Genomic DNA, 111218 nt, shown 5'->3' with positions numbered 1-111218 from the left:
GCCCTTGGACAGCGCCTCCAGCGGCCCGGCAAGAATATCATTATTGAACGGCTCGACTGCCCGTTCTGCAAGGTCGGAGAGGAAACGCTCGAACGCCGTGGCCGAAACCGACTGAGGGATCTCCGACAGGTCGATCTGCCCCTCGAAGCTGCCCACGGCCAGCGTATTGTCAAAACACTCGACAAAGCCGGTCAGCTCAAGACCGGCGATTGCCGCCTTCCATTCAGGCCCATCATATATTTCGGACAAGGCATGCTTCGCCTTATCGAAATAAGCAGACGACAAGGTCACCTTGGCCAGCGACCGGCAGAACCAGGGCACCGAATCGTCAGACAGGGTCTTCAAGCCCCGTTTCGTATCGTCCACCGAAGGCTCCAGAACCTCGACTTCGACAACATCGCTGCTTTCGGACACAGGCTGGAAGGCTTTCTCAAGCTGCCGCGCGGCCTCGACACGGTGGATGCTCAGCTGTTCCGATTCCGCATTCAGCAGCGTTCGAAATGGCACGGACAGGCCAAATTTCATGAAGATATCCCCTCGTCTGCTGTAATCTGTAGGGGACAGAAGCGCCGCAATCCAGAGCTGCAGCCGAAATGCCCGATCCCTGACTTGTCCGCCCCGGCCTACACCCCCGTCACCCGGATCAGTTCGGCAAAGGCCAGCACGACATGATAGCCGGTTGAGGCAGGCATCACTTCGGTGACGACCTGGCCCTCAGCGTCGAATTTGTCGATCCATCCGCCCTCGGGCGTGAGGTATTCGTCCATCAGGATGTCGAAACTCTTCACCGCTTGGGCGTCGCACGGATCCTCGGTGCCAAGCTCCAGCATGGCCAGATGCGCCTTCAGCGCCTCTGTCTGCATCCAGGTCCGGCGGGCGCCATCGACAATCGTCCCGTCGCGGCGGCACGTCGTGAAGGCCCGGCCGTCTTCATCCAGCGTTCCAAGCGCAAATGTGTAGAGCTTCAGGATCGCCGGGTGCAGCTCGTCCCCGGTCAGCGCGGCATGGCGTTGCAGCAGCCACACCCACTCGAACTGGTGGCCGGGCTCGATCTCCTCGAAATGCTTGCCGCTCACCGGCGACCAGTCCGGGGCAAAATATTCGCCAAGCGTGACGGTGTCGGCGTCCAGCATCCGCGTCGTGAACAGCTGAATAATCCCGTTCGCCCGCGCGAGGTGTCCGCCATGCGGGTCAGCCTTGTGCATGGCGTGACAGGCCTCCAGCAAATGCATATGCGGGTTCTGAAGCCTGTACTCGCCCTTCGGCAGAGTTTCGGCATAGCCGCCATATTCAGGATCAGCGAGACCGCGGTCCACCGCCGCCAGAACGTCTTTGGCAACACCCAGAGCATGGTCCTCGCCCACCTCGGCTGCGTTGGCGAGGGCATAGATCGCAAAGGCCGTGTCGTAGAGATCGGCGGTTGTATCCTTCAGCCCTGACCCGTCGCTCGCCAGCACCCGTCCGATCAGGCCGTCCTCCCGGCGAGCCGGCCCTTTCAGCGTATTGACGCCGAGCTTGATCAGCCTTTCAGCCCGCTCACGCTCCCAGCCGAGCCGAAGCGCCTCGCTGAAGACATAGGTCTGCCGCGCCTGCACGCGCACGCGGGCTTCATCAGCGTTCACCGGACGATGCGAAAGGTCCAGCGCTTCATGATAAAGCCCGTGTCCTGCCAGCCCGTGCTCGGCCCAGAGGGGGAAACACGCGTCCAGCATCCAGCTTCGTGCTTCGCGCGCACGCCGCTTAAGCGCAGAAGAAGTCATACCGTGCTGAATCTCCGATGGGTTTAAGGCTCGCCTCTTTGTGCAGGCATTGCTATCAAGCCGCCATAATGATTTCCACTACCGCGCCCGGGCATATTTTCACCAAAGGCCGACATGTCTGACAGGATTTTCTTTCTTGTCGCGATTCTGGTCGCGGCTGTGCTGGTGGGTCTTGCCCTCTTTCCGGGCATGAACCGCCTGCCATCTGGCCCTGTCAGCGGCGGCAACACTGACTACACCCGCATTGAAATCAGCGGCAAGCAGCTGAACCGAATGGTGGCTGGCGCCGAACATACGACCATCGAATTGCAGGAAGTTGACGGTCAGTCCGTCCTGTACATCGAGGCCGATAGCGAAGCCCTGAACGGCGATCCCCTGCGCAGCCCGCATTTCGTCCTGGCCACAGACCTTGAGACTGTTTTTGCCGGTCGCAAGCTGCGTGTCACCGTCTCGGCGCGCGCGGCAGACCGTTACGGCGCCGAGGGCATCCAGCTTGATTATGCGCTCGGTAATTCGCAGGCCTCCGGCTGGCAGGAATTCATCCTGACGCGGGAGTTCAGGGAAGTCAGCTTCGACTTCAACATCCCACCGCGCAATGCAGGCAGTGAGCCTGGCTATGACTATCTCGCCATCGCGCCTGTCGTACCTGAAAAACAACGTGCCATGCTGGTCCGCTGGGTGACATTGGAGCCCATCGGACCGCCAATCGCCGCAAAAGAGTAAAGCCATGAGTCACGAAACCATTCTCGCGTCGGGGCAGCGCGTCATCCGTACGGAAATAGACGCGCTGGAAATGCTTTTCGAAGCGCTGGACGAGACCTTTGTGAAGGCGGTCGAGACCATCGTCGCCTGTCAGGGCCGGGTTATCCTGGCGGGCGTCGGCAAGTCCGGCCATGTCGCCCGCAAGATTGCTGCGACACTGTCTTCCACGGGCACGCCATCCCTCTATGTGCACCCGACCGAAGCCAGCCATGGCGACCTCGGCATGATCGCCAAGGGCGATGTCGTCATCGCCCTGTCCCGGTCCGGCGAAACAAAAGAACTCGACGACCTGCTGACCTATACCCGCCGCTTTTCAATCTCGCTGATCGCGATGACAGCCGTCGCTGACAGCGCGCTCGGCAAGGCCTCTGACATCTGCCTCACCATTCCGGACGCGCCTGAGGCCTGCGACGAGACCCGCGCGCCAACCACGTCCACGACCCTGATGATGGCCCTCGGCGATGCGCTTGCCGTGGCCGTCCTTGAGCAACGCGGCTTCACCGGCAGCGACTTCAAGCTCTACCACCCCGGCGGCAAACTCGGCGCCATGTTGCGCACCGCCGGTGACCTGATGCATGTCGGCGATGAACTGCCAATCGTGCAGACCGGCACCATGATGTCCGAAGCGCTTGATGTCATGGCGCAGAAGGGTCTTGGCTGCCTCGCCATTGTCGAGCCAGGCGGTGACCTCATCGGCATGGTTACCGATGGCGATATCCGCCGCCTCGTCGCCAAGGGCCGCATGGCCATGGTCATCGACGAGGGCATGACCCGCAATCCAACGACAATTTCCGCGTCAATGCTGGCGTCTGCGGCGCTGGCCCTGATGAACGAAAAACGGATCACCCAGCTGATCATCACTGAAGAAACCACGCCCGTCGGCGTCGTTCACATGCATGATTTCCTGAAAGCTGGCGTCGCTTAGCCGCCGCCATCGGCGGCATAGGTTTTTGCCCGCTCGGCATTGATCCAGTTCCACAGCAAGTGCGCCGCGACGCCCCGATAGGGCCGCCATTCATTCGCCAGCGCGTCGAACGCCTTGCTCTCGTGGCGCGTATCGGCCTCGCTCAGCAATCGGTAGGATTCCATCAGCCCGACATCGCCGGACGGCCAGGCATCGAGGCGGCCGCAATAGAGCAGGAAAAGATCAGCGGTCCACGGCCCGATACCTTTGACGGCGATCAGCTCCTTGCGGGCGGCGTCCATCTCGGCGCTGTGCACGCGGTCCAGATCGAGCGCACCGCTCTCCACCGCCTCGGCAATTGAGCGCAAATGCCTGATCTTCGGCCGCGACAGGCCACAGCCGCGCAAAGTCTCCTCGCTCGCGCCCAGAATGCCCGCCGTGCACACCTCACCCAGCGCGGCTTCGACACGGCCCCAAATGGTCGCTGCGGCCTTTGTGGTGATCTGCTGGAAGGCGATCATTCGCGCGATGACCGCATAGTCCGGCGCGCCATAGCGCCAGTCCGGAACGCCGACGCTTTCATGGGCGCGCGCAAAAACCGGATCGCAGGTGGCGAGGTGCTCGCAGGCCTCTGTCAGTGCTTCGGTGGTCGGTCGGGTCACGGCAGGGTCCAGATCAGCTCAGTCCTTGATAGTCTGAGACCGCGGCTCGCTCCACCCGAATCTGGCGCCTAGGCGAGATCTTCGCGGGTCCGTCCTTGAACGGCGAGCCCTTCTTCCAGCAAGCGGTCCGACGCCGTCTCCAGCGCCTCCTGGAGCTGTGGCAGCATCTGTTTGCGGTTCATGCCGGCCGGCAGCGGCGGCAATGCCTCATAAACGACAAGGCCAGGCCGCCGTGTGATGCCACGCGGCTTCCAGCAGAGGCCCGAATTCGTCGCCAGCGGCAGCACCGGCAGGTTGAGCGCATTATAGAGCGCCGTCACGCCGGCAGCCTTGTAATCAGGCGCGGCCCCGGCCGGCTGGCGCGTGCCTTCCGGATAGATCAGGACCTGCCGTCCCTCGGCGGCCCGCGCCTTGGCATCCACCAGCATCTTCTTCAGCGTCTTGGTCGACCCGCTCCGGTCGATGGGGATCATTTTTGCCTTGAGCGCATACCAGCCAAGCGCGGGATACCACAGCAATTCACGCTTCATGATCAGGGACGGGTCACGAAACAGGATGAAAGGGATGAAGACATCCAGCATCGCCTGGTGCTTTCCGGCGATCAGCAGCGGCCCCTCAGGAATGTGTTCACGGCCGCGAAGCTCGACCCGCACACCGCAGATCAGGCGCAGGCCAACGCGCAGATAATGCGCGTAAAACTTGACCGCCCCGACGGCGAAGCGCCGCGGCAGGAGCAGTGTTGGCAGCGCCCCGATGCCAACCACGGCCATCCCGCCATACAGCCAGATCACGAAGATGATTGATCGCAACGTATTCACAGCGTCGCCTGTAGAGCGTGAGTGACCGTTCCGCGCGCCGCCCAGCGGGCCGCGAGACCTGCCGCGACCGGCGTGACGGCAAGGATAACAAGATCCCAGAAATCGAGAGAGAGCTGTGGCAGGAGCTGGCTTTGCGACCCGGCGCTGCGGGCCGAAAACACGATCATCGCCGTCACCGCGAGGGCCGCCACCGACCCTGCCGCGCCCGCTTTCAGCCCCAGCGTCCAGAAGCGGCGCGAGAAGAGCTGCGCGATAAAGCTGTCTTCAGCGCCCGCCAGATGCAGCACGTCGACAATATCCTTGCGCGCCAGCAATGCGGCGTGGGTCGCAAATGCAATCACGGCAATCGCCGTCGCCGCAAGCAGCACGACGACGCCAATCGCGGCAATCCTCAGCGTCCCAAGCGCCCGGCGCGCCTCCGCCGCATAGGTCGAATGGGCTTCGGCGACGGCGTTGAACCCGCCCGCCTTCAGCGCCGCATTGACCGCAGATGCTTCAGCTGGCGCGTCCGCAACCGTCTCCACCGCGATCAGCAGCGGCAGCGGCACACCCTCCGGAATGCCGCCCGGACCAAAGCTTGGCGCAAGCAGGTCTTCCAGCTCTTCCTGGCTCAGCACAGCAGCCGACCGCACGCCCGGAACGCCGCGCACGATCGCGGCGGCCTCTTCAGCGCCGCGCCGGTCAGTATCCATGAGTCGAACGGTCATCTGGCCTTCAACCTGCGCCGACCATGCCTTGGCGGCAGTATAGGTGCCGCGCGCCGTCAGCGCCGCCAGGACGGCCAGAAAGCAAAGCGCGGCGACCACAAAGAACAGGGCCGCTTCCCGGGCATCGCTTTCCGGCAGGAGGGGTGTCGCCTTGGTCATCAAGCCTGCTGAAATTCCACGTCTTCAACCAGAATGCCATGCTGAAGCCGCAGCACAGGTGATTCGAATTCACGAATGATATGCATATCGTGTGTCGCGATGATGATGGTCGTGTCGAGGCGTCGGTTGAGCTCTATGAAGAGACGGAAAATGCGCCGCGCCATGTCCGGATCGACATTCCCGGTTGGCTCGTCGGCGATCAGAATGTCCGGCTTGTTGATCAGGGCGCGGGCAATCGCCACGCGCTGCTGCTCACCGCCAGACAGCTGTGGCGGACGCGCATGCAGCCTTTCGCCAAGTCCAACCCAGCGCAGAAGGTCGACGACTTCCGTGCGATAGGCGGTGTCTTTTTGCCCGCTCACGCGAAGCGGCAAGGCAACATTCTCGAATGCGGTCAGATGCTCAAGCAGCCTGAAATCCTGGAACACTACGCCGATCCGGCGACGGATCGCCGACAGCTGCTTGCGCTTCAACGTCCCTGTGCGCTGGCCGAACAGGCGGACTTCGCCGGTGGTTGGCGCGAGCGCAAGGTAAAGCAATTTCAGCAAAGATGACTTGCCCGCCCCCGAAGCGCCCGTCAGAAAAGTGAAGCTTCCAGGCTTCAGCCTGATATTGATATCTGACAGGACATCGTCAGCTGTGTCATAACGCAGGCACACGCCATTCAGTTCGACGGCCGGTTCGTCGGAGAAGTCTGGCCTGAAACGGTTCATTAACGACCTTTCAATCCTGTAAGCATCTAATCGACTATTCCAGCGAATTGCCCGAATGTCCAAGCCATGATCCTCACCTGTCCCGAATGCGACACCCAGTATTTCGCCGACGACTCAACGATTGGTGAATCCGGCCGTACGGTAAAGTGCGCAGCCTGCGATCACTCATGGTTTGTCGGACCTGAAGGCGAGGTGAAGGGCGAGAAGGGCCCGATTGCCGGCGCACACGAGGCTTATCGCGAGAAAGTCCGCGCCCGCCGCCTCCGCCAGAGCCGGTCTGTCGCCCTGATGTCCTGGCTCATCGTCGGCTGTCTTTTCGGTGCCGCCATTGCAGGAAGCGTTATCTTCCGTGACCGCGTCGTCGACGCCTGGCCGCAATCAGCCTCCACCTTCAAGGCGATTGGGTTTGAAGTGAACCGGTTTGGCCTCGAATTCGAGGAAACGCAGGCTGAGCGCTATTTTGACGGCACAACGCCCATTCTCGAGATCACGGGAGACGTCAAGAACGCCTCCAAGCATGAGCGCGAGGCACCGAGTGTGCGCGTCATTCTGCTCGACGAATCAGGGGAGATGATCGGCGAATCCTTCGCCCCGGTCACCCCGTCCCGGATTCCCCCCGGCGCGCTTGGAAAATTTACGACCCGCGTGGAAAATCCGCCTTTCGAGGCGTTTGAGCTGGAACTGCAATTTGCATCCTCACCCCTGGCAGTGGCAGATACGGACACCGTCGCCGATGTGCGTCTGCCAGCTGGGGAAGAGAGTGAATGAGCAGCGATAATCCGAAGTTTGATGTGGTCCTTGATGAAAAGGACCTGATGGCCAGAATTGAAACGCTGGCTGACCGCCTCGCCCCCCGGCTCACCGGTGAATGGTCGGCCATCAATATTCTGGTCGGCGCGACGCCGTTCACCAGCGACCTGATGAAAGCCCTGGCCCGCCGGGGCATCCACCCTGTGCTCGACGCCCTGTGGCTGGAAAGCTACCGCGATCAGCGCGAAAGCTCAGGCCGGGTTCTGGTCCGCGCTGACATTGTCCGCCCGGTCAAGGATCGCGGCGTGCTGATCATAGACGATGTGTTCGATACCGGCCGCACGCTTGCTTTTGCCCGCTCGCACCTGATGACAAAGGGTGCCCGCGAAGTCATTACCGTCGCGCTGGCCCGCAAACCATCAGCCCCGTCCGGCGAGGAGGATGTCGATTTTCACGCCTTCGACGCCCCGGGGCGCTTTCTGGTCGGCTATGGCATGGATGATGCCGGCAAATATCGCGGCCTGCCCTATATCGGCGCGGTCGACTAGTCCTCAGCGCCCCATCGGGCAAAGCGGCGCGACACTTCGGTATAGACGGGCCGCTTGAAGGGCACGATCAGACCCGGCAGCTCTGACAGGCGCGCCCAGCGCCATGCATCGAATTCAGGCGTATGCTTGTCGAGGCGAATGTCGCTGTCAGATCCCTTGAAGCGCAGCGCAAACCATTTCTGGCGCTGGCCGATATACGGCCCCGGCAGACGCCGTTTGACCTCTGCGGGAAATTCATAGGTCAGCCAGTCGGTCGTCTCTTCAAGGACGTCGACAAGCTTTTCGGTGACGCCGATTTCCTCTTCGAGCTCGCGGAGCGCGGCATGGGTCGGGTCTTCATTCTCATCGATACCGCCCTGGGGCATCTGCCACTGAAAGGCGCCGCGGCCATTGATGCGACGGCCAACGAAGATGTGTCCCGCGTCTGAAAAGAGCGCGAGGCCGACATTGGGGCGGTAGAGTTTCGGGTCCAGTGTTTTGGTCTTCACCCAGCTGTACTTAAGGTGTCCTTGCCGTCTTGCCCAGCCTCAGCTGTATCGACTTTACCGGGTTCTTCCACAACCGTGGGTGGAACTGGTTTCGGACGGGCCCGTGTGACAGCCGATACGGGCGCCAGCGCGATCCCTTTTTCGTCCAGCTGCTCTGTCCAGGCTTTCAGAATATCGATCGTGATCGGATAGGCGAAGCCGGAGCCAAGCGATGAGCCGTTCTCGAGGGCGAGCACTTCCAGTTCCAACAGCTTGTTCTCGATTTCGCTGCCGTCCGGGCGCGCATCGATCGGCATATTGGCCTGGCGATAGCGAAGGCCGGAGGATTTGGCGGCATCGACAAAGGCCGAGCGGTTGAGGCTGCCATCTTCAACGAAGGCCACGCCGCGCTCGGCAAGCGCCGCTGCAATCTCGGCCGTCGCCGTCTCGTCGGTCGCAAACTTGCTGCCCTGATAATTTGTAATGCCGAAATATCCGGTCGCGCGCGACATCAGATAGTCGAGGCGGCCATTGAGTTCGTTTTCGGAAAGCCCAATAGCCAGCGCCTGCGGGTTCGGGCGTTCGCGGCCATATTCATACGGCTCCATCGGCACTTCGAGCAGCACTTCATGACCAGCCGCGCGGGCCTGGTGGATCCAGGTCTGCAGATTGCGGGCGGTCGGCGCGAAAGAGAGGGTTACTTCCGGCGGCAGCTCTTCAATGGCCGACTTGGTGTGGGTGTAATTGATGCCCAGACCGCCCAGCACGATCGAAACGGTTGGCCGGTTCTCAGGATTGGCGAATGGCCGCGCATAGGCCCCGGCGGGCGTGCGGCCATCTTCTGCGATTTTTGGCAGATAGCCGAGCGAGGTGCGTTCGCTGACATCGCTGATCGGCGCGCGCGGCAGGGCCGTGACTTCGCGGGTTTCCTGCCAGGACTGGCCGGACGCGACAGACACACCATTGATGCGCACCTTGTCGGAATCATCCATGGAAGCACGCACCAGACGAGCGCCATCATCATAATCGACGCCGAGGCTTGGCTCGTCATCGGCGCCTTCATAGACATTGGCCGCGGTGCCGTCAGCGCGCATGGCAGCGGCGGGGCTCGCGGCATCATTCGACGCAAAGCGGGTCTTCAGCTGCGGGCGCTCGATATCGGATGGCTCGAACAGCGCGATCTGCAGCGAAGGGCTGGCCGCGCTCGGTTCACCGGTGAAGTGGATGGCAGCTACGGCTATGGCCGCAACGCTGGAGTAAGCAGCGAAGCTGAGCGTCGTATGGACTATGCCGCTACGCAGGGGCGAAGGCTCCCTGACACTACGATCACTCATGTAAACGCCTCTCCATCAATCAACCAGCTCTAATCTCGAACGATCAGATTGCAGGTGATTGGTTAAGAAGTCGCAAACACCTGTTAACCCGCGTTAGAGTTTTGGGTGCTTGTCAGCAGTCCGCCGCGCAGTTTCTCGATCGCACGGTCGAGCTGATAATCCTCGCCCTCATAATCTTCCGGCGGCTGGTCGTCCGGCATGTGAGGAATGCGGCGCTCGACCCCGTCTTCATTGGTCAGCGCGTTTGGCAGGTCCGCTTCGGAATAACGCTTGATACGCGCCAGCTCTTCCTCGGTGATCCGGGACTGTGCGACCTCAAGATCCGGCTCAATGCCGGTCGCCTGGATGGAGCGGCCCGATGGTGTGTAATAGCGCGACGTGGTGAGGCGGATGGCCCCGCGGTCGGCGCCGAGCGGGATCACCGTCTGGACGGACCCCTTGCCGAAGCTGGTTGTCCCCAGAATGGTTGCACGACCGCGGTCCTGCAGCGCGCCGGCGACGATTTCAGAGGCCGATGCCGAGCCATTATTGATCAGCACAACGATCGGTACATTGCGATAAACCTCACCATTGCGCGCATTATAGCGGGCAATATCACCCGGGCGCCGGCCAATCGTGGAAACGACTTCGCCGCCCGACAGGAATTTGTCGCTGACGGAGATCGCCTGATCGAGCAGGCCGCCGCCATTATTGCGCAAATCGAGAATCAGACCGGCAGGACGCCCGCCAATCTCGCGGGATGCGCCAGAAATGGCCTCTTCAAGCAGTTCGGTGGTGCGTTCATTGAAGGTCGAGACGCGGAAATAGGCGATGTCGTCATCCTTGACCTCCCAGGTCACGGATTTCGGACGGATGACTTCGCGTTCCAGCGTGACATCGAAGGCTTCTTCGCCTTCGCGCAGCACGGTGACGATGATCTCGCTGCCCGGCGGGCCGCGCATGCCTTTGACGGCATCGTCAATGTTCAGGCCGACGATCGGCGCACCATTGATCGCGGTCAGGAGGTCACCGCTTTCCAGGCCAGCCCGGCTGGCCGGCGTATCATCCATCGGCGTGACGACTTTCACAAAGCCGTCTTCCATGGTCACCTCGATACCAAGGCCGCCATATTCGCCGGACGTCTGGACCTGCATGGCCTCGAAATCTTCGGCTGCCATGTAGGAGGAATGCGGGTCGAGCGAGCCGAGCATGCCATTGATGGCCGCTTCCATGGCTTCGGTTTCGTCAATCTCTGTCACATAGTCAGCGCGGGCGCGCGCCAGGACTTCAGCGAAAAGATCAAGCTGACGGTAAGTTTCGGCGCGGCTGTCGAGCGGCTTCGTTTCCGGCCAGGCAAAAGACGACAAACCAACAGCAAGACCCCCAAGAACCACTCCGATGGCTGCACCTGTGAGCATTGCACGCATAATCGTCTTCTCCCTATCGCGGCGGTTATCCGCCCTTCATCCAGCGCGCTGGATTCATTGGTGTACCGGACTTCCTTACCTCTAAATAGAGTTCCGGAGCCGGGATTTCACGGTCTGGCATGCGACCCACGGGTTCGCCTGTCTTCACCGTCTGGCCGGGAGCCGCATAAATACGGCCCATACCGCTCAGTAGAATATGGTAGCCATCACTTGTGGAAATGATCAAGAGCTGACCGTAGCTGCGGAACATGCCGGCATATTCAATCGTGCCATCTACAGGGGCAACCACGTCAGAATTACGGCGCGGCTGTATGTAGATCCCCTTGGAGGATTCCCCGCCCGGAAGGCTGTCCCCCCAGCTGCGCGACACAAGCCCATTCGTTGGCCGGAGCAATCCGCCCAGCGCCTCCGCGCCCAGCGGCTTGAGGTTGGCGTTCACGACAGCGGCCGGACGCGGCGTTGGAGCATCGGTGCGCACACCGCCGCTCGTATTGGCGGCCAGCTGGATACGCGCACCGGGTTTGATGCCGGGTGCATTCGGCGCTTCGGTTTCAAGCGCGGCCAGGAGCTGCTGCAGCGTTTTGGCTTCAGAGCCAATCTTTTCGACGCGCAAACGAAGTGCAGCCGCTTCCCCGCTGACGCTCTCATACTGGGCCCGCTTGGTCGCCACTAATTGCTCGATCTCGGCTTTCTTCACTGCCAGCCGGGCCTCGGTTGTCTCGAGCCGGGTATTCTCCCGATAGATCTGCGCTTCCAGCGTTTTCAGCTCGGTGATTTCACTGGCCAGGGCATCGGTGCGCGAATTCAGCGCCGGGGCTGCCGCACTCATCAGGATGGCGGCGCGGATCGCCTGGTTTGCCTCGCGCGGTGACGCGATCAGGGCGGGCGGCCGGTTGCGGCCCGACACAGCCAGGCTCGTCATCACATCTTCGAGGTTCTCATGGCTCTCGATCAGTTCGGCGCGCGCAGAGGTCAGCCGCGTCGACAGGTCGATAAGCTTCAGCTCTGAAGCGGCCGCCTGCTCTTCACGCCGGCGGCTCTCCATCGCCGCAGCGATCAGATTGGCTTCCAGATTGGTGACATCGCGCACAGCGCTGTTTTCGGCCTTCTCAAGCGCTTCGAGCTGGCGCAATGCCGCGTCGCGTTCAGCCTCCAGCGCTTTCAGCTCTTCTCGCGTGAACTCGCTCGGCGTTGCTGCGATCAGCAATCCGGCAAGCGCAATAAAAGCGAGACGCAGCTTTGGAAACATGCCCCCATCCCTGCCATACGGGTCATGACTACAGGATTAACCGAGGTGCACGATTTGCCGATTTGGCAGGAGAATCAATCGCCGAGACCGTCGAACAGGCGGTCGATCTCGTCCAGCCAGACCCTCAACTGCGGTGTCTGCACGTCGCAACGCTTGGGCAGGCGGCGCACAAGCGTCTGGTCGAGCCAGGTTTCGTAGGCGAATGCGTATTCCAGCTCGCGCGCAAAAACACCGCGCATCACGTCGCGGTCCTCCAGCCCCAGCACCTGAAGCGCATAGATCTCATCATCGTTGAGCTCGCAGCTTTCCGGCACATCGCCGCGCACATAAGGCGCGTCCCAGCCCATCAGGAACAATGTCACCGGCGAGAGCGCCCGTTTGCCGATTGAAATGAAATCTGCCGGGCCGTAAGCGCGCGCGCCGTCGGCCTGTGCTTCCAGGACGGCGGTATCGCGATAGACGCCCGATGCCGGTAGCGGGATGGACGTATCGGACGCCACCACAGCGCCCAGGCTGAAGCGTCCTTCCTCGTCCGTGACGTCCGTTTCGGCCCCGCGCCCGGCGCTGACGGTCACATCCTCGACAGGCGCGCCGGTGGACACATCAACGGCCACACCATCAACCGCCGGGGACAGTGTTTTTTCGCGTCCCTGACAAGCGACGGGCAGGATCAGCGCGAGAATGGCCAGGGCAGGCAGGAGCGGTCGGGTCATGGTGGTATCCATGCCACACACTCGACGTTTGGGGAAACCCGAAACCAGTAAAAAGACAAACGGAAACAAAGCAAAGACCCCTAAAGTGCGCTGGGGTCTAGCTAATCTTCGAAACTGTCATAAACTCGTGATGAGGAATCAGTAATGATGCCCAGGAAATCGATGGAGGTGCGTGTTCACTAACGAAGCGCTCAAAAGATTTAGCAGGATAATTGGAGGGCCCAGCTTATGCCCGAAGTCCTGACAAAGCCCCCGCAGGGTCGGCCAGCTCTCGTATTGAACGCGGATTACCGACCGCTTTCCTATTACCCGCTCTCGCTCTGGCCCTGGCAGGATGTCGTCAAAGCCGTCTTCCTCGACCGCGTCGATATCATTGCCGAATATGACCAGGTTGTTCGCTCTCCCAGCTTCGAAATGCGCCTGCCATCGGTCATCGCGCTGCGCGAGTTCGTTCGCCAGGATCGCTCACCGGCATTTACCCGCTTCAATGTCTTCCTGCGTGACGGCTTCCAGTGTGTCTATTGCGGCTCAGGCGAGGAGCTCACCTTCGACCATGTGATCCCGCGCTCGAAAGGCGGACGAACGAGCTGGACGAATATCGCCACAGCCTGCTCGCCCTGTAACCTCAAGAAAGGTGGGCGCATGCCGGTTGATGCCGGGATGATCCCGAACCGCAAGCCGTTGCAGCCTTCCAACTATCAGCTGCAGGAAATCGGGCGCCGCTTCCCACCCCACCATCTGCACGAGACCTGGATGGATTACCTATATTGGGACGTCGAGCTTGAGGCATAAGAAAACCCCGCCAGCCTGAGGCTCGCGGGGTGTTCGGATACTCTACTCTGTCGAGTGGGGGATGTTACCACTCGCCATTGGCATCAGCTTCAACGTCCGTTTCCGTTTCAACGGTCATTTCACCAGTCGAAATGGAATTGAGAACGTAGTCGTTCAGGCCATTCGTATCGAGCGCTTCGACATCCGAAGGAATGTCAGCGTCAGAAGCGGCATTCAGATTGGCGAGCTGTTCGATCGCATCATTGCGACTCTCGACATAAGGGCCACCCGTACCAGCTTCATCATCGGTTTCGACGTCTGTTTCGATTTCAGTCTCAACGTCGGTCTCGACATCGGCACCGGTGTTCAGGTCAGCATCGGCTGAAGCGTCTTCTTCGCTCTCATAATAGACACCGCCTTCACCGTCGGCGCCAAGATCAGTCTCAACGTCGACGTCAGCGCCTTCAGGCATTTCGTCATCGACATAGTCGCCATAGGTTTCGGAGCGTGTCTCGACTTCGATGTCAGCATCAAGATCAGCATCAGCTGCGGCATCGGCTTCGTCTTCATAATATTCGCCGCCAACACCGGTCTCAGCGTCGGTTTCGATTTCGACATCAGCCGTCTGGTCTTCTTTCCAGTCCTCGGCGTCTTTCTTCATCGTGTCGGCTTCAGTGCGAACCTGCGTCGTCACGTCAGAGCCGGTCTCAAGCGCGGTTTCAGGAACCGTAGTTGTCACTTCGGTGTCTGCGGTGACGCCGGTATCATTGTCAACGATCTGTGCGACGGCCGGTGTGGCCATCAGGGCGATCGCAGCTGTAGCGGTCATAAGTGTGCGTTTCATCTCTGGGTCTCCTTTGTAGCATTCTGCTATGCCCAACTAACGGGCAGCTCCCAGATGGCGTTCCGCAATTGAGGTTAATTCTCCTTAAGACGCGCGATCTATAGCTGTAACCTCTTGATTTCCCTCAATGTTTAAAGAGCCGGGTTCACCTCGCCTGCCACACGCCCAGCGATCCGGGCCCACAGGCAAGCCTGACAGGAAGACCGCCGGACCCAGCTCCGCAAAGACACATTGGAAATTTCGCGTCAGGCTCGCCAGCATTGCGCTGCCTCTTTATTCGAACGCAGAACCAAGGCACAACTGCACTTTACCCGACGAAAGCCCGGAGCGCCCTGCATGTCCCACCTGCCCCGCCTTCGTGGCCGCAATGCGAAGATCGTCGCCACGCTCGGCCCGACCAGCCGCTCGTCCAAGAACATCCGCCTGCTCGCCGAGGCCGGCGCCGACATCTTCCGCCTGAATTTCAGCCATGGCAGCCATGACGATCATCGCCAGACCTTCGAGAATATCCGCGCCGCTGAAGAGGTGATCGGCCGCCCCCTCGCCGTGCTGGCTGACTTGCAAGGCCCAAAGGTCCGCGTCGGCGCCTTTCCGGGCGGCAAACTCAAACTCGGCTTCAACAAAGAGTATGATCTCGTCGCCGCCGAAGAGACCGACAAGCCGGACACCATCCCCGTCCCGCACCCGGAAATCCTGGCCGCGCTCGAGGTCGGCGACAGCGTGCTCTGCAATGACGGCATGATTGCGCTCACCGTGACGGCCGCAGGCGAGACGCCGCGCGTGAAATCGGACTTTCCGGCTGAGTTGTCAGACCGCAAGGGCTTCACCGTCCGAGGCAAGGCGCTGCCGCTCAAGGCCCTCACAGAGAAAGACCGCGAAGACCTCGATTTCGTCCTCGAGCTTGGCGTGGACCTCATCGCCCTCAGCTTCGTCCAGTCCGTTGACGACATCGAAACCGTCAAGGCCATCATCAAGGACCGCGCCCCGCTCATCGCCAAGCTGGAAAAGCCAGCCGCCATCGACGACCTTGAGAACATCGTCGCCGCGGCAGACTGTGTCATGGTTGCCCGCGGCGATCTTGGCGTTGAGTATCCGGCAGAGCAGGTGCCGATCATCCAGCGCCGCATTGTTCGCGCCGCCCGCGCCATTGGCCGCCCCGTGATCGTTGCGACGCAGATGCTGGAATCCATGGTCGATAATGCCGCGCCAACGCGCGCAGAGACCGGCGATGTCGCCACCGCGATCTATCAGGGCGTCGATGCGGTCATGCTGTCAGCCGAGACCGCTGTTGGCCGCCACCCCGCCACGGCTGTTGCCATTATGGGCCGCATCATCCGCGCCACAGAGCATGCCGAGGATTATCGCGACTCCCTGAAACAGTTCATGGGCGACCGCAGCCAGGAGCTGACCGTGGACGTCATTGCCCGCTCGGCCCAGTCGCTCGCCTTTGCCGAAAAAGCGACGGCCCTGGCCCTGCGCACCGGCTCAGCACGGCGGCTCGCGCAATTCTCCAAGCATCGCGGCCGCTACATGATCCTTTACGGGTCGGAAGACACGTCGCGCCTGCGCAAGGCGCAACTTCTCTGGGGTGTTCACCCGATCCACGTGGCCGATATCGACACCGATGACTGGCCGGTTACCCTGCTCAAGACCGCCGAACTGGAAGGCTCCGTCGCCTACGCCGCCTGGAAAGGCGACGGCAATGACGACGCCGCCTGGGAGCTTGGGATCAGGCGAGGCTGAGCTCTATCCGCCCTCGCGATTCGGCGGCCTGATGACCCTCGTTCTGGGGCCGACGCTCGATGCAGCCTGCATGAAGTCGAGCGCAAAACTGAGAACCCTGTCCTCACCATCGTTCAGATCAGCGGCTGAGTTCCTGATCCAGTAGTCCGGCACGATTCCGATTCCCTCCCAGCTCACGCCGTGTATGTCCCGCATCACATTTACCGGCACACCGAAGCGCCACCCCTCGCCCGCAGGCATCCTGTGCGCATCCGCCATGACACCTGCTGTCGTGTCACCGATGATCGTCGCATGTGGCAATGTCTTCATCGCGATGACGAAGTTCTCCGCCGCGCTGATTGTGCGTGAGTCGGTAAGAACCGCGACCGGCCGGCCGGACCATGCGCTGCCCTTGGCTGGCACCGACCAGGTCACAGCAGCATTGAAGCCCTCGCCATCATCGGTATCCGGCACCCGCTCTGACACGCGCATATAGTCATGAGGATGAAGCGCAAACCGGCTCACAATGTCTTCAGAGATCCGGTCGCTCCCGCCGCCATTCTGCCGGACATCGATGATGATCCCACGGGCATCCACAAAGCGCTGCATCAGCTGGTCCATCGTGCCTGAACTCGTGTCCGGGTATTTAAAAGACGCGATGCGGAGATAACCGATCCCCTCTGGCAGCCAGCCAAAAGCCATCGCGCCGTTGGCCCGGCTTTCCAGCTCGCCCTCGATATAATCGGACTCGATCAGGCGGATCGAAAACTCGCCCGTTTCGAAGGGCCCAGTTCCAAGACTGCGCCCGCCTGAACGGCTGAAGCGGCCGGACGTCTGGTCTTCCACCGTTACATGCACATCATTGAGCAGCCGCGTCATCGCGGTGAAAATATTGAACAGCTCGTCGCGGCCCGTGTCCGCTGTCACCTGCGGACGATAGATGTGATAAAGCGCATCCCAGTCGATGTGCTTTATCTCGAACAGAGCATAATTCTGGTCATAGAGCGCCCAGAATGCCTCGAAATCTGATTCCGGCTGCGACAGGGCCGCCTCGTCAGCGAAGCCCGGCACGCTTGCGGCCAACGCCGCCGCCGCAAACGCCGCCTTCATAAACCGGCCGATCATTGCATCGCCTCGATCAGCGAAAGAATGAGATCGCCGCCATTCGTTCCGTTGGTCAGGAAAACATAGCCCTCGCCGGTCTCCGGCAGGAAGGCCGTCATTGTACGGTACTCACCATTGTTGCCGTCATGCATGACAAACTTTTCCGGTCCGAGCTGCATCGTGTTCCAGCCGAGCGCCCAGGATGCCGGGGCCGGGAAGTCGCCTGCCGGGACCGGGGACTGCGGCTCCAGCATCGCGGTCAGCGCTTCACTGGACAGGTCATTGCCCTTGCAGACGTGGCTGACAAAGGCCGCATAATCATCGATGGTCGTCACCAGCCCCCCGGCTGAGCCGCCCCCGCCAATATCGAGCGCGCGGCCGCTTTGCGGCTGGCTCATCGACCTGTATCCGAGAGACGGTTCGACCTTATCAGACAGAGGTCCCGAAAAGGTCGAATCCGGCATCACTTGGCCGAGGTAAGCCTGGAACAGTTGCTCGAGCGAGCGACCTGTCTGCGCCTCGACATAGGCGCGCAGCAATTCATACGCCTCACCGGAATAGCTATAAGTCGTGCCCGGATCACTTTCGAACGGCACAATGTCCCTGCGGTCCGGATCGTCAGTATCGCCAACCCAGTTCGGCAGACCCGTGCGATGAGAAAGGATCATCCGCGGCGTCAGCTGCTCATACTTGTCCGCATCTGAAATGCGCGAATAGGCAAAATCTTCAGCAAGGCGGCGGTCGAGATCGATCTTGCCCTCATCGGCAAGCTTCACGACCAGCCAGGCGAAGACCGGCTTGGACAGGGAAGCGGCCTCGAACGCGGTCCTGGACGAAACCGGAATGGCGCGCTCTATATTGGCCTCACCCGCCACACTGATCGCGGCAGGCTCGCAATCGGCCAGTGTCGCCATCGCAATCCCGGGGACATCGAAGGATGCAAGTGCACCCTCCAGCTGCGGATCGATCACAGCGCCTGGCGTCTGCGTCTCGGCGTTCGCAATACACCCCGCAAGCGCCACCGATGCGAGCAAGCTTGTGGACAGAAATCGTGTGAGGCTCATAGGTCATACTCCTTGATAGTGCCGAACAAGCTCGGCCTGGCCCTATCTCTGATGCATCCACCGTCATCCCTCTCCGCAATTTCCTATAAAAGCCGGGCAATTTCGAAATTGCTCGCATTCTTCGGAAATGCCCTTGTTGGCGGAAGAGACGAAATGGATACTGCCGCCGTCCGAATGCGGCCGGAAGGATTCTTATGCTGTGGCTACAGATCGCGCTCAGCTTTGCGGGCAACACGCTCACCCTTCTCGTGGTCGCTTTTCTCATACGCGATGCGTGGCACCATATGGCTGCGCGGATCGCCATTTTCCTCTTTATCGGCACAATCGGCTATTCGCTCAGCCTGTTGCCTGAACCTTTGGCACTTCAGGGCGGCGCCAAAAGCCTCGCTTATCTGCTCAATGTTCCGGTTCTCGGCCTCAACTGGCTACTCGGCCGCGCTTTGATGGAAGACGAATTTCGCATGGGCCCGCTGGAATGGGCCGTCCTCGTCTTCACCAGCCTTGTCATGTTCGCCGTTGCCGCCCCGGTGGTCGGGCTCGACCTTCCAGCCCGCGATGCCATAAACGCTGTCGCGCTGCTGACGGGACTCGTCATCATGGCCCACATTATCTGGGTCGCCGTCTCAGGGTTTCGCGATGACCTTGTCGATACGCGCCGCAAGGTCCGGGTCGGCTTCGTCCTCGTGGTTGTTACGAGCTATCTTGTCATCAGCGTGATCGAGATTTTCGGGCTAGGTCTTCGGGCTGAGGCCATCGCGTTCGACATGACAACGATTGCGATCAATCTTGCCATTCTGCTGTGGGCGGCGCGCCTTGACGCACAACGCCTCTTCACGCCTCCAAAGAAGGCGGAGACGATCAGCGAAAAGGCCCTCTCACCGGCATTTCAGGGCGCCTCGGCAAGGCTGCAGCACCTTATGGAGACCGAAAAGTCCTACCGCGAGCACGACATGTCCCTTGGACGCGTTGCAGACAGGCTCAACATGCCGGAACACCAGACCCGCAAGCTGATCAACAGCGCGCTCGGCTACCGGAACTTTTCAACCTATCTCAACAGCTACCGGATCGCGGAAGCCCGGGAAGCGCTGGCCGATCCTGAAAAAGCGTCGCTGCCAATCCTGACGATATCCATAGATTCCGGATACGCCACGCTGTCCACCTTCAACCGGGCATTCAAGACGATCACAGGCGAGACGCCAAGCGCCTATAGAACGAGAGCTCTGGGCCTGCCCAAATAGAAAACGCCCGGTAAAGTCTCACCGGGCGTCTCCAGATTTCATGTCCAGGTCGACTACACGTCCAGAAGCAAACGCTCCGGATCTTCCAGCGCTTCTTTCACGCGGACGAGGAAGGTCACAGCCTCCTTGCCGTCCACGATGCGGTGGTCATAGGAGAGCGCCAGATACATCATCGGGCGGATCTCGACCTTGCCATTGATCGCGACAGGGCGCTGCTCGATGCGGTGCATGCCGAGCACACCCGATTGCGGCGGGTTCAGGATCGGCGTCGACATCAGCGAGCCGTAGACGCCGCCATTGGTGACGGTGAACGTGCCGCCCTGCATGTCAGCAATGGAGAGATCGCCGTCGCGCGCCTTCTTGGCAAGATTGCCAAGCTCACGCTCGATACCGGCCAGCGACAGCTCGTCACAATCGCGGATCACCGGCACGACAAGGCCTTTTTCGGTGCCGACGGCCATGCCGATATCATAGTAGTTCTTGTAGATGATATCAGTGCCATCGATCTCAGCGTTCACCGCAGGGATTTCCTTCAGCGCCGAGACAATCGCCTTGGTAAAGAAGCCCATGAAGCCAAGCTTCACGCCATGCTTCTCGGCAAAGCCTTCCTTATACTTCGAGCGCAGCTCCATCACGGCCGACATGTCCACATCGTTGAATGTGGTCAGCATGGCGGCGGTGTCCTGCGCCTCTTTGAGGCGGCGGGCGATGGTCTGGCGCAGACGCGTCATCTTCACCCGCTCTTCGCGCGGACCGATCTCGCGTGGGGCGCGCGATTGCTGCGGCTGGCTGGAAGACGAGGCCGATTTGGCAGCATTATTTACGTAGTCGATCGCATCGGCCTTGGTGGCGCGGCCATCGCGGCCTGAGCCTGGAATATCAGCCGGGTTCACGCCGCCCTCGCTCGCCACGCGGCGAACCGAAGGAGAGACCGGGCGGTCTTCCTGGCCTGAGGCGGACTCGCCTGTTTCTGCCGGCGTCTGAGTTGTCGGGGCGCCTTCACTGACACGCGCTTCCTTGGCGACCGTACCGCCGCCGCCAGCGCCCGCGCTGATCCGCGCGATCACTGTGCCCGGATTGACCGTGTCGCCCGGCGACACCAGCAGCTCGGCAATCGTGCCATCTGCGGTTGCCGGCACTTCAAGCGCGACCTTGTCTGTCTCGATCTCTGCTATGGTCTCATCCTTGGAGACACTGTCGCCGACTTTCTTGGTGAATTCGGAGATCGTGCCTTCAGTGACGCTCTCGCCCATGGCCGGCACGGCCACATCGACGGTCTCGCCGCCACCAGAAGACTTCGCGGGCGCCGCTTTTGTCTCTGCGGGCGCGTCCTTCTTCTCGGCTGCAGCCGACTTGTCTTCCTTGGCAGGCGCAGACTTTTCCGCCGCGCCACTGCCGCTGCCGAGCCGTCCGAGGACCGAGCCGATCTCGACCGTATCGCCTTCATTAGCGACGATTTCAGACAGTGTGCCGTCTGCCGTCGCGGCAACTTCGACTGAAACCTTGTCGGTTTCGAGCTCGACGAGCACTTCATCCTTGGAGACCGAATCCCCGGCCTTTTTCAGCCACTGGCCGACCGTCGCCTCTGAGACGCTTTCGCCGAGCTGGGGGACTACAATATCAGTCATAACTTGTCCGTTTCGTATCTTGGTCGTGTCAGGGTCAGGCGGAGACAATGCTGTCTTCAACCGGCTGGTCACCCAGCGCAGCACCGATGAGAGCATTTTTTTCCTTATTATGTTGGGCCATCAGGCCGGTCGCCGTCGCGGCAGCGGGGGGGCGTCCGGCATATTTCGGACGCGGCGTCTTGCAGCCGACCTGGTTGGCCGCCCATTCGATTTCATCGCGCATGAAGGTCCAGCCGCCCATATTGCGCGGCTCTTCCTGGCACCAGACCATCTCGGCCTGCTTGAAGCGTTTCAGCTCCTGCATGAGCGACTTGCGCGGCACAGGGTAGAACTGCTCGACGCGCAGCAGATAGATATCGTCGACACCCTTTTCCTCACGCGCTTCGAACAGGTCGTAATAGACCTTGCCCGAGCACAGGACGACGCGGCGAATATCCTTGTCCTTGGCGAGCTTCACCTTGCCTTCGCGGCCGGGCGTCTCTGCATCGTCCCACAAGATGCGGTGGAAAGAGGATTTCGTGTTGAGATCGTCCAGCGCCGAGGTCGCCAGCTTGTGACGCAGAAGCGATTTCGGCGTCATGATGATCAGCGGCTTGCGGAAGTCGCGGTGGATCTGACGGCGCAGCGCATGGAAATAGTTGGCCGGCGTCGTGAGGTTACACACCTGCATATTGTCTTCAGCGCACATCTGCAGGAAGCGCTCGAGGCGGGCCGAGGAGTGCTCAGGCCCCTGGCCTTCATAGCCATGCGGCAGGAGGCAGACCAAGCCGCTCATCCGCAGCCATTTACGCTCTGCCGACGAGATGAACTGATCGAAGAAGACCTGCGCGCCGTTCGAGAAGTCGCCAAACTGCGCCTCCCATAGAACCAGACAGTTCGGGTCCGCCAGCGAGTAGCCATACTCATAGCCCAGCACCGCTTCTTCAGACAGCAGCGAGTCGATCACTTCATAATGCGCCTGGCCGTCGCCGAGATTGTTCAGCGGCGTGTAGCGCTCACCGGTGTTCTGGTCGACGAAGTGGCTGTGGCGCTGCGAGAACGTCCCGCGCCCTGAATCCTGGCCGGACAGGCGCACCGGAAACCCCTCATCGAGCAGCGTTGCATAGGCGAGGTGTTCCGCTGTGGCCCAATCGAGCCCCTTGCCGGAATTGATCGCCTCACGGCGCCCATCTATGACTCGGCGCAGCGTCTTGTGGATGTCCACACCATCGGGAACGGTGGTGATGATATCGCCCAGTTCCTGCAGCTTTTTCTTCGAAACACCCGTCTTGCCGCGGCGCTCATCGTCTTCAGGCAGGCCGAGGCCTTCCCATTCGCCGTCGAGCCAGTCGGCCTTGGTCGCCTCGAAATCCTTGCCTTCGTCGAAGGCCTTGTCGAGGAAATCCTCGAAATCCTTGACCTGCTGCTCAACCTCTTCAGCCGAGACCAGACCTTCTTCAACGAGACGGCGCGCATAGATCTCGCGGGTCGATTCATGACCCTTGATATTGGTGTACATGACCGGCTGGGTGAACATTGGCTCGTCACCCTCATTGTGGCCGAACCGGCGATAGCAGAACATGTCGATGACGACGTCCTTGCCGAATTTCTGGCGGTACTCCGTCGCGACTTTCGCCACATAGGTGACCGCTTCCGGGTCATCGCCATTCACGTGGAAAATCGGCGCCTGCACCATCAGGGCGACATCGGACGGGTAAGGCGAGGAGCGCGAATACATCGGGCTCGTCGTGAAACCGATCTGGTTGTTCACGATGAAGTGGATCGTCCCGCCCGTGCGATACCCCGCCAGGCCTGACAGCGCGAAACATTCAGCCACGACGCCCTGTCCGGCAAAGGCAGCATCACCGTGCAGCAGCAGCGGCAGTTTGTGCGAGCGGTCGAGAACGCCGGTCTCCTCGGCTTCCATCGCCTGCTTGGCCCGCGCGCGGCCCAGTACGACCGGGTCAACGGCTTCCAGGTGAGACGGGTTGGCGTTCATGGTGAGGTGGACTTCATTGCCATCAAAGGCGCGGTCAGAGGACGCGCCGAGGTGGTATTTTACATCGCCCGAGCCGAACCCTTCAGCGCCTTGCGTCGAGCCGCCCTGGAATTCGTGGAAAATCTTCTCATACGGCTTGCCCATCACGGCGGCCAGCATGTTGAGACGGCCACGGTGCGGCATGCCGACAATGATCTCGTTCACGCCGAGCGCACCGCCGCGCTTGATGATCTGCTCCAGCGCCGGCACAGCCGCTTCGCCGCCATCAAGGCCGAAGCGCTTGGTGCCGGGATAACGCCGGTGCAGGAAGCGCTCGAACGTCTCTGCCTCGATCAGCTTGGCGAGGATTGCCTTCTTGCCTTCAGGGGTAAACGCGACGCCCTTGTCCGGCCCTTCGATACGCTCCTGCAGCCAGGATTTTTCTTCCGGCGCGGAGATATGCTGGAATTCGACGCCAATCGTCGAACAATAGGTCCGCTGCAGGATTTCGAGAATCTGCGGCATGGTCGCATAGTCGAGGCCGAGATAGCCATCGATATAGATCTTGCGATCCATGTCCGCTTCCGTGAACCCGTAGCTTTTCGGATCGAGTTCCGGCTGGTCGGCATCATTGTTCATGGCCAGCGGGTCGAGCTGGGCCGCCAGATGCCCGCGAACCCGGTAGGCGCGGATCATCATGATGGCGCGGATGGAATCCTTGACGGCGCCGGCAACATCTTCAGCGCTAGCCGCCGGTTTGGACCCTTTGACCTTGTCGGCCAGCTTGGTTTCCAGTGCGGCCCAATTGCCATCAAAGGCAGCGACCTGGTCGGCATCGGCAGGCTTCGGCCAGCTCTCACGCTTCCAGCTTGCGCCATCGGCATTGCGGGCAGCATCCTCGCTGCCATCGCCAAGCTCGCGGAAGAAATCGCGCCAGCTTTCGGGCACCGAGTTCGGGTCACGCGCAAAGGCCGCCTGCATCTTCTCGATCCAGACGGCACTGCCGCCATAAAGGAATGCAGTGTCCAGCATCGCGCTGTTCTGCGCGCTGCGTTTGCCCGTCACTGCGGAACCGTCATCTGCCATCTTCTTACCGTCCTAAAACCTGTTGGACGGCCCGTCGGGGTCTTTTTAAGGGCCTCGTCTGGCCGCCATCCGAACCATATAGTCCGCGACTAACCTTTAAGAACCTCTACCATGGTATCGCCGAGTCGCGCAGGGCTCGGGCTCACACGAATGCCAGCTTCTTCCATTGCTGCGATCTTGGACTCAGCATCGCCCTTGCCGCCTGAAACAATGGCACCAGCATGGCCCATCGTCCGGCCCTTCGGCGCGGTGCGGCCAGCGATGAAACCGACCATTGGTTTCTTGCGGCCTTTTTTGGCTTCGTCGATCAGGAACTGGGCCGCTTCTTCTTCGGCAGAGCCGCCAATTTCACCGATCATGATGATCGATTTCGTGTCGTCATCGCCGAGGAATTTCTCAAGCACGTCGATAAAGTTGGTGCCGTTGACCGGGTCACCGCCAATGCCGACAGCTGTCGTCTGGCCAAGGCCAGCCTGCGAGGTCTGGAACACAGCCTCATAGGTCAGCGTGCCGGAGCGCGAGACCACGCCGACAGAGCCCTTCTGGAAGATCTTGCCCGGCATGATGCCGATCTTGCACTCTTCCGGGGTCAGGACGCCCGGGCAGTTCGGGCCGATCAGGCGGGAGCTCGATTTTTCAAGCTTGGCCTTCACGCGCACCATGTCGAGAACAGGAACGCCTTCAGTGATACAGGTGATCAGCTCGATGCCCGCATCGATGGCTTCCTCGATGGCAGCTGCTGCGCCGGCTGGCGGCACATAGATCACCGAGGCGTTGGCGCCGGTGGCTTCCTTCGCTTCGCCCGCATTGGCGTAGATCGGAAGCTCGGTGCCATTGTCGGCGGTCCACTTTTGACCGGCCTTCTTCGGGTGCGTCCCGGCGACCATCTTGGTGCCGTAATATTCCAGCGCCTGGTTGGTATGGAACGAACCGGTATTCCCGGTCAGGCCCTGGACGATAACTTTGGTGTTTTTGTCGATAAGGATGGACATTCACTATTCTCCGGTCTGCTCACCCTCAAGGCGAGCAATTCTTAAATTCAAAAGGATTTTGGCAGCATGCGCTCTCGCCTCAGTCGGTGCTGACAAGTAGCCAAAAGAGGCACTGATATCGAGAAAGCTGTCGGGATATTCGCCGAATTCTCCGCAAACATACTCATAGGTTTCCGATGTCGCGTCCATCGACCCGCAGCGCTGACGTTGCTGCTCCTGCATTTTCGCATATGCCAAGCGCTGCTGCTGAGTTTGATAAGCGGCCCCTTCAACCGAACAAACACTTCCTGCCAAGAAAATGGCTGCGTCCGAAAGGTCGGTGACTGACCGCTCAACGTCCGGCGCGTATTGCTCAATGCAACTGAACACTGGCGCCAATGCGTCATCGTCAGAGCTCTGCGCAAACCCGTTTGCGCAGATCCCGACACAGAAAATTGCGGACAGATAAGCTCGCATCTTGGCGTCTTAGCCCTTGACCGCTTCGGTAATCTTCTTCGCCGCATCGTCGAGATCGTCAGCCGGGATGACGTTGAGGCCGGAAGACTTGATGATCTCCTTGCCCTTCTCGACATTCGTGCCTTCGAGGCGAACGACCAGCGGGACAGAAAGATTGGTCTCTTTCACCGCCGCGATCACGCCCTCGGCGATGACGTCACACTTCATGATGCCGCCGAAGATGTTGACCAGGATGCCTTTGACGTTCGGATCCTTCATGATGATCTTGAAGGCCGCCGCCACTTTCTCGGCATTCGCGCCGCCGCCAACGTCACAGAAGTTCGCTGGCTCTTCGCCGTAGAGCTTGATGATGTCCATCGTCGCCATGGCGAGGCCTGCACCGTTGACCATGCAGCCAATCGTGCCGTCGAGGGCGATATAGGCGAGGTCCCATTCGGACGCCTCGATCTCTTTTTCGTCTTCCTCGGTCTTGTCGCGAAGCTCGACAATGTCGGGGTGGCGGAACAGGGCGTTGCCGTCAAAGCTGACCTTCGCATCAAGGACGCGCAGATGGCCGTCTTCCATGACGATCAGCGGGTTGATCTCGAGCATCGACATGTCCTTCTCGATGAAGGCCTTGTAGAGCGTCGGGAAGAGTTTCATGCCGTCTTCGCGCGCCGTGCCGTCGAGCTTCAGCGCATCGCACAGTTTCTCGCTGTCCTTGTCGGTCACGCCAGCCATCGGGTCGATTGGCAGGGTGAGGATCTTGTCCGGCGTCTCGTCAGCGACCGCCTCAATGTCCATGCCGCCTTCGGTGGACACAACGAAGGCTGGCTTGCCGGAGGCGCGGTCGACCAGGATGGAGAGGTAAAGCTCGCGGTCAATGTCAGCGCCGTCTTCGATGTAGAGGCGGTTGACCTGTTTGCCGTCCTTGCCGGTCTGCGCGGTGACGAGGTGATTGCCGAGCATCTGCTCTGCGAATTTGTGGACGTCTTCCTTGTTGAAGGCGAGGCGAACGCCGCCCTTTTCACCGGCTTCGGCTTCCACGAACTTGCCCTTGCCGCGACCCCCGGCATGGATCTGGCTTTTGACCACCCAGAGCGGCCCCGGCAGCGTATCGACGGCCTTCTGGACGTCATCGAGCGAGAGCACCGGCACACCTTCCGCAACGGGTGCACCATAGGATTTCAGGACGGCTTTGGCCTGATATTCGTGAATGTTCATGGAGATTTGGCCTCTTTGATATCGGCATGAGGCGGCGGACCCGCCCCATTGAAACTTGTGGCGCTTTATAACACTGCAATCTGTTGAAGCAACCGCGTGGGTCCGGAATGCGTACCTAGGTCGCCCTACTCCGCACGTGGGTCAATTTCACCGCTGGAACCCATGGTCGGCAGGGTAATATTCCACGGCTCATGGTCTTCCTTGGGCGGTTCTTTCCTTGCAGCCCGGCGCCACAGCATGGAAACGATCAGGACAGCGGACAGGGCCGCAGCCAGCAAAAACAGTCCGCCCTGCGTAAATGGCAGCCGGAACGCAAACCCCGACAGGGGCGGCCCGATCACAGACCCGGCGGCCCAGACAAAGAGCAGGCCGGACATGACGCGCGAAATCTGCGAATGATGGGCCCGGTCAATCGCATGCGCGACGCCGATCCCGTAAAAGGAGAGCGACCCGGCTCCCCACACGCCAAGCGCGATAATGATGTAAAGCTCCGGCAGCCCCGGAAACAGGCCGAGCACAAGCGCCGCAACGGTTGCCAATGCCGCCATGACCGCAATCACGATCCGCCGGTCGACAACGTCCGAGATGCGTCCGGCCGGCCATTGCGTGATCATTCCACCCGTCCAGGCTGCGGCCGCAGCCAGCGCCGCTGCGCCCGTTGCACCGCCGCCGACATTTGGCAGCGCGATCCCGGCATAGATCGGCAACAGCGCCATCGTCCCACTATTGATCACACCGGCCAGGAAAACCGAGATCACCGCCGCCGGCGCAAGCTGGAACAGCCTCGTCAGCGGCAGCGATTCAGAGCTTGGCGGGGCCGGCTCTCCGCGCCGCGTCAGGCAGATCGGCAGCAAGGACAGGGTGAGGAAGATCGCGCACCACAGATACGGCCTGAAATCAATCGGCGCGAGGCCTGTCACGAAGAACGGGCCAACCACGAGCGCGACTTTCGACATCAGGTGATAGAAACCGCTGACACTGCCCCGGCTCCTGGGCGAAACCGCTGAGCTCAGCCAGCTTTCAATGCTGGAGAACATCCAGGCGAACGCTGCGCCCTGCACCACGCGGATCACCGACCAGCCCCAGGGATCAAGCGCCAGCTGCATGGCAAGCACGCTGGACCCGCAAACGGCCGCGGCCGCTGAGAAGACGCGAATATTGCCGAAAGCGATGATGGCGTTTGAGGACGTCCATGCGCCGGCCATGAAGCCGACGGCATATCCTGCGGCGACGGCACCGATCAGGGCCGGCGAAGCGCCAAGTGTCTCGAGCCCCAGCGGGGTAACGACGCCAAGCACGCCGCCGCCCAGCTGCAGGAAAACCACAGCGGCAATCAGTACCCAGACATTGCGATAATCGGCCATAGCGTCCGGCGATCCCTCGTTTAAGAATCGCCCCTCGTTTCAGAGCCGCTTAATCGACTCCAATTTCCGAAAAGGCAATATCATTGCGCCGTGCGGTCTGGCCATTCGTGTCCTTCAGGACAAGTGAAATTTTCTTCGCATCCCAGTCGATTTCAACCGCGCCATAGTTCTCCGGCGGGAAGCCTGCGCCGATCTGGCGGGTATCGCGCTCTGAGGTCTCGGTCGCAAAGGACACATTGAGCGACGAGGCCGTCAGTTCATTGGCGGCATAAGGCAGGACGCCGCGCTCTTCATAGATAAAGCCGGTATGGCGGTCACCGGAGAGGAAAACCACGCCGTCTGCCCCGGTTTTCTTAATCATGTCGAAGAGGCGCTGGCGTTCTTCCGGCATGGTCGACCAGGCTTCCCAGCCATGCGTCGTCGGCATCACCTGGATCGAGGAAACGACGAGCCGGATGTCCGCTGGCGCCTGCAGCTGGTTCTGCAACCAGGTCCACTGCGCAGAGCCGAGCATGTCCTGATACGCGCCGGCGGGCGGCGGCATGTAACGTTCCTTGCCAACCGCGCCATACTCATCCGTCGGCGTCAGTTCCGAGCGGAAGAACCGCGTGTCGAGCACGATGACTTGAACGCGCTTGCCCTCAGGCCCGAAAGCGCGGGCATAATAGGTACCGGGCCACTGGCCGACATCTTCATCGGTCAGCCCCCAGAAGGTTTCGTGGACGCGCTCGGCCAGTGCCTTGAAGGGAAAATCCTTGCCGCCATCATTCTGGCCCATGTCATGATCGTCCCATGCGACCATCATCGGGAATTTGGCGCGCACCGCCTGAAATTCCGGACGGTCTTTGAGATCAGAGAAGCTCTCGCGCAGCTCGGTCAGCTCGACATCATTGATGGCATAGTTGCGCCCGTCGCGGTCGCCATAGACATTGTCGCCAATCATCAGGAAGAGGTCTGCGTCTTCCTCGGCGAGGCGCGCAAGGGTCGGGCTTTCCAGCTCTTCATCATTGCAGGAGGCGACGAGAACCCGGCTGATAACGGCGTCGGATGCCGGAAGCGGAAGGCCTTCCGGCGCTTTGGGAAGCTGGCTTTCAGGGAAATCCTCATAATACCGGTTCAGGGCTTCGACCGCTGAGGTCGGGGCGGGCTCGAAGAGGTTGGGGAAAACGGACCCGCCGTCCTGCGTTGCACAGGATGCGAGCGAAAGCGCCCCAACCGCCACCAATGCCTGAACCTTCATGAAATTCCTCCTGCCCTGATAAGAATACGCCCGACCTTTATGCCGGGCGTTTTGCAGGTCCGAAAGGTGTATTTGACTCACATCGCAAAGAAAACGTCCCAGAGCATCCGCCCGGGCAGCAGCGAGAACATTCCAGCCACCACCATCCCGCCTACGAACATGTCCGTCATGGTCTTACGATGCTTGGCGATCTCGCGGCGCTTCACCGCCGCGATCCCGAATGGCAAGCCGAGCAGTGTCCACGCCGACAGCGCATGGATCGGGCTCACAAAATTCTGGAAGATCGTCATGATGAAGAAGCTGGACGCAGCTGTGACGCCCATCGACATCACCCAGGCCCATCCGAATGTGCGATGCATCCGGAAGCCCTTCGGCGCCACCAAGAGGAAGACACCAATGGCGAGCGTTACCAGCGCAGCGGTCACATGAACCTGTATCGCGATGCCGGACTCTATGATGGGCGCCGGATCGAACCGGAAGCGCGGCATCGCGCCCGCCGATCTCAGGATCATCGCCGTCAGCACCGTATAGATCAGCAGCGACAGGCCCACCGTCCAGCCATATTTTGGCATTTTCCATAGGCGCGGACGACCGAGTTTCACGGGCGCCGGTGTGTAATCTGAAGAACTCATTGTCTTGCCCCCTCTCAAGCCCAGGTGCCGTGGAAACCGAGCGGCCAGGCCCGCTCGCCGCGCCAGATGCAGACCGGCCCGTCGGACAGGTGAGCCGCATCGAAAACGCAGATGTCGCTTGTGCCGGTCTTCAGGTTCAGAACCGGTCCCACCAGCCAGCTATCTGCCTCGGCCTGCGAGCCGGGTTTCGCCACGAACAGGAATTCCTCGACCATGCGTGACGGGCCGAAATCGAACGTGTCGGTGCGCCCGCTATCCCAGTCGTGAACCGAGAGGGCTGTCGCGCCCGGATGGGTCTCGGCCTGGCCCGCGACAAGCGCCGTCAGGCGCCGGGGCAGACCGTGGCGACGCGGATCGACTTGCGGGAACTCACCGTCGAGACCCGTTTCCATCAGCTTGGCGTCGCCGCTCACGGGCAGGACGATCTGGGTCAGGTCGCTGACAAAGCGGTCCTCGCGCGCCGGCATCTTGCCGCGGATTTCGTCCACGCCGCCGCCCGGCCCCAGAACAGGGTTACGATAAAGCGCCGCATCAAGACGGATCGTGCCGTCACTTTCCGCCCAGGCCGCGCCGGTATGATAGAAAGCGCGCGCAGGCCCCTGCACCCAGCGCCGGTTTGAAAAGTCATCCTTGTCGACGATGAGGAACTGGAAGCCCTCTTCGGGCCGCCACTCAAATCCCTCGACAACCGGCGGGCGCAGCGCCTCATTGATCCAGGGCTGGACCATGATGATGAGATGGCGCTCGGTCATCGCCCAGTCATGGATGTAGGCGGCCTTGCCGATATTGAGCACGCCGAAAGACGTCAGCGCGCCGCTGGCGGCGATCTGGTAAACCCCGACATTCGGCCCGTTCATGGCAAGATTCCACACCGTGCCATCAGGCTCGGTCTTCGGGTGAGCCAGGAACGGCATCCCGGCGAGGTCATCGCGCCATGTCTTCGGCCCTTTTGTTTCCAGCGTCTTCGCGTCCATCGCAATGGCCGACCCAGCCTCCCACAGGGCATGCAGCTCGCCATCGATCACGATCACAGACGTATTGGCGGCATTCACATCGTCGGGGCCCATCACGGGATAGTCCGGGTCCCCCATCGTGCCGAAACCGGGCGCCATGAAGCGGCCTTCGGCCTGCTCGATCCGTCGTTTCACCGTGTCGACAAAGCGTCCCGAATGAACCGCGCGGCCGTCGGAAATCTCGATGCGCTGGACCATGCCGTCCCCATCGAACCAGTGGCTGGCATAGTCGTCTTCGCCATAGAGAAACTGCGCCGGACCATTGCGATAAAGCGTGCCCTCAAGGCCGGCCGGTGCACGGCCATAGACCAGCCGCATCGGCGCCGGGTCAAACCCGCCTGCAGGCGCTGTGTGATAGCCGAGATGCCAGCCGGGCATATCCGGCATATCTGCAAAGGCTGGCGAGAGGCCCAGTCCGGCGAAAGCGGTACCAGCGGCCCCCACAGTCAGAAAATGGCGTCGGGAAAGTTGGGTCATGTTTGAAGCTCCTTTGACGGCGCGAATTGGCTCAGCGGCTAGTTGATGACGATGGTCTGTTCGGCGCCCTCTTCGGACACCTCGAAACGGGCCGCGTCCCATTTTGCCGGCCCGAACTGGCCCTTGGCATTGTTGGAGAAAGCGAATGGCTCGATCGGCATGCCGAACGGATTGGTGTTCATTTCGCCGTCATCATTCACATCATGGTAGAGCTTCAGGCCGTATTCCCCCGGCTCGAGCCCTTCGATCGTCACGCTGACCGACGCGCCATCAGCGGCGACGTTCGCGCCGGTCACGGCTTTGCCGCTCTTGTAGCCCTCTTCATCAAACACACCGATGCTGATCACCCCCGTCTGGGACTCGATATCGGTCAGCGTCACGGTCAGGGGTGCGGCAAGGGCAACCGGGCCGAGCGCTGCGGCGCAGATGGAAGCGGCGATCAGGATGGACGTCTTGGTCATGTGTATCTCCATGGTTTGTGGTCAGCGGGCTGTTCGGCCCGACCCCATGAAGATTGCAGCGACGCTGAGCCGCTTCGAGCCAGATTGCATGAACCGACTGGTATCCTTCGCGAAATGCAGCCAATGTCATTCGCGAAACGTGAATGACATGGGGCTTACAGCTTGCGTATCGCGATTGACTGGAAGAAACGGGGCCGGGAATTTCTCATCCTGACCGGCGTTGCGCTGTTTCTGGCTTTCCTGCGCCCCTATGGCGCCACGGATGACGCCCCTTTCCCGGTGGTTTTCGTATTCTGGTGGCTCCTGATCCTTGTTGGCAGCGTCATCGGCGAAACCACTGTCTGGGCGCTCTACAAGCTCCGCCCGGATAGCCCTGACTGGCTGATGATCATCATTGTTTCAGCCGTGACCGCCCTGGGCGTGACGATGTTCATGTTTCTGATGCAGGCCGTGTCGTTCGGCTATATCAGCGTCGGCCCACAACCGGTCTGGATTCTCTACTTCTACGTTCTCGTGATTTCGGTTGCGATGACGCTGCTCGGCTTTGTCCTGGGCAAGGCATTCAACATGGCGGGGCCGGATTTCGTCCATCAGGCCGATGACCGGGAGGCCATCGAGACCTTCCTTGAGCGCCTGCCCGTCAAATACCGCACCGCCGAGCTCTATGCGGTCTCATCCGAGGATCATTATTGCCGCGTCCATACCAGCCTTGGCAGCGAGCTGATCCTGATGCGGCTGGCCGATGCCGACCGGGAGCTTGCCAGCGTCGATGGCCTGCGGGTTCACCGCTCCTGGTGGGTGTCCCGGAAAGGGATTGCCGACAGTGCCCGCGAGAGCGGAAAAATCGTCCTGAAACTGAAGTCCGGCGACGAAGTTCCGGTCTCCCGCTCCTATCAGAGCGCCGTAAAAGACGCCGGTCTAATCCACTAAATCCTTCTAAAATTTAGACTTTGTTAACTGCCCGAAAACGGCCCCATTCCGGCCCCGCATGGAACCTATTCGGGGACCAGCATGTTATTTGCAGCAGATGATCCCCAGATGGCCCGCATACAGAAAGGGCCGCATAGGGGGGCCTGATGAAGAAGGATGAGACAAAGATGAATACCGGAAGCCTAATCGCCAAAAGCGCCAGCCTGGTCGTGCTCGGAGTCATCGCCGCCATCACCCTCATCATGGCCTTCGCCCCCGCCGGCTCGATCTATAACGGCTAGGGCGCTTCCTCAAAAACTTAGAACCGGTCACCCCGGCGAAGGCCGGGGTCTCGCGCAGCTGTGTCCGACTGCATTTGCCTGAGATCCCGGCATACGCCGGGATGATCGGGGTGGGGCTACACCAGCGGCACAGCAGAACACCGGTCATCATCCGAAAGCGCGCCAACATGCCCGGCCACCGACGTCCCGTCGATCACGAGATCCGGCGCAATCTCCCCCAGCGGCACCAGCACGAAGGCCCGCTCCGTCATCCTTGGATGCGGCAGGGTCAGCCCTTCGCTCGCCCGCGTTTCGCCTTCCATCCATAACAGATCGATATCCATCAGCCGCGGCCCCCAGCGCTCACCCGGCACACGGCCCATCTCCGTTTCCAGCCCCTTGCAGAGCGCCAGAAGCGCTTCCGGCGACAGTTGAGTTTCAAAAAGCGCACACGCATTGATGAAATCCGGCTGGTCCTCAACACCCCAGGGCGGTGTCCGATAAAGCCGCGAACTCTTGATCAGCGTCAGCCCATCGGCATCGTCCAGCTTCAGCAAAGCGAGCGAGACATTGCCCGCCGCATCGCCAAGATTGGCCCCGAGCGCCAGGGCGACCCTAGTCATTCCGGGCAAGCTCGATCTCGACCCCGACATGATCGATGAAATGGCGGATCGGCGCATTCGGCTTGCGGATCCGCACCCGCACGGACGCGACCAGCGGAAACGCGCTCATCACACCTTGCCCGATCCGCTCGGCCAGCGTCTCGATGAGATTGAACGGGCCGCTTGCTGAAATCTCATGCGCCAGATCACAGAGTTTCCCATAGTCGACCGCATCCGTCATCGTGTCGGAGGGTGCCTCCTTGCGCACGACCAGACACTCGATATCGGCAAAGAATTTCTGCCCGAGCGTCTTTTCCGCCGGGATCAGCCCATGAAAGCCGTGAATGGCGAGGTTTTCGACAAAGACGCGCTCAGTCCGCTGCATGCTCGATGGCCTCCCAGATGGATAATGCCTGCCGGTGCGCGGCGACATTGTGGACCCGCAGCATGTGCGCCCCGCGCCGCAAACTGTCCAGTCCGGCGGACACAGACCCGGCATCGCGGTCTGCCGCAACCTCGATCCCCGTCAGCCGGCCGATAAAGGATTTGCGCGACACGCCGATCAGCACTGGCTGGCCCATCGCAACCAGCGCATCCGTCGCCGCCAGGACCTGGAAGTTCTGCTCATAGGATTTTGCGAAGCCGACGCCCGGATCGAGAATGATATGCTCACGCGGCAGGCCATCAGCCTCGCATTGCGCGATCGCCGCCTCAAAAAATGCTATCATATCCTGCCCGGCATGCAGCTCCGGGTCGATGGCGCCGCGATTATAGGTCAGCACATAGGCTGCGCCTGCCTCCGCCGCCGCGGCCACTATGCCCGGATCGGACGCGCCCGTCACATCATTGACGATCACCGCCCCTGCCTCGCATGCCGCGCGCGCCACACCCGCCTTGTAGGTATCGATCGAAACAGGCGCCCTGCCTGGCCCCGAGATCGCCTGCACCACTGGAATGGTCCGCGCGAGCTCGTCTTCCTCGCTGACAGGATCAGCGCCGGGCCGCGTCGATTCCCCGCCCACATCAATGATATCCGCGCCTTCCGCCTGCATCTGTTCAGCATGCGCCATTGCGGCCTCAAGCCCCTGATGGGTGCCGCCATCGGAAAAACTGTCCGGTGTCACATTCAGGATGCCCATGATCAGCACCCGCTTGCGGGCCGCTTCGAGCAGCTGGTCTCGCTGCGTCTGCCTTTCATGCGGTGTCATCAAAACCGGACTCCTCTGGCTACCGCCCGGATAAACAGACAGACGCAAAAAAATCCAGTGCTGTTTGGTCTCAGCAGAGGCCGCCGGCGCGGCTGACAATCGCCTGGGCCAGAAGGTTGCGCCTGTGAAAACGCGAAAGCTGCTCCCAGGTGCCATCGGTCGGCAGGAACGCCACGTCCGCCGGGTCGAGTCTCTCTGGGTCGCCAGCCTCGGCAGCAAGCGCCTCGACTTTCGCCAGGAAGCAGGCGCGAGTCTTGTCTGTGTATATGGCATCAAGCTCTACCGGGATGTTGATCTGGAGCTCCTCCATGGTGAGGGGCCCGGTGCCATTCCTGTAGACCGTGTAGAAAGGCGGCTCATCAGACGCCTGCTGCCCCTGCGCCTTCGTTCCCGTCTCAGCAGAGCACGCCGCCAGCATCATGGCGCAAAGCACGGTCAAACAGATCTTCAACATCGCAAAGCCTCCGCACGGTGGCGCCCAGCCTAGCATCGCTTCCTTAGCCAGATCCTATTGCGATCACGACAATTCAATCAGGCGAGAGACACCCCGACAGCCTCAACCCTTCGGCCCACCCGGCATGACGGGCCGGTCCCGGAATGTCCCCATGGACAGCACCCGGTCATACATCACCAGCGCGCCGGCAAGGCTAACATTGATGCAGAACTTGGTCGGGATCTTCACGACATGGTCGCACTTGGCCAGCATGGCAGCCGACAGGTCGCCCCGTTCCCGCCCCAGCACATAGGCCGCCGCCTTGGGATGTTTGAACTCCGGCAGCTCCACAGCATCATCGGTCAGTTCGATGCCGACCAGCTGGCAGCCCTTGGGCAGCGCCATCTCGTCAATCGTGTCCCACTGATAATACGGCACGCTCTCGAACGTCTTCGACGTGTCCGCCTTGTAGGCGAGCTTCACGCGGTCTGCCGCGCCGACCGAAAAAACAAAGCTCGACCCGAACGCATTCGCCGTGCGCATCAGCGCGCCAAGGTTCATCGGCTTGGAAATTCCCTCCGCCCCAATCGCGAAATAACCCCGCATCCCGTTCAGCCTCCCATAAACCGCCAGGCTGCGATGACGCCCACCAGCGCCGCCGCCATGACAATCGTGCCCTTCCGCGCGAGCCGGATATGGCGGATCGCCCCGGGAAACGTCTCCGCCAGGTATCCAGCCGCCTCACCGTCCGCCTCGCCATCTACAGCGCCCGCCACAGCGAGCCGCGCCTGCGTCTCATCCAGCCCGTCAAACTTCGCCTTCGCCGCCCGCTTCAGCGCCACGCCGGCCATCAACCGCATCTGCACCGCCAGCGCAAAGACGAAGACGATCATCACGCCCGCGATGAAGAATTTGAGGTCATGATCGTTCATCGCATCGTCGCCACGTCGAACCGGCCCGCACTCGTCACCACGCCGCGCTTCATCGTCTCTGCGTTGAACGGCATTTCGACATGACCGAGCACATCCATGCAGATCATCCCGCCATCCCCGCCCAGCAGGTTGAGATCCTCCAGCGACCCGGCCGCCGCCGACCGCAGATCCTGCTTGCCATAGCGCACACGCGAGGAAACATCAGCGGCCGCATTGGTCCGCAGGAAATATTCGCCCTGCCCCGTACAGCAGACAGCGACCCGCTCATCAGCCCAGATGCCAGCGCCAATGATCGGCGTATCGCCAACGCGCCCCGGCGTCTTGCCGAGCAGCCCGCCCGTAGACGTCGCCGCCGCGAGCCGCCCCTCGACATCCAGCGCGATGACACCAACCGTGCCATGCGCCAGCTCGCCCTTCTTCACCGGGATTTTCACCGCCGGCTTGTAATACTGCTTCGGGCTATGCACCCGCGCGAGCTTGTGTTTGCGCGCAATCATCGCCGCGCCCTTGCCGACGATCAGCACGTGGGGCGTCTTGTCCATGATCAGACGCGCTGCCGTCACCGGGCTCTTGAAGCCCCGGAGCGACGCCACCGCCCCGGCGTTGCGCGTACGCCCGTCCATGATCGCGGCGTCCAGCTCCCACTGGCCGATCGCATTCGGAGACGACCCCCGTCCGGCGATATGATGCCCGCACTCTTCCAGCGCCATGGTCAGCTTCTGCACCACATCCAGCGCCGCCTCGCCGCGCGCCAGCATGGTTTCGCCCTCGCGCAGCAGGCCCGCCATATGCGTTTCGGACGCCGCATGGTCACGCGGACGCAGGGGCCCCGCCCCACCATGCATTGCAAGAGCCCAGCTTTTCGCCATGCGGCAATTCTCCACAGATCAAGGCCTTACAGCGCGATAGCGCTTCACACGGCCCGGTGCCACCGATAGGTTCGGCCCGTCAATCACGTTACACAGCATAAAACGCAAGAGGAAACGCGCATGAAAGCCCTGCTCTCAAAATCACCTGGCGGCCCGGAAACCCTGGTTCTGGAAGACGTCCCCTCCCCTGAGCCGGGCGACACCGATGTCGTTCTCGACGTGAAAGCCGTCGGCGTGAACTATCCCGACGTCCTGATGATCCAGGACATGTACCAGTTCAAGCCAGAGCGCCCCTTCTCCCCCGGCGGCGAGATTTCCGGCACCATCAAGGCCGTCGGCAAGGATGTTACCAAATACAAGGTCGGCGACCGCGTCGTGGGCTCGATTGGCTGGGGCGGCATGGCCGAGGAAGCCGTGGTCGACCAGGCCCGCGTGCGCCCCTTCCCGGAATCCATGTCCTATGAAGAGGCCGCCGCCCTGCTGATGACCTATGGCACCTCTTACTATGCCCTGAAGGATCGCGGAAACTGCAAGCCGGGCGAGAGCCTGCTCGTCCTTGGCGCGGCTGGCGGTGTCGGCCTCGCCGCCGTCGAGCTTGGCAAAGCGATGGGGATGGAAGTCATCGCCGCCGCTTCGTCCCAGGAAAAAGTCGACCTCGCCATGGAAAAGGGCGCCGCCAAAGGCTTCGTCTATGATCGAGGCCCGCTGGACCGCGACCAGCAGAAAACCCTCTCCAACAAGATCAAGGAGCTTGGCGGCGGCGGCGTGGATGTCATCTATGACGGGGTTGGCGGCGACTATGCCGAACCGGCCCTCAGAGCCATGAACTGGGATGGCCGCTTCCTCGTCATCGGTTTTCCGGCCGGCATCCCGAAAATGCCGCTCAACCTGACGCTGCTCAAATCCTGCAACATTGTCGGCGTCTTCTGGGGCGCCGCCGTCGCCCGCGACCCGGAAGCCAATGAGGCCAACATCAAGGAATTGTTCGAGATGTACGAGGCCGGCAAGATCAAACCCCACGTCTCCAACACCTACCCGCTATCCGAAGGCGCTGCCGCCATCAGCGAACTGATGAACCGCAAGGCCAAGGGGAAGGTTGTTGTGACAGTTTAGGTCTTATTCAGCAAAGTATCGAATCACACTCTTCATTGTCGAGAATTGTGTGTTCGAAAAAAGAGGCCCGGCGTGTTGCACCACGCCGGGCCTCCGACTTTGACGCGAATGCTATTAGCGAGGCGTGCACTTCATGCCGTTTCGCTTGGCATTATCGATACAGTCCGACTTATTTGCATATGCTTCCGTGGAAGCGCCGACGATCCGCCCGTTACTCGCGGTTCGACGCCATCTCCAACCATCAGACGACTTGTAGATTTCCCACTTGTCGCCGTTGCTATCAGTGCACGATTCCATTCTCGATCTCCTCTTCATTGTCGAGGACTCTGAGGTTGTGGTGATTCTATTTTTGATTCAATTCAAAGGCTTAGCGTCCGATCAATCAGAATGCCGCCGCACGCAAGCCCACCAGATCGCTGTTACGAGAAGCGCACACAACCCGAGAATGCTTCCGCTGTATCCTACAAAGAACAATCGCAGCGATATTTGCTGATCAGCGCCAAAAATTGAGGATGCGGTAGTGGCAATAAGGAGCAGCGCCAGAAGCATCCAAGCGAACCATTCACGCAGGGTCATGCTGGGCTCCGCTTGGTTAGGTCTATGCCATCTGCGGCGATGCTGCGAAGTTCGGGCACTCTGCAAAGGGCTTCGATAGCCAAGCTAACAATGTGGTCAACATTCTCGTCCGCTCGCTTTTCCCAACTTGAAACTGACTGTCTCGAGACTCGCAACTCATTCGCCATCATCTCTTGCGTTAGACCGAGAGACTGCCTTTTTTCCCGAAGCTCGTTGCCTGTCATGGTAAATTCTAGGTGTATATTTTTTTTACATTGGGACCTAACTCCCCGCATTGGTAGGGTATCAAGGTTAAGGTTCGCTTAACTAGGCCAAATTTGAAGTATGCCGAATGGCGGGACCCCGCCATTCGGCCACAGCCAGCCATTTACGATCTGTTTCAGGCGGTCAAGGCTGCCGCAGGCACGGCTCTGCCGCTTGGGCTTGAGGGCCTGAGACGGATCGGACACGCGCCGCCCACCATGAATGGCGCCTCCCCGTGGCTCGACCACGGGGTCCATCTCCTGAAGGAAAGGCTCAGTCCGGGGGCGGGAGATGGGCACCGCGATCCCCGGCCTTCGCCGGGGCAAGCAAGCCGCGGTGAAGCACCTGAAAATGCAGAACACCTCCAAAGGCTTCATGGTGAGCGAAGCCTGTGCTCGCGCAGGCGGGTATCGGCCACGAAGGCGGGCGCGCCGGGTTTCCTCATGGTTCGACCCTCATCCTGAGCCTGTCGAAGGACGCTCACAATGACGTTGTATTTTACCCCGCTCATCCCGGCGAAGGCCGGGATCTCGGGCAATTCATGTCAGTCCCTGCCGCACGAGACCCCGGCCTTCGCCGGGGTGATCGGACATCTTCAAATAAGTGTATCTGCCAGGTCACGCCAATCGGGATTCATCTCCACTATCAGGCGAATCTTCCAGTCGCGCTTCCATTCCTTGATCCGGCGCTCGCGCTCAAACGCCGCTTCTCGCGTTTCATGGGGCTCGTACCAGACCAGAATCTCGCAATTATATTTCGAGGTGAAACCCTTGATCAGATGCTCCCGGTGCTCATAGGCGCGGCGATTGATGTCGTCCGTCATCCCCGTATAGAGCACGCCGCCCGGCTTGTTCGTCATGATGTAGACGTAGAAAGACACCCGCTTGTTTAGCCTTAGGGCCTCGCTATTCCCAACCCCGCTCATCCCGGCCAATGACCTGCAATTGACCTGAAATCGGCCTGGTTTCGGCCTGTCCTCGCACCCCGATTTATCCGCCCCCGGATGCGCCCGACTATGCTCCCCTGAATGTCCGGGCTCGACTATCACGTCTCCATCGCGATGCAGAAAGCGCTGCCGCTTCTGGCCGGCCTGATCGCGCAGGCCTGGGCGATCCTTCGTGTCGCCGAACGCGTGGCCCCAACCCGCATCTCGCGTCTTGCCCATGCCAGGGTGCTGCGCCTCATCCGCCCCGCCGAGGCGCTTGTGCGCCGGCTGATCGCGCTTCTGGCCGAGAAGGTGCACTCCACCCCGCTGCCACCGCAAAGACCGCATGTGCCGATAAGGCCCGCCATGGTGAGCGGAGCCGAACCAGAAGGGCCGGGTGCAGCCGCGCCGCAGCCCGAGACTCCAACCTTCGCACTCTATGAATTCATGCCCAGTTTCGTCCGCCACTATCTCGAAGGCGAGACCACCCCCGTTCCGCAAAGTGGCTTTGGCCCGCCCGCCCCAACCTGTAACCCCGGCCGGCTCATCGCCCGTCTTGAGGCCCTGCAGCAGGCGATCGACAACCGGCACGCCATCGCCCTTCGCCTTGCCCGGTCCACCCCGCGCAAGATTGCGCGAAACTCCGCCGCCCGCGTCACCCCGTGGCGTCTCGGCTGGCCGCCCGGCGGCAAGTCCGCCCATACAGAGCCATGGCTCGCCGACATGCTCAGCCTGTTCATGATGGCGATCCGGCGCATTCCCCCGCCGCAGCGCCCGCAAATCGCCATCTGACCCTGCCAGCTGCGCTGGTGGGGACGCTGGCGCTGGCTGACACAGTGGCGCACGCGACAAAAGCCCGTGCTTTTCTTGCCGCAGGCCGGGTATAGTCTGGCCGGACAGCAAGGGAGACCCCCGCATGAGCTATGACGGCCACGAAGAACACCATCTGATGCATCGCTCGAACTGGTTGCGCGCGGCGGTGCTCGGCTCGAATGACGGCATCCTGTCCACGGCCAGCCTGCTTGCCGGTGTCGCGGCCGCCTCCGCAGGTCGGTCCGAGCTGCTGCTGGTGGGTGTCGCGGCCCTGATCGCTGGCGCGATGTCCATGGCCGCCGGGGAATATGTCTCCGTCAGCTCCCAGGCCGACACAGAACGCGCCGATCTCGCCAAGGAAGCCGAGGCGCTGAAGAAGATGCCGGAGGAGGAATTGCGCGAACTGGCTGAAATCTATGAAGCGCGCGGCGTCGAACCGGCCACGGCCCTCAAGGTCGCCGAGCAGCTGATGGAGCATGACGCGCTCGACGCCCATGCCCGCGACGAGATTGGCATCTCGCCCGTGGTGACGGCGCAGCCGCTACAGGCGGCCGTCTCATCCGCGCTCAGCTTTGCAATTGGCGCACTGCTGCCGCTGATCGCAGCGCTGCTGGCACCAGTCGGCTGGGTGGTGTTCACCGTGATCGCCGCGTCGCTCGTCAGCCTCGCCCTGCTCGGGCTTTTCTCCGCGCAGATGAGCGGGTCCGGCGCGGCACGTCCAGTTTTGCGGGTTGTTGTCTGGGGCGCCGCAGCGATGGCCGCGACAGCGCTCGTCGGCCACCTCTTCGGCGCGAGCGTCTAACGTGTCTTAGGCGACGCGCTCGACCATCATCGTCTTGATCTTGGCGATGGCTTTGGCCGGGTTGAGCCCCTTCGGGCAAACCTGCGCACAGTTCATGATGGTGTGGCAGCGATAGAGCTTGAACGGATCTTCAAGGTCATCGAGGCGCTCACCGGTCGACTCGTCGCGGCTGTCGATCAGCCAGCGATAGGCCTGCAGCAGCGCGGCTGGCCCAAGATACTTGTCGCCATTCCACCAATAGGACGGGCAGGAGGTCGAGCAACACGCACACAGGATGCACTCATAGAGGCCATTGAGCTCGTTGCGCTGTTCCTCGGACTGCTTCCACTCCTTCTCAGGCTCCGGCGTATCGGTCTTGAGGAAGGGCTGCACATAGGCGTGCTGCGCGTAGAAATTGGTAAGGTCCGGGATGAGGTCCTTGACCACCGGCAGGTGCGGCAGCGGCGCGATGGTGATCGTCTTGCCAGCCACTTCGTCCCAGCCCTTGGTGCAGGCGATGGTGTTGTGGCCGCCAATGTTCATCGAGCAGGAGCCGCAAACACCTTCCCGGCAGGAGCGTCTGAACGCCAGCGTCGGGTCGATATTGTTCTTGATGTAGATAAGCACGTCGAGAACCATCGGACCGCACTTGTCCATGTCGACCCAATAGGTGTCCCAACGCGGATGGCCGCCCTCTTCAGGCGAGTAGCGATAGATCTTGAACGCCTTGGCATTCTTCGCGCCGTCCGGCTTCGGCCATTCCTTGCCCTTCTTGGGGGCAGATCCTTTGGGGAGAGTGAGCTGAACCATAAGAAACCCCTTAGTAAACCCGCGCCTTCGGCTCGATATACTCAATGTCATTGGACATCGTGTATTCGTGAACCGGGCGGTAATCGATGGTCACTTTTCCTGCGTCATCGACCCAGGCAAGCGTGTGCTTCATCCATTCCTTGTCGTCGCGGTCGGAATAGTCCTCGCGGGCATGTGCGCCGCGGCTTTCCTTGCGGTTGGCGGCCGAGTTCACCGTCACAGCCGCCTGGCCGATCAGATTGTCGAACTCCAGCGCCTCGATCAGGTCTGTGTTCCAGATCAGGCCGCGATCCTTGACGTCCATGCCGCCGATACGGCCATAGATTTCGGCGATCTTCTCGACGCCTTCATCGAGCACTTCGCCGGTCCGGAAGACCGCGCAATTGTTCTGCATCGCCTTCTGCATGTCCATGCGCAGCTTGGCGACGGGCTGGTCACCCGAGGCGTTGCGGATCTTGTCGAAGCGGGCGAGGTGGCCATCGGTCTGGCTGTCGCGGACTTCTGGCTGGCTGGCGCCGGCCTCAAGCGTCGCGCCGCAGCGCAGGCCAGCGGCCCGGCCGAAGACAACCAGGTCGATCAGCGAGTTGGAGCCGAGGCGGTTGGCCCCGTGAACCGACACACAAGCCGCTTCGCCAACGGCCATAAGGCCCTGGACGACGCTGTCAGGGTCTGCGCCCTTCTTGGTCAGAACCTCGCCGTGATAATTCGTCGGGATGCCGCCCATATTGTAGTGGACCGTCGGCAGAACCGGGATCGGCTCCTTGGTGACATCCACGCCAGAGAAGACTTTCGCCGTCTCCGAGATGCCCGGCAGACGCTCAGCCAGTGTTTCCGGTGGCAGGTGCTCGAGGTGGAGATGGATATGATCCTTCTCCTCGCCAACGCCGCGGCCTTCGCGGATCTCGACGGTCATGGCGCGCGAGACAACGTCGCGGGAGGCGAGGTCCTTTGCGCTCGGGGCATAACGCTCCATGAAGCGCTCGCCTTCGGCGTTCGTGAGATAGCCGCCCTCACCGCGCGCGCCCTCAGTGATGAGGCAGCCCGCGCCATAAATGCCGGTCGGGTGGAACTGGATGAACTCAGTGTCCTGCAGCGGCAGGCCGGCACGAAGCACCATGGCATTGCCGTCGCCGGTACAAGTGTGCGCCGAGGTGCAGGAGAAGAAGGCGCGGCCATAACCACCGGTCGCCAGGATCGTCTTCTGCGCGCGGAAGCGATGCAGAGTGCCATCGTCGAGCTTCCAGGCGGTGACACCGCGGCAGGCGCCTTCCTCATCCATGATGAGGTCGAGCGCGAAGTACTCGATGAAGAACTCTGTTTCTTCCTTGACGCACTGGCCGTAAAGCGTGTGCAGCATGGCGTGGCCGGTCCGGTCAGCCGCCGCGCAGGTCCGCTGCACGGGCGGGCCCTCGCCGAATTCGGTCGTGTGACCACCGAACGGGCGCTGATAGATCTTGCCGTTTTCGTTGCGCGAGAAGGGCATGCCCCAATGCTCAAGTTCGTAAACGGCCTTCGGCGCCTCGCGGGTCAGGTACTCGATGGCGTCCTGGTCACCGAGCCAGTCGGAGCCTTTGACCGTGTCGTACATGTGCCAGCGCCAATTGTCCGGGCCCATATTCCCGAGCGACGCGGCGATCCCGCCCTGCGCTGCAACCGTGTGGGAGCGCGTCGGGAACACTTTGGTGATACAGGCGGTGCGAAGCCCGGCCTGCGCTGCGCCAAGCGCCGCGCGCAAGCCTGATCCGCCCGCGCCGACAACCACGACATCATAAGTGTGATCAACGAATTTGTAGTCAGACATTTATATCGTTTCCTTCCAGGCGGCGCCTCAGGCGCCTGCCGAAATCCAGATTTTCAGAACCGAAAGCGCCGTTGCTGCAAACAGTCCGAGCGTGACGAACGTATTGAGAATGAGCAGGGTCTGCTTCATGCCCGCCTTTGCGATATAGTCTTCGATGACGGTCTGCATACCAAGACGCATGTGATAAAACGCAGCGCCAAGGGTGAGGATCATCAGGATCGCATTCCACGGGGCCGACAGGAATTCGACCGCGCCCGCATAGCCAGAGCGGCTGGCGGCGATGACCGCATAGAGAAACCACGGAACGAGAAAGACCAGCGCAATCGCTGAGACGCGCTGGCGAATGTAATGATCCGTGCCAGACTTGGCCGACCCAAGACCGCGGGCTGCGGCGGCTGGCGTTTCAAAATTGGTGCTCATATCCGCCTCCTAGAACAGGTTCGTCGCGAGCGACCAGATTGTCGCGGCGGCAAGGATTGAGATGGCGAAGTTGAAGACCGACCAGCCGCTGGCCGCTTTCGGGCTGAAACCGGCTTTCGGGCCATCCCACAACATGTGGCGTATCCCATTGACCAGATGAAACAGGACAGACGCCAGCCAGAAGAAGAGCAGGATCTGCCCAACCGGGTGAAGCATGATGCCTTCAACGGTCCCGTATGCGTCCGGGCCTGCCGCTATGGCGATCACCCAGGCACTGACGAGAAAGGCGCCGATATAGTTGCCGACGCCTGTAACGCGATGAAAAATTGATGCGGCCATCGTCCAGTGCCACTTCCACACCTGCAGGTGTGGTGACATCGGGCGGGGATCAGTCCACTCTGAACCTGACATTCTTTAGCTCCCGAACCTTCTGCTTGCTATGACGCGTTCTAGATTGGTCAATGAGCGTGTCAACGCAGCAAGAGAGGCAGTGACCGTCATGAATAAAGCGATTTGGGCCGCAATTGGCTGTTTGACACTGGCGGTAAATGCCGCCGCGCAGGCACCAGATGAGAGCGCCATGCCGGCGGTCGATCAGGATGAGACAGCCCTGGAGGGTGTGGCCGCCGACTATGAAGCGCTAGTGCTGTCCGCCAGTCCGGGCGCTCAGGCCCGCGCCGAACAGCGCGCACAGGAGCGTTGGCCAGACGTCTCTCCCGAGCACATTGCGAGCCTTGCCGCCGAAGCCCGGATCCTCAAAGGCAAGCTGTTGGCGATGGAAGACCAATCTTCCCCCGAATGGGCGATTCTGTCGCACCTGCTGGAGCAGCTCATCATGGCGGACCAGTTCGACGAGGCCCGGATTCCCTTCACCGGCGACTGGGGGTTTCATGCTGGCCCTTACTTTGAAGTTATGCAGCTGCGCATACGGACAGAAGAAGATGCGGAGGCCTGGATTAAGCGTCTGAACGATCTGCCGCGCTATTTCGACGATCATGTCAGCAATATGCGCCGAGGGATCCGCACCGGCTGGACCTCTCACGGAGACCCGCTTGCGACGACGATCAGCCAGATCCGCGAACAGGTCGTCGAAGACCCCGAAGACAGCCCGTTCTGGACGCCGTTCGAAACGCTGCCGGATCGAATTGACCCGGACACCCAGGCCGCAATCAGGAAAACAGGCCGGTTGGCGGTCGCAAACGCTGTCGACGCCTATGCCGATCTGCTGACCTTCATGGAAACCGAATACGCCCCGCATGCGCGGGCCAATCCAGGCATCGTTTCGCTACCCGGCGGCCAGGAATATTATGATGCCGCCATTCGCGATCACACGGCGGGGGCAGGCTATACGCCCGGCGAAATTCACGAACTCGGCCAGCGGGAGGTCGCCCGCATCCGCACGGAGATGGAGGCCATCCTTGATGAGCTCGACTATCCCGGCACCTTCGAGGAGTTTCTGAAATTCCTGCGCACCGATCCGCAATTCTATGCAACGAGCGCCGAAGACCTGCTCGAGAAAGCGTCTCGCATCTCCAAACGGCTCGATGCGATCCTGCCTGAATATTTCGGTACACTGCCACGCCTCACTTACGGCGTGGAGCCTGTTCCGGACGATATCGCGCCCGGCTATACGACAGGACGTTATTCCGGCGGCGATCCGGAGGAAGGCAAGGCAGGCACCTATCTCGTCAATACCTATGCGCTCGACCAGCGCCCCCTCTATGAGCTGCCGGCGCTGTCTGCCCATGAAGCCGTGCCCGGTCACCATCTGCAGATTTCACTGGCCCAGGAGCTGGAAGGCGTGCCTCGCTACCGCCAGCAATATTACGCGACCGCCTTTGGCGAAGGCTGGGGGCTGTACGCCGAGAAGCTCGCTGGCGAGGCTGGCATCTACCAGACGCCGTATGAGCGGTTTGGCCAGTTGTCCTATGAGATGTGGCGCGCCTGCCGCCTCGTCGCCGACACGGGAATGCATTGGTATGACTGGTCACGCGAAGAAGCCGAAGCCTGCTTTGTCGAGAATTCCGCCCTCGCCCCGCTCAACATCAAGACAGAAGTCACCCGCTATATTGGCTGGCCCGGGCAGGCGACCGCCTACAAGGTGGGGGAGCTGAAAATCCTCGAGCTTCGTCAGCGGGCCAAGGATGCGCTCGGCGACGATTTCGATATTCGCGCATTTCACGACGCACTGCTGGGACAGGGCTCCATGCCGCTCGACGCGCTCGATCTGCAGATTGATCAATGGATTGCGGGCGAACTCGACACAGCCAGCGAACCGGACGACACGCAAACCCCATGAGACTGACCATTATCGAAACCGGCCTGCCGCCCGAGACACTGCGCGGCGACTGGCCGAATTATCCCTCCATGTTTCACGACTTTCTGGCCCCGCACCTGCCAGGGCTTGAAACGGAAACGGCATCTGTCGTGACAGGCGGCGACTTTCCCGATCTCGACACGACCGAAGCGATCCTCGTCACCGGCTCTGCGGCGGGCGTCTATGAGCATCACCCGTGGATGCAGCCACTGTTCAATTTCATCCAGCGCGCCGCAGCCAAGGGTGTGCCCCAGATCGGGGTCTGCTTTGGCCATCAAGCGATCGCAAAGGCGCTCGGCGGACGTGTCGAAAAGTCCGATAAAGGGTGGGGAATCGGCCGGCACACCTACGAAATCTGTGCGCGCCCGGACTGGATGGAAAACTATTCAGGCGACACATTCTCTCTCGGTGTCAGCCATCAGGACCAGGTGCAGTCCCTACCCCCCGGCGCGCACATCGTCGCCGCGTCAGACTTCACCCCTTATGCCGCCCTTGATTACGGCGCCGTGCCCGCGATCAGCTTTCAGGGCCACCCTGAATTTTCAAGCGGTTTCAGCTGCGCACTTTATAATGTCCGGCGTGGAACGGCGTTCACTGATGAGCGTGTTGACGAGGCCTGTGACAGCCTCGCCAACCCGGTTGATAATGCGCAAGTCGGCCTGTGGATGGCCAATTTTCTCAGGCTGCGTCTTTAGAGACTGTCGAAGCGGTAGCGTGCGCCAATCGCAAAAATGTGGGACTGGTTTTCTATCTCCAGCGTTCCCGGGAAAAGCTGGTTCTGAAACTCGACGTCCTCGGTGGCTCGGTAAGTGTACTCGCCAAAGATGCCCCAATTATTACTGAGAGCGTATGTGGCACCGGCTCTGGCCTGATAAGCAAACTTGCCTTCACTCCCATCAATGACGCCGATATTGGACGGCTTGTAGGTCACGTCGACATCGGAATAACCGATACCAACGCCGAGATACGGCTCGATGGTACCGCCTCGATTGAAGTCATAATAGGCATTGACGAAGATCGCCGTATTGGTGATTTCGCCCTGCCCGTCTGCGACGACATCCGCGACGGACACACCGAGGGCCGTTGGCGAACCGGCAATCGAAGCAGCGTCAAGCGAACCGATATCACCGCCACCGAGCGTTACGCCCGAATGGGTATCGACGTCAGCGCCCGTGCGGGCGATCTCGATACCAGACCGCCAGCCGCTATCGTATCGCAGACCGGCCTCCAGCGCGTAGGACACACCCGATTCAAACTCCGTATTCCAGCCATATGGCGTGCCATCGGCGACGTCGAGCGTTGAGCCGTCGCCAAGGTTACCTGTCGTGAAAGCGCCGGTCTGGCCGGAATTGTCAGAGTCCGACTGAGTGTTCACACCGACAGAGCCGCCGATATACCAGCCATCAGCGTGTGCGGCGGCTCCTATCGGAGCGAACGCTAGTAAGAGTGCAAGAATTTTTCTGTTGTACATGACAGTTTCTCCCGATTTCCGATTTAGTTCTCTCTGCCCCAACCTGGAGTTAGGCCAGACGCACATGCCGGCAAGCGCGTACGCCTTGCTTATCGTTCACAATAACGTCAGTAAGATCGTGCTATGATGTAGTCACAGGAGACCCGGCCTATGATGCCGAAGCCGCGCGCCGATATCGCCCCGAATTCAATTGAGTTTGAAACCCTGCCGCTGGTGAAGCCGACCGGATTTCGCGAATATGATGCCCGGTGGTGGTTCGGCGTTCCCGGCCACGAGAAACCGCCCGAGCTAAATCTGCTCGGCGTCGAGGCGCTCGGTCTTGGCATGGCGACGCTATTTCATGAGCTGGGCGTGACGCCAAAGGTCGTCACCGGCCATGACTACCGGTCAATCTCGCTGTCGATCAAGAATGCCCTGAAACTCGGCCTCGTCGCAGGCGGATGCGAGGTGCTCGATGTCGGCCTTGCACTCTCTCCGATGGTTTACTGGTCGCAGTTCGAGCTTGAGGCCGACTGCTGCGCCATGGTCACCGCGAGCCATAATGAAAACGGCTGGACCGGCGTGAAAATGGGCGCGAACAAACCGCTCACCTTCGGTCCGGAGGAAATGGGCCGCTTGAAAGAGATTGTGCTCAATGGCGACTTCCAGCCCCGCGCGGGCGGCGGCAGCTACCGCGTCGACGATATGCGCGAGAAGTACATTCAATCGGTGTCCGAGGGCGTCCAGCTGAAGCGCAAGATCAAGGTCATCGCGGCCTGCGGAAACGGCACGGCGGGCGCGTTTGCCCCGGACGCGCTGCGGGCCATGGGCGCTGAAGTGGTGGAGATGGACTGCGATCTCGACAACACATTTCCGAAATACAATCCAAACCCCGAAGACAGCGAAATGCTGCACGCCATGGCCAAGGCCGTGAAGGACCTCGGCGCAGACGTTGCGCTTGGTTTCGACGGCGATGGCGACCGCTGCGGCGTTGTCGACAATACGGGCGAGGAAATCTTTGCTGACAAGATCGGTCTGATGCTTGCCCGAGACCTGTCCAGAGTGCATCCGGGCGCGAATTTCGTTGTCGATGTGAAGTCCACAGGCCTTTACAAGACCGACCCCGTTCTAAAAGAGAATGGATCAAGCGTCGATTATTACAAGACCGGCCATTCCTACATCAAAAGGCGCACAACCGACCTTGGCGCGCTCGCCGGTTTCGAGAAATCGGGCCACTTCTTCTTCCGCCCACCCATCGGCCTTGGCTATGATGATGGCATCGTCGCCGCCGGCGCGATCCTGCAGATGCTGGACCGCAATCCCGACAAGACAATGGCGGACCTCAAGTCGGAACTGGGCGTCGCTTACACGTCTCTCACCATGTCGCCGCACTGCGATGATGAGCTGAAATACGGCATCGTGGACAAGATGGTCGCTGAATATGAAGGCATGGCGGGTGGCGAGATCCTCGGCCGCAAAGTCGTTGACGTAAATACGGTGAACGGCGCGCGCGTCACGCTAGACGACGGCTCCTGGGTGCTGGTCCGGGCATCGTCAAACAAGCCGGAGCTGGTCGTCGTGGTCGAAAGCCTTCAGTCCGAGGATGACATGCGAGACCTCTTCCACAAGGAAGTAAAACCTCGCCTCGGAAAACACCCTGAGGTTGGGGACTACAATCAGGAAATCTAGCTGTCCGGCCGTGATCGACCGCTAGAGCGAAGCGTCTTCTGAAGCTCGACCTCGCAGGCTTCAATTGTGGGTCTGCATTCCCTGTGACACTTGTTGTGCGGCGGGGGCCCACATTGTGAATTGAGATCACGCCACCCAACACACTGATCTGTGGCAGGGTTTCGATACCCGGGCCCTCCCTTGCACCCGCACCCCTTGCATCGGATGGCACATTCGCCCGCTTGTGCGCGCATCTCGGCAATCTGTTTCGCAGTCGAGGCATCAGCTTGCAGGCATTCTTGGCCATGTCCTTCGCCGACAAATAGCCAGACAGCGAAGATCGCAACCACTATCGCGATAAATCGGGTCATCCGGCAGCTCCCAATACCCTTTACATCAACCGTTGGCTTCTAACCCTCAAGTGTTTTGCACCAACCAGTCATAGGCTTCATTGATGGCGCTCATGCGTGCGCTCGCTTTGCGACGGGCCGTGTCGGAATGTGCAGACGACGCAAACTGGTCAGGGTGAAATTTCTTGGCAAGCTTCCGGTAGGTTGAACGCAGCGCTTTCGCATCCGGCTGCCCGGACAGCCCCAGCGTCCGAAGGTGCGCCTTTCGCGGTGTGTCTGGCGGCGGTGGAACCGGAGGCGGAGGAGGAGGGGGCGGCGGCGAAGATGACCGCGTCTTGCTCGAGGCGTCCGAAAACGCTCTTGCAAATCGCGCTGAATACGGACCCCAGTCCCGCTCCATACCGGCCCGGGCCCGGGACTCGAAACGCAGCTCTTCGCCGGCGCGCTCGGCAGGCATCGCATTTGCCAGCTTACGGCCCGTCCAGGTCCCGACCTTTTTCAGAATCGGCCAGCCGAGATAGACGAGGGCAAATAGCACCTGCGCGACAAGAATAGGAAGATACGTTGTCCAGAACACGATTTTATCCTGTCTGGCCCAGCTACGGCCATATAAGGCATCAATTATGCGCCCGGACGGAATAATCCCTGATTAGGCAAATCGATGAAATTTCACCCTGTTCGCCCTGCCCACCGCTCTTGACCTTTCAGCATAAAAATCGCACCCCTCCGGGCACTTCGAAGGCGTTGACTAAAACAGGACGAATTCCATGCACGTGGCGATGATTGGAACAGGCTATGTGGGCCTGGTGAGTGGGGCGTGTTTCGCCGATTTCGGCCATGTCGTCACATGCGTTGACAAAGATGCGGCAAAGATTGAGCGCCTGAAGAAAGGCGAGATCCCGATATACGAGCCGGGCCTTGATGATCTTGTCGCTCAGAATGTCAGCGCTGGACGTCTTCACTTCACCACCGAAGCCGAGGACGCCATCGCGCAAGCGGATGCTGTTTTCATCGCGGTCGGGACACCAAGCCGGCGCGGTGACGGCCATGCAGACCTGTCATACGTCTATGCGGCTGCCGAAGAGATTGCATCGCTGATGGATGGCTTCACTGTTGTCGTCACCAAGTCGACCGTCCCTGTTGGCACGGGCGATGAAGTCGAGGCCATCATCCAGAAAACCAGGTCGGATGCCGACTTTGCTGTGGTTTCCAATCCGGAATTCCTGCGCGAAGGCGCCGCCATCAAGGACTTCAAGATTCCGGACCGGGTTGTCGTCGGCACCGAAAACGAGCGCGCCCGTGAGGTGATGCGGGAACTTTACCGCCCGCTCTTCCTCAATGAGACTCCAATCCTGTTCACCAGCCGGCGCACCTCAGAGCTGATCAAATACGCCGCCAACGCTTTCCTCGCTGTGAAGATCACCTTCATCAACGAAATGGCAGACCTCTGCGAGGCGGTTGGCGCGAATGTTCAGGAAGTCTCCCGCGGTATTGGTCTTGATGGCCGGATTGGACGCAAATTCCTGAATGCCGGGCCCGGTTATGGCGGCTCCTGCTTCCCGAAAGATACGCTGGCCCTGACCAAGACGGCGAATGATTACAAGACGCCGGTTCGCATCGTCGACACGGTGGTTGAGGTCAATGCCGCCCGCAAGAAAGCCATGGCGGACAAGATCATCAAGGCGATGGGCGGCGACGTCAAAGGCAAGACGATCGGCATCCTTGGCCTCGCTTTCAAGCCGAATACGGACGACATGCGCGATGCCCCATCGCTCGACATCATTCCGGCGCTGATCGAAGCGGGCGCGGCGGTGAGAGCCTACGACCCGGAAAGCATGCATGAAGCGCAGAAGCTGATGACTGGTCTCGACTATGCCGAGAATGCCTATGGCGCGATCGACGGGGCCGATGCCATGGTCATCATCACTGAATGGGACCAGTTCCGCGCGCTTGATCTCGACCGGGTCAAGGACGCACTGAACACCGACATCGTGGTTGATCTCCGCAACATCTACTCACCGGAAGACATGGCGAAGCGCGGCTTCAAATATATCAGCGTCGGGCGGCCATAGCGCGCATGCATCTCGCCCCCCGCATCCTTGTCACAGGTGGTGCCGGCTTCATCGGCTCCTTCCTCTGTGAACGCCTGCTGGACCAGGGCGCAGAGGTGCTTTGCGTCGATAATTTCTTTACCGGCACGCGGTCAAATGTGGCTCATTTGCTGGACAATCCGCGCTTTGAGCTGATGCGCCACGACGTGACCTTCCCGCTCTTCGTCGAGGTGGACCAGATCTACAATCTCGCCTGCCCAGCAAGTCCGGTTCACTACCAGTTCGACCCCGTCCAGACCACCAAGACCAGCGTGCATGGCGCGATCAACGTCCTCGGCCTCGCCAAGCGCGTCAGGGCGAAAATCCTCCAGGCTTCGACGTCTGAAGTGTATGGCGACCCCGAGGTTCATCCGCAGCGCGAGGAGTATTGGGGCAATGTGAACCCGATCGGGCCGCGTTCCTGCTATGATGAGGGCAAGCGCTGCGCCGAAACGCTGTTCTTCGACTATCACCGCCAGCATGGGACCGAGATCAAGGTCGCCCGGATTTTCAATACCTATGGCCCGCGGATGCATCCGAACGACGGCCGTGTGGTTTCAAACTTCATCATGCAGGCCCTGCGCGGCGATGACATCACGCTTTACGGCGACGGAAAGCAGACACGAAGCTTCTGCTTCGTTGACGATCTCGTTGATGGGCTGTTGGCGTTGATGCAAACCGGTCCCGATGTGACCGGGCCGATCAATCTTGGTAATCCGGTCGAGTTTACAATTCGGGAGCTGGCAGAACTCGTAATTGAGTTGACGGGGACCGGCTCGACACTTGTTCACAAACCGCTGCCGCAGGATGATCCACGCCAGCGCCAGCCCGATATCACCCGCGCCAAGCAAACGCTTGGCTGGGAGCCGACGGTGAAGCTTCGCGACGGCCTGGACAAAACCATCGCCTATTTCAGGCAGCTGACAAACGTCTAAAGGAGACCTGCACATGAAATTCTTCGTCGACACCGCAGACACTGCCGAGATCAAGGACCTTGCCGCAACAGGTCTCATCGACGGCGTAACGACCAATCCGTCTCTCATTGCAAAATCAGGCCGAAACTTTGCTGAAGTGATTGAGGAAATCTGTGGCCTGACGGACGGCCATGTCAGCGCCGAGGTCGTGGCAACCGATTACGAGACCATGATCAGCGAAGGCAAGAAGCTTCAGGCGATCGCGTCGAACGTCGCTGTAAAGCTACCGCTGACCATGGATGGCTTGCGCGCCTGCCGCACGCTCGCCGATGCGGGCACAGCGGTCAATGTGACGCTCTGCTTCTCTGCCAATCAGGCCCTGCTCGCCGCAAAAGCCGGCGCCGCCTATATCTCGCCTTTCATCGGGCGCCTGGACGATATCAATGTCGACGGCATGGAGCTGATCGAGGACATCCGGACGATCTATGACAACTACATGTTCGAGACCGAAATCCTCGCCGCATCTATCCGCAGCGCAAACCATGTGAAGCTGTCGGCCCTTGCCGGCGCCGACGTCGCAACCGTGCCGCCAAACGTGCTGAAGGGCCTCGTCAACCACCCGCTCACCGACAAGGGTCTCGCCGCTTTCCTCGCTGATGCGGAAAAAGGCGGCGTAAAGGTCTAGCCCTCGAGGACTGCTGGGCGCGGCCGGGCAAACAGATTGTCGATGCGCACCGCTGCGACAAACCTGCGACCTGTGCTTGCGTCCACCGGCGAGGTCTGCAAATCCCCCCTGAGCTGACTGGAAGAGGTTGATGTGGCTGAAATTCTTTATGACGTCGTCGGACTGGGCAATGCGATTGTCGACATAATTGCACCGGTTGAGGACAGCTTCCTTGATCGCTTCAATATCCGCAAGAATGGCATGACGCTGATCGACGAGGCCCGCGCCGACGCGCTTACCGCTGCCGCCCCGGACGCCAAGCAGCTTTCAGGTGGCTCGGGCGCGAATACCATTGTCGGCGTCGCGAGCTTTGGCGGGTCCGCCGCCTATATCGGCAAGGTTTTCGATGATCCCCTCGGCGCTGTCTTCCGCCGGGACATGAATGCAAGCGGAATTCCGTTCGACACACCGCCGCTCGAAGACGGGCCCGCCACGGCACGCTCCATCATCTTTGTGACCCCGGACGGTGCCCGCAGCATGAACACCTATCTCGGCGCATCGGTTCTGTTCGGACCTGACGATGTCCAGGCTGACGTCGTGAAAGCCGGTGCCATCTTGTACCTTGAAGGCTACCTGTTCGACGAAGAAGCGGCCAAGGAAGCGTTCATTCACGCCTCCGAGATTGCAAAGGCTGCAGGACGGCGCGTCGCCCTTACACTTTCCGACAGCTTCTGCGTTGAGCGCCACCGCGAGAGTTTCCTTCACCTGATCCGCAATCACGTCGATATCCTGTTTGCCAATGAAGACGAGCTTCTCTCGCTTTATCAGACCGATGACTTTGACACTGCTGTCGACAAACTGCGTTCCGATACGGCACTCGCTGCCGTCACACGGTCAGAAAAAGGCTCCGTTGTCATCGGCGACGGCGAGCCGATCAGCATTCCTGCCGAGCCAGTCGATAAAGTGGTCGATACCACCGGCGCTGGCGACCAGTATGCTGCCGGCTTCCTGTTAGGCCTGTCGCGTGAATTGCCCTTGGCGCTCTGCGCAAAACTTGGCCATCTCGCAGCGGCCGAAGTGATCTCTCATTACGGACCCCGCCCGGATGTCGCCTACGAGACCCTCGCGAAATCCGCTGGAATTACCTATTAATTTACCATCCCAACTGCAGGTTATTGTGCGAAGACAATAAGAATTGTGCGATAGAAAAAATCGCGCCTGCAGAAGGCTGGAAAATGAATGGGTGTTGCAGAGCAACTTGAACAAGAGCTGCCCTACCTTCGCCGTTACGCACGCGCCGTAACCGGTAGCAGCGAGCATGGAGACGGCCTGGTCGAAGGCGTCATATCCGACCTGTTTTCCGCCAATGACGAACCCATTGATCGCATTCGACTATTCGCCATGCTCGATGGCAAAGTGTCCGATGTCGATGGCGGCTCCGAAACCAACACCGCTCATGCGCTCTCCTCTGTTGCGCGGCGGGCGCTGCTCCTGACAGCGATGGAGGGGTTTGCCCCAACGGATGCTGCATCGATCATGGGTGTCGGTGAAGATACGCTATCGGATTATATTGCCGAGGCTGAAGACGAGCTTACATCCTCGCTCGCCACGGACGTCTTCGTGATGGAAGATGAGCCGCTTGTCGCAGCCCATATCGCCCAGATTGCGACTCAGATGGGTCATCGCGTTATTGGTCAGGCCATAACCCATAAGGATGCGGTCGAAGCGTGTCTTGCCAATCCCCCATCGCTTTTGCTCGCCGATGTCCAGCTTGCTGACGGTTCATCCGGCGCGGACGCCGCCGCTGAGATAACGGCCGCGCTCGGGATTCCGGTTATCTTCATTACCGCATATCCCCAGCGTCTGCTCAAAGGCGTGCAGGGTGAACCCGCCTTTCTGATCGCCAAACCCTTCCGGCCGGATATGGTGAAAGCTGTCATCAGCCAGGCGCTGATGCTGCAGGCATCGGGCTCGCTGGCAAAAAAATAACCGACGCGGGAGGCGCCGGTTAAAGTGGTGTCATCGAAGCTGGAGAATTAATGCTTCACCTGTCCTATGCGGACCGCGCCAAAACCGTTCCAATTTTTTTCATATTAAATTTCAGGCCTGCTCCAGCGCCTCCTTGGCGTAGTCCAATCTATCGTGACCGAAGAACATATCTTCCCCCACGAAAAAGGTCGGTGCGCCAAAGGCGCCGCGCTCGATAGCGCCGTCAGTGTTGGCTTTCAGGCCGGCTTTCGTCTCGTCTGACTCCGCCAGGGCGAGGATCTGGTCTGCGTCAAATCCGGCGTCTGTACACATGTCACGAACCTGATCTGTATCATCCGTTTTCAGCGGTGTCGGCGCCGCCCAGACATGATGAAACACGGTCTCGATAAATCGCTTCTGCTCGTCCGGCGTGTCGGCGAGGCCAATCGCTGCCCGCAGCATGGGCCGGGTATTCATCATCGGAAAGTAGGGATTGAGCCTGAACGGAATGCCGTAGCGTCGGGTACAGCGTCCAAGGTCCACTGACATATAGGCTCCCTTGGCAGGGACCAGGCCCGGGGGGCGGTTACCCGTCGTCTGCATGACAGCCCCGAGGAACATCGGCTTGAACTGCGTGCGCGCGGCCAGATCGCCGAGCTCGGATGGCAAGGCATGAAAGGCCACATATGAAAAGGGGCTGATGAAGTCGAAAAAGAATTCGAGGGGCTTTGCCATATGCGGCTCCAATCTGTTTCAGGTCAGAAATTTTCCATCCATGGGCGCAGGTCGAGCTCATGGGTCCAGGCGCTGCGTTCCTGGTTGTGAAGCATCCAGTAGGCATCCGCGATCGCGTCCGGATTCAGGATACCGTCCTCATCCTTCAGCTTGTAACGATCTGGAAAATTATCGCGAATGAAGGCGGTATCAATCGCCCCATCAATGACGGTGTGGGCGACATGGATGCCTTTCGGCCCCAGCTCCCGCGCCATCGACTGGGCCAGCGCGCGAAGGGCAAATTTTGCGCTGGCGAACGCGGAAAACCCAGCGCCGCCGCGCATTGATGCGGTGGCACCGGTGAAAATAATCGTTCCTGCTTCGCGCGGGCTCATCACGCGAGCCGCCTCCCGCCCTGTCAGGAAGCCGGCAAAGGCCGCCATTTCCCAGACCTTGCGGTAAACGCGCGCTGTGGTTTCCGTGATCGGAAAGCGGACATTTGCTCCGATGTTGAAAACAGCGACCTCTACTGGCCCAACATCCTTCTCGATGCGGTCAAAGAGGGCGATCATCTGCTCTTCGTCGCGGGCATCACACCCAACGGCGAGGGCTTGTCGGCCAGACGCTTTGATTTCGGCGACGAGGGGCGCGGCCGCTTCCTCAGTGCGCCGAACGCAGACCGATGTGAAGCCTTCCCTGGCAAATCTTCGGGCAATTGCGCCGCCCGTCGCGTCACCGGCCCCTATAATTATCGCCGCTTGTTTAGTCATGTGTACGTTCCATTTTGGAACTTTAGCAAATCATATTATGACTTGTCATCATGAAATGGACCGATCTTGACGAAAACTGGTGCCCGGTGGCTCGAACCCTCACACTTGTGGGGGATCGGTGGACGCTGCTCATCCTGCGTGATTGCTTTTTGGGACGGTCGAAATTCGAGGAATTTGCCGAAACGACAGGCGCGACGCGGCACATCCTTTCTTCAAGGCTGAAACGTCTTGTGACCGCCGGCGTGCTTGAGCGGCGCCCCTATCAGGACCGCCCGAAGCGATACGAATATGTGCTGACCGAAAAAGGCGAGGAGTTCGGCCCCGCCCTTGTTGCATTCCGTGACTGGGGCAAGAAACACATGCCGGTCCGGCGCACAGCCACCGCGACTAAAGAATGAATTTCGACAGGTCGGTATTACCGGCAAGGTCAGCCAGCTGCGCTTCGACATAGTCAGCCGAAATCGTCACGGTTTCCCCGGACCGGTCAGGTGCCGTGAAACTTATCTCATCAAGCAGACGCTCCAGAACAGTCTGAAGGCGGCGCGCCCCGATATTCTCGACGGAATCGTTCACGCGAACGGCAATATCCGCAAGCGCATCTATAGCGGCGTCCTCAAAGACCAGCGTGACGCCTTCGGACTGCATCAGCGCTTCATGCTGCTTGATGAGCGAGGCTTCTGGCTCAACCAGGATTCGGCGCATATCGTCCCGCGACAGCGCTTTCAGCTCCACCCGGATTGGCAAGCGGCCCTGAAGTTCCGGCAACAGATCAGACGGTTTCGAAACGTGGAACGCGCCTGAGGCAATAAACAGGATGTGGTCTGTGCGCACTGGCCCACGCTTTGTCGACACAGTTGTCCCTTCAATGAGCGGGAGAAGGTCGCGCTGGACGCCTTCACGGCTGACATCCGCGCCGCTACGGCCACTGGACCCGGCAACCTTGTCGATCTCATCCAGGAATACGATACCGTCAGATTCGACAATACGAACGGCTTCGCGCGTCACGCTTTCTTCGTCGATCAGCTTGTCTGCCTCTTCGGCGATAAGCGGTTTGTAGGCATCCCGGACGGTGGTCTTCACGCGCTTGGTGCGCCCGCCCATCGCTTTTCCGAGCAGATCACCAAGATTGACCATGCCCATGGACCCGCCGGCTCCGGGCATGTCCATCATCGGCATTGGATTGCTGGTGTCAGCGAGTTCAATATCGATATCCTTGTCATCAAGCTCGCCATCGCGAAGCTTGCGGCGGAACACTTCGCGCGTCGATGACTGCGCGTCTTCGCCAACAAGAGAATCAAGGAGACGTTTTTCGGCGGCTTCACGGGCCTGGTCCTCTACCGTCTTGCGGCGCTGATCCCTGACCATGCCGACGGCCGATTCCACAAGATCGCGAATGATCTGCTCAACGTCGCGCCCGACATAGCCAACTTCGGTAAACTTGGTCGCCTCGACCTTGAGGAATGGCGCATTGGCAAGCTTGGCGAGCCGGCGCGAAACCTCGGTCTTACCGACACCCGTCGGGCCGATCATCAGGATGTTCTTCGGCGTGATCTCGTCGCGCAGCTCTTCGGGGGCCTGCTTGCGGCGCCAGCGGTTACGCAGCGCGAGGGCGACAGCGCGTTTGGCATCGCCCTGGCCAACAATGTGACGGTCCAGCTCGGACACGATTTCCTTGGGGGTGAAAACAGTCATTATGATTTCAGTTCCAGTTTTTCGACCGAGAAGTTGCTATTCGTGTAAACGCAGATATCCGATGCGATCTCCATCGCGCGGCGGCCCAGCGTTTCGGCATCCTTCTCGTATTCATAAAGCGCCCGCGCAGCCGACAGGGCATAATTTCCGCCCGACCCGACAGCGACAACATGATGCTCCGGCTCAAGCACATCGCCGGCGCCCGTAATCACGAGCGTCACGTCCTTGTCGGCGACGATCAGCAGCGCTTCCAGCTTCTGCAGATATTTCTCGGTGCGCCAGTCCTTGGCGAGTTCGACAGCGGCGCGCTGAAGCTGATTGGGGAAACGTTCAAGTTTCTGCTCAAGGCGCTCGAACAGGGTGAAAGCATCGGCCGTCGCCCCGGCAAAGCCTGCGAGAATATCGCCGCTACCAAGCCGGCGGACCTTGCGCGCATTCCCTTTCATGACCGTCTGTCCCATCGAGACCTGACCATCACTCATGAGAACGACGTGGTCCTCGGTGCGAACCGCGAGGATGGTCGTGCCATGCCAGAGCGGTGATTTTTCTTGATTATGTTCAGTCACGACCGGTGATGTGGCGCACCAGTGGCCTGTCCGCAAGAGGGAGAATGTGTCTTAGCTGGCCGCGGCGGTGTTTTTGGCCCGGTCTTCGTCGAGCATCAGGATGAACTTGTCGAGCGTCACAGGTGGGCTGTAGTAGAAGCCCTGATACTGGTCGCAGCCGCGGCGGCGCAGGAAGGCTTCCTGGGCTTCGGACTCAACGCCCTCCGCAACCGTTTCCATACCGAGCGTTTCCGCCATGCCGAGGATCATCTCGACAATCGCCGGCGCCTGCTTGTCCGTGTACAGGCCGGAAATGAACTGGCGGTCGATCTTGAAGACGTCGAATGGCAGGCGTCCGAGCATGGCAAGATTGGAATGACCCGTACCAAAGTCGTCGATGGCAAGCTTCACGCCCATCGATTTCAACGGCCCGATGACGTCTTTCAGGCGCTCCGGGTCCGTAACGGCCACACTCTCAGTGATCTCCAGCTGCAAAAGCTTTGGCGGCAGTCCTGCTTCGCTCATCGCACTGATGAACATGGAGCCGAGATCATCGGTCTCGAATTGAAGGGGAGAAACGTTGATCGCGACCGAAACGCCCGTGTGACCGAGCCTGTGCCACCGTGCCGCTGCACGGCATGACTGGCGGGCGATCTGCGCGCCGATGTCAGCGATCAGGCCCGTGGCCTCAGCAACTGGGATGAACACATTGGGTGACACAATGCGCCCGCTTTCGAGCTTCCAGCGCGCAAGCGCCTCGGCGCCCACAATGCGGCCTGTGCGAAGATCGATCTTCGGCTGGAAAACAGGAATGAAGCGTTTGTTCTCGACCGCGGCGCGGACTTCCGCCTCCAGGCGCTTTCGTGCCGCGTCCTGCCTGTCAAACTTGGGCGAATAGAATTGAAAAGCCGTGTTGTCGCTTCGCCGCGCCTGGAAAAGGGCCGACTCTGCGCGCTTGCGGATATCGGCCGGCGACTGGCCGTCCTCAGGGATCATCACGATGCCGACCGATGCGGGGACGCGGAATTTCTTGCCGGAAAGGTCGTATGGTGCGTTCAACGTATCGATCAGCTCGCGAACCAGGCGCATGATTTCTGGCCGCGCGCCAAGACCGTCAACCAGGATCGCGAACTCGTCAGACTGGAGCGCGAAGACTTTCCAGCTACCCGGCGGCAGCGCTTGGGCGCGCTCGCGCGATGCAACGAACTCCGCCACCCGGCGGCTCATCGAGACGTAGGATGCAGACCCCAGGGCGCTATCTGCGCTTTCGGAAATCTGCTGAATCGCGTCAGCGTCTATCAGGATATAGGCGGACGGGTCTTCGAACGCGGAGTTCGAGATCGTTTCGGTCAATTCCCGCGTCAGGCTGAGCGAGTTGCCAAGGCCGGTTCGCTCATCGGTATAGGCTGCATTGGTCAGCCGCGTGTTTTCAGCGCGTAACTTGTGAATGGCCTTGAACGTCGCGGCGCGAAGGTTTCGGAACTCTTCAAAGATCAGGCTCTTGGACGATCGCGATGATAGCCCCTGGGAAACGCGTTCCACCGTTTCAATGATCGACAGCGCCTGGATGGCGGTCACCTTCGCGAAATAATTTGTGACCGCAAAGGCAATCGCTGTCACCAGCAGAATTGCCGCGAGGAGCGCAGCGAGCGGCATGGGAAGAGCGCCCGAACTGAGGCGAAGCGAGACCAGATGCGCGATTGGCACGCCAGCATTTGTCACCGGATACACTTCACCCTTGTTCAGGATGACCGGGTCATTATTTCCAGCAATCAGATTGCCGTCCATGTCGAGAAGGACGACGCGGTCAGCGGCAAACCGCTCGACGGTCTGGCGTACCTGATCAATGTCTCCAGACACTAGGTCTGGCCGGATGGTGCGGACGAGGCGCTCGGCGATAATGTCGGACTGCTCTTCGCCCCGCTCATCGGCGGCGTAGACATAGATTCCAGCGAATCCGACGGACACGACAAAAGCTATCAGCGCTGCGCAAAGCGGCAACGCGACTTCAAACTTCATCTTCGCCACACGGCGGTTGAATTTTGATCGATTGGCCAGAAATTCTACTCGTCTGCGTGCACGCCCAGTGCGCCCCGACGATGACAATGCCCGCAATTCTTTAGAATTCCGTGAATGAATCTGTTGTATCTCTTTCGAATAAGACGATGTATCAGGCCGAATTATGAGTAAAAACCGTACAGCCACAGTCACGCGCACCACCCGCGAGACCGATATTACAGTAACCGTTGACCTCGACGGAACCGGCAAGTCGGACATCGACACAGGTGTCGGCTTCTTCGATCACATGCTGGATTCCCTGTCGCGTCACAGCTTCATCGACCTCACGGTGAAGGCGAAGGGCGACCTGCACATCGACTTTCACCACACGGTCGAGGATACGGGCATCGTTATCGGTCAGGCGATCATGAAGGCGCTGGGTGACTTTGCGGGTATTACGCGGTTTGGGCACGCCTACATCCCAATGGATGAGACGCTGAGCCGGGCCTCGATCGATCTCTGCAAGCGGCCTTATCTCATCTGGAAGGTGGAGTTCCGGCGCGACAAGATCGGCGATTTCGACACCGAGCTCTTCAAGGAGTTCTTCCACGCACTTTCCGGCAATGGCGGCATGTGCCTGCACGTCGAGAACCTCTATGGCGAAAACAACCACCACATCGCCGAGAGCTGCTTCAAGGCCACAGCCCGTGCGCTGCGCATGGCGGTGTCGCCGGACGAGCGCCTGCAAGGCAAGCCAGCGAGCACCAAGGGTAGTCTCTGATCAGCCGACCCTGCGACTGCGACCCAGTAGAACACTTCGACCGGCAGTCGACGGATCTTCAGGCACAAATTCAATGTTCGCAAAGCCGCCAGCTCCGAGGATCTCTCTGTATTCTTCTGGCGAAAGGCTAGCATGGAAGACAGGTTCGCCGCCAACGTGACCGCCAACCTCGCCTTCAGACGGTCCAACCGTTAGGAGTATTGCCCCGCCCGCTTTTACCCGGCTGCAAAGGCGTGGCAGAAGATTGCGCTGATCGTCGATGCTTAGATGAAAAAACGCGTCCCAGCTGCATATCCCGTCGAAGTTACCGTCGGCGAAAGACTGCCGCATGTCGCGCACTTGCCAGTTACCTCGAGGCTGGTTGACACGTGCCAGCGATATCATCGCCTCGCTATAGTCCGTCCCGACAAGATCATAACCGGCCCTCAGAAAATACGCGCCGATGGGCTCGCCCATTCCGCAACCGAGATCGAGCAAACGTCCGCCGACAGGCAAGCCATCCAAAAACTTATCCAGCCAGTTTTGTTCATAAAGGTCGCGCCTTCGCTGCCTTTGCCAAAAACCGGCCTGCCGCTCGTACACGTCTTTCATGCCTGCTTCTACAGGTGCAAATCCGGCATCCCTGACAGACATTGTCCGGACTACCTGCGATAGTCCAGCGGCGGGTCACGGTCTCCGAGGAGAGACTTGTACTCGTAATTCGGCCCGCGCTTGTCGTCGAACTCTTCCCAGGCGGCTTCGATCAGATCGTCATTCTGATAGAGCTCGATTGCTGCTGCGGTCAGCGTCTTTGCAGCAAGATCTGCACCCTTGTGGCCGATCGACATGCCGCTCGCCGCAACGGCTTGCCAGCTGTGAGCCGAGGTGCCCGGCACCCATGTCGCCGTGCGCAGACCGACCGTCGGCACCGCCCAGGAAACATCGCCCACATCTGTCGAGCCATAACCAAGTGAAATCTCGAAGGGCTGGATCTCCTTCTGCGAGCCAAGCTCAAGCGACGGGTTCTCAAAGCTCGTGGCAATCTCTTCAGCAAAGGTCTGCTCCTCGGCCGTGTAGCTGATACCGCCCAGGTCGCGCAGTTTCCCGTCCATCATTCGCGCCAGCGTCTCATTGACGAGAAGCGGATTGTTGCCGTGGATGACTTCCCAATCAACGGTCGTCCCGGTTCCCATGGCAGCACCTTCAGCAGCCTTTTCGAGCCGGGCCCAGATTTCGTCCACGCCATCTGCCTCAGGGTGGCGGACATAATAGAAAACCTCGGCAAAATCCGGCACCACGTTCGGCGCATTGCCGCCAGCGGTGATGACATAGTGCATGCGGGCATCCTGCGGCATGTGCTCATGCATCATGTTGGCCATCATGTTGAACGCCTCGACACCGTCCAGCGCCGAGCGGCCACGTTCCGGGGCGCCTGCCGCATGCGCCGAGATGCCATGAAAGCGGAATTTTGCCGAGCGATTGGCCAGCGACGTATTTGCTGCCGCGGAATTCTCGTCGTCCGGGTGCCAATGGAGCGCGATATCGACATCATCGAAAAGGCCGGCCCGCGTCATGTACACCTTGCCGCTGCCGCCTTCTTCGGCCGGCGTGCCATAGACCCGGATCGTCCCTTTTGTACCTGTGTCCTCAAGCCAGTGACGGATCGCGATGGCGGCGGAAACCGAACCGGCGCCGAAAAGGTTGTGGCCACAGGCCTGGCCTGCATGTTTGCCGTCCACCTGCTCGCGTGTCGGGGCCTGGCTCTGGTTGATCCCCGGCAGGGCGTCGAACTCGGCAAGAATGCCGATGACCGGCTCACCCGAGCCATATTCGGCGACAAATGCCGTCGGAATGCCGGCGACCCCTGCATTCACCTCAAAGCCTTCCCCGCTCAACGTGTCCTGCAGAAGCTTCGTCGATTGGGTCTCCTGGTAGCCAACTTCGGCCCAGTCCCAGAGCTTCGACGCGATCGTTCCTGTCAGTTCAGGGCGCTGGTTGACGAAGCTCGCCGCCTTGTCCGTATCTGGATCGGCCGCAGCAGGAAGCGCGAAACTGGCTGTCAGAAGGGATAATGACGCGGCAGCGATAGCAAGACGCATGTGGGGACACTCCTTGTTTGGTTGCGGCGACCTTGCGACACAGCCCGCACCTTATCAAGCCTTCGCCCCTTCCCCTGATGCCGCAGCCCCGCTAAGAGCGCGCTGAGATGACCACGCTTGCCCTGATAGACTATGGCTCCGGCAATCTTCACTCAGCCGAACGTGCCTTGCGCGCGGCCGCCGGCCTGTCTGAAACGCCCGTAGACATAAGCGTGACCGGGGATGCCGAAGCGGTCTTGCGGGCAGACCGCGTGGTCCTACCAGGCGTCGGCCACTATGCCGATTGCGCCGCTGGTCTGCGCGCCGTGGACGGGATGGTGGAAGCGCTTGAAGAGGCGGTTCTGGCCCGTTCTGTACCCTTCCTCGGCATTTGCGTCGGCATGCAGCTGCTTGCCGATCGCGGGCTGGAAGACGGCGCCACACCTGGTCTCGGCTGGATTGGCGGAGAGGTTGACCGGATCCGGACAACACCAGGCCTTGCCATTCCTCATATGGGCTGGAATAGCCTGCAAATATTACAGGATCACCCGGTGCTGTCAGGTCTGGGTGAAGATCCGCACGTCTATTTCACACACTCTTATGCGATGAAGCTGTCCGATCGCGGGCATCTCGCTGCCGCCACTGACTACGGCACAGAGATCACCGCTGCCATCGCGCGCGACAATCTCTTCGGCACACAATTCCACCCGGAAAAAAGCCAGCGCACGGGCCTCAGGCTTCTCGCCAATTTTATGACATGGGACCCGGTATGACTGAACGGTTCGACCTCTATCCCGCGATCGACCTCAAGGCTGGCCAATGCGTCCGGCTTCTGCGCGGCGAGATGGATCAGGCGACAGCTTTCAATCCTGATCCGGCCGACCAGGCGGCGAAATTCGCGGCGATGGGTTTTGACCGGCTTCACGTGGTCGATCTCGACGGCGCCTTTGCCGGCGATAGCGCCAATGGCGAAGCGGTTCGCGCTATTCTGGCCGCAACGGACGTGCCTGTGCAGCTCGGCGGCGGCATCAGAACGCGCGCGCAGATCGATGCCTGGCTGGACGCAGGCCTTTCTCGCGTCATCCTCGGCACCGCCGCGCTACGCGACCCTGACTTCGTCAAGGCTGCGGCCGGCGATTTGCCGGGCAAGATCGTCGTCGGTATCGACGCCAAGGATGGCTATGTCGCCGTGGAGGGCTGGGCCGAAACATCGGACATGAAAGCCGTAGATCTGGCGAAAATCTTCGAGGGCTGCGGCGTTGCGGGCCTCGTGGTTACCGACATCTCAAGAGATGGCATGAAAACTGGGGTGAATGTCGAGTTTACCAATGCGATGGCCGAAGCTGTTTCGATTCCCGTGATCGCGTCCGGCGGGGTTGCGAGCGTTTCAGACATCACGGCGCTCAGGAATGCCGGTGGAAAACGCGCCATTTCAGGCACGATCCTGGGGCGCGCGCTCTATGATGGCGACATAGAGCCATCTGCAGCCATCGAAGCAGCCAGGGCCTGATACAATGCTGAAGACCCGCATCATTCCCTGCCTCGATGTCAAAGACGGCCGTACGGTCAAGGGCGTGAACTTTGTCGATCTGCGCGATGCGGGCGATCCGGTCGCGCTGGCCAAGGCCTATGACGAACAGGGCGCCGATGAGCTCTGCTTTCTCGACATCACGGCAAGCCATGAGGGCAGGGGGACAATGCTGGACGTTGTCCGGCGGACGGCGGAGCAGTGTTTCATGCCCCTGACAGTAGGCGGGGGCGTGCGCTCCAGCGGTGATCTGGTGCAGCTATTGCGAGCAGGGGCTGACAAGGTCGCGATCAATTCCGCCGCTGTCGCAAATCCTGCGGTTGTCTCTGAGTGCGCCGCAAAAGCTGGCAGCCAGGCCGTCGTGGTGGCGATTGACGCACGAAAAAGCGGTGCTTCATGGGAGATCTTCACCCATGGCGGGCGCAAACCGACGGGAATTGATGCTGTCGCGTTCGCCAAAGAAGCCGAAAAGCGCGGCGCCGGCGAGATTCTGCTAACCTCCATGGACAAGGATGGCACCAAGTCCGGTTTTGATCTGCCCCTGCTAAAAGCCGTCACATCTGCGGTCACTGTACCAGTTGTCGCCTCCGGCGGCGCGGGCTCTGCAGCAGACCTCGCCCCGGCCATCCTGGAAGGCGGCGCAAATGCCGTACTTGCTGCATCAATCTTTCACTTTGGCGAAGTAAGCTTATCTGAAGCACGTAAGGCGCTTGCAGAAGCGGGCGCCCCCGTCAGACCTTTTGAATGACAAGACTGAAAGAAAATCATGGCTAAACAGGCACTTGGCTCAGCGCATCAATTGAACGCCCTGATCGCCATCCTCGCGCAGACAGTCGATGAGCGTGTCGATGGCAATCCTGAGAAATCCTATACAGCCCGGCTGTTGAAGTCCGGCGAGATCCGATGCGCCAAAAAGATCGCAGAGGAAGGCGCCGAAGTCGCGCTGGCGATCGCGGCCGAGGGACGGCGGGATGTCGCGGCCGAAACGGCTGATCTACTCTTTCACCTCCTGGTGGGCCTCCGGGCCAAGGGCGTACCGCTCGACATGGTCGCCGAAGCCCTGGCCGAACGGCGCGGCGTGTCCGGTATCGCGGAAAAAGCGGCGAGACAAACCAAGGCTTAGCGGCGCCTCAGGAAAACGTAAAACGCGCCCGATCCACCATGCTTTGGATGGGCCGGCGAATAGCCTGAGACCAGCGAGCTCGCATCGGGCATCTCAATCCAGCGCAAAAAATTCCGGCGCAGGATCCCCTCGCCGGTTTTGCCCTTCCCTGTAATGACGATAACGCATCGGCTACCGCGCGCCTGCTCCCGGATAAGAAAGGCGGGCAGGGCTGACCAGGCAGAATCCTGCGTATGGCCATGAAGGTCGAAGCTCGCAGAGATGTCGAGCTTGCCTCTGCGGACCTTCTTCTCCTTGCTCCGGTCGGCCGGTCCGGACATCGCCGGTTCAGCTCTCGAAACCCGTCCAGAACCCGTCTGAGTCCCAGCTTTGGCAGGAGGCTTTGCCGGCTTGACCTGTTTGAGGATAGGATGGTCTGTGACATCGCGCTTGATCTTGGGAGACGGACCGGATTTCAACGGCCGAACCGAGCGGCGTACGCGGTCCCAGGCTTTTGCCTCGTCGCTGGAGAGTTTCCGGTCGGTCATCCCGCCGATCTAATGCGCCTTCGCTGTCTCGCCAAGCGATGCAACAGGTCCCGGTGCATCAAGCCGCGCAGCGACCGGACCCGGAAGCAGCACCCAGAGCCTGCCCGGTGCGTTCGTCGTGCCCGCGCGTTGACCCGCTTCAAGACCGGTACCGAAATAGATGTCGCCGCGCACAGCACCTTTGATGGCGCCGCCGGTATCCTGCGCATTGAGCAATCCTGACCAGTTCCCCCCAAGCCCCGGAGCACTCGTCTGAACGAAAACCGGAACGCCGAGCGGGTGGAAGGATCGGTCCACCGCCATGGATCCAAGCGGTGTCAGCGGGACGTTCAGCGCGCCCTTGGGCCCAGAGGTAGGCTCGCTCGACGCATCAATCGTAAAAAAGACAAAGCGGGGATTTGCATTCATCGCTTCGCGCACCTGGGATGGGCTCGCGCGGTCCATCCAGGCCCGGATCCCCTGCATCGACGCTTCGCCTCGAGAAATCCAGCCGCGATCCATCAACCAGTTGGCTGTTGAACGAAAGGGTTGGCCATTATGCGCCGCATAAACAGCCTTCTTCACCGTGCCATCCGGAAAAACCAGCTTACCGGAGCCTTGAATCTGGAGGAAGAACACGTCAGCAGGGTGCGCATAGGCCAGCGGCGTCACACCACCGGCCGTGATTTCAGCGCGGGCCGGGTAGGGGCGGCGTCCACCGCCAGGCAGGGTCTGATAAACATTGTTGCCGCCCTCCGAAACCAGGTCAGCGGGCAAGGCAGGAACCGGTTCTGTATAGGGCGCAATGGGCGCATAACGCGCCTCATAAACCGGTTCGAAATAGCCGGTAAACCGAGACTCGCCGCTCGGGCTCAGGATTTCGACGGGTTGGAAAAGCGCCTGCACCACAGCCTTTGCGCTGGCATTGTCGGCGACGACATCGAGCGCCGCGCAAGCCGGCAACCAGTCATCTATTGTGCCCGCCCATGGCGCATTGGTGGAGAGATACTCTGTTCCTGACCGGCGCGAAAACGTCTCACAGCTCTTGCGCATGGCCTCGAGACCCGGAAGCAGGTTCGCTTCGTTCCAGCCAGGAAGGCCCGCAAATTCAGCCGGAACAGGCGGCACCCAGACAGGGCGCGGGGCAGGGGTCTCTACAACAGGCGGGGGTGTCGGTTCAGGCTCCGGTGCACTTGCGCACGCCGCCAGCCCCAACAGGGTGAAAGCTAGTCCAAGAGTTTTCATGCCATGAGATTTGCAGGTCTTTTCGAAGCCCCGCAAATTAAAACTGCCGGACGTCAATGTTCAGCCCTGCAGCAGCGCGTTATCGATCTCGTCTGCCTTCTGCTTGGCCGGACGGGAGCTGATACGCGCCCAGTAATCTTCGAAGGATTTGCGCTTCTCGATCGTGCCGAATTGCAAGCCCCAGCCGATCTGGGAGCCGGCATAGACGTCGACGGCGCTAAAATCGTTTCCAGCCAGGTATGGCGCTTCCTGAACAGCCGCATCCAATACGTCGAGAACCGTTTCCATCCGGTCATAACCGACCGTCCGTCTCTGTTCTTCAGTTGGAACGATCCCCAAAGACTTGTTGGTCACAGCCGCTTCGAGCGGGCCGGCGGCAAAGAAGAACCAGCGGTAATAGGCTGAGCGGCTTTCTGGCGGCGGTGCCAGGCCGGCATTGGGAAAGACATCGGCGAGGTAGGCGCAGATCGCAGCGCATTCTGTCACCGTGCGGCCCTTATGTACGATGGCAGGGACTTTCCCCATCGGATTGATGGCGAGATAGTCCGCTGACTTTATCTCGCCCTCATAATTGATGAGTTTCGTATCGTAAGGCTCGCCGACCTCTTCAAGCATCCAGCGCACGATGCGCCCGCGAGACATCGGGTTTGTATAGAGAACGAGATCTCTGGCCATGGCAGCCCTCCGCAGTTTCCTCACCAGCTGGCACAAAACTGCCCGGAATGGCGAGGGCTGTCACCTGATTTCCTTGAGTGTCAGGTCGCCGTGTCGACGTCGTCGAGAAGCCAGTTCGGGTCATCGGACTGAACATCACGCATGAAGGTCCAGTATTCTTCAGACTTCCGGGTCATGTCGCCGTCGCCGAGCTCGGCTTCAAAGCGAACGATGACACGCGCCATGGTCCCATCAAGGCTGGCATCGTCGATTTCACAATGACGGATGCGCAGGAGCTGAGGGGCTTCGACGCCCGTTTTTTCGCGCTCTGCAATCGCGGCATCCCAGGCTTCCCAGACATCGGTATCGAGCCAGGGCTTGAGTGTTTCACGGTCGCCGCGCGCAAAGGCTGTTGCCAGCATTTCATAAGCGCTTCTTGCACCCTGCTTGAATTCAGCCGGATTGAAGCTCGGGTCCGCGGAGTGGATGGCTTCCAGTCCCGCAGCGGCCGGCCCGGTAAAGGCGGGGCGCAGGCCGCCGCGCGCCTCTTCGGCGCGGCGCTCGTCGGTTTTCGGTGTGGTCGGCGCCTGTGTGCGGGCGCGCCCTTCAGGTGGGCCGGCATCACTGCCCAGCGTCGTGTACAGCCGCCACCCGACAAAGAGCGCGATCGCTGCTAATAGGACAAGTTCAATAAGCGAAGAGGACATGAAGTCTCCAACCGGAAGGTGTTATACTAACACACATATAGTCATGTTTGTTGCTGTGCCACCCAGTGTTGCGCAACATGGGGTCGCATGATAGGCGCAAACCCCAGTTTTAGAGAGGATTTCCCACCCATGACAGAGACGCCAGCAGACACCGCAGCGCAGCCGCAAACACCCACTGGCCCGTCAATGCGTGTCCTGAACCAGTATATCAAGGATTTGTCCTTCGAGAATCCTGGCTCTCGAGTCAATGAGCAACCGAATGTCGATCTCGGCATCGATGTCCAGGCCATTCCCCAGAAATCTGAGGAAGGCGTCTACGAAGTCATTCTCAAACTGAACGCCCGCGCCGGAACGCAGGACACCGCCTTGTTCCTCGTGGAGCTTCAATACGCCGGGCTTTTCCAGATCCAGGGCGGAACACCGGCCGATACCGAAGCCATGCTGCTGATCGAAGCGCCGCGCATGCTGTTCCCCTTCGGTCGCCGCATCGTTGCCGACCTGACCCAGGAAGGCGGCTTCCCGGCCCTTCGTATTGATCCTGTAGACTTTACGGCGCTTTATCGCCAGCAACGCCAGCGTGCGGCCCAGCAAGCGGCATCGCAAAACGGTGCGCCGGCGTCAGCGCCTGCACCGCAGCAGTCCCCGACCACAGACGGCTCATCCGATCCTCAGGGCTGATAGCGCGACCAGATTGCGCTCTCGCCAATCGTTTCCATGAAAAGACGATGTTGCTCGGCTTCTTCCGGTGTCACGAGAGAGCCGAGCGGCGTTGGTCGCTGGCGGGCGGTGCGAAATCTTGCGCCATCGCCATGGTCTGACCCATCGGAAAAGTCGAAGCTTCGGGCCCGGCCGCCTTTGAGTTCAAGATAGACTTCGGCGAGCAGCTGGCTGTCGAGCAGGGCGCCGTGGAGCGTGCGTGCCTCCAGCCCAATATTGAACCGCTTGCAAAGCGCATCGAGTGAAGCAGGCGCGCCCGGATATCGCTTCTTGGCGATGTCGAGCGTATCGACCCATTGCTCCAGCGGTATTTCCGGTCTGCCGCAACGGAGCAGTTCTGCGTTCAGGAAGCCGCGGTCGAAGGCGGCATTATGAGCCACGACAGGCGAATCCCCGATAAATTCAAGCAAAGCGTCAACGATTGAGGGGTGTTCGAACGGCGGCTTGTCGACCAGCATATCGTCTGTGATACCGGTAATTTCGATGGTTTTTTCAGAGACTTTGCGGCCAGGGTTGATGCGCTCGTGGAAGGTCCGGCCCGTCGCGACATGGTTAATCAACTCAACAGCGCCAACCTCGATGACCCGGTCATCGCCAGACCAGTTAAGGCCGGTCGTTTCGGTGTCGAATGCGATCTCGCGGATCTGGACGGTCATACCTGGTCAGACTCCATATTCGAAAGCAGGTCTGTGATCGCTTTTACATGGGTTCGCGTGAAGTCGAAACCAAAGGCTGTGGAGATCACAAAATCAGCACGGGCCCGCTTGTCAGCATCCGGCATCTGTTTGGCCAGGATCGTTTCGAAATCGGCTTCGGACATATCTTCGCGCGCCATGACACGGGCGCGCTGGATCTCTGCCGGGGCCGTGACCACTGCGGTGTAGTCACAACGCGTGTTGCCGCCGGTTTCGAACAGGAGCGGGATATCCAGAACAGCGAATCTCGCGCCGGAATGTATCGCTTCCCGTCTGAAAATGGACTGCGTTTCTCCGACCAGCGGGTGAACGATAGCTTCCAGCGCTTTGAGAGCGTCTGGGTCTTCCAGTACGATATCGCGCAGATGCTGGCGGCTGACAGCGCCGTCGACAACGACGCCCGGGAAGCGTTCACCAAGCGGCTCAACCGCCAGGCCACCCTTGGCATAGATTGCGTGGACAGCGGCGTCGGCGTCATAAACGGGCACGCCCTCTTCCGCGAACATTGCCGCGGTCGCGCTTTTCCCCATGCCGATTGAGCCTGTCAGGCCGAGAATGATCATCCGGTGATTTTGAGGGTTTCGCGGCAGGCTTCAAGAGCGATTTCCACGTCGGGAAGCTCACCGCCAAACCAGATCCGAAAGCTTTCAGCTGCCTGGCAGACCAGCATGCCCAGCCCGTCTTCAATATCCCAGCCCTTTGCGCGGGCATGGGCGAGCTGCGACGCGGCCGGAGCGCCATAGCTCATTTCGAAGAACAGGCGCCCATCGCCTTCCGGCAGAACGAAATGATCGCCGCCATGACCGATGCTTGCTGAATTAATGACCAGATCGGCTTTCTCAGCATGCAAAGCGAGATCTTCCAGCGGGCCGTATTGATGGCTGCGCTGGCAGCATTCGGAAATGACCGTTGCCGCCTTCTCGACAGTGCGGTTGAGAACGATGATCTCTGCGCCCGCATCATCGAGCGCAAACAAGGCGGCACGTGCAGCCCCGCCAGCACCGAGCAAAAGCACAGTCTTGCCGGCAACACTTTTCATGCCGACGCGCTCGAGCGCGGCCATCAGGCCGGGCGCGTCGGTGTTATAGGCCGCCCAGTCGGAAGCGCCGATCCGCTGAAGCGTATTCGCGGCGCCGATCGCGCGGACAGCTGGCGAGGCTTCGCTGACGCTTTTCAGAACGGCCTGTTTATGGGGCAGGGTGACGTTCAGCCCGACATATTCCTTGCGTGCAAAATCCTCGAGCGCTTCGACAGCTTCACCGGTCGGAACGCGTTTCGATTCATAGGAGGCGTCCAGCCCCATCGCATCGATCCACGTCATGTGGATTTGCGGCGAAAGGGAGTGTCCGACGGGATCTCCAATAACGGCGAGCTTTTGCATCATGACGTGATGACGCCTCTCACTCGCAAATAGTCAAGCAGGGGCAGGAGCGGCAGACCGAGTATGGAAAAGTAGTCACCCTCAATTCTGGAGAAGAGCTGGGCGCCAATACCCTCAAGCATATAGGCACCGACAGTGTTCAGGATCTGGGGTCCGGCTGCCTCCAGATAGGCGGCTATGAAGTCTTCCGTCAGGGGCCTGACCGTCAGCGTTGGCGCGACGAGGTGACGCCAGACCGGTACCCCGTCTTCTGCAATAACTATTGCAGTTTCAAGCTTGTGCGCCTTTCCCGAAAACTGTCTCAGATGATTGGCGGCGTCGGCCAGATCGACCGGCTTGTCCATCGCTTCGCCGTCAAGATTCAGCATCTGATCGCCGCCAATGACGAGACCGCCATGCTTCTGCGAAACCTTCACGGCTTTCATCTCTGCAAGGCGCATCGCCTGATCCGAGACGCGCATCTTTTCCGCGCGGAATGATACTTTTGCAACATCTTCATCGACGTTCGGCTTGATGCAGACCGCGTCGATTCCTGCTCCCGCGAGCAATTTTCGCCGGCTTTCGCTACCGGACGCCAGAATAATATTGAGGTTGCTCACTGGCCGCGCCGCTCATTCAATTTGTTTAGAATCGCCGCCGCCGTTTCTTCAACACTCCGGCGCGACACATCAATCATCGTCCATTTCTTGCGTTGGAACAATCGGTTAGCGTCGGTGACTTCCGATCGCACAGCCTCTTCATCGGTGTAATCGGTCTCTGAGTTTTCATTCAGTGCCATCAGGCGCTGGCTGCGGATCTGAACCAGCCGCTCAACGCCAATCTTCAGGCCGATCACCAGCGGCCCGGTTTCCGGGTCGATCTCGTCAAGAATTGCTGGCACGGGCACGCCCGGCACCAGGGGAATGTTCCCGGCCTTAACGCCCCGATTGGCAAGGTAGACGCAGGTTGGCGTTTTCGAAGTTCGGCTGACGCCCAGCAGGATGACATCAGCATTGGGCAAGCCTTGCAGATTCTGGCCATCATCATGGGCGAGCGCGTAATTGATCGCCTCAATCCGCTCGAAATATTCGGCGTTAAGGGCATGTTGGCCGGCAACCCGTTCTGTCGCCGAAATACCAAGATGCCGGCTGAGCAGGTGGATTGAGGCATCCAGCACAGCCAGGACCGGGATCTGGTGTTGCCGGCAAAACTGCTCCAGCTTGATGCGGAGGACCTCGTCTGAAATCGTGAACCACACAATTCCAGGTGCCGCTTCGATATCGCGCATCACCCGTTCCAGCTGGCGTTCAGACCGCACCAGATAGTAATTATGCTCGAGAGGGATTACATTCTCAAACTGCGCAGCGGCTGCCCGCATGACGGCGTTCAAGGTCTCGCCCGTGGAATCGGATACGAGATGCACATTGAAGTAGATGCTTGGACGCATTCTGTCCCCGGCTCGCTAGACTGCTGCGGAAAGTGCAGCGTCTCGCAGAAATGGACAACCCCTGTGGAGAGATTGTGGACAGAAGAGTTTGTCCCCATCCATGCACCAGAAATCCACATCCGGAAGATTCCCGCAGGCCAGAATCCCCGTCTGTTCCAATCCGCGCCGGCGCCAGTATGGTTAATAGAAAATTAACCACGAATCCAAAGTCCTAACAAAACGTTAAAATCGGGATGTTCTGGGGATTGGCTGTGGAAATGCTGCTGACAACTCGCCATGAGACGGTTTGTCCACCATATCCGCCGCTTAGTAATGATAAGAGCTCATTCAATGGATGATTCAAAAAGGACCAAGATGGCCAAAGAGGCACAAAAACCACTTCTGTCTGTCCTCAATGGCAATCGGCAGGATCCTGTTCCCATCTGGATGATGAGACAGGCAGGTCGCCACCTTCCGGAATATCTTGAGCTTCGCGGACGAGCGAAAGACTTTCTCGATTTCTGCTACACGCCTTCACTTGCCACAGAGGCCACGCTCCAACCGATCCAGCGATATGATATGGATGGGGCGATCCTGTTTGCAGATATCCTTCTCATCCTCGACGCGCTCGGACAGGGTGTTCGGTTCGAGAAAGGTGTTGGACCGATCGTGGAAACCGTTGAGCCGGGTCAGAGACTGAATACGGTTCCGCCGGTAAAAGCGGCCGAACGTCTTTCGCCGGTCTATGAAACGGTTTCACGAGTGACTTCAAAGCTCGATCCGTCGAAAACGCTTATCGGCTTTGCCGGTGCACCTTGGACCGTTGCGCTGTATGCCATCGAAGGACGCGGCGGGACGGACAAATCAACGGCCCGGATCTGGGCCCATCAGTATCCTGCTGAACTCGATCTGCTGCTCGATGATATCGTCGAGGCGACAGCGCTTTACATGCAGGCCCAGGTGGAAGCAGGCGCCAAAGCCCTCATGATGTTTGAATCATGGGCCGAAGGGCTGCCCAATGATGTGTTCGAACAGATTGTGATCATTCCCAATCGAAAGCTCGTTTCGCGTCTGCATGAGCTAGGTGTGAAAGTACCGATCATCGGATTTCCGCGCGGCGCCGCAGCGATGCTTCCGGCATATGCACGAGAGACGGGTGTAAACGCCGTCGGACTTGATACGGCTGCCGTACCGACTTTCGTCAATCGCGAGATACCCATGCAGTTTCCTGTTCAGGGCCATCTCGATCCGCTTCTTCTAATGGCTGGGGGAAGTGCGATGGAGCGCCGGGTTGAGGAATTGCTCGAGGCCTATCGCGACCGCCCTTATATTTTCAATCTGGGTCATGGCGTTCTTCCCCAGACTCCCATTCCGCACGTCGAAAAAGTCGTTCAGACTGTTCGCAACTGGAAGCGGTAAGTAATCTTTACACGGAATAGCTGACCTATGCTGTATCTCTGGATTAAAGCGCTGCACCTGATTTTCGTGGTCGCCTTCATGGCGGGCATGCTGGTCTATCCACGATACAAGCTTCACCAACTCGCTTCCTCGCCGGGAAATGAACTGTTCGAGACGATGAAGTCGGCATCGAAAAAGCTGAAGATGATCATCCTCAATCCATCGGTCATCCTGGTCTGGATTTTCGGGATCACGATGGTGGTGATGAATAAGGCACTTCTTGAAAACGGATGGTTTCACGTGAAACTCTTGGCCGTGATCATCCTCACCGGCATGCATGGTTATTTTGTGATGCTAGGCCGTAAGATCGATGAGGGCAAAGAGGTTTCGCCGAAGCAGCTGAAGATGATGAATGAAGTTCCGTTTCTGCTTTTCATCATCGTCGCCATCATGGTGATCGTCCACCCATTCTGATCTGACGAGGCGGTCTTGACGAGACGACGGATTTGAGCGCATAAGCCCCTCAACCGGTCAGCCCGTTCCAGGGTTGGCACAAACTCCCTTCTCCTGCGTTCCGCTACCAGATAGCCGAAGCACATCCAATCCGAGTTTCCATGTCAGATATTGCGCCTGAAGCCGACACCGATACGCCAAGCCAGGTTTACCTGCGCGACCTGAAAGCCATGAGCCCGACAGAGCTTCTGGCCTATGCCGAAAGTCTTGAAGTTGAAAACGCGTCATCGCTGCGGACCCAGGACATCCTGTTCGCTGTCCTGCGCGAACTTGCCGAACGCGATATCACAATCATTGGCCGCGGCGTCCTTGAAGTCCTGACCGATGGGTTCGGCTTCATGCGGTCACCGGAATCCAACTATCTGCCGGGGCCGGACGATATCTACGTCAATCCGAAGCTCCTGAAACAGGCAGGTCTGAAAACCGGCGACACGGTTGAAGGCCCCATCAAGGAACCGGGCGACGGTGAACGCTACTTCGCGCTGATGAGCGTGAACTCGATCAATTTCGAAGAGCCTGAAAAGGCGCGCCAGAAGGTGCACTTCGACAATTTGGTTCCGCTTTACCCGGAAGAACGCCTCCACATGGAGAGCCAGGATCCGACCAAAAAGGATCGCTCCGGCCGTGTCATCGATATCGTGGCCCCGATCGGCAAGGGCCAGCGCGCTCTGATCGTTGCGCCGCCGCGCACCGGTAAGACCGTTCTTCTTCAGAACATCGCTGCGTCTATCGAAGAAAATCATCCTGATTGCTATCTCATAGTTCTGCTGATCGATGAGCGTCCGGAAGAAGTCACTGACATGAAGCGTTCGGTGAAGGGCGAGGTTATTTCCTCCACCTTCGACGAACCGGCAACACGCCACGTGGCGGTCGCGGAAATGGTCATCGAAAAAGCCAAGCGCCTGGCCGAACATGGCCGCGACGTTGTCATCCTGCTCGATTCGATCACGCGTCTTGGCCGCGCCTACAACACGACGGTGCCAAGCTCCGGCAAGGTCCTGACCGGCGGTGTCGACGCGAACGCACTCCAACGGCCGAAACGTTTCTTCGGTGCCGCGCGGAATATCGAAGGTGGCGGTTCGCTGACCATTATCGCTACGGCGCTGATCGATACCGGCTCGCGCATGGACGAAGTCATCTTCGAGGAATTCAAAGGTACGGGTAACTCCGAAATCGTGCTCGATCGCAAGATCGCCGACAAGCGGACCTTCCCGGCCATCGACATCATGAAGTCCGGTACACGGAAAGAAGAACTCATCACGCCGAAGGAACAGCTGCAGAAGATCTACATCCTCCGCCGCATCCTCAATCCGATGGGTACGTCCGATGCCGTGGACTTCCTGCTCGACAAGCTTCGTCAGACGAAAACGAACGACGAATTCTTCGAGGCCATGAAGAACTAGGCCATGGCAGACGCGCGCGACACGATCTGCGCGCTCGCTTCCGGGCCGCCTCCATCCGCAATCGCGATCGTCAGGATCAGCGGACCCAAGGTCCGCGAGATTTGCGCATCCATGTTTGAGTCCGGTTTGCCGGCACCTCGCCGATCCGTGTTCGGCCGGTTTCTCGATGTTTCCCGTGAAACAATTGATGAAGGTCTGGGCGTCTTTATGCCGGGCCCCAATTCCTATACCGGCGAGGACACAGCCGAACTGTATCTCCACGGCGGCGCGGCGGTCATCGATCACGCGCTCGACGCGATCTGCGAATTTGCGAATACGCGTCTCGCGGAGCCGGGCGAGTTTACACGTCGCGCCTTTGAAAACGGTCGCCTCGACCTGGTCGAGGCCGAAGGGGTCGCAGATCTGATCGATGCGGAAACCCGCGCACAAAAATCCCTCGCCTTGAACCAGCTGGATGGCGAACTGTCCGCGCAATACGCCGAATGGCGCTCGAAGCTTGTTGAAGCGCTAGCGCTTCTGGAAGTCAGTATCGACTTTCCGGATGAAGAGGATGCGCCAGACGAAACATCGTCCCCCGTGGCTGACGCCCTGCAGTCGATCCGGCTGTCACTGCAACAGGCATTACAGGATGACGAGGTTGGAGAGCGGATCCGTGAGGGGTTTCGGATCGCCATTGTTGGTCCGCCCAATGCTGGCAAATCATCCCTTTTGAATCGGCTCGCACGGCGCGAAGCGGCCATCGTCTCGGATATTCCAGGAACGACGCGTGATGTGGTGGAAGTCCGCCTCAAGATTGGCGGCCAGATTGCCTGGGTGGCAGACACGGCGGGCCTTCGCGAAGCCGGCGACGCGATTGAAGCAGAAGGTATTCGAAGAGCCCGCGAAAGGGCGGGGTCAGCTGACCTTCGACTTCACCTCCGTGCCGCCGATGAGGACATCGTTTTTGATGACGTCGAAGCGGGAGATTTGAAAGTCATCACCAAGGCCGACAAGGCGCACGTCGCGGCCGACGAAGATACATTCCTTATTTCGACCCTTTCGGGAGAAGGGTTTGGCGAACTCGAAGCTGTCATCGCCGATGTGGTCTCGCGCAAGGCTAATCGGGACGTCGCCCCCTTGATAACCCGGAAGAGACATCGCACGAGTTTGCAGCAAGCCCTGTTTCATGTGGAACAGGCGCTTGACCTTATCTCCCGCGGCGGCGGCGCTGAACTTGTCGCTGAAGATGTCCGGTTGGCCGCCCGTCAGCTTTCGGCTCTGGTCGGTGAGATCGGCGTGGAAGAAATCCTCGGATCTGTCTTTTCTTCCTTCTGTATCGGCAAATGACTCCAGACCCTGTGTTTCACGGGAAACATGATGTATAGCGGCGGCCTCACAGGAAATTTCCGAGGACCAGGCGCAAATGTCAGCTGCATTTGATTTTGACGTAATTGTTGTCGGCGGCGGCCATGCTGGCTGTGAAGCCGCGGCGGCTTCTGCGCGCGCCGGTGCGAACACGGCATTGGTCACGCACAAGCTATCGACGATTGGTGAGATGTCCTGCAATCCGGCGATTGGCGGATTGGGAAAGGGCCATCTCGTCCGTGAAATTGATGCGCTCGATGGCTTGATGGGACGTATGGCGGACAGAGCGGGCATCCAGTTTCGGATGTTGAACCGCTCGAAAGGCCCAGCCGTCTGGGGTCCCCGCGCGCAGATTGACCGCAAACTCTATCGCGAAGCGATGCAGGCAGAGTTGGCCGACTATCCCAATTTGACGCTCATCGAAGATGGCGCGGAAGACCTCATCGTCGAGAACGGTCAGACCGCCGGTGTGATCGGTTTGACTGGCACGCGCTATGCGGCGCGTTGTGTAGTAATTACTACAGGAACCTTCCTTAAGGGGATCATCCATCGCGGCGCCGAGCGGATCGAAGCCGGACGCATCGGTGAGGCCCCGTCAATCGGTCTGTCAGACCGGTTATACGCGCTGGGACTACCCATGGGCCGACTGAAGACAGGCACGCCCGCCCGTCTGGATGGCGCATCGATTGATTGGGACAAGCTTGAGCGTCAGCCGGCCGACGAACAACCGATCCCGTTTTCTTTCCTGAATGATCGTATCCATGTCCCGCAGATTTCATGTGGTATCACTTATACCAATGAAGCGACCCACGAGATTATCGCGGAGAACATCAATCAGTCGGCCGTGTATTCCGGCGCGATTGCCGGTCGCGGGCCGCGCTATTGCCCGTCGATCGAGGACAAGGTCCACCGCTTTGCAGATAAAACCCGGCATCAGATCTTCCTGGAACCTGAAGGCCTGGATGATGACACGGTCTATCCGAACGGAATCTCGACATCGCTGCCAACCGATGTGCAGGAATCCTTCATCCGCACCATCGAAGGGCTCGAAAACGTCCGGATCCTCCAGCCGGGATATGCAATCGAGTACGACTATGTCGACCCTCGCGCGCTGACCTATGGTCTGGAAGTAAAGGCCATGCCCGGTCTTTTCCTGGCCGGACAGATCAATGGCACGACCGGATATGAAGAGGCCGGGGCGCAGGGTCTCGTCGCCGGACTGAACGGGGCGCGGAAAGCCAAGGGCCTGGAAGCCGTGAAGTTTGACCGTGCCGAAGCCTATATCGGTGTTCTCATAGATGATCTTGTGACCATGGGTGTGACGGAGCCATATCGGATGTTCACGTCCCGGGCTGAATACCGCCTCGCCCTACGCGCAGATAATGCCGACCAGCGTCTCACCGAGAAAGGGCTGGCCCTCGGTATTGTCGGTCCGCGCCGCGCTAAAATGTTTCACGTGAAACATCAAAGTCTGGAAAACGGACGAAACCTCCTCCAGTCGGTCCATTTGACACCAAATGATGCGGCCAAGCGCGGATGGAAGGTCAATCAGGATGGACAGAAGCGCTCTGCCTGGGAATTCCTGGCCTATCCTGATATCGGGTTTGACCAGCTCCGCGACGCCTTTCCGGAACTTGCCGACATAGAAAAAGAGACTGCTGAGCAGCTGGCAATCGAAGCCACTTATGCAGGTTACATCGAACGCCAGAAAGCAGACGTCGAAGCGCTCCGTCGAGATGAAGCACTGGATATACCGGCGGATATGGATTTTTCGACCGTTGGCGGATTGTCGAATGAGGTTCGTTCGAAGCTCGAAACGGTGCGCCCTTCGACAATTGGTCAAGCCTCGCGAATTGAAGGTGTAACGCCTGGGGCCCTGATTGCGCTTCTCTCTCACGTCAAGCGTCGCGGTCTGAAAAGAGCGGCGAGTTAAACAGGTGACGGAAGACCATGCCAAAAGTGCGCTAAACGAACTCAATGTTTCACGTGAAACATTGGAGCTCGTCGAGCGCTATGTGGAACTGCTTAATGAGTGGCGCCAGAAAATTAACCTCATCGGCCCGCGGGAGATGGACCATATCTGGTTCCGCCACGTCCTGGATTCGGCCCAGTTGATTCCGATGACCGGGCCGGGCGCTTCTATCATTGATCTGGGGTCCGGCGCGGGGTTTCCGGGTCTCATCCTCGCCTGCCACGCGAAACAGGCGGGTGGTCAGGTCAGCATGGTCGAATCGGTTGGCAAGAAGTGCGCTTTTCTCATGGATGTGGTCTCAAAGCTGCAGCTCCCGGCGCATGTCGAAAACAGACGAGTCGAGGCGCTGACCCCCAAATCTGTTGATTTTGTTACAGCGCGGGCCTTCGCGCCCCTGCCCAAGCTTCTCGATTATTCTGAACCCTGGCTTTCCAGGGGGGCAACCGGCCTGTTTTTCAAGGGTGAGCGCTGGCGAGAAGAATTGACGGACGCGCAAGAATGCTGGACTCTCGCTTATGAGGCGATTCCGAGTCGGACCAGTCAGACCGGGGTCATTTTGAAGATCAAGGAGGCCCATCGTGTCTGACTCCTCTACGCGTATTCTAGCCATCGCCAATCAGAAGGGCGGCGTCGGCAAAACCACGACGTCCATCAATCTCGGAACGGCCCTGGCCGCCGTCGGTCGCCGGGTCCTTGTTGTGGACTTTGATGCCCAGGGCAACGCATCAACCGGGCTTGGTATCATGCGCGCCGACCGCCGCCTGACCAGCTATGATGTTGTGGTCGATGGCGTGCCTCTTGAGGACGCCGTCCGCACAACTTTGGTCCCCAGACTGGAAATTGTGCCCGGTGATGAGAACCTTTCCGGCGTCGAGACCGAATTGGCCGACGATACCCGCCGTTCTTACAGATTGCGCAATGCGATCCGGAGCTATGTAGACCGTGTCGCGCACGATCCAGAGAAGCGTTACGACTTTATTTTGATCGATTGTCCACCGTCGCTGTCGTCGCTCACAATCAACGCCATGACGGCTGCAGATGCGCTGCTTGTTCCGCTTCAATGTGAGTTCCTGGCGCTTGAAGGACTGAGCCAATTGCTGCGCACGGTTGAAGTCGTTCGGGCGGGTCTCAACCCTCATCTCGATATCCAGGGCGTTGTTCTTACCATGTATGACAAGCGCAACAATCTCTCCGACCAGGTGGCCGATGAGGTGCGGGCGGTTCTTGGGAACAAGGTCTACAAGACGGTCATACCGCGCAATGTTCGTCTCTCCGAAGCGCCCAGCTTCGGCAAGCCCGCGCTTCTTTATGATTATCGGTGCCCGGGCAGCGAAGCGTATATTCGTCTCGCTTCGGAAATGCTTCAACGCGAACGGGCAAGGCAGGCGGCATAATGGCGGCAGATCCGAAACCAAAACCCAGCCGCCTTGGCCGTGGGCTGTCCGCCCTTATCGGTGAGGTCGAGGGCGTTAGCCAGCTCCAAGATAGCGGCGATGAGCGTACACCGAAGGCCAGCGCATCGACGATCGCGATCCGTGATATTCGCGCCAATCCGCAGCAGCCCCGCCGGCACTTCGCCGAAGCGGAGCTCACCGAACTTGCCGAATCGATCAAGTCCAAGGGTATTCTTCAGGCCATCCTTGTTCGTCCCGATCCAAAAGACGCGGGCAAATACCAGATCGTGGCGGGTGAGCGTCGCTGGCGAGCGGCCAAGCAAGCTGGCCTGACAGAAATTCCAGCCACCATCCGCAATATGGATGAGCTCGAGCTTCTGGAAATCGGCATCATCGAAAACGTGCAACGCACGGATCTGAACCCGATTGAAGAAGCCGAAGCCTATGGCGCTCTGATGAAGCGGTTCGGGCGAACCCAGGAAGGCCTCGCCGAAAGCGTCGGCAAAAGCCGGGCGCACATCGCCAATACGCTACGCCTGCTCAACCTGTCTGAAACGGCACGTGGCCATTTGCGCGAAGGCCGAATCTCGGCCGGGCATGCGCGGGCCGCCCTCGGGGCACCGGACCCTGATGCCGTCGTGGCGATTGCCGTGAATAAAGGTCTCAGCGTTCGTGAGGTCGAGAAGCTGGTCAAGACATCCAAGGATGATGGCTCGATTGAAGCGGTCGCAAAGCGCGTCACGGCCAACGAAAAAGATGTCGATACCGAAGCTCTCGAAGCCGATCTTGCCCGGACGCTTGGCTTGGATGTAGACATCCGCCACAAAGCCAATGGTGGTGAATTACGTATTAAATACAGTGACTTAGAGCAATTGGACGACCTTTGCCGCCGCCTTACGGCGAAGCGGTCATCCTAGATCGCTGGGCCGCTGATTTAATCACATTCAGAAGGAAAACCCGGATCGCTGCCTCGGCGGCGGGGCCTTCTGTTTTTGCTTTCAGTTCAAGATCATGGATGGCGGCGAGCAGTCTTGTGAGAGAGGCCGCCGACCATTTGTCCATCCGGCTGCGAAAGGCAGGCCACTCACTCTGCCAGACGGGTGGCCGCAGTTTCCGGCCAATATCACCGCCCGTGCCCAGGAGGCCTCTGGCCTCGAGCAGGCGCCGCGCCTCCATCTCAAAGATGCGCAGAATACTGATGGCCGAGGTGCCGATCTCGGAGATCCGGTCATACTCTGCGAGGCAGGATACGCCGTTCCCATCAAGGGCATACTGAACCATGTCGCGAACACTATTGTCGGCGTCAGTCTGGCAGAGCAGGCGAACATCGTTCAAGGAAACCGGTCGTCCAAGGCCCCGTCCATAGAGGGCGAGCTTGTCGGCTTCCTGATTTGCCAGTCCGCGATGGCCGGGCAGGAGAGAGACAAAATCCTGTAAGGCGTCTGTGTCGATCTCGACATCGAACTCGGCAAGCCGGGCTTTCACCATGTCCTGAAGGGATTGCGCGGTATCGGCGAAAACGTGGATGGCTGCGGCGGAGTTTGCCGCCTCGATGCCAGACCGGAGTTTGGAGCGTTTATTCAGTCCGCTGCATTGAATGATAAGCCGGTTGGCGAACGACTCGCCTCTTTGGTCAGCTTCCTCGACAAGACCCAGGATCGACTTCGCGATCTTTTCTCCAGACGTTCGGATACGAACAATATTGAGTTCACCCAGTAATGAGGCAATTTCGATATTGTCCGCAAGCAGATGAGGTTCGCGGCGAATGTCGTCGTCATCCAGAGTAACGGTCTTGCTGTCGCCGGCGCGTTTGGCCCAGCCCGCGATGATCTGGTCGGCTGTGTCAGAAACGACTCCGTCGTCATCGCCAAAGACCAGCACGCACCAGGTCTGACTGTCGGGCTTGCGCGCAAAGGACGAAACCTGGCCGCCCTTCAGTATCATTTGAGGTTCTGAACCTGAATTCTCAGATCGTCCGCTATCTGACGAGCCAGCTCTCTCATGGCGCGCGTCGAAACATCAATCTGCGCTGACACGTCGGTGTACGGTGTCGCTGTCGCCGCATACGGAACTTCGACGTTCACGCTGCCAGAAATAGCACCACTCTCGGTCTCCAGAACATAGCGTCCGGTCGCACCGAAAAATGAACGCGACACGCCGCCATCAGCCAGGAGCGCTGCGCGAGTCAGTTTTTCGTCGAAGGTAACGGTCAGAAAAGCCGGCTCGTCCAGACCGGGGACGCCGATTGACAGCTCCTGCATGAGGTTGCGACGGAGTGTGTAGCCAGACCGCCCGGGTATTTCTCCAATTGTAATGTTCTGCCCCTCGACGACGCCATTGAAGCCGGCGTCTCCATAGAGAGGGCGAAAGCCACAGGCGGTGACGGCGCTCAGGGCGATAGAGATGCAAATCAAACGTATCATGCTGCTACGATATTCACGATCCGACCAGGAACAACAATCACTTTCTTGATATCCTTGCCGTCGATGAAGCCTTTCACCTCGTCACTCTCCAGGGCCATCTTTTCGATATCGGCCGGATCGGCTGTTTTCTGAACCTCGATCTCGCCGCGGCGCTTGCCATTCACCTGGATGGGAAGGGTGACAGTGTCCTCAACCATGATTGCGGCGTCAGACTCAGGCCAGGCGGCGTCCGCGATGAATCCCTCCATGCCAAGGGCTGACCAGCACTCCTCTGCCAGATGCGGCATGAAAGGCGTGATGCAGATCGCCAGCCGACGCGCGCTCTCCCGGATGTTCGCGTCCGTTTCCGCTGTGTCGGTTTCGGCTTTCTTGATCGTATTGACCCAGTCATGGCAGGCCGCGATCGCCGCATTGAAGCGGAACTCCTGAATGGCCTTGTCGATTGCGGCTGCCGTGCGGTGCGAATACTTGATCAGCGGGGTGACGGTGACCGCGTCGCCGGATACCTCGCCTTGTTTCAGCCGGTCGAAGATGGCCCAGACGCGCTGAACGAAGCGGGCTGCGCCCTCAACACCCGATTGGGTCCATTCGACATCGCGCTCCGGCGGGCTGTCGGAGAGGACAAACCAGCGGGCCGTGTCCGCGCCATAAGTCGCGATGATCTCGTCTGGATCGACGACATTCTTCTTCGACTTCGACATCTTCTCGATCTGGCCAACCGTTACCGGATCGCCAGATGTCTTGACGACCCAGGCGCCTTCGCGCTGCTCGATCTGCGAGGGCTCGACCCATTTGCCGTCGGGCGCTTTATAGGTTTCGTGCGTGACCATGCCCTGGGTGAACAGGCCTGCGAAGGGCTCGCCTGATGGCAGGTTCAGCTCACCGACATCACGAAGCGCGCGTGCGAAGAAGCGCGAATAGAGCAGGTGGAGCACCGCATGTTCAACACCGCCGACATATTGGTCCACCGGCAGCCAGTAGGCACGCTCTTCCGGGTCGTCCGGGCTCGCGAACCGCGCATAATACCACGAAGAATCAACAAATGTGTCGAGCGTGTCGGTTTCGCGCACCGCGTCCTTGCCACATTGAGGGCAGGTCGTGTGCTTCCAGCTCGGATGATGCGCGAGCGGATTGCCCGGTTTGTCGAAACTGACGCCTTCGGGCAGTTTTACCGGCAGGTCTGAATCCGGCACCGCGACAGGGCCACAGCTACCGCAATGGATAATAGGGATCGGACAGCCCCAATATCGCTGGCGGGAGACCCCCCAGTCGCGAAGACGATAATTCACCGTGCCTTTGCCGAGGCCAAGCGCTTCAATTTTCTCGATCGCCGCCGAAATCGCTTCGTCCGTCGCCATTCCGTCAAGGAAATCGGAATTGTAGATCGTGCCGGGACCAACATAGGCAGTGTCGGTGATCTCGTGATCTTCGGCCTTGGTGTCGGGCGGCAGGACGACAGGCGTCACCGGCAGGTCATATTTGCGGGCAAAATCGAGGTCGCGCTGATCACCGGCGGGCGAGCCGAACACGGCGCCCGTGCCGTAAGTCGACAGGACAAAGTTCGCCGCCCAGACGGGGATCTCCCAATCCGGATTGAACGGGTGTTGAACGCGAATTCCCAAGTCCACGCCAAGTTTCGGCGCTTTCTCGATGGCTTCTTCCGACGTGCCAATCTTTGCGGCCTCTTCAGCGAAGGCTTTTACGGCGGGGTTGGACTCTGCGAAGTGGCGGGTGATTGGATGATCTGGCGCGAGCGCGATGAAGCTCGCCCCGTAAAGCGTGTCCGGCCGGGTCGTGTAAACCTCAATGCCTTCGCAGAAATCGGCCGGAACATCTCCGGCGAACGGCCAGATAATTGACGCGCCTTCAGACCGGCCGATCCAGTTCTCCTGCATGATCCGGACTTTTTCAGGCCAGTTATCAAGCGTCCTGATGCCTTCGATCAGATCGTCGGCGTAATGCGTGATCTTGAAGAACCACTGGGTCAATTCGCGCTGTTCGACCGGTGCGCCGGTGCGCCAGCCCTTGCCGTCTATAACCTGTTCATTGGCCAGAACCGTATTGTCGACAGGGTCCCAATTGACCTTGCTGGCCTTGCGATATGCCAGACCGGCTTTCAACAGTTTCAGGAAAAGACGCTGCTGCTCGCCATAATAGTCTTCATCGCAGGTCGCGAATTCGCGGCTCCAGTCGAGCGTCAGGCCGAGCTTCTCGAACTGGGCGCGCATGGCGTCGATATTCTTGTAGGTCCACTTGGCCGGGTGAACATTGTTCTCAATGGCGGCGTTTTCTGCTGGCAGGCCAAACGCGTCCCACCCCATCGGGTGCAGCACATTGTAGCCATGAGCCCGGCGGTGGCGCGCAACGACATCGCCCATCGCGTAATTGCGAACATGCCCCATATGCAGGCGACCGGAGGGATAGGGAAACATTTCAAGGACAAAGGCTTTAGGGGCATCGCCCGCCTCAGCCGGGGATTTTGCCTTATAGAGTCCGGCATCTGCCCAGGCTTTGCGCCAACGGGCTTCCGCATCTTGCGGATCATAGCGAGACGACACTCGTCCCTCCTTGGGATTTTTTCAGTTCTGTCTGGTTTAGCTGAGTTCGGACGATTTTAGCACGCGTGCGCGTGTAAGGATCGCGTTTTCGAGCTGGATGCCAGTGTCGGGGTCGACCAGGGCGTCGGTCCATACGCCGTCGCGCTGGACCTGGCGGAAGACGGAGACTTTCACGCCGTCTGCGCGCAGGCGCGAATCGAGAATGTAAACCGTGGCCTTGATGCGCTCGCCTTCAGCGCCCGGATAGGACTTCCAGTCATAATTGATGACACCGCCCACCGGGTCGGAGCTCACGAGCGGCAGGGTGTTCATGGTGTCGAGGCTTGCACGCCACAGATACGGGTTCACGCCGCCCTGGAAATCCTCAGCAACACTGATCTCGCGATCGCTGCTACCGCCGAAGAGGCAGCCGCTCAGCATAATGGGAGCAGCGAGTGCAGCGATAATCTGAATTGAAGCCTTCATAATCACAATCCTGTGCGCAATATCATCTTTATCTATAGGCCTGTATACCATCTGCGACCGGCCCGACCAGTGCCGTTCTGCGTAACGTTTGTCGAGTTGCCTCCAGGAGTTTGCCTTGTTCAAGATTTCCATGATTGTTGCGGTGAGCGCGTCGCTGCCTGTTCTGCCGGCGCTGGCGCAGTCTTCGCCTCTGGAATATAAATCCTCGCTTGAGGCTGTGACTGTGATCGCGCCTGGGCAGGATACTGATCGCGCAACCGACACAGAGGAACTCCTTTACGAATTTTCGCTCGACAACCGGGTTGAAAAAGTCCTGTCCAACGGGGCGCAGATCAGCGGCCGCCTGACCCTGCGTGGACAGCGCGATCATCCCTTGCGACCGGGTTTTGACGGCGCATTTGGCGGCGCGCCTGGACCAGCGGGCGCCTATTCCGGGCTTTCAGGAGGCTTGCCCGGCGATGAAACAGGCGCACGAGGGTCGCTAGAGGCCGCATATATCGAGGTGGATGGCGGCTATGGCGAGGTACGTCTTGGCCGCGACCGCGGCGTCGCCGCACGGTTTCACGAGGGCGCACCATCGGCCCTCACACATGCGCGCCTCGATAGTCCTTACCTCGACCCGAATGGCTTGAAGATCATCCGCACCAATCATGACCTGACCGGCCCGTCTGCCAAGATCAGCTATGCGACGCCAAGAATTCTCGGGCTCCGCGCGGCGGCGTCCTACACGCCCGATGCAGACGCGCGGGGCCTGGACCGCAATGTCAGCAGCAGCTTTGGCCAGCCTGATCTCGAAAACGCTTTTGAATTTGCGGCCAATCTATCGCGCCGGCTGCGCTCGCCGGATCTGCGAATTGACGCGTCGCTCGGCTGGTCGACCGCAGAGGTCGGGTCAGCGGTCGGGGCGCCAAAGGATTCGGTTGAAACCTGGTCAGTGGGCACGCAGCTGGAGTTTCCGCTGCTCACCGTGGGTGGGTCGTGGCTGTCCTCCGACAATGGTTTTCAGGGCGGGGACTATACCGCCTGGGAGATTGGCACCGGATTTGAATGGTCCGAAACCGATATTTCTTTGAACTACGGGGAAGCAGAAGACGAGCTGGCCGTCCTGTCATCAGAGGCCATCAGCCTCGCAGCGGCCCGCGACATAACCGACTCGTTGCGGCTGGCGCTCGCCTATCAGGATGAGACGCTGGAAACCGCCGCAGGGAACCGTTCGGGAGCGGGTTTTGTTGTAGAAATCACACTTTCGTCCGATTTCTTGGAAATAACGACAAATTAAGCTTCTATTAAGCGGTTCGCCTGCTTAATTAGCCGGCAGGGAGACAATATGCGCTTTGGTGTGGCAACTCTTACGGCAATCGCGATGTGCACGGCCCTTCCGGCTGTGGCGCAGACGCAGCCAATGGAGCTATCGCCACCGACTGTCTCAGAGACGGAAAAGGCAGAGCCGGACTGGTATCGCCAGTTCACGCTAAGCTCCCCATCTGATGAAGCGCCGATCTGGCAGTCACATCCCAGCAAGGAAGTGAAGCTCGCCTGGGTCAAAGGCGACAAGTGGCAGTTGAGCGTTGACCTGACGTCCCGCCCCGATGACTCGCCGCTTCCGCGCGAAGAGATGCGGGCTGGCGCCGAATTCCGCATCACACCTCGCATCAGCGTTGGTGGTACCCTGTCAGTTGGATCGAACAGCTTTGATGAGACGCTGGCCCAATTCGAGGGTGAAGAGATTGAGACCGGCATCCGGCTTCGTTCGGCCTTCAAGTTCTAGTCGCCGTTCCTCGGCAACAAATCCTGAAAACCAGACACTGACGCAAAGCCGCCAAACCGGCTGACCCGTTCTGCATTGCTATGGTCAATGCCGCCCAGCGCGTAGATCGGCAAGCGGGAGTTACGGCTGATGTTCGCAAAACGCGGCAGACCAAGCGGCGTTGTTGCGCTCGGACTCGCCGAAGCGAAGACGGTCGAGACCAATGCCGCATCCATTCCGATGTCCGATGCGAGCCTTAATTCTAGTCGTGAGTGCGCGCTCATTGTGTTGAGTGCGAAGAGATGGGCTGATTGGCGAGCCGATTTTGCCAGGCGCGCGGGCCAATGCACACCGTCTGCGTCCAGATGAAGGGCTAAATCCGGGTCTGCGCCGATAAGGCAGGCGCGGCTATCCAGACGGCATTTTTCGACTACGGCACTGGACCGGTCTATTTCGTCCGAACGTCCAAAATGTCTGATGATCACCCCGATCCCGGCGGGCAGGGCTGCAATGACCGCCTCAGGGTCGGCAATGCGTGCGGGATCAGTGAGGAAAAAACCTGCGGGCAGCCAGTCCGGCAAATGATCACTCGCAAGCCGGATGGCATTTCTGAACTTGCGTGCGGGGCGCGCGGCATGCTTCATCGCGTCATGACTAGCACCGGACTGACTGCCCAGATAGCCGAGAACCGGCAAAAGATTAGCGCTGCGATTTCAGAAAACGCAGAGCATGACGTTGAGCTGATTGCGGTTTCAAAACGTCAGCCAGATGACCGGTTGCAAGCGGCGCTTGATTGCGGCCACCGCGTCTTTGGCGAGAATCGCGTTCAGGAAGCCCAGGAGCATTGGGCGCACCGGCGGGACATTGATGGTCTGAGGCTTCATCTCATCGGCCCGCTTCAGAGCAACAAGTCGGAGGACGCGGTCGCTTTGTTCGATGTCATTCAAACAGTCGATCGCCCCAAAATAGTGCGAACGCTGTCTGAAGCGGCAAACAAGCTCGGCCGCTTCCCGGACCTCTTCATCCAGGTCAATACGGGCGAAGAAGAGCAGAAAGCCGGCGTATCACCTGCAGATACAGCCTCGCTGGTAGAGCTGGTGCGGGACACCTATCCCGGCAAACTTCTCGGGCTGATGTGTATTCCGCCCGTGGATGAGCCGGCCGGCCCGCACTTCGCCCTGCTGTCGAAAATCGCACAGGAGAACGGCCTGAAGGCTCTGTCCATGGGGATGAGTGCGGATTACGAACTCGCCTGCCGATACGGTGCCACGCATGTCCGGGTTGGCAGCGCCTTCTTTGGAGAACGGGACAGCTAGACGGCGATTTCCAAGACACTTCCCGGTCCCGAAACTTCCAGAACCGCCTTCAGATCCTCAATGGCGAGGGCGATGCAGCCTTCAGTATCAGTATAGTCCGGCTTTGCCACATGCATGAAAATCGCGCTGCCCTTGCCCGGAATGGCGGGGTTTTGATTATAGCTGAGTTCAACGATTAGATCGTAAACATGGTCATCGCGCCATAGGGTTTCGTGGCTCGCTGGATAGTCGCGCGTGACGGGGCGATTATACATCGGATCGCCCGCCGCATCGCACCATCCATCATTTGGACGCAGGGGTACTGCAGGGAGCTGCGTCCAAGGCCGTTTGACCCTGTCGGGCCGCCAGAAAACGCGTTTCATCGTCCAGCTGCCGATCGGCGAGCCGCCATCACCTTCTGCCTTATCGGCCTCAGGGACCATGCCGCCCTTGCCGATGGCGCAGTCAAACTGAAACCCCTGCCCGGTCAGCTTCCGGTCGGGTGTTGCAACGAAGAGGGCTTTCACGGGCATCCTCCCAAAATTGTGATAGACAGATTATCGCAAACACAGGTGACCATTTCTAGCAACGTCCTTATCTGGGCGGCACGCCTGAGTGGAGATCAGAATGATAAGCCAGAAAACCATCCTCCTGGTCGATGATGATGATGAGCTGCGCGAAGCGCTCGCCGAACAGTTTGATCTGCATGATGGCTTTGAAACAAGGCAGGTTTCAGGCGGCCTTGATGCGCTGAAACTTGCCGGGGAAGAGCGGCTGGACCTGATCCTGCTCGATATCGACATGCCGGACATGGATGGCCGCGAAACCTGCAAACAGATGCGGGCGCGCGGCGTGCGCGCGCCGATCATCATGCTGACCGGCCAGGACACCGATGCCGACACAATTCTCGGCCTCGAATCCGGTGCCAATGACTATGTCACCAAGCCGTTCCGCTTCTCGGTCCTGCTTGCCCGCGTTCGCGCGCACCTGCGCAGCTTTGAGCAGAGCGAAGATGCCACTTTCATGCTGGGGCCCTATGAATTCCACCCCGCCATGAAGCTTCTGGTGCGCGAGGATGACCGCAAGATCCGCCTCACCGAGAAAGAGACCAACATCCTGAAATATCTCTATCGCGCCGGCGGCAAATCAGTGCCACGCGACGAGCTCTTGTCAGAGGTCTGGGGTTACAACGCTGCTGTCACCACCCACACGCTGGAGACACATGTCTATCGCTTGCGCCAGAAGATCGAGCCGGACCCATCCAATGCGCGTCTGCTCCTGACCGAAACCGGTGGGTACAGGCTTCAGCCGAATTAGGCGCGCTTGAACGAACTGCTGATCGGCGCGTGGTCGGACGGCTTCCAGCCGCCGCGCCAGCCAAGATGGATCGAATAGCTATCAAGATCCGCCAGCCCCATCGCCTCATCATTCGCCCAGATATGGTCCAGTCGCCGTCCACGATTGGAGGCGGCCCAGTCCTTCGCCCGGTATGACCACCAGGTATAGAGCTTCTGGTCGTCGGCATGGCGTTCACGCGCGATATCGAAGAAGCCGCCATCCTTGCGCGCCTTCTCCAGCGCCTCGGTCTCCACCGGCGTATGGGACACGATCTTGAGAAGCTGCTTGTGCGACCAGACATCGTTCTCATGTGGCGCAACATTGAGATCGCCGACCAGGATGCGCGGCGACGGGTCCGATGTCCGGGTTTTGAAGTCCCGCGCCATGCAGGCGAGAAAATCGAGCTTGTGGGCAAATTTGTCATTCGTGTCAGGATTGGGCTCATCGCCGCCAGCCGGGAGGTATATATTGTGGACCTCAAAGCCTTCGATCTTCGCTGATTGTACCCTGGCATGGCCTTCCCGGCAGAGAGGGGGAGCGTCTCCCGCCTCGATCGGATGTTTCGAAACAATCGCGACACCGTGATGTCCGCCAGACTGCCCCAGCACCTGGAAATGCTTGTATCCGATGTCCTTGAACGGCTTTTCCGGGAATTCCGCCGTCTGGCATTTGATCTCCTGAAGGCACAGGACATCTGGCGCTTCCTGCTTCAGGAATTCCTGCACATTCGGGGCGCGAAGCCTGATCGAATTGATGTTCCAGCTGGTGATCTTGAAGGGGGATTTTGACATCAGATGGCCTTAGCCGCGCCGACCTGAGGGGTCAACGCGGCCAGGCATGTTGTCACTATTGGGCGGCGGCGCGCCTATTCGGCGTCCAGAGGTTCGAATTTCAGTTTCGAGACCTGAAGCGTGACCTTGCCGATCTTATCGGTGTCAGCCTGGATCTTCACGGGCATCACCGCACCATTTGGCAGCGGGGCCATCCACATGCGCAGCGGGCCATCGATGCCAGACAGCGTGTCCTTGTTGGCCTCGCCCTTCTTGTAGCCGGCAACCTTGTCCATGGTGACGTGGCATTCATAGGCCTCGCCGCGATAGGCGTCGGTTTTCACCTGCTTCAGGCCGGCATTCTCAAAGATGAGCCAGGTGAGCTGGCGTCCGTCGAAAATCTTCATCGGCGGACCGCATGGGTCAGACCCGGCCTGACGCGGAATGAAAGCGTGGCCGATAAAAGCCGTCAGCGGGTCAGATGCGTCGAGCTTCTGCGGCGGGGTGGCCGCCGGATCACCCAGATTGCCAAAGGCCGGATTGGCCGTCATGGCAACGTCAGACGCGCCATACGTCATCTCAACACGGCGATTTTTCTTGCCGTCATTGTTTTGTGAGACATAGGCGTAGGGCTGAAGGTGGTCATCGCGGACATAGCCGCTCGCAGCGAGCTCCATGTCATAATTGACGAGAATGTCAGCCAGGCCCGTCGTCTTCACCTTGCCCTTGATGGAATAAGTGTCGGGCTTCAGTTCGGTACGGAAATTCGCCTTGCCCGTAATCGGGATGAACAGCGCCCAGGCGGACGCCTTGACCTCATAGGTCAGCTTCATCGGCTCTCCAGCCTTGATGCTGGCGAGCGGCGTGGCAGTTGTAGCAGCGGTGTCAGCGACCGATACGCCAGCGGCAGTCAGGGCCAGAAGGCTGGCGGCGGCTAGAAACTTTTTCACGGTTCATTGTCCTCATAGTGAGCCATAATCCAGAACGACCCTATATGTGCCTTCTGGAATGCAGGCTGAACAGCCCTGCCCTTGCAATGCCACGATTAAATCACGGTTATGCCTCTGTGGGTTAAGGCTGTGACGGGCGGTTGACGGACCTGCGCTGTGCGCGTATGAGCGCCGCTTCGGATTTACTTGAAACACTCAAACATGCGAGCGCCCCATGGCACGCGAATGCGAACTCTCTGGCATCAAGCCAATCGTCGGCCACAAAGTGAGCCACTCGAACGTCAAGACCAAGCGCCGGTTCCTGCCGAACCTGGTGAATGTCACGCTCCGGTCTGAAGCCCTCGGCCAGGCTTACTCCATGCGCATCGCAGCCAAGACGCTGCGCACCGTGGACAAGCATGGCGGCCTCGACGGCTACCTCGCCAAGGCGAAGGACGAGCAGCTTTCCCCGAAAGCGCTGAAGATCAAGCGCGACATCGCCAAGCAGGCTGAAGAAGCCGCCGCCTAAGCTCTCGGCGACAGAATGATTTCAGAAAATGCGCTCCGCCGGGGCGCATTTTTTTTGCCTTTTCGCCGCGTGACACATTACAAGTCGTCTGACATCCAACCCATAGGAATGCCTCATGAAATGGTTCGCCGCTGCTTTTCTGACGCTCGCCCTCGCGGCCTGCGATACCGCCGGCACCGAAACCGAGGCTGCCGCCGCCGGCCAGGACGACACACCCCGCCAGCTGACAGTCTTCAGCGGCGGGACAATCTATACAGGGCTTGATGACCCCAAGACCGTCGATAGCGTGATCGTGGAAAACGGCCGGATTGTCGGGACGGCGCCGCCGCTTTCTGAAGACTGGAGCGAGGACGAAGTGACGCTTGTAGATCTCGGTGGCGCGGTCATGTATCCGGGCTTCACCGATGCGCATGCCCACCTGATCGGTATCGGCCAGCGCGAACTGATCTTCAGCCTCGAGGGCACCGCGTCCATTGCCGAGCTGGTCAGCCGGGTCGAGACGGAGTTGAAGGACAAGGCGCCCGGAGAGGTGCTGTTTGGGAGTGGCTGGATCGAGACAGGCTGGCCAGAGGGGCGGATGCCGTCTGCGGCAGACCTCGACGCCGTCAGCCCTGACAATCCTGTCATTCTCATGCGCGCCGATGGTCACGCGCTGGTGGCCAATACGGCCGCGCTGAAACTCGCCGACATCTACGATATTGGCGGCAACCCGCAGGGCGGCCGCGTTGAGCGCGGCGAGGGCATGAAGGCCACCGGCATCGTGATCGATAATTCCATGTATCCTGTGCTGCAACTCGTGCCTCCGGCGACCGAGGAACAAGAACGCGAGGCGTATAAGATCGGGGCGCAAGTCTATGTCTCGCGCGGCTGGACCGGCATGCACAATATGAATGTGGACCGCTATGGCGCGCCCATCATGAAGTCGCTGGACGAAGAAGGGCTGATGCCACTCAGGCTTTATAACGCCTATGACGAAAACGCCGACGATATTGCCCGCGAACGATCCTACGAGACCGATACGATCCGTAACCGGGCCATGAAGCTCTTCGTCGACGGCGCGCTCGGTAGCCGCGGCGCGCTTCTCATCGAGCCCTATTCCGATCGCCCGGATACAAGCGGGGTCGAAATCCTGGACCTCTACACCCTGCCCGTTCTGATGCAGAAAGCCGAAAAGGAAGGCGTTCAGCTGGCCATCCATGCCATCGGCGATCTCGCCAACCGGCGCATTCTCGATGCGTATGAAGAGCTCGGCTATGGACCAGACCTGCGCTGGCGCATCGAACATGCGCAAGTGCTGGCCTCTGAGGACATCGCGCGGGTCGGTGAGCTGGGTCTGATTGCGTCCATGCAGCCAAGCCACGCCATTGGGGATCTTAAATTCGCCCCGGCCCGCCTCGGCATGGACAGGCTTGGCGGGGCCTATGCCTGGAAGAGCCTGATCGACAGCGGCGCGATTGTTGCTGGTGGCTCCGATGCGCCGGTCGAAGTCGGCTCGCCGCTGATCGAGTTCTATGCCGCCGTGGCCCGCAAGGACCTTGAGGGCAATTCTGGCGAAGGCTGGCACCCGGAAGAGGCGCTATCGCGCGAAGAAGCCCTGAAGCTGTTTACCTCGAACGCTGCTTATGCGGCCTTCATGGAAGACGAGCTCGGCACAATCGAAGCGGGCAAACTCGCAGATTTTACAGTCTTTGACCGCGATCTGTTGACAGTGCCTGAGGCAGAGATCCTGGACGCCCAGCCAGTGATGACAGTCGTTCAGGGCGAAATTGTCTGGCGCGCCGGGGATTGATCTTGACCTTGGGTCGCACTAGCCGCATGGCAATCGCGTGCTAGAACCCCACCTGAAGAACTGAAGACGACGCCGGAGACGATACGAGATGAGCCTGACCAGCGATACCGATGCCCTGAACGGTCTGGAACCGACTGTGGAAATCAAGGTGCGCGATGTGTTTGGCATCGAGACCGACATGGTCGTGCACGGGTTCAAGGACAGAACGGAATACGTCCCTGAAATCGACGAGTCCTATCGGTTCGATCCTCAGACCACGATGGCGATCCTGGCTGGCTTTGAGCACAATCGCCGCGTCATGGTCCAAGGCTATCACGGCACCGGTAAGTCGACCCATATCGAACAGGTCGCCGCGCGTCTCAACTGGCCGATGATCCGGATCAACCTCGACAGCCATGTCAGCCGGATCGACATGGTCGGCAAGGACGCGATCGTCCTGAAAGAAGGCGTGCAGATCACCGAATTTCGTGAAGGCATCCTGCCTTGGGCGCTGCAACGCCCGGTCGCGATCACTTTTGACGAATACGATGCCGGCCGTCCGGACGTGATGTTCGTGATCCAGCGCGTTCTGGAAGCCTCTGGCCGCCTGACCCTGCTCGACCAGAACCGCGTGATCGACCCGAACCCCTATTTCCGCCTCTTCGCGACGACGAACACCGTCGGCCTGGGCGATACGACGGGCCTCTATCACGGCACCCAACAGCTCAACCAGGGTCAGATGGACCGCTGGAGCATCGTCACGACGCTGAACTATCTCGAGCACGATGCCGAGGTCGAAATCGTGGCAACCAAGGCGACCGACCTCGACAAGGACCTCTTGTCGAAGATGGTTCGCCTCGCCGATCTCACACGGAACGCCTTCATGAACGGTGACATCTCCACCGTGATGAGCCCGCGGACCGTGATTACCTGGGCGGAGAACTACAAGATCTTCGGTGACCTCGGTCACTCCTTCCGGATGACCTTCCTCAACAAGTGCGATGAGCTTGAGCGTCCATTGGTCGCCGAAATGTATCAGCGCTGCTTTGACGAAGAGCTGCCGGAAAGCGCGCTGATGGTGCGCGTCGCCTGACCTTACAGCCTGAGAAGGCTTTCTTTCCCCTGCGATCGCTCTTCGCATCTGCGAATGCGCACGCTATGTGAGTATCATGGCCAAGACGGACGACACGCCTTTCGAACTCTTCAAGCAGGCGCTTGCGGCTACCGCCAAGGCGATGAGCCAGGCGCGCGATGTCGACACCTCGTTCAGCGCTGAGGCAGGCCGCGCCGAAGACGGACGGCTGATCCTGCAAACGCCGCCGCGCGAACTCTCGCCGCAACAGGCGGCCCGTGCGCGCGGCGAGGCCGACGCGCTGGCCCTTCGCATGGCGCACCACGATCCAGTCGCCCATAGCGCCGAACGTCCCTCCGGTGAGATGGCCCGCCAGGTCTATGAGGCCGCCGAGCGGGCGCGGATCGAATCCATCGGCGCGCGCGCCATGGACGGCACGGCCCGAAACCTCGATGCGGCCCTGTCGGCGCGCTGCGAGAAAGCGGGCTACACCCGCATGCAGGACCGCACCGAGGCACCCATTGCTCCGGCGCTGGAATTCCTGCTGCGCGAAAAACTAACCGGCCGTCCCCTGCCCCCGGAAGCCGAAGGCATCGCCTCGATCTGGCGTGAAGAAGTCAATGAGCGCGGCGGCGATACGCTGGAAAAACTGATCGAGCAGCTCGGGGATCAGCGCCAGTTCGCCAAGACCGTCCAGCAGCTCATCAAGGACCTCACCGAAGGCGAAGAGTCGGGCGAAGACGCCGAAGACGACTCAGAATCCGAACAGGACAGCGAAGAAGACCAGCAGTCGGCGGCCAGTGACGACCCGGATGCCGGCGACGAGTCCGAAGGCAGCTCCACCGAAGAGATGGAGGCCGGCGACAGCGACGATGTCGAAGGTGAAGAGACCAATGTCAGCGTCGACGCAGACGCCGAATCCGAAGGCGATGACGATGTCGATGAAACGGATGATGGCTCACGACCGCTCCGCCCCAATTTCCGGGACGGCGACGACAAACCGGAATTCGTCTACCGCACCTTCACCAAGGCCCATGACGAGATCGCGAATGCCGCCGATCTCTGCGACGGCGAAGAGCTGACGCGCCTGCGCGCCTATCTCGATCATCAGCTGCAGACCCTGCAGGGCGCAGTTTCCAAGCTTGCCAACAAGCTGCAACGCCGCCTGATGGCACAGCAGAACCGCTCATGGTCCTTTGACCTTGAAGAGGGCGTGCTCGATACAGCGCGCCTGACCCGCGTCATCACCGACCCCACGGCGCCGCTCTCCTTCAAACAGGAAGATGACAGCGAGTTCCGCGACACAGTCGTCACGCTTCTTCTCGACAATTCCGGCTCTATGCGCGGCCGGCCGATCATGGTGGCAGCGCTTTGCGCGGACATCCTGGCCCGTACGCTGGAGCGCTGCGGTGTGAAGGTCGAAATCCTCGGCTTTACGACAAAGGCCTGGAAGGGTGGCTTGTCCCGCGAGGACTGGGTGAAGGCGAACAAGCCTGCCGGCCCCGGCCGCCTCAATGATCTGCGCCACATCATCTACAAGTCGGCTGACGCCCCGTGGCGCCGGGCGCGCCGTAACCTTGGCCTGATGATGCGCGAGGGCTTGCTGAAAGAGAATATCGACGGTGAAGCCCTGCTCTGGGCGCATGAGCGCATCCTTGGCCGGCCCGAGCAGCGCAAGATCCTGATGGTGATCTCGGACGGTGCGCCGGTCGACGATTCCACCTTGTCTGTGAACGTCGGCAATTATCTCGAGCGCCATTTGCGCCAGGTCATCGCCGAGATCGAAGGCCGCAGCCCTGTCGAACTCATCGCCATCGGCATCGGACATGACGTGACGCGCTATTACCGCCGCGCCGTGACAATCGTCGACGCCGAACAACTCGGCGGTGCAATGACAGAACAGCTTGCCAGCCTGTTTGACGAGAAAGGCAACGCGCCGGAGCCGTCGGCCATGGCTGTGCCGCCCTTGCGCGGGGAAAGCCGTGGCTTCTCGAGCGGCGTCTCTTCGACAGGCTCAGGCGGCCCGCGCTACGGTGGCAAGGTCTCCAGCCGCGATGTGAAGACGACAAGTTTTCAGGATGTTGCCCGCAAAGCGTCGAAATCCTGAGCGATACCCCGCCTGTAGGCGAATCACAGACGAGGGCTGACCATGCGCAACACACTATGGATACTGGGTGGATTGCTGCTCGCGAGCGCCTGCCGCGCATCCGCGCCCGATCCGGCAATTTCGCTCGAAGACGCCGCGCTATGGTCTTTTTCAGACCGGCTCGCCCCCCTTCAGGAAGCCTCGTGCCCTGACGGCGCCGTCCCGGGTTATGAGATTTCGACACTCATCGATGTAGAGCCCGTGTCGCTTGGTAGCGCGGATGATGTTTCCGGCGCCTTGAAAGGCGTCGAGTTCAAGGGTGGCTGGGCCCTGTCGTCCCCCGTGGCCTCGTTTGGCGGCCTGTCGGGGCTCGATATCCTCCCCGATGGTGACTTGCTCGCCGTGTCCGATAGCGGCGCATTCATTCGCGTCGGGTTTGACCAGGCCGCGCTGCAGCCGACCGGGCAGGCATCGATCGCCTTCATGCAGGATGCGAGCGGCGATATCCTGATCGGAAAAGCGGATGCCGATTCCGAGGGCCTCGCCTATCGCGACGGGATCGCGCTTGTCAGTTTCGAGCGAAATCACCGCGTGCTGGCGTTCAATTACGGCCTTTGCGGCGCGAATGCTCGCGGCATCGAAGTTGCGGATATCGGCTCGCGGCCGCAGACCCTCGGCCAATCGATCCGCGGAAATGCGGGCGCCGAAGCTCTTGCGCTTGACGGCGATGAGCTGACGATCGGGCTGGAGACCGTCATCAATGGTCAGGGGCCTGTTGCGACCATCTCCGAAGATGGCGCGCCGCTTTTTGCGCGCCAGACCTGGCTTGAAACCAGCGGCGTTCCCCTGGTGGGCATGGATCGAACCCCTGAGGCGCTGTTCAGCCTGCAACGCGCCTATAATCCACTGACCGGCAACACGATTTATGTTCGCCAATCCGATGAGGCTGGCACACGATTGCTCGCAAAGCTGAAAAAGCCCCTGACCGTCGACAATTTCGAAGGCATTGCTGTCGATAGCCGGGCCGGCGTGACGCGCATTTTCCTGATTGCGGACGACAATTTCAGTGACGACCAGCAAACCCTGCTCTTTGTTTTCGAACTCAAATCCTAGCGGGCCCACATCCGGATCAGGTTTGAGATCGTCTTGTCGAGGATGAGCTTCTGCTCCCGCGTTCCTTTCGGAAGTGCCGCCCGCGTGGTTTCAAGGTCAAACAGGATCTCGCGCTGGTCGGCCCGCTGGACCCGGCTCTCGATCCATCCGACGCAGGCCAGACGTGATCCGGATGTGACCGGGCGCACTTCATGAATGGCGCCGGACGGATAGAGGATCATGGTGCCGGCATCGGGTTTGGCGGTGAAGTCGCCCGCTGAGGTGAGAAGATGCAGTTCGCCGCCTTCATAGGAGTCCGGATCGCTGAGGAATATGGTGAAAGACAGGTCGGTCCGCATCTGCCGTCCATCAGATGACATCAGCGCATTATCAACGTGGAATCCGTAATGGCCTTCACCCTCGGTCCGGCTGAGAAGCAGGCGTGAAAACCGGCGCGGCCGCGCCATCGTCTTCACCGTTTGATTTGCCGACAAGGCCGTCATCATGAAATCGTGCAGACCCTGACCAAGGTCTGACTTCAGATTAGCTTGCAGGTTTGCCTTCACGGTCCGCGCCGTGCGCCCCGCCGTTTCGCGGCCGTCGCGCCAGTCAAGCTCCGCAGATTTCTTGCGGACGCGCTCGATATCGCGTTTTTTCAGGACGTCGGGGATCGTGAGGAACATGGGTTTCCTGTTGAGTTTGAGAATGATTTGCAGTAAACGATGCGCCGAGACTTGTCATTACCGCTATGCACCGGAGTTATAAATGTCCTTTACGCCCCGCAATCTTGTCCGCTTCGGACTAGCCGCTGCCCTGCTTGGGTCAACATCCCTCGCCGCCTGTGGTGGTGAAGCCGGAGAAGGCGAGGCTGGAGAGGGCGAAGCCGCTGCCGTCGGTGAAGCGGGCGAAGCAACCTCCTACTCTGGAGAAGGAGGCGAAGGCGCTTCTTATGCCGGAGAGGGCGAAGGCGGCGAAGGTGAGGGCGGTGAAGGCGGCGCGAATAGCCCCGCTGAGATGCCGATCCAGAACCGGCTCGCTTTCATGCGCGGCCATGTCGAGGCGGGTCTTGCCCTATACCGCGCCGGCGCACCCGAACAGGCGGCGCGCCATCTCCTTCATCCGGTGTCTGAAACCCATGCAGCAGAGCGCGAAGGCCTCGATGAGCTTGGCTTCAATGGGCCGCTTTTCGAAAGCATTTCAGCGGCGCTGGACTCCGGCACGGAATCCTCAGAAATCGAAGCGGATCTCGCAGCGGCAGAAGAAAACCTCGCCATGCTCGCCGACGAAGTTGGCGGTAACCCCAAGGACATCATCAACTTCCTGATGGACACCACGCTGGCGGAGTACCGTGTCGGCGTTGTGGACGTCGAGATTGTGAATGCCGGTGAGTATCAGGACGCATACGGTTTCGTGACGGTCGCTGAGGATTATGCCGCAGACCTTGAAGGCGATGCGGGCGATGCCGTCCGCACTGAACTTGCTGTGCTGAAGGCGATCTGGCCGAGCGCGCCGCTGGCTGATTCGACCCCTGCCCCGGTCGATCAGGTCGCGGCTCAGGTGTCTCGCGTCCAGCTGGAGCTGTCAGCGATCCGCTAGTCAGTGATCGCGTCGATCAGCGCCGCGGCTTCATACGAATTCCAATCGGCTTCACCCGAAAGCCTGGCGATTTCGACGCCGTCTTCGTCATAGATGATGGTGGTCGGAAAGCCGCGTGCGCTTGAATCGTAGACCACATCCCAGTTTTCCGGTGGCGCGAAATAGAAATCCAGCACGCCGCCGGTCAGTTCGTCGAGGCGCTGGATGGCATAGTCCTTGTCTTCGGCGGCGTCGACGCTGATCGCGATGACCTGGAAGTCATCGCTGCCTTTCTGCGTCTCCAGGGCTGCCAGTGAGGGCATTTCCCGCTCGCACGGGCCGCACCATGTCGCCCAGAAATTGACCAGCGTGACCTTGCCCTTGAAGTCTGACAGCGTCGCTTCAGTGCCGTCCGGCCCCTCAAATGTGGCAGGCGAAACCACCGCTCCCTTCTTCTTCGTATCGAGTTTGACGAGGCTGCCGGTCGCAAGTTTCTCGATCGGATCGGAACTTCCACCCTTGGAAGTCGCGCTCAGCAATGCAAAAGACACCGCAACGACCAATCCAAGGATCAAGACCGGGATCGCGATTTTCAGGGCGCGGGACATGTTTTGCTCCATTTAACAGGACTGCACATATGGCGGATACGAAAAGCCAAGGCCAGCAGATGTGGGGAGGACGCTTTGCCGCGCAGCCATCCGATATCATGCAATCGATCAATGCCTCAATCGATATCGACAAACGCATGGCCCTGCAGGACGTCGCCGGAAGCCGCGCCCACGCTGACATGCTGGCTGAATGCGGCATCATTTCCGAAGACGACAATGAGGCGATCCAGGCCGGCCTTGATACGGTCCTGGAAGAGGTGCAGGCAGGCACATTCCCTTATCGGGTAGAGCTGGAAGACATTCACATGAATGTCGAGGCGCGCCTGAAAGAGCTGATTGGTGAGCCCGCCGGGCGGCTTCACACGGCCCGCTCGCGCAATGATCAGGTGGTCACGGACTTCCGGCTCTGGACACGCGGTGCGCTCAGCGAGGCGCAGGTCGCCCTTCGGGCGCTGCAGAAAGCACTCGTCGCCCGCGCCGGTGAGAATACTGACACCGTGATGCCCGGCTTCACCCACCTCCAGACCGCCCAGCCGGTGACGCTTGGCCACCACCTGCTCGCCTATGTCGAGATGATCGAACGCGACAAGGGCCGCTGCCGCGACGCGGCCCAGCGTCTCAACGAATCGCCGCTTGGCGCTGCCGCGCTTGCCGGCACCGGCTTCCCCATCGACCGCGACGCCACGGCCGAGGCGCTCGGCTTTGACCGGCCCATGGCCAATTCACTCGACGCCGTGTCAGCCCGCGACTTTGCGCTGGAATCGCTCGCAGCCCTCGCCATCGCCGCAACGCACCTCTCGCGTCTGGCTGAGGAGATCGTCCTCTGGTCGAGCGCCCAGTTCAGCTTCGCGCGGCTCTCCGATGAATGGTCCACCGGCTCATCCATCATGCCGCAAAAGCGCAACCCCGACGCCGCCGAGCTGATCCGCGCAAAGGCGGCGCTGATCGCCGGCCAGTTCGCCAGCCTTCAGGGCGCGGTCAAAGCCCTGCCCCTCGCCTATGCCAAGGACCTGCAGGACGACAAGCGCCTGACTTTCGAGGCGTTCGACACGTTCGGCCTCAGCGTCAAGGCGATGACGGGCATGATCGAAACCATGACCTTCAACGCCGAATCCATGCGCGCTGCCGCCGCCAAGGGCTTCTCCACGGCGACCGATCTGGCCGACTTTCTTGTGCGCGAGCTGAAGATGCCATTCCGGGATGCGCACCACGTCACCGGCCGCATCGTGGCAACCGCCGAAGCCGAAGGCGTCGATCTCGCCGCGTTGCCATTACAATCCATGCAGACTGTCGAACCGCGCCTTACAGAAGACGTATTTTCCGTGCTAAGCGTCGAAGCATCAGCAGCGAGCCGCCGGTCCTATGGTGGCACGTCGCCTGAACGCGTCAGCGAACAGGTGGAACAATGGAAAAAGCGCCTCGGCCTGGAGACAGAGACGGCATGAAGAAATCAATCCTATTCGCAACGGGAATCGCCCTGACGGGCGTGCTTGGCGGCTGCGGTGTTCGCGGTGACCTGCGACGCCCGCCACCGATCTTTTCAGAGCCACCAAGCGAAGAAGCGCAAATTCCAGTCGATGCCCCGGTCGAGTTCGCGCTGCGTCCAGAACAGGCAGATGACGGCGCTTATTACAATCCCCTCGGCGGAGAGATCCCGAAGCCCGACCCAGCCGCTGATGTTGGCGAAGACGGGCTCGGCGATATCCCGTCTGGCTAGGACCTGATACCACGTGCACCACTTTACTTATCGCGACGGACGGCTTCACTGCGAAGACGTCTCCCTTGATGCCATCGCTGATGCGGTCGGTACGCCCGTTTACGTCTACTCCTCTGCGACCCTGCGCCGTCATGCGCGGGTCATCGGCGAAGCGTTTGACGGGATGGACTGCCTCATCGCCTATTCGGTGAAGGCAAACGGCAATATCGGCGTTCTGAAAACCCTCGCGGCTGAAGGCTGCGGCGCCGATGTGGTGAGCGGCGGTGAATTGAGGCGCGCCCGCGCCGCAGGTATCCCGGCTTCGAAGATTGTCTTCTCCGGTGTGGGCAAGACGCGGGCGGAAATCCGCCTCGGCCTCGGTGAAGGCATCCACCAGTTCAACATCGAAAGCTCTGCAGAGCTGGCCGTCCTCGCCGAGGAAGCGCAGGCCCTCGGCAAGACAGCCCATGTCGCTGTCCGTGTGAACCCTGACGTCGCCGCTGGCGGCCATCCGAACATCTCGACAGGCAAGGCTGGCGACAAATTCGGCGTGCCATGGGACGAGGCCGAGAAAGCCTATGATCAGATCGCCGCGACCAAAGGCGTCGAAGCGGTGGGCGTCGATGTACATATCGGCTCGCAGATCGACCAGATCGCGCCGATGCGGGCTGCCTTTGAGCGTGTCGTGTCGCTGATCAAGCGGCTGCGCGACAAGGGCCATGCCATCAACCGCGTCGATGTTGGCGGCGGCCTCGGTATTCCCTACCGCGACAGCGATAATCCGCCGCCCCCGTCGCAATACGCCAATATGATCCGCGAGGTGACGGAAGGTCTCGGACTTCAGGTCATCCTCGAGCCTGGCCGCGTCATCGCTGGCAATGCTGGCGTCATGGTCACCGAAGCGCTGTATCTGAAACCGGCGCCAAAGCGGACATTCCTGATCGTCGATGCCGGCATGAATGATTTGATGCGCCCGGCGCTCTATCAGGCCCACCACGAATTTCTGCCGGTACGTGAACGCAGCGCCGATGCCGAAACAACGACCTATGATGTCGTCGGCCCGATCTGCGAGTCGACGGACAAGTTTGCTGCAGAGCGCACCATGCCCGTGATTGAACAAGGCGACCGCATCGCGATAATGTCAGCCGGGGCCTATGGTGCCGCGCTTTCGTCGCAATACAATGCAAGACCATTGGTGGCTGAAGTGCTTGTGGACGGAGACAAGTTCGCCGTCGTGCGCCGCCGCCCGAGTTTTGACGAGATGATTGCGCTGGAGACGACCCCTGATTGGCTGACCTGAAACGCATCCCCGGCGTCCAGACCAAGATAGCGCGAACCCGTAGCGCGCTGTGGAGGCTGTATGCCGCAAAGGCGTTCTGGCCCTTCCTGATTCTCGTTGCGACCTTCCTCTTCCTGGCGCTGTCAGGCATCCTCGATACATCGACGGAAAGGTTTGCCTCGCTTGCGCTGATTATTTTTGTCGCGGCGACGATCATTCTGGGGGTGCTCGGCTGGGCCCGTTTCGTCAGTCCGCCCCGCTCTGAAGCGATTGACCTGCTTGATCGCCAGTCGGACCTGCGACCCCTTTCCATGCTCAGCGACCGCCCGTCGCGACCGGATGCCGAGGGCGTGGCCTTGTGGCGTGCCCATGAGACGCGTCTCACCGACGCGGCAAGGCGGCTTAGCGTTCCAAGCATGGCGGCAGACTGGAAGCGCTTTGACCCGCTCTATCTGCGCTATCTGGTGCCGACCGTTCTCGCCCTGCTGCTCGCCATGACATGGACGACCGCCGGTGATCGCCTGCAGCGGGCTTTCTCCCCTGACTTCGGCAGCCTGTTTGGTGCCGAAACCATCCGGATCGAAGCCTGGATCACGCCGCCATCTCATACAGGCCGCCCCCCTGTCTTCCTGACGGCCGATCAGGAAACCGTCCGTGTCCCGGCCGGATCGGAGATCACCGTGCGCGCTCAGGCGCCGTCAGCTCCCAAACTTCGTATTGATGGGCTGAATGATCGCCAGAAGATCGTGTTCACGGAAACTCCCGAAGGGGCTTTTGAAGCAAAGGGCATCATCAAGGCCGACAGTGATATCCGCGTCACCTGGTGGGGCGACCGGGCAGGTTGGCAGATCCAGGCATCGCCTGACGCGCCGCCTGAAGTGGAATGGGTGTCCGACCCGGAGATGACACCGACCGACCAGACCGAATTCAGCTGGAAGGTGTCTGACGATTACGGCGTTGAAACGCTGGAACTGGTCATGCTGCGCACCGATGAGGGCCTGACAGCGACTCCGGACACGGTGCCGGTCCAGTTGCCGGCCATCTCGCCCAAGGCGGCTGAGGAGACCAGCTCCCTCGATCTGACCCGTCACCGCTGGGCCGGGCTTGAGGTCGAGGCGCGCCTTCGCGCCACCGATGGCGCAGGCCAGATTGGCTATAGTGAGGTCGTGACCTTCGTGGTGCCTGAAAAGCTGCTGCTGCAGCCGCTCGCGCGGGCCATTCAGGATATTCGGGTCACGGTCCTTCGCGAGGATGGCGCATATGCAGAGCTCGCCAATCAGGAGGCCCTGAACGCAGGCGAGATCTTCACGGCAGCGACCCAACGCATCTCAGCCGCACCGCCCGGCATTCAGCGGGCCTCCCGCATGATCGAAGCGGTCACCTATGAAGCGCCAACCTATTTCGAGGATGTCAGTATCTATTTCGGCCTTCGTCATGCCGACGCCATCCTGCAATCGGCCTCATCCACGGACGAGGCTTACACCACCGAGCCGCTTCTCTGGTCGATGGCCCTGCGCGCCGAATATGGCAGCGCGGCAGACGCCTTGCGTGCCTTGCAGGCGGCCAAGCGCGCCCTTGAGGAGGCTCTGCGTGACGGAGCGTCGGAAGCGGAAATCCAGCGTCGCCTGGAAGCTTTCAAGCAGGCCGCCCAGAATTATCTCGCCGCCCGCATGGCAGAAGCGCTCGCCAATGGGTTAGAGGCGCCACAGGACGATACAGACAGCGCCGCGAGTGGCGGCGGATCGGGCCTCGGCGGCTCTGACTTCGCCGACATGCTGGATGCGCTTTCAGACCTGACGGAAACCGGCGCGAGCGATCAGGCTCGCCAGCTTCTCGCAGACATCACCAATATGCTCGAAAACCTCGAATTCCAGCAGGGCAATGGCAGCGGTGACGGTCTTCCCGGAATGCCGGGAGAGCAGGGCGAGAATGATGAAGATGTACCTCAGGAAGAGCGCGAGCTGACCGATACGCTTCGCGAGCTGTCTGACCTGCTGCGCGAACAGCGCGAACTGAATGATGACACGATGGCCGACGAGCGCGGTGAACGCGGTCAGCGGGGCCAGCAGCCAGACGGACAGGAAGGCGAGGGTGACGGCGAAGGCACCAGTCTGGCTGATCGGCAGGACGGCTTGGGCGATCTGGTCGAAGAACTGCAGCGCCGCCTCGACGAAGAAGGCCAGATCGGAGGCGGCGAGGAGGGCGAAGACGCTGAGGGCCTTGCCGGGGTCGATGAGGACGCGCTCAACGCTATTGAGCGGTCGCAGCGCCGCGCCGCTGAAGCGCTTCGGGATGGCAATAGCATGCGGGCGCAGCGCAATCAGGATGAAGCAACCGAGCAGCTTCGCGATCTGGCTCAGCAGCTGGCCGGTGAGCTTGATGAGCTTCGCCGTGAGAGACTCGGCGACGAATATGGCGATCAGGCGCAGGAAACCGATCCGTTCGGACGTCCGATGGGCGGGGTCGCCGATGGACGCAATGTCGATATTCCTGATGAGGCTGAACGCCAGCGCGCGAAGGACATCCTGGAAGAGCTTCGCCGACGCTATGGCGATACCGCCGACGAAGAAGAGCGAAACTACCTCGAACGGCTCCTGGACCGGTTCTAAATTGTGATCAGCCCGTTATCGGCCTGAAATCGACCCAGGATCGGCCTATAATCGGCCTGTCAAAAACCAGCTGAATCGCGAAAATTTCCCTCAGGCCGCGTTCGGCCCATCGCCACCATTTTCGCCGCCGGAAAATGCCCGCATCATGAAAATCGGCACTGAGCCCCGCTCTGTCATCGCCCAGTCCAGGGGCTGGTCATGAGGCTCCGCCGACAGCTCATCCAGCATCTGGACAAAGAAGCCAAGCCCGCAGGCAAAGGCCCGCCCATCCTGTCGTATCTGCTGCAGGGTTCGGTCATAGTGGCCCTTGCCGTAACCGAGCCGGTTACCAAGCTTGTCGAACGCCAGCAGCGGCACCAGGATCAGCGTCGGCTGAACCCGGGGCGCACTCTCCAGCGGTTCTTTCAGGCCAAAAGGCCGGTCTTCCAACGGGTCGCCCGGTGACCAGAGCCGGAAGCTCATGGCTCCATCGTCGTCCACACGAGGCAGGCACAGCGTCGCGCCCGCGCCAGCGAGTTTTTCCATCAGCGGGCGAGGGTCAATTTCACTACCAATCGGCCAGTAGCCACTGACGATCGGCCCGTAACGCTCCAACAGCTTTAGAGGAAACTTTTCCGCCAGTGTTTCGCCGGCGTCGGGGTCACGCGCATGCGCTTCCTCCCGCAACAGCTTCATGTCTGCGCGAAGGGCCGTCTTGTCCAGCCCGCTCAAACCGTTTCCTCAAGCCCAACCAGGGCTTTCGCATAAGCGCGTGCGCTAAACGGTTGAAGATCTTCAGCTTTTTCGCCGACGCCGACAAAATGGATCGGCAGGTCATGCGCTTCCGCGACAGCCACCAGCACACCGCCTTTGGCCGTGCCATCAAGCTTGGTCATGACAATGCCGGACACTTCGGCGGTATGCCTGAACGCCTCAACCTGGCTGAGCGCATTCTGCCCCACCGTGGCATCCAGAACCAGGATCACATCGTGCGGGGCATCCGGATCGAGCTTTCGCGTCACACGGACAATCTTCGCAAGTTCCGACATGAGTTCGGCCTTGTTCTGTAGCCGCCCCGCCGTGTCCACGAGCACCAGGTCGAGATCTTCCGCCTTGGCTTTTTCAATCGCTTCATAGACCAGACCGGCCGCGTCGGCGCCTGTTGGTTTCGACAGAACCGGAATGCCGGCCCGCTCGCCCCAGACTGTCAGCTGTTCAATCGCGGCCGCGCGGAACGTGTCGCCAGCCACGAGCAATGCCTTGGCGCCCTGCTCCTTCAGCTTCGAAGCAATCTTGCCGATTGTCGTTGTCTTGCCAGACCCGTTCACCCCGACGAAGAGCACGACGCGCGGTCGCGGACCGTCCGCAAAGTCGACGATCTGCTCGCGCGGCTTCATGATTGCTTCGATCTCTTCGGCCAGCGCCACGCGGATTTCGTCGTCCGTTATGTCCTTGTCGAATCTCGTTTTTCCGAGGTTGGTCGTGATTCTGGAAGCGACCTTTGCGCCCATGTCGGACACGATGAGAAGGTCTTCGAGGTCTTCCAGTGCGTCATCGTCGAGTTTGCGCCCGCCGAACATGCCGGTGAGGCTGGAGCCCAGTTTGCCAGACGATTTCGACAGGCCGCCGGAAAGCTTGCCGAAGAAACCCGGGTCCCGGACTTCGGCATATGGGTCTGGCTCGCCGCGCGCGATGGCTGCCTGGCGTTCTTCCTCCTTGCGGCGGGCTTCAGCCTCTTCAGCTTCCTTCTTCAGCCGCGCATCTTCCCGGGCCTTCTCGGCGCGGCGACGCTCTTCCAGGATCTTGAGTTCATTTTCGGCCTTCTGGCGAGCGGCCTCGCGTTCAGCCTCAAGCTTACGGACGCGTTCCGCCTCTTCCTCAAGCCGCTTGGCTTCGGCTTCAGCTTGTTCCGCCTCAAGGCGGGCGGCTTCGTCATTGGCAGCTTTTTGCCTCGCCGCCTCTGCGGCCGCACGGGCGGCTTCGCGCGCTTCTTCAGCGCGTCTGGCTTCTTCCTCGAGGCGTTTTGCTTCTGCAGCCGCTTCTTCTTGTTCGCGTTTCTGGCGTTCTTCCCAGGCGCGATTGGCTTCTGCGACCTTGCGCTCGATCTCGGCCTGTTCGGCGGCTTTGCGTTCCGCCTCGGCGGCGGCCCGCTCTGCTTCAGCCTTTTCAGCGGCTTCCTTGGCCGCGATCTCTTCGGCGCTGAGTTCCGGCTCCGGCATGGCTGCGCCGGCGTCTTTCAGGTCTTCTTTTTTCTTCTTCTTGCCGAACCAGAGGATCATGCAGGGGCCCCGATGAGTTTCTTACCGTCCTGAGCGACTATCCGGGCAGAGACGGGCCGTCCAGCCTCGAGCGTGTCAAAGCCTTCAAGCGCGACCTGAGAAAAATCGCTTAGCCGTCCATTGGTTTCCTGTTCGACGAGAACTTCAAGGGTCTTGCCGACATGCGTTTCGAGATGACGAGCGAGCGCCTCAGCGCCGGCCCCGCGCAGTCGCGCCGCGCGCTCCTTGATCACGGCTT

General features: G+C 60.2%; 119 protein-coding genes (2 of these 119 only partly in view). 50 read left to right on the top strand and 69 right to left on the bottom strand.

The annotated features are described in order from the left end of the window. On the bottom strand, positions 1 to 525 hold the start of the coding sequence (locus WNY37_RS02340) for a hypothetical protein (protein WP_342971847.1). It extends 825 nt beyond the left edge of the window; only the first 525 of its 1350 coding nucleotides appear in the window; the start codon lies at positions 523 to 525; the stop codon falls past the left edge of the window. Positions 526 to 623: 98 nt separating this feature from the next. Continuing rightward, positions 624 to 1760, bottom strand: coding sequence for an AGE family epimerase/isomerase (locus WNY37_RS02335; protein WP_342971846.1), 1137 nt, complete (start codon positions 1758 to 1760; stop codon positions 624 to 626). Between the two features lie 114 nt (positions 1761 to 1874). Between WNY37_RS02335 and WNY37_RS02330 the strand changes: the two genes are divergently transcribed. Further along, the gene (locus WNY37_RS02330; protein WP_342971845.1) at positions 1875 to 2483 is read left to right on the top strand and encodes a hypothetical protein; all 609 of its coding nucleotides are present in this window, start codon (positions 1875 to 1877) and stop codon (positions 2481 to 2483) included. Between the two features lie 4 nt (positions 2484 to 2487). Beyond that, positions 2488 to 3447 (top strand): KpsF/GutQ family sugar-phosphate isomerase, encoded by a 960-nt coding sequence (locus WNY37_RS02325; protein ID WP_342971844.1) that lies wholly within the window; start codon positions 2488 to 2490, stop codon positions 3445 to 3447. On the opposite strand, the gene WNY37_RS02320 is transcribed toward WNY37_RS02325, so the two are convergent. From WNY37_RS02320 to ftsE, 4 genes are all read right to left on the bottom strand, one after another. Then, on the bottom strand, positions 3444 to 4088 hold the full coding sequence (locus tag WNY37_RS02320; protein ID WP_342971843.1) for a DNA-3-methyladenine glycosylase 2 family protein: 645 nt from the start codon (positions 4086 to 4088) through the stop codon (positions 3444 to 3446). The two genes, WNY37_RS02325 and WNY37_RS02320, sit on opposite strands and share 4 nt — an antisense overlap. Positions 4089 to 4156: 68 nt before the next feature. Beyond that, positions 4157 to 4906, bottom strand: a complete 750-nt coding sequence (locus WNY37_RS02315) for a lysophospholipid acyltransferase family protein (RefSeq protein ID WP_342971842.1) — start codon at positions 4904 to 4906, stop codon at positions 4157 to 4159. Further along, positions 4903 to 5772, bottom strand: a complete 870-nt coding sequence (locus tag WNY37_RS02310; protein WP_342971841.1) for an FtsX-like permease family protein — start codon at positions 5770 to 5772, stop codon at positions 4903 to 4905. Before WNY37_RS02310 ends, WNY37_RS02315 begins: the two co-directional genes overlap by 4 nt. Then, positions 5772 to 6485, bottom strand: coding sequence for a cell division ATP-binding protein FtsE (gene ftsE, locus WNY37_RS02305; RefSeq protein WP_342971840.1), 714 nt, complete (start codon positions 6483 to 6485; stop codon positions 5772 to 5774). The genes WNY37_RS02310 and ftsE overlap by 1 nt, the downstream gene beginning before the upstream one ends. A gap of 66 nt (positions 6486 to 6551) precedes the next feature. On the opposite strand from ftsE, the gene WNY37_RS02300 reads away from it, so the two are divergent. Next, positions 6552 to 7253, top strand: coding sequence for an MJ0042-type zinc finger domain-containing protein (locus WNY37_RS02300; protein ID WP_342971839.1), 702 nt, complete (start codon positions 6552 to 6554; stop codon positions 7251 to 7253). After that, the gene (locus tag WNY37_RS02295; protein WP_342971838.1) at positions 7250 to 7783 is read left to right on the top strand and encodes a phosphoribosyltransferase family protein; all 534 of its coding nucleotides are present in this window, start codon (positions 7250 to 7252) and stop codon (positions 7781 to 7783) included. The genes WNY37_RS02300 and WNY37_RS02295 overlap by 4 nt, the downstream gene beginning before the upstream one ends. Here WNY37_RS02295 and WNY37_RS02290 read toward each other — a convergent pair. From WNY37_RS02290 to WNY37_RS02270, 5 genes are all read right to left on the bottom strand, one after another. Then, a complete protein-coding gene (locus WNY37_RS02290) occupies positions 7780 to 8271 on the bottom strand; it encodes an RNA pyrophosphohydrolase (RefSeq protein WP_342971837.1) in 492 nt (163 codons plus the stop codon). The genes WNY37_RS02295 and WNY37_RS02290 overlap by 4 nt on opposite strands. Beyond that, positions 8268 to 9584, bottom strand: a complete 1317-nt coding sequence (locus tag WNY37_RS02285) for a divergent polysaccharide deacetylase family protein (RefSeq protein WP_342971836.1) — start codon at positions 9582 to 9584, stop codon at positions 8268 to 8270. Before WNY37_RS02285 ends, WNY37_RS02290 begins: the two co-directional genes overlap by 4 nt. Before the next feature lie 83 nt (positions 9585 to 9667). Then, the gene (locus WNY37_RS02280; protein ID WP_342971835.1) at positions 9668 to 10990 is read right to left on the bottom strand and encodes a S41 family peptidase; all 1323 of its coding nucleotides are present in this window, start codon (positions 10988 to 10990) and stop codon (positions 9668 to 9670) included. Between the two features lie 25 nt (positions 10991 to 11015). Next, a complete protein-coding gene (locus tag WNY37_RS02275) occupies positions 11016 to 12239 on the bottom strand; it encodes a peptidoglycan DD-metalloendopeptidase family protein (RefSeq protein ID WP_342971834.1) in 1224 nt (407 codons plus the stop codon). A gap of 74 nt (positions 12240 to 12313) precedes the next feature. Further along, complete coding sequence (locus WNY37_RS02270; RefSeq protein WP_342971833.1) at positions 12314 to 12952, bottom strand: hypothetical protein; 639 nt, start codon at positions 12950 to 12952, stop codon at positions 12314 to 12316. Positions 12953 to 13180: 228 nt separating this feature from the next. Here WNY37_RS02270 and WNY37_RS02265 point away from each other — a divergent pair, with 228 nt between their 5' ends. Continuing rightward, the gene (locus tag WNY37_RS02265) at positions 13181 to 13744 is read left to right on the top strand and encodes an HNH endonuclease (RefSeq protein WP_342971832.1); all 564 of its coding nucleotides are present in this window, start codon (positions 13181 to 13183) and stop codon (positions 13742 to 13744) included. Between the two features lie 64 nt (positions 13745 to 13808). Here WNY37_RS02265 and WNY37_RS02260 read toward each other — a convergent pair whose 3' ends face one another. Beyond that, a complete protein-coding gene (locus tag WNY37_RS02260) occupies positions 13809 to 14567 on the bottom strand; it encodes a hypothetical protein (RefSeq protein ID WP_342971831.1) in 759 nt (252 codons plus the stop codon). A gap of 336 nt (positions 14568 to 14903) precedes the next feature. Between WNY37_RS02260 and pyk the strand changes: the two genes are divergently transcribed. Then, positions 14904 to 16310: a pyruvate kinase gene (gene pyk, locus WNY37_RS02255; RefSeq protein WP_342971830.1), complete on the top strand. Its 1407-nt coding sequence runs from the start codon at positions 14904 to 14906 to the stop codon at positions 16308 to 16310. A 3-nt stretch (positions 16311 to 16313) separates the two neighbouring features. On the opposite strand, the gene WNY37_RS02250 is transcribed toward pyk, so the two are convergent. Further along, entirely contained in the window at positions 16314 to 17414 is a 1101-nt protein-coding gene (locus tag WNY37_RS02250; protein WP_342971829.1) for a S41 family peptidase, read from the bottom strand. Continuing rightward, a complete protein-coding gene (locus tag WNY37_RS02245; RefSeq protein ID WP_342971828.1) occupies positions 17411 to 18457 on the bottom strand; it encodes a serine hydrolase domain-containing protein in 1047 nt (348 codons plus the stop codon). Before WNY37_RS02245 ends, WNY37_RS02250 begins: the two co-directional genes overlap by 4 nt. 194 nt (positions 18458 to 18651) lie before the next feature. Here WNY37_RS02245 and WNY37_RS02240 point away from each other — a divergent pair, with 194 nt between their 5' ends. Then, positions 18652 to 19695 carry a helix-turn-helix domain-containing protein gene (locus tag WNY37_RS02240; RefSeq protein WP_342971827.1) on the top strand — a complete coding sequence of 348 codons (1044 nt, stop codon included), beginning with the start codon at positions 18652 to 18654 and terminating at the stop codon, positions 19693 to 19695. Between the two features lie 53 nt (positions 19696 to 19748). On the opposite strand, the gene odhB is transcribed toward WNY37_RS02240, so the two are convergent. The 10 genes from odhB to WNY37_RS02190 form a co-directional block, all read right to left on the bottom strand. Continuing rightward, positions 19749 to 21323 (bottom strand): 2-oxoglutarate dehydrogenase complex dihydrolipoyllysine-residue succinyltransferase, encoded by a 1575-nt coding sequence (odhB, locus tag WNY37_RS02235; protein ID WP_342971826.1) that lies wholly within the window; start codon positions 21321 to 21323, stop codon positions 19749 to 19751. 34 nt (positions 21324 to 21357) lie between these two features. Then, positions 21358 to 24366 carry a 2-oxoglutarate dehydrogenase E1 component gene (locus WNY37_RS02230; RefSeq protein WP_342971825.1) on the bottom strand — a complete coding sequence of 1003 codons (3009 nt, stop codon included), beginning with the start codon at positions 24364 to 24366 and terminating at the stop codon, positions 21358 to 21360. A gap of 89 nt (positions 24367 to 24455) precedes the next feature. Next, positions 24456 to 25358 carry a succinate--CoA ligase subunit alpha gene (gene sucD / locus WNY37_RS02225; protein WP_342971824.1) on the bottom strand — a complete coding sequence of 301 codons (903 nt, stop codon included), beginning with the start codon at positions 25356 to 25358 and terminating at the stop codon, positions 24456 to 24458. A 3-nt stretch (positions 25359 to 25361) separates the two neighbouring features. Beyond that, complete coding sequence (locus tag WNY37_RS02220; RefSeq protein ID WP_342971823.1) at positions 25362 to 25814, bottom strand: hypothetical protein; 453 nt, start codon at positions 25812 to 25814, stop codon at positions 25362 to 25364. A gap of 9 nt (positions 25815 to 25823) precedes the next feature. Beyond that, positions 25824 to 27017 (bottom strand): ADP-forming succinate--CoA ligase subunit beta, encoded by a 1194-nt coding sequence (sucC, locus tag WNY37_RS02215; RefSeq protein WP_342971822.1) that lies wholly within the window; start codon positions 27015 to 27017, stop codon positions 25824 to 25826. A gap of 125 nt (positions 27018 to 27142) precedes the next feature. Then, positions 27143 to 28381 carry an MFS transporter gene (locus WNY37_RS02210; protein ID WP_342971821.1) on the bottom strand — a complete coding sequence of 413 codons (1239 nt, stop codon included), beginning with the start codon at positions 28379 to 28381 and terminating at the stop codon, positions 27143 to 27145. A 49-nt stretch (positions 28382 to 28430) separates the two neighbouring features. Further along, entirely contained in the window at positions 28431 to 29621 is a 1191-nt protein-coding gene (locus WNY37_RS02205; protein WP_342971820.1) for an alkaline phosphatase D family protein, read from the bottom strand. A gap of 77 nt (positions 29622 to 29698) precedes the next feature. Continuing rightward, positions 29699 to 30253, bottom strand: coding sequence for a DUF2306 domain-containing protein (locus tag WNY37_RS02200; RefSeq protein WP_342971819.1), 555 nt, complete (start codon positions 30251 to 30253; stop codon positions 29699 to 29701). A 14-nt stretch (positions 30254 to 30267) separates the two neighbouring features. Then, the gene (locus WNY37_RS02195; protein WP_342971818.1) at positions 30268 to 31743 is read right to left on the bottom strand and encodes a carotenoid oxygenase family protein; all 1476 of its coding nucleotides are present in this window, start codon (positions 31741 to 31743) and stop codon (positions 30268 to 30270) included. A 38-nt stretch (positions 31744 to 31781) separates the two neighbouring features. Beyond that, complete coding sequence (locus WNY37_RS02190) at positions 31782 to 32204, bottom strand: DUF2141 domain-containing protein (protein WP_342971817.1); 423 nt, start codon at positions 32202 to 32204, stop codon at positions 31782 to 31784. Positions 32205 to 32366: 162 nt separating this feature from the next. Here WNY37_RS02190 and WNY37_RS02185 point away from each other — a divergent pair, with 162 nt between their 5' ends. Together WNY37_RS02185 and WNY37_RS02180 are read left to right on the top strand one after the other, a co-directional pair. Further along, positions 32367 to 33134: a LytTR family DNA-binding domain-containing protein gene (locus WNY37_RS02185; RefSeq protein ID WP_342971816.1), complete on the top strand. Its 768-nt coding sequence runs from the start codon at positions 32367 to 32369 to the stop codon at positions 33132 to 33134. Positions 33135 to 33280: 146 nt separating this feature from the next. After that, positions 33281 to 33415 (top strand): hypothetical protein, encoded by a 135-nt coding sequence (locus tag WNY37_RS02180; RefSeq protein WP_342971815.1) that lies wholly within the window; start codon positions 33281 to 33283, stop codon positions 33413 to 33415. A 116-nt stretch (positions 33416 to 33531) separates the two neighbouring features. On the opposite strand, the gene folK is transcribed toward WNY37_RS02180, so the two are convergent. From folK to WNY37_RS02145, 7 genes are all read right to left on the bottom strand, one after another. Continuing rightward, positions 33532 to 34017, bottom strand: coding sequence for a 2-amino-4-hydroxy-6-hydroxymethyldihydropteridine diphosphokinase (folK, locus tag WNY37_RS02175; RefSeq protein WP_342971814.1), 486 nt, complete (start codon positions 34015 to 34017; stop codon positions 33532 to 33534). Next, positions 34010 to 34381 (bottom strand): dihydroneopterin aldolase, encoded by a 372-nt coding sequence (gene folB / locus WNY37_RS02170; RefSeq protein ID WP_342971813.1) that lies wholly within the window; start codon positions 34379 to 34381, stop codon positions 34010 to 34012. Before folB ends, folK begins: the two co-directional genes overlap by 8 nt. Next, the gene (gene folP, locus WNY37_RS02165) at positions 34368 to 35204 is read right to left on the bottom strand and encodes a dihydropteroate synthase (RefSeq protein ID WP_342971812.1); all 837 of its coding nucleotides are present in this window, start codon (positions 35202 to 35204) and stop codon (positions 34368 to 34370) included. The genes folB and folP overlap by 14 nt, the downstream gene beginning before the upstream one ends. A gap of 70 nt (positions 35205 to 35274) precedes the next feature. Beyond that, positions 35275 to 35658: a hypothetical protein gene (locus tag WNY37_RS02160; protein ID WP_342971811.1), complete on the bottom strand. Its 384-nt coding sequence runs from the start codon at positions 35656 to 35658 to the stop codon at positions 35275 to 35277. Positions 35659 to 35760: 102 nt separating this feature from the next. Next, positions 35761 to 36243, bottom strand: a complete 483-nt coding sequence (locus tag WNY37_RS02155; RefSeq protein ID WP_342971810.1) for an RNA methyltransferase — start codon at positions 36241 to 36243, stop codon at positions 35761 to 35763. A 5-nt stretch (positions 36244 to 36248) separates the two neighbouring features. Continuing rightward, complete coding sequence (locus tag WNY37_RS02150) at positions 36249 to 36569, bottom strand: hypothetical protein (protein WP_342971809.1); 321 nt, start codon at positions 36567 to 36569, stop codon at positions 36249 to 36251. Further along, on the bottom strand, positions 36566 to 37438 hold the full coding sequence (locus tag WNY37_RS02145; RefSeq protein ID WP_342971808.1) for an isoaspartyl peptidase/L-asparaginase: 873 nt from the start codon (positions 37436 to 37438) through the stop codon (positions 36566 to 36568). Before WNY37_RS02145 ends, WNY37_RS02150 begins: the two co-directional genes overlap by 4 nt. Positions 37439 to 37558: 120 nt before the next feature. Here WNY37_RS02145 and WNY37_RS02140 point away from each other — a divergent pair, with 120 nt between their 5' ends. Beyond that, on the top strand, positions 37559 to 38551 hold the full coding sequence (locus WNY37_RS02140) for an NADPH:quinone oxidoreductase family protein (RefSeq protein WP_342971807.1): 993 nt from the start codon (positions 37559 to 37561) through the stop codon (positions 38549 to 38551). A gap of 114 nt (positions 38552 to 38665) precedes the next feature. On the opposite strand, the gene WNY37_RS02135 is transcribed toward WNY37_RS02140, so the two are convergent. Continuing rightward, positions 38666 to 38848, bottom strand: a complete 183-nt coding sequence (locus tag WNY37_RS02135; protein ID WP_342971806.1) for a DUF1508 domain-containing protein — start codon at positions 38846 to 38848, stop codon at positions 38666 to 38668. Positions 38849 to 38929: 81 nt separating this feature from the next. After that, positions 38930 to 39127 (bottom strand): hypothetical protein, encoded by a 198-nt coding sequence (locus tag WNY37_RS02130; protein ID WP_342971805.1) that lies wholly within the window; start codon positions 39125 to 39127, stop codon positions 38930 to 38932. Between the two features lie 534 nt (positions 39128 to 39661). Between WNY37_RS02130 and WNY37_RS02125 the strand changes: the two genes are divergently transcribed. Continuing rightward, positions 39662 to 39859, top strand: coding sequence for a hypothetical protein (locus tag WNY37_RS02125; RefSeq protein WP_342971804.1), 198 nt, complete (start codon positions 39662 to 39664; stop codon positions 39857 to 39859). A gap of 106 nt (positions 39860 to 39965) precedes the next feature. Here the strand turns inward: WNY37_RS02125 and WNY37_RS02120 are convergent, their stop codons facing one another. Next, complete coding sequence (locus tag WNY37_RS02120) at positions 39966 to 40250, bottom strand: GIY-YIG nuclease family protein (protein WP_342971803.1); 285 nt, start codon at positions 40248 to 40250, stop codon at positions 39966 to 39968. Positions 40251 to 40397: 147 nt separating this feature from the next. Here WNY37_RS02120 and WNY37_RS02115 point away from each other — a divergent pair, with 147 nt between their 5' ends. Both WNY37_RS02115 and WNY37_RS02110 read left to right on the top strand, forming a co-directional pair. Continuing rightward, positions 40398 to 41087, top strand: a complete 690-nt coding sequence (locus WNY37_RS02115; protein ID WP_342971802.1) for a hypothetical protein — start codon at positions 40398 to 40400, stop codon at positions 41085 to 41087. A 124-nt stretch (positions 41088 to 41211) separates the two neighbouring features. Next, a complete protein-coding gene (locus tag WNY37_RS02110) occupies positions 41212 to 41910 on the top strand; it encodes a VIT family protein (protein WP_342971801.1) in 699 nt (232 codons plus the stop codon). A gap of 6 nt (positions 41911 to 41916) precedes the next feature. Here the strand turns inward: WNY37_RS02110 and WNY37_RS02105 are convergent, their stop codons facing one another. From WNY37_RS02105 to sdhC, 4 genes are read right to left on the bottom strand one after another with little or no spacing between them, the layout of a single operon-like run. Then, a complete protein-coding gene (locus WNY37_RS02105) occupies positions 41917 to 42699 on the bottom strand; it encodes a succinate dehydrogenase iron-sulfur subunit (RefSeq protein ID WP_342971800.1) in 783 nt (260 codons plus the stop codon). A 10-nt stretch (positions 42700 to 42709) separates the two neighbouring features. Further along, positions 42710 to 44500 carry a succinate dehydrogenase flavoprotein subunit gene (gene sdhA, locus WNY37_RS02100; protein ID WP_342971799.1) on the bottom strand — a complete coding sequence of 597 codons (1791 nt, stop codon included), beginning with the start codon at positions 44498 to 44500 and terminating at the stop codon, positions 42710 to 42712. Positions 44501 to 44527: 27 nt separating this feature from the next. Then, positions 44528 to 44920, bottom strand: a complete 393-nt coding sequence (sdhD, locus tag WNY37_RS02095; protein ID WP_342971798.1) for a succinate dehydrogenase, hydrophobic membrane anchor protein — start codon at positions 44918 to 44920, stop codon at positions 44528 to 44530. 9 nt (positions 44921 to 44929) lie between these two features. Further along, positions 44930 to 45331, bottom strand: coding sequence for a succinate dehydrogenase, cytochrome b556 subunit (gene sdhC, locus WNY37_RS02090; RefSeq protein ID WP_342971797.1), 402 nt, complete (start codon positions 45329 to 45331; stop codon positions 44930 to 44932). An 88-nt stretch (positions 45332 to 45419) separates the two neighbouring features. Here sdhC and WNY37_RS02085 point away from each other — a divergent pair, with 88 nt between their 5' ends. Both WNY37_RS02085 and WNY37_RS02080 read left to right on the top strand, forming a co-directional pair. Next, positions 45420 to 47219, top strand: coding sequence for a DUF885 domain-containing protein (locus tag WNY37_RS02085; protein ID WP_342971796.1), 1800 nt, complete (start codon positions 45420 to 45422; stop codon positions 47217 to 47219). Further along, positions 47216 to 47932 (top strand): glutamine amidotransferase, encoded by a 717-nt coding sequence (locus WNY37_RS02080; RefSeq protein ID WP_342971795.1) that lies wholly within the window; start codon positions 47216 to 47218, stop codon positions 47930 to 47932. Before WNY37_RS02085 ends, WNY37_RS02080 begins: the two co-directional genes overlap by 4 nt. Here the strand turns inward: WNY37_RS02080 and WNY37_RS02075 are convergent. Continuing rightward, positions 47929 to 48708, bottom strand: a complete 780-nt coding sequence (locus WNY37_RS02075) for an outer membrane beta-barrel protein (RefSeq protein ID WP_342971794.1) — start codon at positions 48706 to 48708, stop codon at positions 47929 to 47931. The genes WNY37_RS02080 and WNY37_RS02075 overlap by 4 nt on opposite strands. A 153-nt stretch (positions 48709 to 48861) precedes the next feature. On the opposite strand from WNY37_RS02075, the gene WNY37_RS02070 reads away from it, so the two are divergent. Further along, on the top strand, positions 48862 to 50376 hold the full coding sequence (locus WNY37_RS02070; RefSeq protein WP_342974863.1) for a phosphomannomutase/phosphoglucomutase: 1515 nt from the start codon (positions 48862 to 48864) through the stop codon (positions 50374 to 50376). Positions 50377 to 50772: 396 nt separating this feature from the next. Here the strand turns inward: WNY37_RS02070 and WNY37_RS02065 are convergent, their stop codons facing one another. Further along, the gene (locus tag WNY37_RS02065; protein ID WP_342971793.1) at positions 50773 to 51282 is read right to left on the bottom strand and encodes a J domain-containing protein; all 510 of its coding nucleotides are present in this window, start codon (positions 51280 to 51282) and stop codon (positions 50773 to 50775) included. Positions 51283 to 51472: 190 nt separating this feature from the next. On the opposite strand from WNY37_RS02065, the gene WNY37_RS02060 reads away from it, so the two are divergent. The 5 genes from WNY37_RS02060 to WNY37_RS02040 all read left to right on the top strand — a co-directional run bounded on the left by WNY37_RS02060 (position 51473) and on the right by WNY37_RS02040 (position 56362). Then, a complete protein-coding gene (locus WNY37_RS02060) occupies positions 51473 to 52777 on the top strand; it encodes a UDP-glucose/GDP-mannose dehydrogenase family protein (RefSeq protein WP_342971792.1) in 1305 nt (434 codons plus the stop codon). A gap of 5 nt (positions 52778 to 52782) precedes the next feature. Beyond that, positions 52783 to 53730: a UDP-glucuronic acid decarboxylase family protein gene (locus WNY37_RS02055; protein ID WP_342971791.1), complete on the top strand. Its 948-nt coding sequence runs from the start codon at positions 52783 to 52785 to the stop codon at positions 53728 to 53730. A gap of 13 nt (positions 53731 to 53743) precedes the next feature. After that, positions 53744 to 54394 (top strand): fructose-6-phosphate aldolase, encoded by a 651-nt coding sequence (fsa, locus tag WNY37_RS02050; RefSeq protein ID WP_342971790.1) that lies wholly within the window; start codon positions 53744 to 53746, stop codon positions 54392 to 54394. Positions 54395 to 54526: 132 nt separating this feature from the next. Further along, complete coding sequence (locus tag WNY37_RS02045; RefSeq protein WP_342971789.1) at positions 54527 to 55525, top strand: adenosine kinase; 999 nt, start codon at positions 54527 to 54529, stop codon at positions 55523 to 55525. An 87-nt stretch (positions 55526 to 55612) separates the two neighbouring features. After that, positions 55613 to 56362 (top strand): response regulator, encoded by a 750-nt coding sequence (locus tag WNY37_RS02040; protein WP_342971788.1) that lies wholly within the window; start codon positions 55613 to 55615, stop codon positions 56360 to 56362. 111 nt (positions 56363 to 56473) lie between these two features. Here the strand turns inward: WNY37_RS02040 and WNY37_RS02035 are convergent, their stop codons facing one another. Beyond that, a complete protein-coding gene (locus tag WNY37_RS02035; RefSeq protein ID WP_342971787.1) occupies positions 56474 to 57076 on the bottom strand; it encodes a 2-hydroxychromene-2-carboxylate isomerase in 603 nt (200 codons plus the stop codon). Positions 57077 to 57099: 23 nt separating this feature from the next. Then, positions 57100 to 57825: an SDR family oxidoreductase gene (locus WNY37_RS02030; protein ID WP_342971786.1), complete on the bottom strand. Its 726-nt coding sequence runs from the start codon at positions 57823 to 57825 to the stop codon at positions 57100 to 57102. A 50-nt stretch (positions 57826 to 57875) separates the two neighbouring features. Between WNY37_RS02030 and WNY37_RS02025 the strand changes: the two genes are divergently transcribed. Further along, positions 57876 to 58223 carry a helix-turn-helix domain-containing protein gene (locus WNY37_RS02025; protein WP_342971785.1) on the top strand — a complete coding sequence of 116 codons (348 nt, stop codon included), beginning with the start codon at positions 57876 to 57878 and terminating at the stop codon, positions 58221 to 58223. Here the strand turns inward: WNY37_RS02025 and hslU are convergent. Genes hslU through WNY37_RS02010 form a run of 3 tightly spaced genes read right to left on the bottom strand, consistent with a single transcriptional unit; the run spans position 58213 to position 62081 of the window. Beyond that, positions 58213 to 59517 (bottom strand): ATP-dependent protease ATPase subunit HslU, encoded by a 1305-nt coding sequence (hslU, locus tag WNY37_RS02020; protein ID WP_342971784.1) that lies wholly within the window; start codon positions 59515 to 59517, stop codon positions 58213 to 58215. The two genes, WNY37_RS02025 and hslU, sit on opposite strands and share 11 nt — an antisense overlap. Beyond that, positions 59517 to 60083: an ATP-dependent protease subunit HslV gene (gene hslV / locus WNY37_RS02015; protein WP_342971783.1), complete on the bottom strand. Its 567-nt coding sequence runs from the start codon at positions 60081 to 60083 to the stop codon at positions 59517 to 59519. Before hslV ends, hslU begins: the two co-directional genes overlap by 1 nt. A gap of 51 nt (positions 60084 to 60134) precedes the next feature. Beyond that, positions 60135 to 62081, bottom strand: a complete 1947-nt coding sequence (locus tag WNY37_RS02010) for a bifunctional diguanylate cyclase/phosphodiesterase (protein ID WP_342971782.1) — start codon at positions 62079 to 62081, stop codon at positions 60135 to 60137. 163 nt (positions 62082 to 62244) lie between these two features. Between WNY37_RS02010 and hisB the strand changes: the two genes are divergently transcribed. Then, positions 62245 to 62841, top strand: coding sequence for an imidazoleglycerol-phosphate dehydratase HisB (gene hisB, locus WNY37_RS02005; RefSeq protein ID WP_342971781.1), 597 nt, complete (start codon positions 62245 to 62247; stop codon positions 62839 to 62841). On the opposite strand, the gene WNY37_RS02000 is transcribed toward hisB, so the two are convergent. Together WNY37_RS02000 and WNY37_RS01995 are read right to left on the bottom strand one after the other, a co-directional pair. Continuing rightward, complete coding sequence (locus WNY37_RS02000; RefSeq protein WP_342971780.1) at positions 62842 to 63432, bottom strand: class I SAM-dependent methyltransferase; 591 nt, start codon at positions 63430 to 63432, stop codon at positions 62842 to 62844. Between the two features lie 50 nt (positions 63433 to 63482). Next, positions 63483 to 64919, bottom strand: a complete 1437-nt coding sequence (locus tag WNY37_RS01995; protein WP_342971779.1) for an amidohydrolase — start codon at positions 64917 to 64919, stop codon at positions 63483 to 63485. 107 nt (positions 64920 to 65026) lie between these two features. Between WNY37_RS01995 and hisH the strand changes: the two genes are divergently transcribed. The 4 genes from hisH to hisE are packed head-to-tail and all read left to right on the top strand — an operon-like array spanning position 65027 to position 67549. Beyond that, entirely contained in the window at positions 65027 to 65671 is a 645-nt protein-coding gene (gene hisH, locus WNY37_RS01990) for an imidazole glycerol phosphate synthase subunit HisH (protein ID WP_342971778.1), read from the top strand. Continuing rightward, a complete protein-coding gene (hisA, locus tag WNY37_RS01985) occupies positions 65668 to 66408 on the top strand; it encodes a 1-(5-phosphoribosyl)-5-[(5-phosphoribosylamino)methylideneamino]imidazole-4-carboxamide isomerase (RefSeq protein ID WP_342971777.1) in 741 nt (246 codons plus the stop codon). Before hisH ends, hisA begins: the two co-directional genes overlap by 4 nt. A gap of 4 nt (positions 66409 to 66412) precedes the next feature. Then, positions 66413 to 67174, top strand: coding sequence for an imidazole glycerol phosphate synthase subunit HisF (gene hisF / locus WNY37_RS01980; protein WP_342971776.1), 762 nt, complete (start codon positions 66413 to 66415; stop codon positions 67172 to 67174). 18 nt (positions 67175 to 67192) lie between these two features. Continuing rightward, positions 67193 to 67549, top strand: coding sequence for a phosphoribosyl-ATP diphosphatase (hisE, locus tag WNY37_RS01975; RefSeq protein WP_342971775.1), 357 nt, complete (start codon positions 67193 to 67195; stop codon positions 67547 to 67549). On the opposite strand, the gene WNY37_RS01970 is transcribed toward hisE, so the two are convergent. The 4 genes from WNY37_RS01970 to WNY37_RS01955 all read right to left on the bottom strand — a co-directional run bounded on the left by WNY37_RS01970 (position 67546) and on the right by WNY37_RS01955 (position 70661). Further along, positions 67546 to 68076 carry a Smr/MutS family protein gene (locus WNY37_RS01970; RefSeq protein WP_342971774.1) on the bottom strand — a complete coding sequence of 177 codons (531 nt, stop codon included), beginning with the start codon at positions 68074 to 68076 and terminating at the stop codon, positions 67546 to 67548. The genes hisE and WNY37_RS01970 overlap by 4 nt on opposite strands. A 9-nt stretch (positions 68077 to 68085) precedes the next feature. Next, positions 68086 to 69300, bottom strand: a complete 1215-nt coding sequence (locus WNY37_RS01965; RefSeq protein WP_342971773.1) for an MltA domain-containing protein — start codon at positions 69298 to 69300, stop codon at positions 68086 to 68088. A gap of 60 nt (positions 69301 to 69360) precedes the next feature. Then, entirely contained in the window at positions 69361 to 69975 is a 615-nt protein-coding gene (locus tag WNY37_RS01960; RefSeq protein ID WP_342971772.1) for a glutathione S-transferase family protein, read from the bottom strand. Between the two features lie 80 nt (positions 69976 to 70055). Further along, positions 70056 to 70661 carry a Tim44/TimA family putative adaptor protein gene (locus WNY37_RS01955; protein ID WP_342971771.1) on the bottom strand — a complete coding sequence of 202 codons (606 nt, stop codon included), beginning with the start codon at positions 70659 to 70661 and terminating at the stop codon, positions 70056 to 70058. Between the two features lie 129 nt (positions 70662 to 70790). Here WNY37_RS01955 and secB point away from each other — a divergent pair, with 129 nt between their 5' ends. After that, positions 70791 to 71339 (top strand): protein-export chaperone SecB, encoded by a 549-nt coding sequence (secB, locus tag WNY37_RS01950; protein WP_342971770.1) that lies wholly within the window; start codon positions 70791 to 70793, stop codon positions 71337 to 71339. On the opposite strand, the gene dnaQ is transcribed toward secB, so the two are convergent. From dnaQ to WNY37_RS01925, 5 genes are read right to left on the bottom strand one after another with little or no spacing between them, the layout of a single operon-like run. After that, positions 71330 to 72034, bottom strand: a complete 705-nt coding sequence (gene dnaQ, locus WNY37_RS01945; protein ID WP_342971769.1) for a DNA polymerase III subunit epsilon — start codon at positions 72032 to 72034, stop codon at positions 71330 to 71332. The two genes, secB and dnaQ, sit on opposite strands and share 10 nt — an antisense overlap. Continuing rightward, positions 72031 to 72636 carry a dephospho-CoA kinase gene (gene coaE, locus WNY37_RS01940; RefSeq protein WP_342971768.1) on the bottom strand — a complete coding sequence of 202 codons (606 nt, stop codon included), beginning with the start codon at positions 72634 to 72636 and terminating at the stop codon, positions 72031 to 72033. The genes dnaQ and coaE overlap by 4 nt, the downstream gene beginning before the upstream one ends. After that, positions 72633 to 73457 carry a shikimate dehydrogenase gene (gene aroE, locus WNY37_RS01935; RefSeq protein WP_342971767.1) on the bottom strand — a complete coding sequence of 275 codons (825 nt, stop codon included), beginning with the start codon at positions 73455 to 73457 and terminating at the stop codon, positions 72633 to 72635. The genes coaE and aroE overlap by 4 nt, the downstream gene beginning before the upstream one ends. Beyond that, positions 73454 to 74053 carry a Maf family protein gene (locus tag WNY37_RS01930; protein WP_342971766.1) on the bottom strand — a complete coding sequence of 200 codons (600 nt, stop codon included), beginning with the start codon at positions 74051 to 74053 and terminating at the stop codon, positions 73454 to 73456. Before WNY37_RS01930 ends, aroE begins: the two co-directional genes overlap by 4 nt. After that, the gene (locus tag WNY37_RS01925) at positions 74050 to 74880 is read right to left on the bottom strand and encodes a pyruvate, water dikinase regulatory protein (RefSeq protein WP_342971765.1); all 831 of its coding nucleotides are present in this window, start codon (positions 74878 to 74880) and stop codon (positions 74050 to 74052) included. The genes WNY37_RS01930 and WNY37_RS01925 overlap by 4 nt, the downstream gene beginning before the upstream one ends. A 330-nt stretch (positions 74881 to 75210) precedes the next feature. Between WNY37_RS01925 and hemE the strand changes: the two genes are divergently transcribed. The 8 genes from hemE to WNY37_RS01885 all read left to right on the top strand — a co-directional run bounded on the left by hemE (position 75211) and on the right by WNY37_RS01885 (position 83800). Next, on the top strand, positions 75211 to 76278 hold the full coding sequence (gene hemE / locus WNY37_RS01920; RefSeq protein WP_342971764.1) for a uroporphyrinogen decarboxylase: 1068 nt from the start codon (positions 75211 to 75213) through the stop codon (positions 76276 to 76278). A gap of 27 nt (positions 76279 to 76305) precedes the next feature. Continuing rightward, positions 76306 to 76731 (top strand): CopD family protein, encoded by a 426-nt coding sequence (locus WNY37_RS01915; RefSeq protein ID WP_342971763.1) that lies wholly within the window; start codon positions 76306 to 76308, stop codon positions 76729 to 76731. Positions 76732 to 76871: 140 nt separating this feature from the next. After that, positions 76872 to 78173, top strand: a complete 1302-nt coding sequence (gene rho / locus WNY37_RS01910) for a transcription termination factor Rho (RefSeq protein WP_342971762.1) — start codon at positions 76872 to 76874, stop codon at positions 78171 to 78173. A 3-nt stretch (positions 78174 to 78176) separates the two neighbouring features. Next, positions 78177 to 79499: a tRNA uridine-5-carboxymethylaminomethyl(34) synthesis GTPase MnmE gene (mnmE, locus tag WNY37_RS01905; protein ID WP_342971761.1), complete on the top strand. Its 1323-nt coding sequence runs from the start codon at positions 78177 to 78179 to the stop codon at positions 79497 to 79499. Positions 79500 to 79575: 76 nt separating this feature from the next. Next, the gene (mnmG, locus tag WNY37_RS01900; RefSeq protein ID WP_342971760.1) at positions 79576 to 81450 is read left to right on the top strand and encodes a tRNA uridine-5-carboxymethylaminomethyl(34) synthesis enzyme MnmG; all 1875 of its coding nucleotides are present in this window, start codon (positions 79576 to 79578) and stop codon (positions 81448 to 81450) included. Positions 81451 to 81454: 4 nt separating this feature from the next. Then, entirely contained in the window at positions 81455 to 82075 is a 621-nt protein-coding gene (rsmG, locus tag WNY37_RS01895; RefSeq protein WP_342971759.1) for a 16S rRNA (guanine(527)-N(7))-methyltransferase RsmG, read from the top strand. Then, positions 82068 to 82883, top strand: a complete 816-nt coding sequence (locus WNY37_RS01890) for a ParA family protein (protein WP_342971758.1) — start codon at positions 82068 to 82070, stop codon at positions 82881 to 82883. The genes rsmG and WNY37_RS01890 overlap by 8 nt, the downstream gene beginning before the upstream one ends. Further along, entirely contained in the window at positions 82883 to 83800 is a 918-nt protein-coding gene (locus WNY37_RS01885) for a ParB/RepB/Spo0J family partition protein (RefSeq protein WP_342971757.1), read from the top strand. Before WNY37_RS01890 ends, WNY37_RS01885 begins: the two co-directional genes overlap by 1 nt. Here the strand turns inward: WNY37_RS01885 and holA are convergent. The 4 genes from holA to WNY37_RS01865 are packed head-to-tail and all read right to left on the bottom strand — an operon-like array spanning position 83778 to position 88329. Then, entirely contained in the window at positions 83778 to 84827 is a 1050-nt protein-coding gene (gene holA / locus WNY37_RS01880) for a DNA polymerase III subunit delta (protein WP_342971756.1), read from the bottom strand. The two genes, WNY37_RS01885 and holA, sit on opposite strands and share 23 nt — an antisense overlap. Beyond that, positions 84824 to 85306 carry a hypothetical protein gene (locus WNY37_RS01875; RefSeq protein WP_342971755.1) on the bottom strand — a complete coding sequence of 161 codons (483 nt, stop codon included), beginning with the start codon at positions 85304 to 85306 and terminating at the stop codon, positions 84824 to 84826. The genes holA and WNY37_RS01875 overlap by 4 nt, the downstream gene beginning before the upstream one ends. Then, positions 85303 to 87864, bottom strand: coding sequence for a leucine--tRNA ligase (leuS, locus tag WNY37_RS01870; protein ID WP_342971754.1), 2562 nt, complete (start codon positions 87862 to 87864; stop codon positions 85303 to 85305). The genes WNY37_RS01875 and leuS overlap by 4 nt, the downstream gene beginning before the upstream one ends. 36 nt (positions 87865 to 87900) lie before the next feature. Further along, positions 87901 to 88329, bottom strand: coding sequence for a DUF3576 domain-containing protein (locus WNY37_RS01865; protein WP_342971753.1), 429 nt, complete (start codon positions 88327 to 88329; stop codon positions 87901 to 87903). Positions 88330 to 88444: 115 nt separating this feature from the next. Here WNY37_RS01865 and WNY37_RS01860 point away from each other — a divergent pair, with 115 nt between their 5' ends. Together WNY37_RS01860 and WNY37_RS01855 are read left to right on the top strand one after the other, a co-directional pair. Next, on the top strand, positions 88445 to 89608 hold the full coding sequence (locus WNY37_RS01860; protein ID WP_342971752.1) for a porin: 1164 nt from the start codon (positions 88445 to 88447) through the stop codon (positions 89606 to 89608). Positions 89609 to 89656: 48 nt separating this feature from the next. Next, positions 89657 to 90097: an NtrZ family periplasmic regulatory protein gene (locus WNY37_RS01855; RefSeq protein WP_342971751.1), complete on the top strand. Its 441-nt coding sequence runs from the start codon at positions 89657 to 89659 to the stop codon at positions 90095 to 90097. On the opposite strand, the gene WNY37_RS01850 is transcribed toward WNY37_RS01855, so the two are convergent. Next, positions 90094 to 90561, bottom strand: a complete 468-nt coding sequence (locus WNY37_RS01850) for a thiamine phosphate synthase (protein ID WP_342971750.1) — start codon at positions 90559 to 90561, stop codon at positions 90094 to 90096. The genes WNY37_RS01855 and WNY37_RS01850 overlap by 4 nt on opposite strands. On the opposite strand from WNY37_RS01850, the gene WNY37_RS01845 reads away from it, so the two are divergent. Beyond that, positions 90547 to 91392, top strand: a complete 846-nt coding sequence (locus WNY37_RS01845; protein ID WP_342971749.1) for a YggS family pyridoxal phosphate-dependent enzyme — start codon at positions 90547 to 90549, stop codon at positions 91390 to 91392. The genes WNY37_RS01850 and WNY37_RS01845 overlap by 15 nt on opposite strands. Here the strand turns inward: WNY37_RS01845 and WNY37_RS01840 are convergent. Further along, on the bottom strand, positions 91389 to 91898 hold the full coding sequence (locus tag WNY37_RS01840) for a L,D-transpeptidase family protein (RefSeq protein ID WP_342971748.1): 510 nt from the start codon (positions 91896 to 91898) through the stop codon (positions 91389 to 91391). The two genes, WNY37_RS01845 and WNY37_RS01840, sit on opposite strands and share 4 nt — an antisense overlap. Before the next feature lie 100 nt (positions 91899 to 91998). Between WNY37_RS01840 and WNY37_RS01835 the strand changes: the two genes are divergently transcribed. Further along, positions 91999 to 92688, top strand: a complete 690-nt coding sequence (locus WNY37_RS01835) for a response regulator transcription factor (RefSeq protein ID WP_342971747.1) — start codon at positions 91999 to 92001, stop codon at positions 92686 to 92688. Here the strand turns inward: WNY37_RS01835 and WNY37_RS01830 are convergent. Both WNY37_RS01830 and WNY37_RS01825 read right to left on the bottom strand, forming a co-directional pair. Then, complete coding sequence (locus WNY37_RS01830; RefSeq protein WP_342971746.1) at positions 92685 to 93500, bottom strand: exodeoxyribonuclease III; 816 nt, start codon at positions 93498 to 93500, stop codon at positions 92685 to 92687. The two genes, WNY37_RS01835 and WNY37_RS01830, sit on opposite strands and share 4 nt — an antisense overlap. Before the next feature lie 74 nt (positions 93501 to 93574). Further along, positions 93575 to 94429 (bottom strand): DUF3108 domain-containing protein, encoded by an 855-nt coding sequence (locus tag WNY37_RS01825; protein ID WP_342971745.1) that lies wholly within the window; start codon positions 94427 to 94429, stop codon positions 93575 to 93577. Between the two features lie 214 nt (positions 94430 to 94643). On the opposite strand from WNY37_RS01825, the gene rpmB reads away from it, so the two are divergent. From rpmB to WNY37_RS01800, 5 genes are all read left to right on the top strand, one after another. Beyond that, on the top strand, positions 94644 to 94937 hold the full coding sequence (gene rpmB / locus WNY37_RS01820) for a 50S ribosomal protein L28 (RefSeq protein ID WP_342971744.1): 294 nt from the start codon (positions 94644 to 94646) through the stop codon (positions 94935 to 94937). Between the two features lie 115 nt (positions 94938 to 95052). Beyond that, positions 95053 to 96726: an amidohydrolase gene (locus tag WNY37_RS01815; protein ID WP_342971743.1), complete on the top strand. Its 1674-nt coding sequence runs from the start codon at positions 95053 to 95055 to the stop codon at positions 96724 to 96726. A gap of 88 nt (positions 96727 to 96814) precedes the next feature. Further along, complete coding sequence (gene cobS, locus WNY37_RS01810) at positions 96815 to 97798, top strand: cobaltochelatase subunit CobS (protein ID WP_342971742.1); 984 nt, start codon at positions 96815 to 96817, stop codon at positions 97796 to 97798. A gap of 76 nt (positions 97799 to 97874) precedes the next feature. Next, positions 97875 to 99884: a cobaltochelatase subunit CobT gene (gene cobT, locus WNY37_RS01805; RefSeq protein ID WP_342971741.1), complete on the top strand. Its 2010-nt coding sequence runs from the start codon at positions 97875 to 97877 to the stop codon at positions 99882 to 99884. A gap of 42 nt (positions 99885 to 99926) precedes the next feature. Then, the gene (locus WNY37_RS01800; RefSeq protein ID WP_342971740.1) at positions 99927 to 100976 is read left to right on the top strand and encodes an esterase-like activity of phytase family protein; all 1050 of its coding nucleotides are present in this window, start codon (positions 99927 to 99929) and stop codon (positions 100974 to 100976) included. Here the strand turns inward: WNY37_RS01800 and WNY37_RS01795 are convergent. Beyond that, complete coding sequence (locus tag WNY37_RS01795; RefSeq protein ID WP_342971739.1) at positions 100973 to 101638, bottom strand: Fe2+-dependent dioxygenase; 666 nt, start codon at positions 101636 to 101638, stop codon at positions 100973 to 100975. The two genes, WNY37_RS01800 and WNY37_RS01795, sit on opposite strands and share 4 nt — an antisense overlap. A gap of 82 nt (positions 101639 to 101720) precedes the next feature. Between WNY37_RS01795 and WNY37_RS01790 the strand changes: the two genes are divergently transcribed. Next, positions 101721 to 102551, top strand: coding sequence for a hypothetical protein (locus WNY37_RS01790; RefSeq protein WP_342971738.1), 831 nt, complete (start codon positions 101721 to 101723; stop codon positions 102549 to 102551). On the opposite strand, the gene WNY37_RS01785 is transcribed toward WNY37_RS01790, so the two are convergent. Further along, entirely contained in the window at positions 102548 to 103138 is a 591-nt protein-coding gene (locus WNY37_RS01785; protein WP_342971737.1) for a TlpA disulfide reductase family protein, read from the bottom strand. The genes WNY37_RS01790 and WNY37_RS01785 overlap by 4 nt on opposite strands. Before the next feature lie 29 nt (positions 103139 to 103167). On the opposite strand from WNY37_RS01785, the gene argH reads away from it, so the two are divergent. Genes argH through WNY37_RS01765 form a run of 4 tightly spaced genes read left to right on the top strand, consistent with a single transcriptional unit; the run spans position 103168 to position 108722 of the window. After that, positions 103168 to 104583, top strand: coding sequence for an argininosuccinate lyase (gene argH, locus WNY37_RS01780; protein WP_342971736.1), 1416 nt, complete (start codon positions 103168 to 103170; stop codon positions 104581 to 104583). Then, positions 104580 to 104855, top strand: a complete 276-nt coding sequence (locus WNY37_RS01775; RefSeq protein ID WP_342971735.1) for a hypothetical protein — start codon at positions 104580 to 104582, stop codon at positions 104853 to 104855. Before argH ends, WNY37_RS01775 begins: the two co-directional genes overlap by 4 nt. 13 nt (positions 104856 to 104868) lie before the next feature. Next, a complete protein-coding gene (lysA, locus tag WNY37_RS01770) occupies positions 104869 to 106134 on the top strand; it encodes a diaminopimelate decarboxylase (protein ID WP_342971734.1) in 1266 nt (421 codons plus the stop codon). Beyond that, complete coding sequence (locus WNY37_RS01765) at positions 106122 to 108722, top strand: DUF4175 family protein (RefSeq protein WP_342971733.1); 2601 nt, start codon at positions 106122 to 106124, stop codon at positions 108720 to 108722. Before lysA ends, WNY37_RS01765 begins: the two co-directional genes overlap by 13 nt. 90 nt (positions 108723 to 108812) lie before the next feature. Here the strand turns inward: WNY37_RS01765 and WNY37_RS01760 are convergent, their stop codons facing one another. The 3 genes in view from WNY37_RS01760 to mtaB are tightly spaced (each overlapping or abutting the next) and all read right to left on the bottom strand, a layout consistent with a single transcriptional unit that may run on beyond the window. Further along, the gene (locus WNY37_RS01760; protein WP_342971732.1) at positions 108813 to 109433 is read right to left on the bottom strand and encodes a 5-formyltetrahydrofolate cyclo-ligase; all 621 of its coding nucleotides are present in this window, start codon (positions 109431 to 109433) and stop codon (positions 108813 to 108815) included. Continuing rightward, complete coding sequence (gene ftsY / locus WNY37_RS01755; RefSeq protein ID WP_342971731.1) at positions 109430 to 110980, bottom strand: signal recognition particle-docking protein FtsY; 1551 nt, start codon at positions 110978 to 110980, stop codon at positions 109430 to 109432. Before ftsY ends, WNY37_RS01760 begins: the two co-directional genes overlap by 4 nt. After that, positions 110977 to 111218: the 3' portion of a tRNA (N(6)-L-threonylcarbamoyladenosine(37)-C(2))-methylthiotransferase MtaB gene (gene mtaB / locus WNY37_RS01750; protein ID WP_342971730.1), read on the bottom strand. 1039 nt of this gene lie beyond the right edge of the window; the window shows 242 of its 1281 coding nt (coding positions 1040–1281); its start codon lies off the right edge, out of view — the gene reads right to left on this strand; its stop codon occupies positions 110977 to 110979. The genes ftsY and mtaB overlap by 4 nt, the downstream gene beginning before the upstream one ends.

Origin of the sequence: Henriciella sp. AS95 (genome assembly GCF_038900055.1) — a bacterium.
GTDB lineage: Bacteria > Pseudomonadota > Alphaproteobacteria > Caulobacterales > Hyphomonadaceae > Henriciella.
Note: the sequence above shows the minus strand (reverse complement) of the source record. Positions and strands in the feature narration are given on the sequence as shown.

Coding starts and splice junctions, on each gene's coding strand:
- WNY37_RS02210 (WP_342971821.1), bottom strand. CDS start 28,381: ATGGCCGATTATCGCAATGTCTGGGTACTGATTGCCGCTGTGGTTTTC.
- rpmB (WP_342971744.1), top strand. CDS start 94,644: ATGGCACGCGAATGCGAACTCTCTGGCATCAAGCCAATCGTCGGCCAC.
- WNY37_RS02220 (WP_342971823.1), bottom strand. CDS start 25,814: ATGCGAGCTTATCTGTCCGCAATTTTCTGTGTCGGGATCTGCGCAAAC.
- WNY37_RS02295 (WP_342971838.1), top strand. CDS start 7,250: ATGAGCAGCGATAATCCGAAGTTTGATGTGGTCCTTGATGAAAAGGAC.
- cobT (WP_342971741.1), top strand. CDS start 97,875: ATGGCCAAGACGGACGACACGCCTTTCGAACTCTTCAAGCAGGCGCTT.
- WNY37_RS02260 (WP_342971831.1), bottom strand. CDS start 14,567: ATGAAACGCACACTTATGACCGCTACAGCTGCGATCGCCCTGATGGCC.
- WNY37_RS02230 (WP_342971825.1), bottom strand. CDS start 24,366: ATGGCAGATGACGGTTCCGCAGTGACGGGCAAACGCAGCGCGCAGAAC.
- WNY37_RS01925 (WP_342971765.1), bottom strand. CDS start 74,880: ATGCGTCCAAGCATCTACTTCAATGTGCATCTCGTATCCGATTCCACG.
- WNY37_RS02190 (WP_342971817.1), bottom strand. CDS start 32,204: ATGACCAAGACGTCCATCCTGATCGCCGCTTCCATCTGCGCCGCAGCG.
- WNY37_RS01865 (WP_342971753.1), bottom strand. CDS start 88,329: ATGAAGGCTTCAATTCAGATTATCGCTGCACTCGCTGCTCCCATTATG.
- WNY37_RS02180 (WP_342971815.1), top strand. CDS start 33,281: ATGAAGAAGGATGAGACAAAGATGAATACCGGAAGCCTAATCGCCAAA.
- hisF (WP_342971776.1), top strand. CDS start 66,413: ATGCTGAAGACCCGCATCATTCCCTGCCTCGATGTCAAAGACGGCCGT.
- WNY37_RS02030 (WP_342971786.1), bottom strand. CDS start 57,825: ATGACTAAACAAGCGGCGATAATTATAGGGGCCGGTGACGCGACGGGC.
- WNY37_RS02035 (WP_342971787.1), bottom strand. CDS start 57,076: ATGGCAAAGCCCCTCGAATTCTTTTTCGACTTCATCAGCCCCTTTTCA.
- WNY37_RS02140 (WP_342971807.1), top strand. CDS start 37,559: ATGAAAGCCCTGCTCTCAAAATCACCTGGCGGCCCGGAAACCCTGGTT.
- hisE (WP_342971775.1), top strand. CDS start 67,193: ATGGCTAAACAGGCACTTGGCTCAGCGCATCAATTGAACGCCCTGATC.
- fsa (WP_342971790.1), top strand. CDS start 53,744: ATGAAATTCTTCGTCGACACCGCAGACACTGCCGAGATCAAGGACCTT.
- WNY37_RS02040 (WP_342971788.1), top strand. CDS start 55,613: ATGGGTGTTGCAGAGCAACTTGAACAAGAGCTGCCCTACCTTCGCCGT.
- WNY37_RS01960 (WP_342971772.1), bottom strand. CDS start 69,975: ATGGCCAGAGATCTCGTTCTCTATACAAACCCGATGTCTCGCGGGCGC.
- WNY37_RS01815 (WP_342971743.1), top strand. CDS start 95,053: ATGAAATGGTTCGCCGCTGCTTTTCTGACGCTCGCCCTCGCGGCCTGC.
- WNY37_RS02105 (WP_342971800.1), bottom strand. CDS start 42,699: ATGGTTCAGCTCACTCTCCCCAAAGGATCTGCCCCCAAGAAGGGCAAG.
- WNY37_RS02195 (WP_342971818.1), bottom strand. CDS start 31,743: ATGACCCAACTTTCCCGACGCCATTTTCTGACTGTGGGGGCCGCTGGT.
- WNY37_RS02160 (WP_342971811.1), bottom strand. CDS start 35,658: ATGTTGAAGATCTGTTTGACCGTGCTTTGCGCCATGATGCTGGCGGCG.
- WNY37_RS02200 (WP_342971819.1), bottom strand. CDS start 30,253: ATGAGTTCTTCAGATTACACACCGGCGCCCGTGAAACTCGGTCGTCCG.
- coaE (WP_342971768.1), bottom strand. CDS start 72,636: ATGATCATTCTCGGCCTGACAGGCTCAATCGGCATGGGGAAAAGCGCG.
- WNY37_RS01970 (WP_342971774.1), bottom strand. CDS start 68,076: ATGACCGACCGGAAACTCTCCAGCGACGAGGCAAAAGCCTGGGACCGC.
- ftsY (WP_342971731.1), bottom strand. CDS start 110,980: ATGATCCTCTGGTTCGGCAAGAAGAAGAAAAAAGAAGACCTGAAAGAC.
- WNY37_RS02110 (WP_342971801.1), top strand. CDS start 41,212: ATGAGCTATGACGGCCACGAAGAACACCATCTGATGCATCGCTCGAAC.
- WNY37_RS02150 (WP_342971809.1), bottom strand. CDS start 36,569: ATGAACGATCATGACCTCAAATTCTTCATCGCGGGCGTGATGATCGTC.
- WNY37_RS01845 (WP_342971749.1), top strand. CDS start 90,547: ATGTCTGATGATCACCCCGATCCCGGCGGGCAGGGCTGCAATGACCGC.
- WNY37_RS02130 (WP_342971805.1), bottom strand. CDS start 39,127: ATGACCCTGCGTGAATGGTTCGCTTGGATGCTTCTGGCGCTGCTCCTT.
- WNY37_RS01965 (WP_342971773.1), bottom strand. CDS start 69,300: ATGAAAACTCTTGGACTAGCTTTCACCCTGTTGGGGCTGGCGGCGTGC.
- WNY37_RS02080 (WP_342971795.1), top strand. CDS start 47,216: ATGAGACTGACCATTATCGAAACCGGCCTGCCGCCCGAGACACTGCGC.
- dnaQ (WP_342971769.1), bottom strand. CDS start 72,034: ATGACCGTCCAGATCCGCGAGATCGCATTCGACACCGAAACGACCGGC.
- WNY37_RS02325 (WP_342971844.1), top strand. CDS start 2,488: ATGAGTCACGAAACCATTCTCGCGTCGGGGCAGCGCGTCATCCGTACG.
- hisH (WP_342971778.1), top strand. CDS start 65,027: ATGACCACGCTTGCCCTGATAGACTATGGCTCCGGCAATCTTCACTCA.
- WNY37_RS02250 (WP_342971829.1), bottom strand. CDS start 17,414: ATGATCGGCCGGTTTATGAAGGCGGCGTTTGCGGCGGCGGCGTTGGCC.
- WNY37_RS01835 (WP_342971747.1), top strand. CDS start 91,999: ATGATAAGCCAGAAAACCATCCTCCTGGTCGATGATGATGATGAGCTG.
- WNY37_RS02270 (WP_342971833.1), bottom strand. CDS start 12,952: ATGACCCGACCGCTCCTGCCTGCCCTGGCCATTCTCGCGCTGATCCTG.
- mnmE (WP_342971761.1), top strand. CDS start 78,177: ATGGCAGACGCGCGCGACACGATCTGCGCGCTCGCTTCCGGGCCGCCT.
- ftsE (WP_342971840.1), bottom strand. CDS start 6,485: ATGAACCGTTTCAGGCCAGACTTCTCCGACGAACCGGCCGTCGAACTG.
- WNY37_RS02240 (WP_342971827.1), top strand. CDS start 18,652: ATGCTGTGGCTACAGATCGCGCTCAGCTTTGCGGGCAACACGCTCACC.
- WNY37_RS01955 (WP_342971771.1), bottom strand. CDS start 70,661: ATGTCCTCTTCGCTTATTGAACTTGTCCTATTAGCAGCGATCGCGCTC.
- pyk (WP_342971830.1), top strand. CDS start 14,904: ATGTCCCACCTGCCCCGCCTTCGTGGCCGCAATGCGAAGATCGTCGCC.
- WNY37_RS01775 (WP_342971735.1), top strand. CDS start 104,580: ATGAAGAAATCAATCCTATTCGCAACGGGAATCGCCCTGACGGGCGTG.
- WNY37_RS02025 (WP_342971785.1), top strand. CDS start 57,876: ATGAAATGGACCGATCTTGACGAAAACTGGTGCCCGGTGGCTCGAACC.
- WNY37_RS02280 (WP_342971835.1), bottom strand. CDS start 10,990: ATGCGTGCAATGCTCACAGGTGCAGCCATCGGAGTGGTTCTTGGGGGT.
- odhB (WP_342971826.1), bottom strand. CDS start 21,323: ATGACTGATATTGTAGTCCCCCAGCTCGGCGAAAGCGTCTCAGAGGCG.
- hisB (WP_342971781.1), top strand. CDS start 62,245: ATGAGTAAAAACCGTACAGCCACAGTCACGCGCACCACCCGCGAGACC.
- sdhD (WP_342971798.1), bottom strand. CDS start 44,920: ATGAGCACCAATTTTGAAACGCCAGCCGCCGCAGCCCGCGGTCTTGGG.
- folB (WP_342971813.1), bottom strand. CDS start 34,381: ATGCAGCGGACTGAGCGCGTCTTTGTCGAAAACCTCGCCATTCACGGC.
- WNY37_RS02330 (WP_342971845.1), top strand. CDS start 1,875: ATGTCTGACAGGATTTTCTTTCTTGTCGCGATTCTGGTCGCGGCTGTG.
- WNY37_RS02300 (WP_342971839.1), top strand. CDS start 6,552: ATGATCCTCACCTGTCCCGAATGCGACACCCAGTATTTCGCCGACGAC.
- cobS (WP_342971742.1), top strand. CDS start 96,815: ATGAGCCTGACCAGCGATACCGATGCCCTGAACGGTCTGGAACCGACT.
- WNY37_RS02135 (WP_342971806.1), bottom strand. CDS start 38,848: ATGGAATCGTGCACTGATAGCAACGGCGACAAGTGGGAAATCTACAAG.
- WNY37_RS02125 (WP_342971804.1), top strand. CDS start 39,662: ATGGGCACCGCGATCCCCGGCCTTCGCCGGGGCAAGCAAGCCGCGGTG.
- WNY37_RS02075 (WP_342971794.1), bottom strand. CDS start 48,708: ATGTACAACAGAAAAATTCTTGCACTCTTACTAGCGTTCGCTCCGATA.
- WNY37_RS02155 (WP_342971810.1), bottom strand. CDS start 36,243: ATGCGGGGTTATTTCGCGATTGGGGCGGAGGGAATTTCCAAGCCGATG.
- mnmG (WP_342971760.1), top strand. CDS start 79,576: ATGTCAGCTGCATTTGATTTTGACGTAATTGTTGTCGGCGGCGGCCAT.
- WNY37_RS02275 (WP_342971834.1), bottom strand. CDS start 12,239: ATGTTTCCAAAGCTGCGTCTCGCTTTTATTGCGCTTGCCGGATTGCTG.
- WNY37_RS02335 (WP_342971846.1), bottom strand. CDS start 1,760: ATGACTTCTTCTGCGCTTAAGCGGCGTGCGCGCGAAGCACGAAGCTGG.
- WNY37_RS02070 (WP_342974863.1), top strand. CDS start 48,862: ATGCCGAAGCCGCGCGCCGATATCGCCCCGAATTCAATTGAGTTTGAA.
- sdhA (WP_342971799.1), bottom strand. CDS start 44,500: ATGTCTGACTACAAATTCGTTGATCACACTTATGATGTCGTGGTTGTC.
- aroE (WP_342971767.1), bottom strand. CDS start 73,457: ATGATGCAAAAGCTCGCCGTTATTGGAGATCCCGTCGGACACTCCCTT.
- WNY37_RS02145 (WP_342971808.1), bottom strand. CDS start 37,438: ATGGCGAAAAGCTGGGCTCTTGCAATGCATGGTGGGGCGGGGCCCCTG.
- secB (WP_342971770.1), top strand. CDS start 70,791: ATGACAGAGACGCCAGCAGACACCGCAGCGCAGCCGCAAACACCCACT.
- WNY37_RS01795 (WP_342971739.1), bottom strand. CDS start 101,638: ATGTTCCTCACGATCCCCGACGTCCTGAAAAAACGCGATATCGAGCGC.
- WNY37_RS01885 (WP_342971757.1), top strand. CDS start 82,883: ATGGCGGCAGATCCGAAACCAAAACCCAGCCGCCTTGGCCGTGGGCTG.
- WNY37_RS02205 (WP_342971820.1), bottom strand. CDS start 29,621: ATGAAGGTTCAGGCATTGGTGGCGGTTGGGGCGCTTTCGCTCGCATCC.
- WNY37_RS02085 (WP_342971796.1), top strand. CDS start 45,420: ATGAATAAAGCGATTTGGGCCGCAATTGGCTGTTTGACACTGGCGGTA.
- WNY37_RS01800 (WP_342971740.1), top strand. CDS start 99,927: ATGCGCAACACACTATGGATACTGGGTGGATTGCTGCTCGCGAGCGCC.
- WNY37_RS01995 (WP_342971779.1), bottom strand. CDS start 64,919: ATGCGTCTTGCTATCGCTGCCGCGTCATTATCCCTTCTGACAGCCAGT.
- WNY37_RS02055 (WP_342971791.1), top strand. CDS start 52,783: ATGCATCTCGCCCCCCGCATCCTTGTCACAGGTGGTGCCGGCTTCATC.
- hslU (WP_342971784.1), bottom strand. CDS start 59,517: ATGACTGTTTTCACCCCCAAGGAAATCGTGTCCGAGCTGGACCGTCAC.
- WNY37_RS02010 (WP_342971782.1), bottom strand. CDS start 62,081: ATGAAGTTTGAAGTCGCGTTGCCGCTTTGCGCAGCGCTGATAGCTTTT.
- WNY37_RS01875 (WP_342971755.1), bottom strand. CDS start 85,306: ATGATACGTTTGATTTGCATCTCTATCGCCCTGAGCGCCGTCACCGCC.
- WNY37_RS01790 (WP_342971738.1), top strand. CDS start 101,721: ATGTCCTTTACGCCCCGCAATCTTGTCCGCTTCGGACTAGCCGCTGCC.
- sucD (WP_342971824.1), bottom strand. CDS start 25,358: ATGTCCATCCTTATCGACAAAAACACCAAAGTTATCGTCCAGGGCCTG.
- sdhC (WP_342971797.1), bottom strand. CDS start 45,331: ATGTCAGGTTCAGAGTGGACTGATCCCCGCCCGATGTCACCACACCTG.
- folP (WP_342971812.1), bottom strand. CDS start 35,204: ATGACACCGCATGAAAGGCAGACGCAGCGAGACCAGCTGCTCGAAGCG.
- WNY37_RS01830 (WP_342971746.1), bottom strand. CDS start 93,500: ATGTCAAAATCCCCCTTCAAGATCACCAGCTGGAACATCAATTCGATC.
- hisA (WP_342971777.1), top strand. CDS start 65,668: ATGACTGAACGGTTCGACCTCTATCCCGCGATCGACCTCAAGGCTGGC.
- WNY37_RS02310 (WP_342971841.1), bottom strand. CDS start 5,772: ATGACCAAGGCGACACCCCTCCTGCCGGAAAGCGATGCCCGGGAAGCG.
- WNY37_RS02060 (WP_342971792.1), top strand. CDS start 51,473: ATGCACGTGGCGATGATTGGAACAGGCTATGTGGGCCTGGTGAGTGGG.
- WNY37_RS02245 (WP_342971828.1), bottom strand. CDS start 18,457: ATGAGCCTCACACGATTTCTGTCCACAAGCTTGCTCGCATCGGTGGCG.
- rho (WP_342971762.1), top strand. CDS start 76,872: ATGTCAGATATTGCGCCTGAAGCCGACACCGATACGCCAAGCCAGGTT.
- holA (WP_342971756.1), bottom strand. CDS start 84,827: ATGATACTGAAGGGCGGCCAGGTTTCGTCCTTTGCGCGCAAGCCCGAC.
- argH (WP_342971736.1), top strand. CDS start 103,168: ATGGCGGATACGAAAAGCCAAGGCCAGCAGATGTGGGGAGGACGCTTT.
- WNY37_RS01785 (WP_342971737.1), bottom strand. CDS start 103,138: ATGTCCCGCGCCCTGAAAATCGCGATCCCGGTCTTGATCCTTGGATTG.
- WNY37_RS02115 (WP_342971802.1), top strand. CDS start 40,398: ATGTCCGGGCTCGACTATCACGTCTCCATCGCGATGCAGAAAGCGCTG.
- WNY37_RS02285 (WP_342971836.1), bottom strand. CDS start 9,584: ATGAGTGATCGTAGTGTCAGGGAGCCTTCGCCCCTGCGTAGCGGCATA.
- WNY37_RS01855 (WP_342971751.1), top strand. CDS start 89,657: ATGCGCTTTGGTGTGGCAACTCTTACGGCAATCGCGATGTGCACGGCC.
- sucC (WP_342971822.1), bottom strand. CDS start 27,017: ATGAACATTCACGAATATCAGGCCAAAGCCGTCCTGAAATCCTATGGT.
- WNY37_RS02265 (WP_342971832.1), top strand. CDS start 13,181: ATGCCCGAAGTCCTGACAAAGCCCCCGCAGGGTCGGCCAGCTCTCGTA.
- folK (WP_342971814.1), bottom strand. CDS start 34,017: ATGACTAGGGTCGCCCTGGCGCTCGGGGCCAATCTTGGCGATGCGGCG.
- hemE (WP_342971764.1), top strand. CDS start 75,211: ATGGATGATTCAAAAAGGACCAAGATGGCCAAAGAGGCACAAAAACCA.
- WNY37_RS02000 (WP_342971780.1), bottom strand. CDS start 63,432: ATGAAAGACGTGTACGAGCGGCAGGCCGGTTTTTGGCAAAGGCAGCGA.
- WNY37_RS01915 (WP_342971763.1), top strand. CDS start 76,306: ATGCTGTATCTCTGGATTAAAGCGCTGCACCTGATTTTCGTGGTCGCC.